Below are 115,343 nucleotides of genomic sequence, written 5' to 3'. Positions count from 1 at the left end.
TATACTCCCAAAAGACCCATAATATGATAATTTTTTATCGCCACCAGATATATTTAAATCATAACGTGTAATTGGCGCACTTTCAAATATAGCGTCTAACCAATTCGTATTCACTCCGTTATCTACTACCGAACTAATTCCTGCTTCGTTCATATATTCAACAAACTGTGAAGAATTCATCAATTCCATATCTGTTTTAACAAATTGGGTACCTAGCTGTGTACTAAATCCAACTTTAACGCCTCCATTACTGCTACGGCCCGCTTTAGTTGTTATAATAACAACTCCATTGGCTCCTTCTGTACCATAAATTGCAGCAGAAGCAGCATCTTTTAAAATTTCGATATTCGCAATATCACCAGGGGCTATAGTTGATATATTTGACACCTTCATACCATCAACAATATATAAAGGATCTGAATTTCCACTTGAACCTGCACCACGAATACGTATTTGAGCACCTTGACCAGGGGAACCTGATGAAGAAGAAACTGTTACACCCGATGTTCTACCTTGTAAAACTTGTTCTACACGTTGATTTGATGAACTTTTTATTTGTTTAGAATCAATACTAGAAATAGCTCCAGTTACTAAACTCTTCTGTTTAGAACCATATCCAACCACCACTACTTCATCTAGAAGTGCTGCATCTTCTTGAAGTAATACGTTAATTGATGCTTGCCCTGTATAGTTAACCTCTTGGGTTAAATAGCCAACATACGAAAAGACTAAAACGCTTCCTTTGCTAACGCTTATATCAAATTTCCCGTCAAAATCTGTAACGGTTCCAGTCGTTGTTCCTTTAACCAGTACATTTACACCAGGAACTGGCCCTGATTTATCGGAAACAGTACCCGATACCGATTGTGCATACATAATACTCCCTAGTAGTAAAAATACTGGAAGCACTAATTTTTTTAATAATCTGTTTTTCATAAAATTTAGTTTAGAATTAGTACTTAATTAGTTTTTAAGGTTATTAATTAATGAACTTAGATATTGAGGAGTCTTTTTAAAAAATGAATACGACAAGAAATACTAATAGTGCAATAACTAAAACCATTAGAAGTATCTCTACAACTTTATTCCATTTTAATGACTTCAGTTTCATATTTCACAAATGTTAAATAAATATTAAATTATACATATAACTAATAGTGCAAGTATTGGTGAATTTGAAGCAATTTTATGTTTAAGTGAGTGCCGTGCAACATTTGATATATATGATGCGACATTTTTTATAGTTACCATTACGCTAAGATTTACAGCTCTTTAGGTAATTTCCAAATTAGAATATATGACAGGTTTGTTCTTGGCTAATAATTTTAATCTTTAAAAAAATCTAGCTAAATTTTCTAATTATATGCTAAGGTAATTGTATGAATTTATAATGTAAATTTTTATAAAAAAATGCCCAGATGCTTGTATAGAGGTTTTCGACGAAATTGTCATTCCTGTTAAATCGTAAGATTCATGAATTGATTATTATAAAAATAGCATCAAATGAATAAAACGGGAATCCAAATAACAGTTCCGAAAGCTTTCGGGACTATTATTTTAAGAAATATTGATTTTTAAAGTCGTTAAGATTTTGACTCAACTTCTGTAGGCAATATTCCAAAATAGCCTTTAAAACATTTTGTAAAATATGAGGGTGAAGAAAAGCCTACTTTGTAACAAACTTCGCTAATATTAGTATTTCCTTTTTCAATAATTTGTTTTGCCTTTTGAAGTCTGATGTTTCTTAAAAACTCATTAGCCGTTTGGTTTGTGAGTGCCTTAATTTTTCTGTAAAATTGACTTCTACTTAAATTTAATTGCGAAGCAAGTAATTCTACATTTAAATCTGGATCACCAATATTAGCGTTAATATAGTTTAAAACTTTCTCTATAAATTCTTTATCTAAAGAAGTGGTGCTAATATTTGCTGGAATATCGGTAATAAGGCTAAAGTATTTATTGAAAATCAATTGCCTGCTTGTTATTAGTTGTGATAAACGCAACCTCAACAACCTCATATCAAAAGGTTTTACCATATAAGCATCTGCTCCTAATTCAATACCTTCCATTCTATCATCAATTTGAGATTTAGCAGTAAGCATTAACAACGGAATATGACTTGTGCTGATATCAGTCTTTATTTTTTTACAAAAATCGAAGCCATTCATTTCTGGCATTACAACATCGGTAATTATTATATCAGGAAGCGATTCTTTTGCTATTTCTAATCCCTTTTTTCCATTCTCGGCTGTTAAAACCTTGTATTCATTTCCAATCTCATTTTTTAAATAATCCCTAAGTTCTGCATTATCTTCTACGACCAGCAAGGTGTATTTAGGACTGCTTTGATTTTCACTGCTATTTTTTTCTTCTGCTTCTATTGAAGAATTTGTAGGGGTAAATGATTCGTTTTTAAATTGTTGCTCTATCTTTTCTGTTGCTATTTCACTCTCATTAAAATGCGATTTTCCAGCAGGTAATATAATTTTGAATGTGCTTCCTTTTCCAACCTCACTTTCTACTTCAATTTTACCTTTATGCAGATTAACAAATTCTCTAACCACCTCTAAACCAATACCAGTGCCACCATAGTATCCTTTATTTAAGTTTTCAGCTTGGTAAAATCGTTCAAAAATTCTTTCTACTTCTTCTTTTGCAATTCCTACACCAGTATCTGAAATACTAATTTCAACCACCTTAATTGGTTCTGTTTCGTTTACTAAAGGTAATATATATAGCTTGTCTGTAGATTGGAGATCAACATTAATAGTACCTCCTTTTGGGGTTGTTTTTATGGCATTTGATAAAATATTGAAAATAATTTTTTCTAACATTTTTTCATCACCCCATACAGTAATATCTGTTAGGTCCGCATCTAGGTTAAGGTCTATATCATTGGTTAATGCTTCTTCTTTAAAATAACTTAAAACGTTTTTGGTAAAGTCCACTAAATTTAATTGCCTTGCACTAACTCTTGTTTTATTTAGCTCTAGTTTTCTAAAATCTAAAAGTTCATTTATTAATCTATAAAGCCTATCTGTGTTTTTGTGTATAATATTATGTTTTTCTTTTACCCTATAAGGAAGGTTTAAACTATCATCTCTAATAATATCGTTAAGAGGATTCATTATTAATGTAAGAGGTGTTCTAAATTCATGAGATATGTTGGTAAAAAACTGAAACTTTTTCTCGTTTAATGCCTTTTCTTGTAATCTCATATTTTGTTCAAGGGCAATTTCTTGTTTTTTATTGAGCCTTATTTGTGCCATTCTATTTAATAAATAGAATCCCAAAAGCAATAATACAATGTAAAAAAACAAGGCTTCGTTAGTTTTCCACCAAGGTGGCAAAACGGTTATCTTTAAACTTAATGGTATTTCTGTCCATTTACCATCACTATTTGCCGCCTTTAATTTAAAAGTATAGTTTCCATGTTTTAAGTTTGTATATGTGGCACTTTTTAAACTGCCAACATAATTCCAAGATTTTTCTAGGCCCTCTAAGTAATAAGCATATTGGTTCAATTCTGGTCGCGTATAATTAACACCTATATATTCAATGGTAAAGACAGATTGAGTATGATCTAAAGTAAGATTTTTAGTTTCTCCAATAACACTAATAAGCGGAGAACTTTTTTGATTAGGAAAAACATCTTCATTAAATAATTTAAATCTTGTTAAATATAATGATGGCAACGTTGCGTTAACACTAATTTTTGAAGGATCAAAATAATCAATGCCAAGATAATTTCCGAAATAAATATTCCCTTGATGATCTTTAAAATTAGCATTTGCGTTAAAATCGTTTGAAAGCAGTCCATCATCTTTTGTAAACCTTGTAAAACTGTTGGCAGCAATATCAAATCTCGTAATACCAGAATGGGTACTAAGCCAAATATCTCCTTTTAAATCTTCAATAATACCAGTTATATTTATGGCTTCAAGTCCATTTAATGTATTATACCATGTAAACGTATCGGCATCAGGATTGTATTTACATAAACCGGCACCTCTTGTTCCAATCCAAATTAAGCCATCACTACCTTCGTAAAGAGCCAAAACATGATTAGCGGTAGCATAATTATTGAATTCTTTAGCCATTCTAAGTGCCATAGAAACAATAGAAAAGTTGCCGTCTTTTAATTTTTTAATTTTAAACAAGCCTTTATCTGTAGTAGCAACCCACAAATTATCTTTTCTGTCAATCAATACTTTTCTTGCATAACTATCTTGTATTCCATTTTTTAAAAAAGGCTGTGATTTGTGATGCGTGAATTTATTTGTGCTTGGATTATAGGAGTGTACGCCTTTATCCCAACTTGCAAACCAAATGGTACCTTCTGAATCTTCATCGATGCTTATTACGTTATCAGAAGTTAAATCTCCATTTGTGTTTTTTATAGTAAAATTGACAAAGTTTTTAGATCCTTTTTTTAATAGAAATAAGCCCTTGTTCCAACTTCCTGCCCAAATATTTTGATTACTATCTATAAATAATGATTCAATGTAATCGTTAATTAAGCCCGAAAACACCTTGTTTGCTGATGAATTAATATGGGTAAACTGATTTGATTTCGGGTTAAAAACATCAATACCACCCCCATCTAAACCAACCCAAAAATTATCCGATTGGTCTTTTGTAATGGCTGTAACAGACCCAATCTGTAAAGAATTAGAGTTGTTGTGTAAACTTTCTATATGATTGAATTTATCATATAATTTATCATAGACACCAATTCCTGCATTATAATAGCTAAGCCAAATGCGTTCGTTACGATCTAAAAATAAACACCAAATGGAGTTAGCTACGATGCCCTTAACGTCTGTTTTATTAGCTAAATAATGATTGATAATTTGACCATCAGCGTTTAAATGAAATAACCCATCATTTTCAGTACTACTCATTAACGTTCCGTCTGATAATTTAATAATAGACATTATACGATTTTCAGAAACTGCAAAATGATCTAGGCTTTTAAATTCATTTTCTTTATTGCTGATCTTATTTATTTTAAATAATCCATCAGTCATCGTTCCAACCCATAAATTATTATTAGCTATTAATAAACTTTGAATGGGGTGGTAAATGGACTCAATACCTTTTTTTGTTTTAAACTTTGATAATTTAAGCGTATTTGTTTTTGTATCAAATTCTTTTAAACCCCGATCGGTTCCAGCATATATCTTTCCATTAGAGACTGATCGAAGCGAATGTATCGATATAGTTTCCTGCGTATTAGATCCCTGACTTACTATCTTTTCAATTTTAAAATTATCCAAATTCATCTTGAATAATCCATGTTCATAAGTGCCTACAAATAAATTGCCCTTATTATCCTCCGCTAAACTTCTAACAGCAATGTTTGCTCTATGGTCTCCAAATCCAGAAAACGATATTCGCTTGAATTTATCTTTCTTGTGGTCGTATAGATTAAGACCCATTTCTGTGCCAAACCACAATCTGTTTTTATGGTCTTTATAGGAGCAGTAAATATTGTTATTACTTAATGATGTGACATCGTTTAACTTATTTTTATAAGAGGTATAATTAATCCCATCAAATCTATTTAAACCTGCGCCATTGGTTCCCATCCACATAAAACCATATTGGTCTTGAATCATGGTATAAGCACCAATCTTAGAAACATTCTCTTTTATGTTAACAAATTGATATTTTTGTTTGGTTTCTTGAGACCAAGTAATGGTGCTAACTAGAAATAAATAGCCCACAAAAAAATAAAATATTGGTTTCATAAAATAAAAATATTTGGCATTGCAACCTAACTTAGTTAAAATTACAACTTTTAAACCTTATTAAATCATAAATGTTTTTAGACTTCCCAAATAGCTTTAATTTCTTATAGAGATTTCTTTTTGTTTCCGGGCAGAGTCACCATACAAGCTTTACACAATGTTGTAAAAACGTTTTGGTTCATTTATCCAATGGGTTTAAACCCTTGTAAATAAAAATTGCTAAAAATAATATACTTTGAGTAGGAAAGACATCCTAAAGAACTTCTCCAAAACAAATGATTCTATTTTTTTTCATAAATATTTAAGCTTCTTTTTTTAAAAATTTAGGTTTACCCTTTTTTTAATCAGTAATTAAGGCTGCGGCTTCAAGTCGTCGTTGTTCTAAATCGGACGTTATCTCACTCATTTTTTTCTTTGTTAGCGGGTAAAGCAGCATTATTCCAGCTCCAATAGCCGCAACAATACCAGGTACCCAACTCATTAGCATTTTTATGCCAGGAATGGCTCCTTCGATAGTAGTTGCGTCCTGACCATTATAGTGGAAGGCACCTAGAATTAATCCAATGATAGCGCCAGCAATACCTCCACCAAATTTAGTTGCAGTAGATCCTGCAGAGTAAATAAGCCCTGTAGCTCTGCGGTTATTTTTCCATTCTGAATAATCTGCAGCATCACCTAACATTACAAAGAATAAGCTAGAAAAGAAAGCTCCTATAAGTTCTGAAAGCAGACCAATTGTAAAAATGGCAACAACAGCGGTTGAATCGCAAAATATTAGAAGTGATATAACAGCTCCTGAAATAAGCAAAGAATAAATAAACATGTTACGTTTTCCATATTTATTACTTAGTGGAGTCATCAAAATCGCACCTACAATAGAGACCAACATTAAGCCTACAAGATAGGATGCGGCCAATAATTGATTGTGTATATAATGAGCAAAATATATAATGATAATACCTTGTTTGATGGCGTTATAAGAGCTTGAAAATAATCCAGTAATAAGCAATATCCACCATGGCCTATTGGTCATCAAATCCTTAAAATCCTGTTTTAAATTAGTTTCCTGGCCTTTAAGTGGTAGTACGCGTTCTCTAGTTGTATAAAAGGTAACAAACATTAAAAGCGCAAGCACAACAGACATGATACGCATAGAATAGCTATAACCTCTTTTTTGATCAATGATCCTCAAGTTATCAGAAGTTAAATTAGGTTCGCCTGCTACTATAAAGGAATACGTTTCTCCTGCTTCCATGTTGAAGCTCTTACCAACAGTAGGTGTATTTTCCAAATTACGGTCATCGTTCCATTTAAAAGTGGCGATTCCATCTTCAGTTTTTATGTTAACATTCTCTACATCTCTTGTGGCAGCAATTTCAACTTGATACGTGTTGTTCTCCAATTTTGAGATCGCTATTGAAGGATCTACATTTCCGAAATAGGCAATAAGAAAGAGTAGTGCTCCCTGAACAAGAATCCCTCCTCCAAAGGCACCTACCATTCTATACGCCCCAATACTAGTACGTTCTTTGTCATCACTAGACATAACTGCCATCAACGCACCATAAGGTATGTTATTGGCGGTGTACATAAGGGTAAAAAAGAGGTAAGAGATATAAGCATAAATAATTTTTCCAGAGTTACTAAAGTCTGGACTAGAAAAAAGTAGCACTAAACTTATCGCCAAAGGAATGGCGGTCCAAAGAATCCATGGTCGAAATTTACCATACTTTGATTTGGTGCGATCGCCAATAAGCCCCATCGCTATATCACTGATACCATCGCTTAAACGCGCTGCGAAAAACAGCACACCTACGGTCACAGGATCTAAACCAAAAACGTCGGTGTAGAATATGAACAAAAACGTCCCTACGCCTCTCCAGCCAATATTAGCTGCTGCATCTCCTAATCCGTAACCTATTTTCTCCTTAATCGAAACTTTATTGCTCATAATTGTATCATTGTTATTGGACTATTTCTAGTAGACCTTTTGCTAAAATATTATTAGATGCAGATCCTACCAGTATCTCAAATTGCCCTGGCTCAACTACCCAATTTTCTGTTTTTACATCCCAAAATGCAAAATCTCTTTCCGTTAATGTAAAACGCAAAGTTTTTTCAGCTCCAGCATTTAACTGTACTTTTTGAAAGTCTTTTAACTCTTTTATTGGACGTTCCACAGAAGCTTCTATATCACGAACATATATCTGGACTATTTCCTGTCCATCCATAGTTCCTGTATTCTTAATATCAATTTCAAAATTTAAAGATGAACCTGCTTTGATGGATGATTTTTCCAACTTTAAATTACTGTATTCATACGTTGTATATGACAAGCCAAAACCAAAATTATAAAGTGGCTGAATAGCTTTGCTCTCGTACCAACGGTAACCAACAAATATGCCTTCGTTATATTTTACATCAATTATAGGGTCTATAATCCTATGATCTTCTTGCCAACCTGTATAAAGTTCTTTATCTTCAGGTATGTAATTACTACCTGGTGAATCTTTAAATGTTTTCTCTATGGTAATTGGTAATTTCCCCGATGGATTGGTAATTCCAGCCACTATTTCAGTAAAAGCTTTAAACCCAATTTGCCCAGGATACCAGCTGTAAATTAAACCTGCAATATCATCATTCCACTCCGTCATATTCATGCCACTTCCAGAGCTAACTGCTACAATAGTATTCTTGTTTAGTGACGCTATATTTTTAATAGCTTTATTAACGGTTTCTGGAAAATCAAACGATTTATCCCAGCCTTCAGAATCAAATGTACCAGCACTATATATCACGTAATCCGCATTTTTTATAATTTGATTATCTGGCTTTTCTATGTAGACAACTTTGGCTCCATACACCTCTTTTAGTGCTGCAAGCATGGTTACATTATCATACCCTTTAACTTCTGCTGCACCGCCACCACAAGGAATTTTATCTGAGTATTCTCCGGTGAGTAAAATTGAAATATCTGCAGAGTTACGAATAGGTAAAACACCGTTGTTTTTAAGAAGGACCATACTTTCACGTGCCGTTTGTAAAGCAACTTCAATATGATCGTCGAAATTTTCCAAATAGCTAGTATCTTTTATAGGACGTTCAAGAAGACCCATGGCTATTTGTGTAGTTAGGATATTGGTTACCATTCTATCGATGTCTGCTTCTTCCACTTTTCCATCTTCGAGAAGCGATTTTGCGGATGATCGTAAAAAGAATTCATCCTTATTCATATAATCAGGAAATTCAGCTCTTGGTTCCCCAGGCATATCAAGGTCCAGCCCTGATTTTATTACTTTTTCGGAATCATATACCGACCACCAATCGCTCATAACCAACCACTTAAAACCTAAATCTTCACGTAAAAGCCCTGTAATTACATCTTTGCTTTGGCCAGCATACTCGCCATTTACTAAATTATAGGAAGTCATAACAGCCATTGCACCTGCATTAACACCAGCTTCAAAAGCCGGCATATAAATTTCGTGTAAAGCTCTTTTATCAACTACTGAATTTGAGGTTCTTCTCTTGTAGTCTGTATTATTAGCTACAAAGTGTTTTAAAGTAGCCATAGTACCTGTTTCTTGCATGCCTACTACATAATTTTCTACCATACGTGCAGCTAAATATGGGTCTTCGCCAAAATATTCAAAGTTTCTACCGTTTTGAGATATTCGGTAAATGTTCATTCCTGGTCCTAACAACACTGCTATTTCACCAGCTCTACATTCTTCACCTATAGATTTTGCATATATGTTAGATAATTCTGTATTCCATGTGCTTGTTAAGGCAATAGGACTTGGAAAAGCAACCGATTTTTCAAGTTGATTAGGAAGCTCTGGACGTATATTAACACCTTGTGTGGCATCAGATAAATACAGCGCTGGTATCTTAAATTTTTCAAATCCTTTTGTGTAAAACATGTTATAACCACCTATTATTGAGATTTTCTCATCGATGGTCATCTGATTAAGGATTTCTATGGCTTGCTTTTTTGCATCGTCGTAGGCAATTGGTGGTGTAAAAGGTTTAAACATGGTTTTAGTTTTAAATTCTTGATTTACTGGTTTTGCACATGAATAAAGAACTGTACAAATTAGGATGAAATGCGCAATTCTTTTCATGAAAAATAATTTTAAAAAATGTAAATACTGCAATTAAATTTTCAGCATTAAGGTTAAATAATTATAATGTACTCGTTTAATAAGTTACCTTCTATAAGGTTAAATTTCAATTTATTACTATTAAAGTTATGTCATTATCTCTTGAATTTCTTTATCGTTAATTATTGGATTAGCGCCCTCTTTTGAAGCTACGATAGCTCCTACTGCACAGGCATAATCAAGCGCAGTAACAGCATTTGCACCAGTGAGTAGTTGATAGATTAGTGTGGCAAGAAAAGAGTCTCCAGCTCCAACAGTATCTGCCACTTTTACATTATACCCCTTGTTATAAACAAACTTATTATCTTGAAATAATACAGCACCATCAGCCCCTAATGTTACACAAATACTAGGTGTTTGGGTTTCTTTGGAAAAAAAACGAATACTTTCTTCTATAGACAGCTTCTTACCACTTATAGCTAAGGATAGTTCAATGATTTCATCATCATTAAACTTTATAAAATTAGCTTGTTTCATAAGAGTAGTAAGCGTATTCAACTCATAATGTGGAGGACGAAGATTAACATCAAAAACTTTAAAAGGAGAAGTTTTGAGTAAAGCAAACAACGTTTCTCTTGAAGTTTGCTGGCGCGCAACTAAACTACCATATATAAAAGCATCGGCAGATTTAACAATAGCTATGTCTTTTTCCAAAAGTTGAATATCGTCCCAAGCACAAGGCATTTTTATTTCATACGATGCAGATCCTGCATCATTCAGCGTTACCAATACTTCACTTGTTGCGTAATTTTGGCTAACTTGCAGATGGTCTGTTGTTGCATTATACGTTTTCATTTGTTCAACAATACCTTTACCAGCGGCATCATTCCCTATACTGCTAATTACCTTGGTTGAGCAACCGTAACTTTGCATTCTTAGTGCTAAATTAAGTGGTGCGCCTCCTAATTTTTTACCTGTAGGCAGCATATCCCAAAGCACTTCACCGTAACATACAATCTGTTTCATAATTAGTTTAATTTAGCATTCAATTTTACAATGCTATTTTTTTTGTAATACATATTTCTTATACAATTTTAGACTCTAAATCATCTCCAACATATACTTTTTAATGTTGGCATCTTTATAGATTTTCTGAACAGTTATGGCATACAACTTAGTAAATCGCTCATTTTCAATAAGATTACCAAAAATAGATTCTTGTTTTATAAAAGCTAATGGATCGGTCTCGGTTTGATTTGCCGCTTGATGAAGTTCGCTACTCATAGCATCAACAATTTCAATGGGGTGTCCGTGTTTATCAATGCTTTTATCGCTATAATAACACCACGCAGCAATTACCAATGTTGCAAATTTGATACTTCCTCCTGTTGCTAAATTCTCATGTATTGTAGCAATTAAAAATTTGGGTAATTTGGCGGCGCTTTCCATACAAATTCGGCCAACACTATCTTTAATATTCGGATTGCCAAAACGTTCCAGTAAACTATCTTTGTATTCTTCCAAATTAATGCCTTTAATGTCTCCTAAAACAGGTGTAGCTTCTGTATCCATAAAGGCACGTAAATAAGTAGCAAAGGTTTCATCTTCAATACATGCGTTAATAGTTGGATGTCCATGAAGGACTCCCAAAAGCCCTAATACCGAATGACCAGCATTAAGCAATCGCAGTTTCATTTTTTCATAAGGACCCACATCGGGTACAAATTGTACGCCTACTTTTTCGAACTCAGGTCTGCCGTTCGAAAATTTATCTTCTACTACCCATTGTATATAAGGTTCGCAGGTAACAGGCCACTCATCTTTTACACCATAAGTTTGTTCAAGAATTTCGATATCGGCTTTTGTTGTTACTGGTGTAATACGATCTACCATACTATTAGGGAAGCAGACTTCTTTAGCTATCCATTCAGCCAAATCTGCATCTTGAGCATTGGCAAAGGTAAGCAGCATCTTACGTGCCATATCGCCATTGTGTTCGATATTGTCACAAATCAAAATGGTAAAAGCAGGCAGTCCAGCATCGCGACGTCTTTTTAAGGCTGCGGTTAAAAACCCATAAACCGTTTTAGGGTCTTGCGGAATTTGCAATTCGTGCTGTATATCTGGGTTATCAAAATTGAATTCCCCTGTTGTGGAGTTAAAATTATAACCTCCCTCAGTAATCGTTAATGAAACGATTCTAGTATCGGCATTTGCCATACGAGCAATTACAGATTCTGGGTTAGCTGTACCCATTTCAAAATCTATAATCGACCCGATAACTTCGGGTTCAATTTTTCCATCTGGATGTTTGACCATCAACGTATAAAGATGGTCTTGTTTTTTGAAAATGTCATGTAAATTGCTATCTGCTTCACGTAAACCTATGCCACAGATATTCCAATCTGAGGCTTCACCAAGTTGCCGAAGTTTATGCAGGTAATAAGCTTGATGTGCTCTATGAAAACCGCCAACACCAATATGAACCATTCCAATTTTATTGTCTGATCGGTTATAGGTTGGCACGGGAATACCGCTCCCTATTTCTGATAATTTTTCTTGATTAAGTTGTATAGGAGTTTTCATAATTATGCTACTGTATTAGATTTCTGGCTATTTATATTTTAGTATGGTATGAGTTTTACTTTTTTATCAAAATATTTTATACACAACTCTTTAGAATTATGCAATCTTTATTTTAGCAGTTTATTGTTTCAAAACAATTGTTTGAATAGCATGCGGTTTTGTTTTTAACATAGCGGTTCTGGATTGCATGGTTATACTGTAATCCATGTCATTATCACTATCGTTCATAACGATTATAACAATACTTCCATCTTCGTTTTTAAACGCCGTGGTCAACAGAGGATTAACACTTGATACACTTACAATTCGTTTTGCTCCTGGACGAATAAACTTTGAGAAATGACCTATATAGTAAAATGAGTTCGTAAAAGTTAATGCTCCTGTTTCGGTATTTCCATGGACTGGGGAGAAGCAAAAATTACCAACGTGGTTTGGGCCACCTGTTTGGTCTAAAAGGATATTCCAATCGGTCCAGGCAACTGTTCCGTTATTAAAATCGTTAATCATGGATTTCCCATAGCGCTCCGCTAATTTTGGGTCGTCATTTTCTATTCTTTTTAAATCGTATTTCTCATTGCATCCTTCAGTAAAAATCAAGTTTTTATCTGGATACGTTTCTTTAACACGTTTTACGGCATCAAACATCGGGATACCGTCTTTCCAATCTTCATACCAATGGAAACCCGTGCCCCAAACATACTTTGCAGCTTCTGGGTCGTTTAAAATCGTGCTGGCTCTTTGGAATAATAAATCGCGGTTATGATCCCACACAATAATATTTTTATCGCCCAAACCTTCTTTTTCTAAAGTTGGTCCTAAATTGTTTTTTACAAAATCTCGCTCTTCTTCTGCTGTATAAATACAAGATTCCCAACGTTGAGTTGCCATCGGTTCATTTTGAATGGTTAACCCCCAAATTGGAATTCCTTCAGCCTCATAAGCTTTAATAAACTTAGCATAGTAATTGGCCCAAGTTTGATAAAATTCTGGCTTTAGCTTACCACCTTGTAGCATATTATTATTGGTTTTCATAAATGCGGGTGGACTCCATGGGCTAGCGTACATGGTTAGTTTTCCTCCTGCGGCTTCAATTGCTTTTTTGGTGAATGGAAGTCTATATGTTCTATCGTGATCGATGTTGAAGGTTTTTAATTCTGAATCGCCTTCTTCAACATAATTATAGCTTGCTGTTGAAAAATCGCAACTATGAATAGTAGTACGCCCTAAAGAATAGCCAATACCTTTTTCTTGATTATAATACGCTTCTAAAAACTTAGCTTGATTTTCTTCAGTAAGTTTGAAAAATGTTTCGGCAGCGGCATCGGTTAAAGCACCTCCAATACCTAGAAATGTTTGAAATTCTTTTGAAGCGTCTACATTAATAGCCGCATCTGTTTCTAAAGGTTGTTTGAAGTCTTCAAACTTTAAAGTACCAGTTTCAGAAAGTTTTAAGGAAGTATGATGAGCCGTAGTATATACTTTACCACTTATAGAATCCATATTAATCGATTTTTCCCTTGATAGGTTATCTATAATAGGATTATCCGTTTTGTCCGATTTACATGAATATATAAATAAGACTAGTGTTAAAAATTTTAGTAAAGGGTATCTCATAATCTATACGTTTTAAGTTTCCAAATGGTGGTTAACTATTAATTAAAGGCAATTTTAAGCTCGTAAAATAAATATCTAAAACATGGAAATGTTCAAGGTCACCAATCATTAATTATTTTTGGTTAAAATTAGTATTTTAACAAAAGGGCGAATAATACAAATCGAGCATCCAATGATAGAAATGTTGTTTTAATTCATTATTCTAACGTTGCTTGAAGGTTATGATATAAATTGGGTCAAAATTTCCCAATTTAAACTATCTCTTAAAATACTTTATTCTTTTCATAATGCCATTTAATTAATAGAAGTCCTTATTAAATAACAACTAACAAAATGGCTCCCAAACCGAACAACACTCCTATAATAAAAACCACAACCGCCCAAGTCGGATATATTTTAGCTTCATTTATCTTATCGTTAAAACGACTTTCAAAACGTTCCAACATATCCTTATAAGTGTTCATTTGTAGCTGGTGCTCTTCAATAATGGATTTGTATTCTGATACATCCATTTTGATTTTGGTTGCACTAATCTGCTCGCTGATTTTTTCCAGTTTTTCAACGCCCTTGTTAAAATCATTGATTTCATTTACTAGTAATGCTGTTAATTCTTCAAGTTTTGTCATGACTGCTTTTTTTAATTTAATATCCGATTCCTTTTTGGATTGCTTTTTTAATAATGAACTTGGTAATTTTTAAAGCTAAACTTGGTGTCAGGTCAACCACCTTACCAGCTAGTTTGATACTTATATTTTTTTCTTTTAAAATACTTTTACCTTGAATTCCTGATATCTGTTTTCCAATATTGCCAACGGACATATTTCGGTGGATTTCACTGTCCTTTAGGTTATGCCCATTGAATTCAAACCGAAAGCCCTGTAACTTGTTTTGATTGTTAATGGTTGGGATCACTTTTACGCCATTAACCTGCATCGTTTTGACATAATCATCAAAGGATTTTGGCTGAAATTGTTTCATCGTAAGATCATGCCGGCGTTTAATTTCTGATCGGATTTCCCTTAAATTAAATTCCTTTTCAAACTGGACTTGTTTTACGGTGGTAAGTCCCATCTGTTCCGCTACTTTTTCTGCTGCTTTTTGACTGCGTTTTCCAATGAAACTGTCATTATATGCGACGCCTTTAAAATCAATTCGATTGACATATAAATGGATATGTTTATGCTCTTTATCCTTGTGCACAAAAGCGATGGCTTGACGCTCACCCAATTTCATTTCCTTTATAAACCGTTTCGATATTTCTTCCAGTTTATTTTTATCCAATCGCTTGCCATCTTCTATCGTTGGACTGATAATAAATGACAAGGTGTTTTTTGTGCAGTTATAATTCTGGTCTTGGAGCATTTTGAATTCCCTGGTGAATTCATCTGGCGAATCTCCATGCAGAAATTCCTTGAATACAATTTCAGCATCCTTTTCCTGATTCCATCCGTAGCACATACAAGCTTTGGTGTGTGATATGCTTTTGCCTTTTCCTATCATTTTTAAAATTTTTTAAGATGTGTTTTAATTTCATCTGCAAGATTATAAACCGTTTCAACTAGTTTAGGATTCCGTTTTCTATACATGTTTCCAATGGCCTTAAAATTATTGTGGTACTTAATGAGCATTTTATAAAGCTGGATGTGTTCATCTGAAAAACGTTCCGTAATTTCTTGGTCAAATAAACTTCGCCGAATGTATTCGCTTAAACTCAATCCACTCCGTTTTGATTTCACTTCCAGAAGTTTCTTTTCGTAAACGGTACATCGAAACTTAACGAGGTCATCCTTCCCCTTAAACAACTCTTTTTTTTCTTTGCGACCATGGGGAGCAAACGAGAATGTGTCCACAGACACACATCTCGCATTCCTCCCCAAGACCATTTCAGTTTCAGGTGAGTTCAGTATTATATCCAACTCTATGCTATCCGAATCACTTAGTATATCGGCAGGAATCTTTACAGTCTGCTCCTTTTTGTCTATCGTTTTCAAATTAAAATCATACTCTTTTTTCATGGCACAATAGGGCGTTTAAATCGTTGTGGTTTTTATAGATGCTGCTTTGGTCTAATACATTTTTGTAGTTTTTCATTAGAAATTTTGTCGCTTGTTGTCCAGCTTTATCATTATCCAAATAGAGATGAACTAATTCGTATTTATTTATATAAGTTTCAATATCATTTATGAAGGCTATAGAATTTAATATGATGATATCCGATACTTTTATTTGCGTTTCGTTTAAAGTGACCAGAGATAATAAATCGAACATACCTTCTACTATGACTAATTCTTTGTTGTCATTTTGGATATAGGTATAGGCTTTGGGGCTGCTACTGTTTTTAAAAAACTTGTTTCGTAATTCCCACCCGTTTTTGTGATTCTTTAAACCGATGGCGAAATATTGGGCGTCTTTATATTGGTACCAAACTTCTTTGCAGTAGGTTTTGGCTGTAATTACAGAAATACCTCTGAAGCTTAAATATTGAGTTAAAGCTGGGTGTCTTATTTCTTGAACTTTTACAATTTGGATTTCTTTTTCTTTTTTACTGAAATGTTGCTGCTGTTGAAAAGAAAAACAAAATGATTCATCATTCAAAAATTTCAAAGCTTCTTGAATGGAACATTTTAAAATCTTACATACGAGATCTATTACATTACCACCCACACCTTCGCCATGGTCGTACCATCGGTTTTTGGTTTTAGAGACTTTAAAAGAGGCTTGGGTTTCTGACCTGAAAGGACTTAGAAACCAAGCTTCTTTTTCCGCTGTCCTTTTGGGAAAGTGCCCTAGTTTTTCCAGTGTCTTTATCACTGAAAAATCTCGGGCTGTTTCACAATTTATTTTTCTTTTCATGAGCCAATGTGTTTTAGGGTGTTTTTTTGATGTTTTGATGATTTCATCTGTTAAGCCTTATTATCATTACGTTTTCCCAGTCATCAATTTTTCATCGTTTCATCATTCTAGTTTTTTTAATACTTTACCCTGTCATCATTATTTTTTTTGATGACAAAATGATGAATAAATGATGACGGCTTTATCCCTTTAAAATCAACAGTTTCTTCATTCTGTCATCATTTCATCAAAATTTTGGGTTAAGAATATTTTTTCTATGGTAAAATAGCGGCCTTTGGCATCGATTAAGTTGATATCTCCATCTGTCCAAATCACGAATTTCTGATAGCTATTGGAATTGTCCTGGTTGTCCATTTTCCAATCTTTTTTGAGCAAGCGCCTAAGTTGTGTCAAATCGGTTCTTACCCGGGTCTTGTTGAGTGCCAACAAAGCATCCATCGGGCAGAGATCCACGGTTTCCAAATCAAATTTTTCAATCACACTCAATAAAATACTTGCCAGTTCCTTTTCAACTCGGTTGCGATTGTTCTGAACTAATTTTGTCAGTGCCTTGGTTTTTATTTGCTGTGCCGTAAACCACATCCTTGTTAAGTGTTTGGAGCTTAGTTTTCGGTTTGACAGATAATGCATAAAGGCAGGAATTTCTTTTACCAAGTTCTCCAGAAAATGGGTATCTTCCTTCTCTAGGATGGGCACTTTTGTAACCCAAAACCTAGTTTCATTAGAATCAATCTTTATAAAACTGTCTTCATTATTACTGCATAGAATAAACTTTCCAAAGAATTCCACTTCACGCTTGTCTTTGCCTTTGGCTTCCAATTTATTGATGTTAGTGGTGCTTAAATATTTAATACGTTCTGTTAGTTCTTCTTTGTTAAATAAAACTTCATCTATACATATTAAAAGTTTGTTGGCACAATCTGCATTAAACTGGCTACTAAAACTATCATTGGTCAAATAAGTGAGGTTGTTATCGAAGATTTCCTTAAGCCATTTTAAAAAGGTGCTTTTACCTGTGGAACGCTCTTTGGAGACCAAACATAATATAGGGAGTACTTGAATTGGTTTTAGATATAATAATTGCAAATAATCCAAGCCTAGTTCGAAGTGTTTACCAAAAATGTGTTCTACAAATTTTAAGGATTGTGAAATATCGCCTTCCTTGGGAGACTTGCCCAAAGGAGAATAGATATTGTAAAATCCCAAGTATTCTTGTTTAAAGTTCACATGGCTAGGTATACAGGTAAAGCCATCATATTTTGGGATTTTGCTTAAATGGTCTTTACCATGGTCTTGCTTAATGGTCTCCATATTCCAATGCACCAAGATTTCATTGAAGTGTCCTGCTATGGTTGGCGCTTTGACTTGTTTATAATACGACGTACCCACACGTATATATGGTATATTTTTCATAGTAATTGTTTAGCACCTTAATTGAAAATTAAGGTGTCGTTAATAAATAGTTGAATGAAAGTGTTACCTAGTTAACTTTATGGTGCATGGTATTAGCTAGAGCTTCGTCTTGGAGTTCCTGTTGTGATTGGCGCTTATTTTGAAGTAGCCATTCCACAAGCTTCTTTTTATCAAAAAAGAGCATCTTACCGTTGGGTTTTGAGTGTGGAATTTTTCCTGAAGCTGTTAGTTTATAGAGATAGCTTCTTGATATACCTGTATAGTCAGAGGCTTCATCAAATGTCAGAACCTCTTTGTTTCCTATGAGTAGTTTTTCTAAACGATCTAATCGTTCCAGTATTAAAATAGTGTTCATTTTTTCTATGTTTAAGATTAATAAAATGAACAAAAGTACTTTTGCTTTCCCTTATGGGATTATGGAAATAAAGGTATAAAATGAGGCTGTTGAAAGAAAAAAAAATCTCAATTAGTTATTCACAACTATTTGTAAAACAACAAATTAAATCATATAACATCATATGATTAGTCTTTAATTTTTTTTGATGTTACATGACATCAAAACATATCAAACTTAATGTCGGAAAATAACCGATTTGAGGTGTATTTTGAGTTATTAACAATGGAATTCGAGGATTTTGACATAGAGTAGAACTGTAAAACGCTGAAAGCATATATCTGAAAATTTTATTAAACAAAATAAATCAACTATTTACTGGATTTTTTATTTTGTTTTATTGCAGCCATTTTCAATCGCAGAGCACTCATATCATTACTTACTTTTCTATCTAATATTTTGGCGTAATGCTGTGTAGCTCTTAAAGATTTATGCCCCAGCATTTTACTTACGGATTCAATAGGCACTCCATTATTTAAAGTTACAGTTGTGGCGAATGTATGTCGCGCCAAATGAAACGTCAAGTTTTTTTGTATATTACATAAGTCAGCTATTTCTTTTAGGTAAGCATTCATTTTTTGGTTACTTAAAACTGGCAAAACTTTATTGGTACGCATTATTTCCGGATGATTAGCGTATTTATTTAAAATGGATTGTGCAACGGGTAATATGGGAATATTACTTCTGCTGTCGGTTTTTGTTCTTCTAGTTTTCACCCAATACTCACCGTCAATCCCAATAACTATATTATCCTTTGACAGTTTTTGAACATCAATATAAGCTAAACCTGTAAAGCAACAAAAAACAAAAATATCTTTCACTAAAATAAGCCTTTCCAATTTGAATTCTTTTTCAATGATATCATCAAGTTCTTTTTCAAGAAGAAATTCACGGTCAACGATTTTAAATTTTGTTTTGTAGTGTAAAAATGGGTCTTTGTTTATCCAACCATTCGTATAGGAAATACGAATAATTTTTTTTAAGTTGGAAACATATTTGAATGTGGTATTATGACTGCATTTTTCTTTAGTTTTTAAATAAAACTCAAGTGCATTGATAAATTTGATATCAACTTTCTTAAGGTAGATATCTTTTACTTTGTATTCTTTTTTGATAAAATTTGTTAAGTGATTTTTAGTAGTTTTATAACGTATTAAAGTATTAGGTGCATAGTCAATACCAATTAATTTTTCAAGTTGATCATTATGATCCTGAAATACGTCTAATAGCATCTTACTTGATTTATCTTTTCCCAGATAACGATCTCGCAGGGAAATTGCAGTTATGGTTTCCCTTTTTTCAATAAGCTGCTGTTGGCATGAAAATATTTTACTTTTTATTGAGGATATATGTCTGTTAAGATTTGAACTTCTTTCGAACTCCCTTTAGCTAAACCTGTTTCATTACTCCACCGACTAGGTTCGATTTTACGACACAAACTTAATTCGGCCCTTTGCTGATCTATAGTAATTCTTACATAAATGGGCGCTTTCCCCAAATTATCTAATTTGCTTTTTTTAATATATATTAAAAGTTTGAGCGAATGGGTCACCTTTTATACTGTTTTTTGTTATTATTTTGTTTGAAGTTACAAAAAAAAATATAAAAATTTTATTTTTTAACACATTGTAGTTCAATAATTTACGTTATAAATTATGTTAATCTGGTGACCCATTTTTTTTATTTTCAAGTGACACCGAATTAGCCCCTTTTTATATGCTATCAAATGGTTTCATTTGATACCATATAAAATGCAAAAACCTGTAAATCATATATTTACAGGTTTTTTGAATTCATTTGATACATAAAAAGTACTCAAGGCGGGAATCGAACCCGCACTCCGAAGAACCGGATTTTGAATCCGGCGCGTCTACCAATTCCGCCACTTGAGCTTCAATAGTGCAGCAAAAATATATAATTTTTCCAAATTATTCATAAAAATACTCCTCAATATACTTTTTAGGTTAAAATAAATGTATAAATTTGCACCTCGTTTAAAATAAGGCGTTCTTTTACGCTATAAAACAACAAGTTAACTATGCCAATAGTGATTACCGAAGCCAAAATTTTTGCATGTACTCAAAGTAAAGTACTTGGAGAAAAAATTGCTAAGTCATTTGGAGTAGAATTAGGTAATGTTATTACCTCTACTTATAGCGACGGTGAGTTTCAACCTTCGTACGAAGAATCTATTAGAGGCACGCGTATTTTCATCATCGGATCTACCAATCCTGGTCCTGAAAATTTAATGGAAATGTTGTTAATGATTGATGCTGCAAAACGTGCTTCGGCACGACATATCACTGCGGTATTACCTTATTTTGGATGGGCAAGACAAGATAGAAAAGATAAACCCAGAGTGCCAATTGCTGCTAAATTAGTAGCTAAAATGTTGGAAGCAGCTGGTGCGACGCGTATTATCACTATGGATTTGCATGCAGATCAAATACAGGGTTTTTTCGAAAAACCTGTCGATCATTTATTTGCATCAACCATTTTTCTGCCTTATTTACAAAGCTTGAATTTAGATAATTTAACTATTGCATCGCCAGACATGGGCGGTTCTAAAAGAGCCTACGCCTATTCAAAAGCATTAGGAAGCGATGTGGTAATATGTTATAAACAGCGTGCTAAAGCCAACATTATATCTCACATGGAATTAATTGGCGATGTTACAGGTAAAAATGTAGTATTGGTTGATGATATGGTTGATACCGCTGGAACCCTATCAAAAGCAGCAGATTTAATGATGGAACGAGGCGCATTAAGTGTTAGAGCCATTTGTACGCATCCCGTATTATCTGGTAAAGCATACGAAAATTTAAACAATTCAAAATTAGAAGAACTTATAGTTACCGATTCCATACCCGTAAAACCTTTAAGCGATAAAATTAAGGTGCTTAGTTGTGCCGATTTATTTGCCGAGGTGATGGAAAAAGTACATAATAACAAATCAATAAGTTCAAAATTTGTGATGTAACCCCTCCCATCCTAAAAGGAAAGGAGTTTAAAAAGAGTATTAATTAAATTTATATATAAACAAAAATGAAATCAATTACAATCAACGGATCTCAAAGAGAAAGCGTGGGCAAAAAAGCAACAAAAGCCTTACGTAATGCTGGTCAGGTTCCTTGCGTATTATACGGAGGAGATAAGCCAGTTCATTTTAGTGCAGAAGAATTAGCATTCTCAAATCTTGTATACACTCCTAATGCGCACACAGTTGTGATTGCTTTAGAAAATGGCGACAAATTCAACGCCATTCTACAAGACATTCAATTTCACCCAGTAACCGATAAAATTTTACACATCGATTTCTACCAATTATTCGAAGACAAAGAAATTGCTATGGATATTCCTGTAGTATTTGTTGGTAACTCACGTGGTGTTAAAAATGGTGGTGTTTTACGTAAAAACCGTCGTAGCTTACGTGTTAAAGCGTTACCAGTTAACTTGCCAGATTTTATTACTGCAGATATTACGCCGCTTAAAATTGGAAGCAAACTTTACATTACAACTTTAGAAAACGATGCGTACAAATTCTTGCATCCAGACAATACAGTAGTATGTCTTGTAAGACGTTCTAGAGCTGCAATTGTTGATGATGAAGACGAAGAAGAAGGAGCAGAAGGAGCTGAAGATGCAACACCTGCAGCAGAAGCAACTCAAGAATAAATAATATTCTAGATTAAATATTAAAAGCATTCTGATTAATTCTGGATGCTTTTTTATTTTTACAAAAACGAAGTAAACTGTTAAATATTAGTATTTAAACCCGTTTAGTTTTATCAAGTTTTAAAAGGATGCCACTTCAGTTACTAACCACACATTGACCATGCGTAGTATTAAAACAAATTTTTACGCATTAGGAGCTAAATTATCTATATTTACCGCATGAATATTCCAGAAGGAAAAAAAATATATTTTGCTTCCGATAACCATCTCGGAGCGCCAACTGCCGAAGCTTCACGCCCACGTGAGCAAAAATTTGTTGCTTGGCTTGATGCTATTAAGCACGATGCCGCAGCTATATTTTTGGTAGGCGATTTAATCGACTTTTGGTTTGAATATAAAACTGTGGTTCCTAAGGGTTTTACACGAACTCTAGGTAAACTTGCTGAAATTACCGATTCTGGAATTCCTGTTTACTTTTTTGTTGGTAACCATGATTTATGGATGAATGGCTATTTTCAAGAAGAATTAAACATTCCTGTTTATCACAACCCCAAAGAATTCACCTTTAATGGCAAAACCTTTTTTATTGGTCATGGCGATGGTTTAGGCCCATACGATAAAGGTTATAAAGGCATGAAAAAGGTATTTACCAACCCCGTATTTAAATGGCTATTTAAATGGTTACATCCAGATATAGGTATTAAAATAGCACAATACCTATCAGTAAAAAACAAATTAATTTCGGGTGATGAAGATGCCAAATTTTTAGGTGAAGACAAGGAATGGTTGGTGCAATTTTCCAAAGAAAAACTAAACGAAAAACATTACGATTATTTTGTGTTTGGTCACCGCCATTTACCTTTAGAAATTCAATTAAATGAAAATTCAAAATACGTTAATTTGGGCGATTGGATAAATTATTATACCTATGGCGTTTTTGATGGTGAGAACATGGAACTTAAAAAACTCTAATCTTTATTATGTTCCTCCAAATCTTTCGTTAAATCTAATTTTCTAAACGAAGGCGATACAATTCCTGTAGTAATAACAGTAATCAACGTCATAGTACCTCCAAAAACCACGGCAGTTACCGTTCCCATAAGCTTAGCAGTTACACCACTTTCAAAAGCACCCAACTCGTTTGAAGACCCCACAAACATGGAGTTTACTGACGATACACGCCCACGCATATGGTCGGGTGTTTTAATTTGTAAAATAGTTTGACGAATAACCATAGAAACACCATCAGTCACACCACTAAAAAATAACGCCAACACCGACACCCAGAATATTGAAGACAACCCAAAAACAATAATACTAAGACCAAAACCAAAAATGGCGGCTAACAATTTCATACCCGCATTTTTACTAATTGGTATATATGCAGTAATTAACATCGTTAAAAAAGCACCAACCGCAGGAGCAGCCCGTAATACGCCAAAACCTTCGCTACCCACTTTTAAAATATCCTGGGCAAAAATGGGTAGAAGCGCAATAGCACCACCAAATAATACCGCGACCATATCTAAAGTCATGGCGCCTAAAATGGCTTTTGTTTTAAATACAAACCGCACACCTTCTTTTAAACTTTCTATAACAGGTTCGCCTATTTTAGGGTTTAAAATTGGTTTGCGTTTTATCTGCAATAAAATAAGAAAGGATAAAACGACCAATCCGAAAATAATACAAAGTGACCAATGCACACCTATCCAGCCAATAAAAAATCCGCCAAATGCGGGTCCTAAAACTGAGGCCATTTGCCATGTAGAACTATTCCAAGTTGCAGCATTAGGGTACACTTTTTTAGGCACTATTAATGCCACTAACGAGAATATGGTAGGACCAAAAAAAGATCGTAAAAAGCCTCCAAAAAACACCAAGGCATAAATACTATACAAAATGGTTTGGGTAGACCAATCGGAAACAATTATGGGCCATGTTAATAAAAACAAGCCAAAACTTATGATTGAAAAAGCAGCGATACAAAGTGCCAAAAGATTTCGTTTTTCCTTTTGATCAACAATATGCCCTGCAAATAAAGCCATGGTAAATGCCGGAATAATTTCCATAAGCCCTATAACACCTAGCGATAATGGATCTTTGGTTAAGCTATAAACTTCCCATTCTATTACAATAAATTGCATAGACCAACCAAAAACAAGCACAAAACGAACTAATAGAAAAATGTTGAATTCTTTAAAACGTAATGCTGCGTAGGGATCGGTTTTTGCCATAGTAACTTCCTGTGAAAACAGGAATTCTTTTATTTTAATTAATATCTACAAGTTTTAAAAAGCCTTGCATAATTTAAATATTGAGGTTTAGATTTCTTCACAAATTTAAAATAATGCTGATTACTATTTTAAATTTTAAGCTAAATATTATCCCTTTATATCTCGAAGTTTAAGCTGAAGTGATACATTGCCTTGCCATTCATTTTCATCTATAGAATAAACGGCTTTAAAGGTTTTTTTATTAGAAATTAAATCGAATTTATCGCCCATACCAAAACCGATGCATACCAAACTTTGAGATTTTGGCTGTGCAACTGTTATTCTTAAATGGGTTTTATCTTCACCAACGCATTTTCCGTAGCCTGTATCGATCAAATTATCGGTCATAAAAACAGGCGTCATATTGTTGGGGCCAAACGGAGCAAATTGTTTTAAGATTCTGTAAAATTTAGGGGTGATGTTTTCTAAATCTATTTTTACATCAATCTTAATTTCGGGTGTTAAAAGATTTCTATCAATTGTTTTAGAAACCACAGCTTCAAAAGCTTGTTTAAAAGCTTCATAATTTTCTTCTAAAAGCGTTAAACCCGCAGCGTATTTATGCCCTCCAAATTGTTCAATATGTTCTGCACACGCTTCCAAGGCATTGTAAACATCAAAACCTTTAACCGAGCGCGCCGAAGCCGCTAACTTTTCGCCACTTTTCGTGAATACCAAAGTTGGCCTGTAATAAGTTTCGGTTAACCTAGAAGCTACAATACCAATAACGCCTTTATGCCATTCCGGATGGTAAACAACAGTAGTAAGACGGTTTTGTTCGTTTTGGGTTTCAATTTGTTGAAGCGCTTCTTCTGTGATAAGCTTATCGGTTTCCCGTCTGTCCAAATTGTAATCGTTAATTTCTGAAGCGTATTTGGCAGCTAAAACAGCATCTTCCTCCGTTAATAACCTTACTGCAAAATTGCCATGCTCCATGCGTCCAGCAGCATTAATACGGGGTGCTACAACAAAAACCACATCGGTAATGGTTAACTCTGTTTTTTCAATTTGATTAAGGATTGCTTTAATACCTGGTCTAGGATTGGTATTAATAACCTGCAACCCAAAATATGCTAAAATTCTATTTTCTCCATCTATTGGCACAATATCTGCACCAATAGCAGTTGCTACCAAATCTAAATAATCTATTAAATCTTCGGCAGTTTCACCATCTTTTTGTGCGAGAGCCTGAATTAATTTAAAGCCAACACCACAACCACATAACTCTTTATACGGGTAGTTGCAATCTTCTCTTTTTGGATCTAAAACGGCAACCGCATTTGGGATAGCATCGGCAGTTCTGTGATGGTCGCAAATAATAAAATCAATTCCGATTTCCTTTGCATATGCTACTTTATCAACCGATTTTATACCACAATCTAAGGCTATAATGAGTGTGAAATTATTTTCTAAAGCGAAATTGATGCCTTTATGTGAAATACCATAACCCTCATCATACCTATTTGGAATGTAGGTGTAAACCAAATTATATTTTGATTTTAAATAGGATGCCATTAATGCCACGGAAGTTGTTCCGTCTACATCATAATCGCCATAAACCAAAATATTTTCTTTATCTGCCATGGCTTTTTCTATTCTAGCCACCGCTTTATCCATATCTTTCATTAAATACGGATCGTGTAAATCGTTTAAACTTGGCCTAAAAAACGCTTTGGCTTCTTCATACGTTTCAATACCGCGTTGTAACAATAGTGTTGCCACCACAGCATCTACTTGAAGTGCTTTTTGAAGAGCCTCAATTTTTTCAGATTCTGGTTTGGGTTTTAGGGTCCAACGCATCTATTTAGTTCAAAAGTTGAAAGTTAAAAAGTTCTTTAAGTGAAACTTTAATTTTTGTGAAAATGGGTTTCTATAGTCAATTCTGCAAACTGACGGAACATTTCCATAACACCACAATATTTTTCAACCGATAAATCGACTGCTTTTTGTAGTTTCTTTTCGTTTAAATTATCACCATAAAAATAAAAATGCATCGCTACTTTATCATAAAATTTAGGATGCTCCTCGGTAAGGTTTGCTTCAATCTCTATTTTAAAATCGGCAACCTCCAATTTCATTTTTTTAATAAGCGACGCTACATCCAACCCCGAACAACCCGCTAAAGCCGATAGCATTAATGCTTTGGGGCGGTAGCCTTCTCCATTGCCATCATTTTCTGGTCCTGCATCAATAAACAAGTTAAGCCCCGATGGGTTGGTACTCTCAAATTTCATGTTGCCTAACCAAGTAGTTGTAATAAGATTTGTCATTTTTTATAAACTATTTTAATGCTTTTAAACGCCAAAAATACATATTAATTTTACAAAAAAAGCATTCATGGTAAATTGTTGAGCACTTATGTAAAAAACACAATTAATAAGCTAAAGTGCTGAAAATGTTACATTAAAATGCTTTTTTAATTAATAATAAAATTATAAAACATATTTAAGCCTTCAAATTAAAATATGCAGAAAAGGCTTGAAATTTCATTATGAAATAAAACGGACTTTATTTAAAAAACAAAAAGCTTTTAGCATAATTTAAATTAAAATAGAATTACATAAAAAATACCAAAAACAAAGTATTTCAACTTATATTTCAATAAAAAGACTAAAACATTAAAAATAAATCATGAAAATTGAAAAAAAGAGTATATTTGATAAACTAACAATCTAATTCTCTTCATATGAAAAAAAAAACTAATCTCTTTTTTCTTGTTTTTTTTACAGCAACATGCAGTGTTATGTTTTCTCAAAACATAATTATAAGTGGTACTGTTACCGATGCTTCTAGCATGCCCTTACCAGGGGTTAATATTCAAGTTAAAAACTCTAAAAGTGGAACATCAACAGATTTTGATGGGAATTATAAAATTTCTGCAAAAAAAAAAGATATTTTAATTTTTTCTTTTTTGGGTTTCAACACTAAAGAAGTTGTTGTAAATGGCGCTTCGTTAAATATAAGTTTAAAAGAAAATACCGAATCGCTTGATGAAGTTGTAATAACATCGTTCGGTATAAAACGAAGCGAGAAAGAACTTGGTTATTCTGCCTCTACCATTAAATCGGAAGATATTAATATTATAGGAAAAACAAATGCTATTTCGTCATTACAAGGAAGCGTAGCTGGCTTACAAATTTCTAAAACTTCAGGATCGGTAGGTTCTGGGTTTAATATTAACATTCGGGGATTATCGTCAATGAATCCTTCCGTAAGCAGCCAACCTTTAATTGTTGTTGATGGTATTGCTATTAACAACGACAACTTTGTACCTAACTTAACAGGTAATAGTGAAAATACATTTGTATCTAGTAGCGAAAAATATTCGGCCACATCAAAATCAAACGACTTAAATCCAGAAGATATAGAATCGTACACCATATTAAAAGGTGTTGCAGCAACAGCCCTTTATGGTATTAGAGCTGCGAATGGTGCTGTAATTATTACTACCAAAAAAGGAAAAGCGGGTAAAGCTTCTATCAATATTTCAAGCTCTATTTCAACTAGTAATGTAAAACAGACACCTGAGTTACAAACCGTATTTAGAGAAGGTCGCTATGGTAGGCCTAACAGTTTATATACGCCAGATACTGCCACTGGATATACCGTAACAGGTATAGGTAGTGTTAATGGTCCATACTCATGGGGTGTAAGATACACAGATGATAGCTTTACTTATAACGGAACAACCGTAGATTTAACAAATGATAAATTTTACGATCCTTTTGATGAAACCTTTAGAACGGGCATTGATAAAAATGTGAATTTTAATATCTCTGGAGCTTCTGATAAGTTTACTTACTTTGCTTCTGTTTCTGATACTAAAGAAGATGGTACCATACCAGGAACCGACTATAGTAAAACCACCTTTAGATTAAATTCTGGTTTTCAAGCCACAGATACTTTTAAAATAGATGCGTCTATAAGTTATTCAAATTCAGACTCACGAAAACCAACAGGTGGTGATAAATCTATCATGAGTGCTTTGGGATATTGGACAGGTAGTTTTCCAATTTCAGATTATTTAAATCCAGATGGCACCAGAAGAAATCCGTATCCAGGATTTATAGATAACCCATTATATAATGCTGAATTTAGCTCACTTACTGAAGATTCTAATCGATGGATAGGAAACTCCAACCTTACTTGGATACCTAAAAGTTGGGTGACCGTTAACTATTCTGCTCAAATTGATAATTATAGTTCTATTTATAATCGATTTGTAGCACCCGATTTAGATGAAGGTTCTGGTGAGAATGGCTTTATTATAAATCAAAATATTGATTATACTGGATTAGAATCTAATTTTTTAATCAATTTTACTCACAAATTATCAGAGAACATAGGTACATCATTACTTTTAGGCAATCAAGTTTCTGATAAAAAATGGATCTCCAATAGACAATATGGTGAAGATTTAATATTTCCACGTGTCGAGCATATAAGTAATACACAAACTGGTTTTACAGTTTCTAATACTGTAACTACATTACGCGAAATAGGCGTATTTGGTGAATTAAAATTTGACTTTTACAATAAACTATTTTTAACTTTTACTGGTCGTAATGATTGGATATCTACGCTACCATTAAAAAACAACTCGGTATTCTACCCAACTGCGAGTTTAGCTTATGATGTGCACAGTTTGTTTTCAAAAAATAGCGATGTATTCTCATTTGGTAAGTTAAGATTGGCTTACGCCGAAGGGGGAAACGGAACCGTTTTTGGTGTAAGTAGTTCGCCTTATTTCTCAGCAGCAAGTAATTTCCCTTGGAGCGGTGTTGGTGGGTATGAATTAAGTGATGTGTCCAGCGACGAAAACTTATTACCAGAAAGAACAAAGGGTATAGAACTTGGTGCCGATCTTCGATTTATTAACAACCGTATCCGTTTAGATTATGCCTATTATAATAACAAAGTGGTTGATGCTATTTTCCCCGTAAACACACCTCCTACTTCTGGATTTACTTCTTATTATAGAAATGCAGGAACCTACACCACTTTTGGGCATGAATTTTTATTGAGTGGTGACATCATTAAAACAAAAGATTTCACTTATACTATTGATTATACCTATACCACCTATGATGGTGAAATTACTGATTTACCAGACGATGTACCCTATATTGATTTCATAACCCCAGACCCAGATCCTACTGGAGCCAATTTATATCTTCAACCAAGAGAAGGGGATCGTGTTGGCGATATCTATGGGTATCTTTCTAACAGAACAGAAGATGGTCAACTCATTCTTGGATCCAATGGATTGCCTACAACAGATTTTGAAAATAAAGTAATTGTTGGAAATTCTACACCCGATTTTATCATGGGCTTTAGTAACACCTTAAAATGGAAAGGATTTAACCTAAACTTCTTGTTTGAATGGAAAAAGGGTGGTGATAAATATTCATGGACAAGTTATATTAATAACAGAATGGGTAGCTCTCAATACACCATGCAATTTAGAGAAACTGACACCTATGTTTTTGATGGTGTGATGGCAGATGCTGCTAATCCGGGAAACTATGTTACAAACACAACCGTGGTAGATACCTCTCCAACCTCAACAGCCTTATACAATCTATTTAATACAACGGCTTATTGGAGAAGAAACGCCGAGGTATTGCTTCAAGATGCTTCATGGGTTAAGCTAAGAAATATTGGTCTTTCCTATACTTTAAATGGTAATCTTATTAGCAAATCCATTGATAACATAACACTAAGTGCTAATGCTAATAATATTTTAATTTGGACACCTTTTGATGGCTATGACCCTGAAGGAAGCGATTACAGTGCTGGAAGCAACGTTGATGCATTTACTGGTAGAAGTGTGCCATTAGCCGAATCTTATTCATTTAGTGTATCATTTAAATTTTAAACTGAAAAAACATGAAAAAACATATAATACAATTAATACTAGTAGTTTCTACGTTTTTTATTGCTGTTGGTTGTGATGATTACTTAGATGTAAACACGCCTTCTGGAGTTCAAGATGAATCCGATTTAGAAGCTAAAGATATTATGGCTCCCATAATGAGAAATACCGTAACAGCTAATTACTATGCCGCCATAACGTTTGGTAACTATGTTCAATATTTTGGAAGTTATGGTTTTGGCGCAAGTGGTTTTACTACAAACGCAACTACATGGAACGTAATTTATACCGATATTTTACCTAACATTAAAAGCTTAAAAGCTAAAACTGCTGTAACGGGAGCCCTTCACTATGAAGCTGTAGCTAAAATTCTTGAGGCTATTAACATGAGTTTTGCAGTAGAATGTTGGGGAGATGTTACTTATTCTCAAGCTACAGAGCCAACTTTATATCAATATCCTATGTTAGATGATGGCGAAACTGTTTACAACCAAACATTCGATCTTTTAAATGAAGCCATAGCAACATTGGAAGCCCCAGACCCTTCTGGTATATTTTTAGGTAGTGAAGACATTATTTATGGAGGTGGCACAGAAGGATATGCCAAATGGTTGCGAGCAGCTTACACGTATAAAGCCAGAATGCAATTAAAAATGATGAAAAATGGTGGCACAACCGCTTCAGATGTTTTAGCATCTATTAACAAAGGATTCACCTCTAACGATGATGATTTTCAGCTAGATTACCCTGATGATAAAACAAATCCTTATTATTCAACAAACATTGTTCAACGAAGCACTTCCAATATTTTCAATGCGGTTAATGACCAGTTGATAAGTTTAATGAACGGCTCTCAATATCCATTTAATGGCACTATTACTGAGGATCCTCGTCTTACGGCTATGTTTGTAAAAGAAACTGCTGTAGGCGTAGCATCTCCTTCAACAGACCCATGGAGAGGATTTTTAAATGGTGGCACAGGGCTTTCATCTGATGGACAACCTGCAAATGTATATTACAAAGATGGAGGTTTTCATACATCAAGCACGTCTCCTTTAATACTTATAACTTATGCGGAAGCTATGTTTATAAAAGCTGAAGCAGAGTTTTTAGCAAATGGTGGCACAACTACAAGTACTGGAACAACTGCTAGTGGTTATAGCGCTTACCTCGCAGGTATTCAAGCAAACATGACTAAATTAGATGTTAGTGGTGTTGCATATTTAGCAGATACGGCAGTAAATGTGGGTCAATCCAACTTACAGTTAAACCAAATTATGAAAGAAAAATACATTGCGAATATTCATAATACAGAAACGTTTAGTGATTTCCGAAGATATAATTTTTCATCAAATGTGTTTAAGGGGTTAGCATTAAGAATTCAACAACCAGAAGATGAATATTTAGGACAATGGTTTGTAAGAGCCGTTTATCCAACTTCTGAAACCAACTCGAATACCAATATTCCTTATGATGAAACCTCTTGCGTGACCAACATTTGGTTATTTGAATAATTATAAATTAAATTCAAAAAAAGAGAGGCTATTTAAAATTTAAATAGCCTCTCTTTTTTATTCTATTCAGGTTAATACGATTTTGAGACTTTTAACAAGGCTTGTTTTAAAGAATATAAATCAGCCTCAGTATGGTTTGCAGTTATAACAATTCTACTCATCACTTTTTTATAGGTTGGATATTTAAAATTTGTAATGACCATGTTTTTCGTTAGTAAAAAATTAGATATTTCTTCATTAATACAATAAATAACAGGATAGTTTTTATGGAATTTAAAGTCAGAATTCAAATTTAAGCCATCAAATAAAAATGCTAAATTGCTTTTTAATTTTTTCTGTTGAATTTTAATAATTTCTTGAGAACCTAGAAACGCTTCCAAATAAGCAGGATTGATACTTGAAGACGATACAAAATTTGGTTCTTCTTTTAAGCCATCAATAAAATCTTCATCAGCTGCAATAATACCTCCTGAAATCCCTAAGGCTTTTCCTAAAGAAGACACTATTATTTTTTTAAACAGTTTTTCATTTGAAATCGTACTAAAAACAGTTTCAAAATAATTTCCAAAAATGCCTAAGCTATGCGACTCATCAACAACTAAAATAATTTTTTTATGTGATGAAATATCATTTAAAAAATTAAAACTAGTTGGCATTACTTCCAAACCTAAAAAAGCATCAACAGTTATAACTATGGTTTCAAAAGTATTAGTTAGTAAGTTTGGATGTAATTTACCATCTACAAAAACAGGTTTACTGTTTGGGTGCAATATGGCTGGATGCGTTTTAGGATAATGATAAAAACCATTTATGTTTTTAGATAAATAATCCAAAACCAATTTACCCGCTAAAGTTCCTGAAGAACAAGTAACAGCGGCATCGGCGCCAATTAATTTGGCAAAAAGATGTTCAGCTTTATTAAAAACAGCAAGTTTTATATTGGCATTTCTAGAACTTCCATAGGCTGTACCCCATTTTTTTATTCCTGAAATGACATTATTTTGAAATGCTTCGTTTGATGACAACCCCAAATAGGAAGTGCCACCAAAGTACAAAAACGGTTTTCCGTTTATTATAATTTCTCTATCTGGAACCCCATCAATAACCATAAAAACCTAAATTAATGCAACACCAGTTCCGTTTAAATTACTGTAGTATGTCACCCCATTTTTTATGGTAACGCCTGTGGCTATATCTTTGTCTAAAAGTAACGCACCATCCATATCTACATAATCTAAAAGCGGTAATAAATGGGCTATTGCTGAAATACCAACCGACGATTCCGTCATACACCCAACCATGGTTTTCATTTGTAATTCTTTAGCATGCAACAGCATACGTTTTGCAGATGTTAATCCACCACATTTTACCAATTTCACATTAATACCATGAAAATGGTTGTAGCATTTGGCGACATCGGCTTCTACTTGGCAACTTTCATCGGCTATAACTGGCAATAGCGATTTTTGATAAACTTCCTTATGTGCGTCCCAATCATCGGCTTTAAGTGGTTGCTCTAAAAACTCAACCCCCAATTGCTTTAAGGCTATAGAATTTTTGATGGTTTCATCAACCGTCCATCCACAATTGGCATCAATTCTAAAAATAGCGTTTGTGTGTTTTCGTAACTCGGTAACAATTTTAATATCTTCTTTTGTCCCTAATTTAATTTTATAAATAGGCCAGGGCACCTCTTTCATTTTAGAAACCATTTTATCAATAGTATCTATACCAATCGTGTAATCTGTTAATGGATTGTTTGAAACGTTATAGTTCCAAAGTTCGTAAAGCTTTTTTCCTTGTTTTCGGGCGTATAAATCGTTGTAAGCCAAATCTAAAGCACATAACGCAAACATGTTTTGCTTTAAATGTGGGTACATAAGTTTCCAAAACTCTTCGGGTGTTATAGTGTTTGTTGTTTCAATTATTGGCTTTAATGCTGTTAATGCTTCCATCATATTTTCAACAGTAATGTGATAATACGGGTTAGAAGTTGCCTCACCAAAACCTGAAAAATCGCCCTCTTTTAATTCAACAATTAATGTGGGTTGTACGTTATAAGACTCTCTAGAAATTGAAAATGTATGCTTTAACTTTAAATTGAATGACCTTAAAATAACTTCCATAAAAACCTTTGTATGATTGATGAAAGTTAATGAAATTATAGGAGTTGGTGTTTAATATTATTATGATTTTTGCTAAATTATGAGTGTTATTAAGTTTCATATTGTTTTCTTTAAAACTCTCTAAACCAATGTAAGCGCTCATGCAAAAATATTTAGACACTTTTTAGGAGGTAAAACCAACGAAAACACTGGGATTCTGAAGGGTTAATAAATTCAAAAATTAATTTAAATATTAAAAATCAACACATTACATAATAACATAGTTGTCCTTTTAAAATATAAGCTTCTGTTATAGTTTTGATTCAAACAAAATAATAATGGAAACATATTTAATAATCGGCGCATCATTTAGTTTCATAATTGGTATATGCAAAGTTTTAAGGCTAGGAATGTTAATTAGGTTATGGCAACACAAAAAACTTCATCCTAATGCAACTTTGAAAGACATAGAAAATTTTGAAAAAAGCCTAAAGTCAAATTATAACATTTGTTCGAATATTGGAGGTAAAAATGAATAAAGTTAAACTAACGCTTGTACGGTTTCTTTCAACTCCGGCAACACCTCAACCTCAAACCAAGGATTCTTCGTTAACCAAAACCGATTTCGTGGTGATGGATGTGGTAATGGTAAATACGTTGGTAAATACTCTTTAAAATTAGCAACCGTTTCGGTTAATGTTTTCTTTGCTTGCTTTCCTAAATAATAATTTTGTGCGTACATGCCAATTAAAATAATCAACTCCACATTTGGCAAATGTTCTAACAAAGGTTTGTGCCATTGTGGTGCACATTCGGGTCGTGGTGGTAAATCGCCCGTTTTTCCTTTTCCGGGATAACAAAACCCCATGGGCATGATGGCAAATTTTGTGGCATCATAAAATTCTTCTTCAGTAACGCCCAGCCAATTTCTTAATTGATTTCCGCTTGGGTCGTTCCAAGGAATGCCAGTTTTATGCACTTTAATTCCAGGTGCTTGCCCAATAATAACAATTTTAGCATCGGGATGCGCCACTACAATGGGGCGCGGACCTAAAGGCAAGTGTTTTTCGCAGATGGTACATTGTTTTATATTTAATAACAAGTCTTGCATCTATAACAAAAAACTATTTAAGTTTTAACGGTCCTCCTTCAAAAATTAAACCCTCAAAGCCCGTTTTCATAAAGTTTCTAATGTTTTGATGTCCTGTGCCATTGGGGTCTTTTAATACATCTTCAAAATAGAATTTGCCAAAACACGCCAAGGTTTCCTCTTTTGTAAAACCTTGCAATTTTGCAAAAGCAAACAATTTACACGACCCCGAATTTTCACCTGCATTATTTTGTAATTCGCCATTTTTAAAAGCGGTTGGTGTAAACTCGTAGTTTGATTCTATAACAGCTATAATTTCAGAAAACTCAGTGCTATTTGGGGTATCTTTTAATTTTTGCTTAAATGCTTCTAAATTCATTCTTGAATTATTTTTAATTTATTCTTCTTCTTTCAACATGCTTTTTAAATCGCTGCTATACGAAGGGTACGTGAACATTTGTTTCTTAAATTCTAAAACGGTCATTTTTTGTTGAATGGCCATAGAAAATATATTAATGGTTTCGTTAGCCTGCGAACTTAATAAATGCGCTCCGACTATCACATTTGTTCTTTCATTAACCAAAATTTTATAGGCATAAACAGGGTTGTTTTCTTTTTTAGCATTGTACCAACCACTGCCATCTCCTTTGTAAATTTTTACGTTTTTAAAGCGTTTTTGAGCCTCCTCCTCAGAATAGCCAACGGTTGAAAGTTTAGGATTGGTAAATACGGTGGATGGAACACATGGTACATCAAACTTTTTGGAATTTGCTTTAACAATATTATTACCTACAATATAACCCTGTAAACCAGATAACGGGGTTAATGGAAGTGATTTGCTGCTCACATCACCACAGGCAAAAATATTAGGGTTGGAAGTGCTTTGAAGAAAATCGTTAACCAAAACACCGCTTTTATCAGATTTTATGTCGGCTTTAGGCAAATTCAACATTTCAATAGAAGGAACTCGACCAGCAGTATTATATACTTTTCTTGATTTTAATAATTGGTCTTTTCCTTGTAATTTATAATGAACCTTTACATTTTTCTTTAATTTTTCAATCGAAACAACCTCTGCATTGAATATAAATGTTATGCCGATGGTTTCGAGATGTGCAACTAATTTCTGAACTAAAAAATCATCAAACTGTGATAAGGGTTTTACGCCTTGTTCAATCATAGTCACTTTACATCCCATTGTTGCTAGCATGCAAGCAAACTCCATACCCACATAGCCAGAACCAATAAAGGTTACTTTTTTAGGTAGTTTTTTTAAATTTAGTATATCATCACTAATTTCCAAATACTCACTACCTTCAAATTTTAATTCTCTTGGAATCATTCCGGTAGCAATTACAAAGGTGTCCGCTGAAATTAACTTTCCTTCAATTAAAACTTGATTTTCATTTTGAAATACGGGCGATTGATGGTAATAATCAATTCCTAAATCTGCTAATTTTTTTTCGGTACTCAAAGGAACCGAATCAGTAAAGGATGATTTAAATTTCTGAACGTCTTTCCATTTAATTTTTGGTGGTTTTGAAATGCCATGTTTCATTAATAATTGGCTTTTATGAACCAAATCTGTAAACTGTAATAAGATTTTTTTAGGGTCGCAACCCCTTAGGGCACAAGTGCCTCCAAAGGCCCTGTTATCGGCAATTGCTACTGTCATCTTATTATTTACACAAATTTCAGCAGCCGTTTGACCAGCAATTCCAGTTCCGATGACAAAAACGTCATAATGTGTTGTTTCTTCCATTTTTCAACTTTCAAATAATTTAATTTGAAGTTAAGAGAATTATTTTGATTTTCCTTCAACCACAATTACAATTTCACCTTTTGGAGGTTTATTGGTGTAATGGTCTAACACTTCTTTTGCGGTACCACGTAGGGTTTCCTCGTATAATTTTGTAAGCTCTCTCGATACAGAAACCTCTCTATCTTCACCAAAATACTCACAAAAATGGGAAAGTGTTTTTATTAATTTATGCGGACTTTCATAAAAAATGATGGTTCTGGTTTCTTCGGCAAGTAACAATAAACGTGTTTGTCTGCCTTTTTTAACGGGCAAAAATCCTTCAAAAACAAACTTATCGTTTGGCAAACCAGAATTTACTAACGCAGGCACAAAAGCGGTGGCACCAGGTAAACAATCTACTTCAATGTTGTTTTCAATACAAGCACGTGTTAATAAAAAACCAGGATCGGAAATGGCTGGGGTTCCTGCATCGCTAATCAATGCAACCGTAGTACCACTTTTAATTTTTTGAATTAAATTTTCAACCGTTTTATGCTCGTTATGCATGTGATGACTTTGCATGTGGGTTGAAATTTCATAATGTTTTAATAGTTTCCCCGATGTGCGCGTGTCTTCCGCAAGTATCAAGTCGACTTCCTTTAAAACTTCAACAGCTCTAAAGGTCATGTCTTTTAAATTTCCAATGGGCGTTGGTACTATGTAAAGTTTGCTCATTAACTAAATCTGCTTTCTAAAATATGGAGAAATCGCTCTTCAACTTCTTCTTTATTAACCCAATTATTATAATCTGGTTTCACAATGTCTACAATAAATTGTTTCGCATTTTTAAACGAATCGAAAGTATTCAATTGCGAGATAACACGTTCGTAATCTTCAATTTTCCCATCAAATAAATGTTTTATAAACGCTAATTTATCGTTTAGACCAATATTTAATCCTCCATTTTTTAAAATATCATTTAACGATTTTTTTTCGTTAGAAACACCATTTTGTGGTTTAGGGACCGGATCGAAAATTGGCATAGCTCCAAAACCAGACATGATATCTTCTAAATCATTTTTAAGACGTTTTTCGTCCTGAAGGGCTTCATCCAAAACAACATCAATATCTTCTGGTTCGTTTGGCATATGTGCCACCATATCCTTAATAGTTGTAATACCATGTTCCATTAATGGGTCGTCTTCAACTTCATCTAAATTAATATATATTTTATCTTCAACTTCAATGGTATCGCTTATTTTATTGTTGAAAGCACCATCAAGCATGTCAAAAAAAGACGAATCGTTTCCAATGGTTGGAAAATGGCCTTCAAAATTTTCATTGGCAAATTTTAGTACTGATAATTTTTCAAAAAGGATGGAGACTTCTGCATGCATTTTTACAACATCTTCCTTTCCTTTTAACTTAAGAATTCTATGGGCTATACTTACCAGTTCAGACTCTATCTTCTTCTTCATTGTTACAAATTTTAAATTATTGCTATTTAGGCTTTTGTTTTTTAATAAATTTGCGTCACCTTTATACAAACGAATAATCGCTTTATTTAAGTGTTAAAATTACAAAATGTTTCTTGAAAATACAGTAAATCATAAAGAACAATTTGGATGGATTGAAGTTATCTGTGGCTCTATGTTTTCAGGAAAAACCGAAGAATTGATCCGAAGGCTTAAACGCGCTCAATTTGCCCGACAAAAAGTTGAGATTTTTAAACCCTCTATTGATGTGCGTTACCATGAAGATATGGTAGTGTCTCACGATGCCAATGAAATTCGCTCAACACCCGTTCCTGCGGCAGCTAATATTCCTATTTTGGCTGATGGTTGCGATGTGGTGGGTATTGATGAAGCCCAGTTTTTTGATGATGAAATTGTACGTGTGTGCAACGATTTAGCCAACAAAGGCGTTCGCGTTATTGTAGCTGGACTGGACATGGATTTTAAAGGCAATCCTTTTGGCCCGATGCCTAGTTTAATGGCGACTGCCGAATATGTTACCAAAGTACACGCCGTTTGCACCCGAACAGGCAATTTAGCACAATACAGTTACCGAAAAGCCAAAAATGATAATTTGGTGATGTTAGGTGAAGTTGATGAGTACGAACCACTAAGTAGAGCTGCTTATTACAAAGCCATGACACGCGATAAAGTAAGAAACATGAAAGTGAATGATGCCGAAGAAGTGACCCCAAAACCACAAAATCCCGATGCTTAAAGCACAAGAAACCGTACTTGAAATCGATTTAAAAGCGTTAAAACATAATTTTGACCATTTAAAATCTAGAATAAGCAGCAACACCAAATTCATGGCAGTAGTTAAAGCCTTTGCTTATGGAAGTGATGCTTGCGAAATTGCCAACTATTTGCAAAAACTACCTGTAGATTACTTTGCTGTGGCTTTTGTACACGAAGGCATACAGCTTAGGGAAGCAGGCATTACCAAACCCATTTTAGTACTACATCCGCAAGCAGTAAATTTTAATATTTTAATTGAAAATTGTTTAGAACCTAGCATCTATAATGTTAAAATTTTAAATGAATTTATAGCTACCGCTTCCGCAGAAAAACTAAACGATTACCCTATTCATATTAAATTTAATACGGGTTTAAACCGATTAGGGTTTTCTGAAAATGATGTCGATACCATCATTTCAACTGTTAATGAATCTACTTCAGTAAAAATAGAATCTGTATTTTCACATTTAGCCGCAAGTGAAGATTTAAACGAAAAGGATTTCACTTTAAATCAAATTAAAAAATTCAAAAATATTACTGAAAACATGACCAAGCAAATGGGCTACAAACCATTACTTCACATGTGTAATACTTCAGGAATTTTAAATTATCCTGAAGCCCATTTTGATATGGTTAGAAGTGGCATTGGTTTATATGGCTTCGGAAATTCTGAAAAAGAAAACAAAAATTTTAAACCCATTGGCACTTTAAAAACCATTATTTCTCAAATTCATGCTATTGAAAAAGGAGAATCTGTTGGCTATAATCGCGCTTATAAAACCGATACTTTTTTAAGAACCGCGACATTACCTATTGGGCATGCCGATGGTATTGGTAGGCAATATGGCAAAGGAAAAGGCTACGTAATAATCAATAACCAAAAAGCATATATTTTAGGAAATGTCTGTATGGATATGATTATGGTTGATGTTACAAATATTGATTGTAAAGAAGGCGACGAAGTGATTGTATTTGGCCCTGAAACTACTGCTGAAAATTTAGCAAAAACAGCTAACACCATTTCATACGAACTTATTACAGCTATTTCTCAACGGGTAAAACGCCTTTTTATTGGTAATTAAATAGTACCATTAAAAAAAAATGTGACTTTTTTACTATATTCGTGTCTAATTAATTTAACCATTAAAACCATAATTATGCTAAAAGAATTTAAAGAGTTCGCAATGAAGGGTAACCTTGTAGACATTGCGGTTGCTTTTGTAATGGGTGCTGCTTTTAATAAAGTAGTGACTTCATTTACTGCTGGAATTGTATCTCCATTAATTGGAATGATTTTTAATTCTGACTTTAACGATTTAAAATATGTTATTACACCAGGAACAGCTAATGAAGCTGGTGAAGTAACTGGAGAAATTGCCGTACTATACGGAGCTTTCTTAACAAGTTTAATTGACTTTATAATTGTAGCATTCGTCATGTTCATGATTATTAAAGGAATTAATAGAATGAAGAAAAAAGAAGAACCAGCTCCAGCAGCTCCAGCAGGACCAACACAAGAAGAATTACTTATTCAAATTAGAGATTTGCTTAAAAAATAACAAAATGTTAAATATATAACAACGTGTTATTTGTTGTTAAAAAGCCCTCGTTTTCAAAAAACAAGGGCTTTTTTTTGATTCTAAAATATAATTATTAGTTAGTTTTGCCTCGAAAATTTTTATTCAATCTTTAAATAAACTTAAAATGAAAGTAGCTGTTGTTGGCGCCACCGGTATGGTAGGCGAAGTGATGCTAAAAGTTCTTGCAGAACGTAATTTCCCTGTAACCGAATTGCTTTTGGTAGCATCTGAACGTTCTGTTGGAAAAAAATTAACATATAACAATAAAGAATATACCGTAATTGGTTTAGCCGATGCCGTGGCTGCAAAACCGCAAATTGCTATTTTCTCTGCAGGTGGTGATACCTCTTTGGAGTGGGCGCCTAAATTTGCAGAAGCTGGCACTACGGTGGTTGATAATTCCTCTGCTTGGAGAATGGATCCTACTAAAAAATTAGTAGTTCCTGAAATCAATGCAAATGAATTAACTAAAGACGATAAAATTATAGCAAACCCAAACTGCTCAACCATTCAAATGGTGTTGGCTTTATCTGGGCTTCATAAAAGATATAAAATGAAACGTGTGGTGGTTTCTACTTACCAATCCGTTTCTGGTACAGGCGTTAAAGCTGTAAAACAGTTAGAAAACGAAATGGCTGGTATTAATGGAGACATGGCGTATCCTTACCCAATTAACAGAAACGTATTGCCGCATTGTGATGTGTTTTTAGAAAATGGCTATACCAAAGAAGAAATGAAATTGGCTAGAGAACCACAAAAAATATTTAACGATAAAACATTTTCTGTAACTGCTACGGCGGTTCGCGTTCCTACAGCTGGAGGACATTCAGAAGCTGTAAACGTACAATTTGAAAACGATTTCGATTTAGCCGAAGTTCGACAAATATTAAGCGATACTCCGGGGGTTATTTTACAAGATAATACCGCAACAAACTCGTACCCAATGCCCATTTTAGCACATAATAAAGATGAAGTTTTTGTAGGTCGTTTACGTAGAGATGAGTCGCAACCAAACACTTTAAACATGTGGATTGTTGCCGATAACCTACGCAAAGGTGCAGCAACCAATGCCATTCAAATTAGTGAGTATTTAATTGCAAATAACTTAGTATAAAATTACTGAACTGTTATACTTAAAGCTTCTGTATTTTGGCACAGAAGCTTTTTTTTTGATTATTTTTGAAGAAAATCATTCATAATGAAAAATATAATCAAAATTATTTTAGTATTTATCACGTTAGTATCTTGTAAAAAAGAATCTTCCAATCAAAATATAATACAAGTGACATACCCTATAACAAAAACTGTTGATACTGTTGATTCTTATTTTGGAACCGATGTAAAAGACCCTTATAGGTGGTTAGAAGACGACCGCAGTAAAGAAACCGAAGCGTGGGTAAAAGCACAAAACGTATGTACTTCAAATTATTTAAAACAAATTCCTTATATAAGTCAACTTAAGGAACGCCTTTCCAAATTGTGGAATTATGAAAAAATTGGCGCTCCTTTTATTGAAGGCGACTACACCTATTTTTCAAAAAACGACGGATTACAAGACCAAAATGTTATTTACCGAAAAAAAGAAAATGGTAAAGCCGACGTATTTTTAGACCCTAATACATTTTCAAAAAACGGCACAACATCGTTAGATGCTATGAGTTTTTCAAAAGATGGAAGCCTATTAGCGTATTCCATTTCAGAAGGTGGCAGTGATTGGAGAAAAGTAATCGTTTTAAATACCGAAACCAAAGAACAAATTGAAGACACTTTAATAGATATAAAGTTCACCCAAATTTCTTGGTACAAAAATGAAGGTTTTTATTATTCAAGTTACGATAAACCAAAAGGCAGCGAACTTTCTGCTAAAACCGATCAACACAAAGTTTATTACCATAAACTCGGAACACTTCAAACCGCAGATGAGCTTATTTATGGTGGAAAACCAGAAGAAAAACATAGATACATTTATGCGAATGTTACAGAGGATAATCGATTTTTAATCATCACTCCGCGCATTTCAACATCAGGAAACAAACTCCTTATTAAAGATTTATCAACTAAAAACAGCCCGCTAGTTACCGTTTTAAACCACACCGATAGCGATTCTTATGTCATTGAAAATGAAGGGAGCAAACTCTTCATCGTAACAAACTTAAACGCTCCCAACAAAAAAATAGTTTCGGTAGATGCTTCCAACCCAAACCCAGAACATTGGGTAGATGTGATTCCAGAAACGGAGTTTGTTTTAACCCCATCAAAAGGAAGTGGTTCTTTTTTCGCAAATTATATGGTAGATGCTATTTCAAAAGTAAAACAATACGATTACAACGGAAACTTAATTAGAAACATAGAACTTCCCGGGTTGGGAACTGCCGATGGCTTTAAAGGAAAGGCTGATGATGCTGTTTTATACTACGTATTCACCAATTACAACACCCCTTCAACTATTTATAAACTAAACCCAAAAACGGGACAAACAGATTTATATTGGAAACCAAAAATTGAATTTAATAGTGATGCATATGAAAGTAACCAAGTATTTTACACCTCAAAAGATGGTACTAAAATACCTATGATGATTACCCATAAAAAAGGATTGAAATTAGATGGCAAAAACCCAACAATACTTTATGCCTATGGTGGTTTTAATATTAGTTTAACACCTGCTTTTAGTATTACCAACGCTGTTTGGATGGAGCAAGGTGGTATTTTAGCCGTTCCAAATTTACGTGGTGGAGGCGAATATGGTAAAAAATGGCACGATGCTGGAACACAGTTAAAAAAACAAAATGTTTTTGACGATTTTATCGCTGCCGCGGAATATTTAAAAACCAACAAATACACCTCAACAAATTATTTAGCCATTCGAGGTGGTTCTAATGGAGGTTTATTGGTTGGTGCTGTTATGACGCAGCGTCCCGATTTAGCGAAAGTAGCATTGCCTGCAGTTGGTGTTTTAGATATGCTGCGTTACCATACCTTTACAGCTGGTGCGGGTTGGGCTTACGATTATGGTACTGCCGAAGATAGTAAAGAAATGTTCGATTATTTAAAAGGCTACTCGCCAGTACACAATGTGAAAAAAGGTGTGGAATATCCTGCCACATTAATCACAACCGGCGATCACGACGACCGTGTAGTACCAGCGCATAGTTTTAAATTTGCTGCCGAATTACAAAGCAAACAAACAGGCACAAACCCAACATTAATACGTATTGAAACCGATGCGGGTCATGGTGCAGGAACGCCTGTAAGCAAAACCATTGAGCAATACGCCGATATTTTTGGCTTTACACTTTTTAATATGGGATTTAAAGAATTAAACATCGAATAACAAGGTTCATTCGAGCGCCGTCGAGAACTATTAAATACCTCTCGAAAGCGCCCTAAAAATCTCAGTTAATCGAATAAACTTTGCGCTTTTGCGTCTTAGCGAGAAATTATTTTATGCTACAAGTAAACAACCTAACTTTTCAATACAAAAAGAAACCTATCCTAAAAAATATTAGTTTCACTGTAAATACAGGTGACCATTTTTCTATTATTGGCGAAAGTGGCTCTGGAAAAAGCACGTTATTAAAATTGCTTTATGGCACTTACAATTTAAATGAAGGACAAATTTTTTGGAAAGACAACGAAATTTTAGGCCCAAAACACAATCTTATTATTGGCCCTGAATACATGAAATATGTAGCCCAAGAGTTCGATTTAATGCCATTTATTACAGTTTCAGAAAACATTGGTGCGTATCTTTCTAATTTTTATCCTGAAGAAAAACAAGCACGTATACAAGAGCTTTTAAACGTTGTAGAATTACAACCTTATGCACATACCAAAGCCAAAGAATTAAGCGGCGGCCAGAAACAACGTGTCGCCATTGCCAAAGCCATTGCGAAACAACCCGAAGTTTTACTACTTGATGAACCGTTTAGCCATATTGATAATTTCAAAAAACAATCCTTACGCCGTAGCCTTTTTAAATATTTGAAAGAAAAACAAATTACCTGCATTGTGGCAACGCATGATAAGGATGATGTTTTATCATTTTCTGATGAAATGATGGTATTACACGAGGCTAAAATTATCGCTAAAGGCACTCCACAACAACTTTACAAAAATCCTGAAAACAAATTAATCGCTTCTTTTTTTGATGAATTTAATGAGATTGAAAATTATGGGATTCTGTACGCAAATCAATTAAAAGTTGTCAAAAAATCCGACTTAAAAGCTATCGTAAACCAATCGTATTTTAAAGGGTATTATTATTTAATTGAGGCAGATTTGCAAGGTGAAAAAGTATATTTTGAAAATGATAAAGCATTGAAAAGTGGTTTGTCTATTTGTCTTTCAATCTTAAAGATGTAATAAAAAGAACAAGCTTACGGCATATTTTAACTCAAAACAAACTAAACCTAAGCGTTTGTTTGTTGTTTCTCTCAGTGCACTTGTTGCCAAAATATCTTTAACGGAGGTTCTATAGCAAGAGCACTAGAAAAAGTGGTTGCTTTCGAAAAGAAAAAAGAGACTGATGTTTTAACTTAAATTGAAACCTTAAAGGCTAGTTTGGGTTAATTATACAATATATAAGGTTTTTTAGTTTTATAATTTACAAGGCTCTTCTCCTGAAAAGAATTTAGGACTAGGGTTATACCCATTATTACTTACATAATACTCTGTAGTTAGATATGTTATATCTTTAGTAAAATTATTTAGTAGGGCACAAAAATCGGTAAGCGAAGAGTTGCCAGTGACAAAAAACTTCCCATGATAAACAGGCACTTTGATTTCTCTTAGGGTTTCTAGACCATTCAAAGACAATAACCCATCATTATTTCTAATTGCAAGCAAATTGTATATAGTATTTAATTTAGATAAGCCATCTAAACTAAGTAGAGAATCATTATTCTGAATATTAAATTCATCATTAATGATTTCTAAATTATTCAGCCCGTCTAAATTAATAATAGATGGATTGTTTAAAATACTCATTTTACCATCTACTAACTTTAATGAATTCAATCCAGAGAAATTTTCTAAAGTTTGATTTTGGTCTATACTAAAATCGTTTTTTATTATACTAGTTTTTTCTAAGCCCTCAAAGTTTTTTAAAGCACCGTTGTTTTTAATAGTGACAAGGTTATTAAAAGCAGTAACATTCTCAAAGCCTTTAAAATTTATTAGATTTAAATTATTATCTATCAAAACTTCACCATTCAAATAAGTAATACCTGAAAGGCCTACAAAATTTTGTAGGTTATCATTATCTACTATATCTAGATTTAAAATAATATGGGTTAAGTTATTAAGTCCATTTAGGTTGGTCAAGGCATCGTTATTTTCAATTTCCAATCCTCCTCCTAAGTAAGTTAAGATGTTCAAATTAGTCAAATCATTTAACAGAGGATTGTTTTTAATATATAACCCGCCTCTTTTATTATAATACGAATCCGTTGTGCCTATGTTAGTTATATTATTAAGTCCGTTTAAACTTGTTAAAGATGCGTTGTCGTAAATGCTTATGCCTTCATTGACGATTTTTAAATTACTTAAGCCTGAAAAATTTAATAGTAAAGGGTTAGATTCTATTATTAAATACCAATTAATATAAGTTAGATTTTCTAGACCTTCTAAGGATTCTAAATCTCTATTAGATTTTATTAATAATTTACCCAAAAACTTACTTTTGTTTAATGTCTTCAAATTTTCTAACCCTCTTAAATTCTTTAAATTGAAAGTGTTTTCTATTTTTAAATCACCAACTACAGTTAAATTTTCTAACCCTGATAATGATTTAATACCTCTATTTATATTAAAAGTCTCACCAACAAAACTCAAACTCCCTAAACCCTTTAAATCATCAAAATTTCCTGAAATAGTAAGGTTTTCAGTAATTGAAGTAAGATTCTCAAAACCTGATAAACTGGTTAAAGGGCTGTAAGTACTAGGACTAATTGTTAAGCTGCCTTCAATAGAGATTAAATCACTAAATCCTTTTAGACTCGATAAATTATCTCCATTAATGATAAGATTTCCAACAATTTTTGTATAACCTAAAGCAGTAAAAGCATCCATTTGTTCTTGACTTCTAAAAAGCAAATTACCTATATAGGTTTTTTCTGAGTAATTTTCACATGTTTTTATGAGACCAACATTTACAATGTTGTCTACAAAAACAAGTGATATAGCCTCGTTTGTTAATTCGTTTTTACTATCATAAGCTCTTAAAGTCATAGGTTCTCCTTTACAAGCCATAATATTATATGAAAAACTACCGTCGGAATTAGGGAAAAAGTATTGAGTTTTATTGGAAAGCGATAATTCCAAATGCATATCTATCGCACCTGTATTATTACAATTTCCAACAGTCCCAGAGATTGTGTAATTTTTACTATCAGAAGATTCATTAACATTAATACTGATATCGTTTTCTTGGTTTGCGTAACCACCAAAATCACTTTCAAATAATGTTTCAATCAAATTACAGCTGGTATTTTTTTTAAGAACCTTTATAGTTACCTTTTCATTTTTTGGTATTGCGCCACACAATTTGCCATTATTGTTTGTATAACCGTTAAAAATGACTTGGTTAGTACTTTTTCGAATAATTTTAACCAATTGGTTTGGTAATATATTATTATCTGTGTTTGAGACAGACAAACAAAAATTCACTAAATCGATAGGAAAATCAATATTCCACCAACTAAAATGACTCACATAAGCAACATAATTAGGGCCTACTTTATTTGCAGAACCTTCTTCAATCCAAATAGACTTGTCTTCATCAAAATACCATAGTGGTATTGTACTTGGGGCATTTCCAATTTGAGAAGCAGCAATTGGGTATTTGATGGTTGCTTTGTTTTCTTTTGAAATATTTAAAGCTTCACCATTACTAGCAAACAGTTTAACGGCCACCATACCAAAAGTTTCGAGTAATTTAATATTTCCACTTTTGTCTTGCGCCAATAAAGCTCCAGGCATGTTGCTATACGTGCTCTCATCATTTGGAGATAAATGTTTAACTTCAATTTTTACATTACCAGAATATGGAATTCCTCCAGCCAATTCAAAGCTACCTGGTAAAACCACTTGAGCCCCAGAATCTAGGGTAATACTCGCGCTAGAATTAGAAAAAATTGTTTTAATATGATCTGGTTTTAGTAAAACAATATTAATTATTTGGAATTCTGTTTCGGTAGGAGCAATAGTTTTTGTTATGGAAATATAGCCGTTTTTTGAGATATTTGTAGCTATAAAATTTTCATTAGCATGGACACTTTTTAGCAATGCAACCCCTTTAGAGTTGGTAATATTTGTAATTCCAGATACATCTACATTAACATCTTTTATAGGAACGCCTTCTTCATTAACCACTTTTACAAAAACATTTTTAATAATTACATTTTCTCCTTTGTAGGCATTTAATTTAGCCTTGAATTCATTTGAATTAATTCCTTCATTGTCTAAATCATCACCCATGTCTTTTGTACATGTTAAAAGAAGAAAAGAAAAGCAGACGGTAAGTGAAATTTTAAATAGAGAAGATGATTTCATAAAAATAAGATTTTTAACATAAAATTCAGTAAATATAATACTATTAACTTAACAGTTATTTATATGAATTAAGGCTTTGCAAAAGAAATTCTGTTTTAGACTTTTCCCCGCTCGTGACGATAAGAGTAATAAAAGTATGCATTTTAATACTAAAAATAAGATGCCAAAGAATTGATTTAACGCTACAAGCGCGGAGTATTAAAGGAAATTACTATTTAATTGAAGCCAATTTGGAAGGAAAAAGTGTCTTTTTTGAAAATGATTCTGAATTACAAATAGGTTTAAATATTTGTCTTTCTGTTTTAAAATAATCTAAAAAAAATTTTCAATTTTAAACTTCTGCTCTCTAAAAACAACTACATCTCCAACTTTTTTCCCCATTAACAATTGCCCAATTGGCGTATTTGGTGAAATAGCATAAAACACATCGTTTTCAACCTTTAGTTCACCCGCACTAATCGCAATAAAGTAGTTACTTTTGTTAGTATAAACCACACTTCCCAAACCAATAAATTCTGAAGTGTTTGAAATATCAATTTTCGAAAAACTTTCTTTTATTTTTTGAATTTCGGCTAACTGATTTCCTGCTTTTTCACGTTCTAACTGTAACATGGCTCTCCCTGTTTCGTGCTTATCGCCTGCACTACTTTTAGTTTCAGATGTTAAAGATTCTTGTATTTCGTTAATGGTACTTTGAATGGTGTTAAACCTGTTTTCAACAAACTTTAAACATTGTAAGTACAAATTTTCTTTAGTTTTCAAATTTGAAGCCATACTTCTAATCGTAACTTAAAGGTCCAAAATTACGCATTTGGCGTGTTATCCAGTTCTTTCTTTTCTGTATATAATTGGTCGCAGGATTTGCTCTGTATCGTAACGGGCTAGGTAAAATAGCCGCAATAGCAGCAGCTTCAAGTTGGCGCAAATTGGCGGCAGGTCGTTTAAACCAATGTTGAGAGGCGGCTTCGGCACCATAAATACCATCACCCATCTCTATACTATTTAAATATACTTCTATAATACGTTCTTTAGACCAAATGGTTTCAATTAAAAATGTAAAATAAGCTTCCAATCCTTTACGTAACCAACTACGATGCGGCCACAAAAAAACATTTTTAGCCGTTTGTTGGCTAATAGTACTTGCGCCTCTTGTTTTTTTTCCTTTTTTATTAAATTCAAGGGCTTTTTCAATAGCTTTCATATCAAAACCACGGTGGTTTAAAAAATTTTGATCTTCACTACAAATTACTGCCAATTGCAGGTTTTTTGAAATATTATCGATAGACTCCCAATCGTGTTTCCATACCATGTCTTTACCATCTATTTTTTGTTCAACAGTTCGTATCACCATTAATGGAGTAACAATAACTGGCACCCATTTATAAACAACAACTAAGCCTATAGAAATGGCAAAAAACCAAAGAAGACTTTTATATAAAAACCTGAATAATTTTTTAATCATATTTTTTTACTAATGCTTTTATTTAATAATAAATTGTGTTTGGGAAATTATGCCTTTAGTGAGATTATAGAGTGCCTTAAGATGAAAAACACCTCCCTAACCCTTTTCGAGGAGGAAACCCCTATTTTTTATTTTAATAAGAATGTTAATTTGTGGTTGCAAAAATAGTAAAATAGTCCTTAGGTTGTTATTTTTTAAGAATTACCAATACATATCTATTTTAAATTGAAATAGCGGATACTTTGTATTCATGATTTCATCCTTTTAATTAGATTCCTACTTTCTTAAGAATAAAAAAGCCTTGAATTAACAAGGCTCTTTTTAGAATTTATATGATTAACATGGCATCGCCATAACTGTAGAATTTATACTTTTCTTTTACAGCCTCTTCGTATGCTTTTTTGATGAAATCGTGACCTGCAAATGCTGAAACCATCATTAATAATGTTGATTTCGGCGTATGAAAGTTAGTAATCATACAGTTTGCAATACTAAAATCGTAAGGAGGAAAAATGAATTTATTGGTCCATCCTTCAACTTCGTTTAACTCACCGTTTGATGACACCGAACTTTCAATAGCACGCATAGCAGTTGTACCTACAGCACAAATACGTCTTTTGTTTTTCTTAGCAGTATTTACTATTTCTACTGCTGGCGTTTCAATTTTAAGCTCTTCACTATCCATTTTGTGTTTAGAAAGGTCTTCAACCTCAACAGGATTAAAAGTTCCTAAACCAACATGTAACGTTACTTCTGCAAATTTAACACCTTTAATTTCTAAACGTTTTAATAAGTGCCTTGAAAAGTGGAGTCCAGCTGTTGGAGCTGCTACAGCACCTTCATTTTTAGCGTAAATGGTTTGGTAACGATCTTCATCTTCTGGTTGTACTTCTCTTTTTATGTATTTAGGAAGTGGAGTTTCTCCTAATTCGTTTAATTTTCTTCTGAATTCTTTATAAGAACCGTCATATAAAAAACGTAAGGTACGACCTCTTGATGTAGTGTTATCAATAACCTCTGCTACTAGCGTATCATCATCACCAAAATATAGTTTATTTCCAATTCTTATTTTACGAGCAGGATCAACTAAAACATCCCAAAGGCGTTGTTCTTCGTTTAATTCTCTTAATAAAAACACTTCAATTCTTGCACCTGTTTTTTCTTTATTACCATATAAACGGGCAGGAAATACTTTAGTATTATTAAGTATTAATACATCGTCTTCATCAAAATAATCAATAATATCCTTGAACATTTTATGTTCGATGGTTTGCTTTTTTCTGTCTAAAACCATTAAACGAGATTCATCTCTGTTTTCGGCTGGGTATTCTGCAAGTAATTCTTCTGGTAAATTAAAACCAAAGTGTGATAATTTCATGAAAAAAGGAGTTTATATGTTTATTTGTTTAATCGTTTATAAATGAATGAAAATACAAACGCCTGCAAATATACGATTGTGAAATAGGCGTTGTCAAGTAAATAGGTGATTATTATTTGGTTATTTTAAAACCAATAGATTCTAAGTCGTCCCAAAAGGTTGGATAGGATTTTGAAACCACTTCGGAATCTTCAATAACTATAGGGGTTTTAAGTGCTAAAGGCGCAAATGCCATGGCCATTCTATGGTCGTTATAAGTTGAAATGGGCACCAATTCTTTAATACCATTTGATACTGAAAGATGCAACGATTTATCTGTTATTTGAACTTGACCACCTAGTTTTTCAATTTCGGTTTTTAAAGCAACCAATCTATCGGTTTCTTTAATTTTCAGGGTATGTAATCCTGTTAAATTACACGCTAATCCTAAAGCAAAACTCGTAACCGCAATAGTTTGGGCAATATCTGGAGCGTTTGCTAAATCGAATTCGATGATTGATTCAGTAGCAACCATTTCAGATTTAACAAGCGTTATTGAGTTATTTTCAAATGTAGTTTTCACTCCAAAAGACTTATAGATATCTACTAAAACAGAATCGCCTTGCAACGAGTTTTCTTTGTAAGATGATAGTGTGATTTCTGTTCCAACTTCACAAAGTGCTGCTATACTGAAATAATAGGAAGCTGAAGACCAATCGGACTCCACCGTTAAGGTTTTTGGTATTGGGTGTTGGGTGTTAGGTTTTACGGTGATGGTATTGCCTACAAATGAAGATTCTACACCTATTTCATCCAACAAACTCAAGGTCATTTTTATATAGGGTACGGAAGTTATTTCGCCTTCAAGAGTTAATTCAATGCCGTTTTCAAGTTTGGAGGCTATTAAAAGTAATGCTGAAATGTACTGGCTACTCACATTCGCCTGTAATGACACTTTATTTTTTGTTAGCTTTTTTCCTATGATTTTTATTGGTGGATAGCCTTCATTTTCCACATAAATTATCTCTGCACCAAGTTCTTTTAAAGCTTCTACTAAAATTTGAATGGGACGTTCTTTCATACGTTTAGAACCTGTAAGAGTGACTTCCCTTCCTTCTTGGATAGAAAAATAAGCTGTTAGAAATCGCATGGCGGTTCCTGCATGATGAATATCGACTACTTCGGATGTTGATTTTAAAGCATTTGTCATTAAACAACTATCATCTGAATTTGAAACATTTTTTAGATGAATTGTTGGATATAATGCTTGTAAAAGTAACAATCTGTTCGATTCGCTTTTTGAACCTGTAATAGTAACTTTAGATTGACGATTTGCGATTTGCGATTTTTGAAGTGTGATATTCATTTTATAAATTAAAAGCTAAATATAGTTCTCTGTTTCACCTAAACAAGCTTAATGTGACACCCTAGAACTGACCATAAAAAAACGCTTCTTAAAAGAAGCGTTCAAATATACTTATTATTTATTTTAATTTTTCGTTATTGTGATGCCTATCGTGGTCTCGATTGGTTTTTAAATCTAATTTTTTATCAAAAGCAGCTTGCAGGTCTATCCCGGTTTGGTTTGCTAAACACAACACAACAAAAACCACATCGGCAAGCTCTTCCCCCAAATCTTTATTTTTATCACTTTCTTTTTCGCTTTGCTCGCCATAGCGACGCGCAATAATGCGGGCTACCTCGCCTACTTCTTCAGTAAGTTGTGCCATATTGGTAAGTTCGTTAAAATAGCGAACACCGTGGTTTTTAATCCAATTATCTACTTCTTGTTGTGCGTTTTTAATATCCATTATACTTTAGTTAAAACAATTTGTTCTGCCTCTTTTTCTACTAGTTTGCTAAAATACGCTTTTACGGCATCATAATAAATAGATGAAATAATGGATTGGTTTATTTCTACATCTATAACCAATTGAATTTTTGTCTCGGATGCCAATAAATTATATTTAAACGAACCTAGGTTGTCTGGTAACGCCAATACAACAGGAGTTGGAGCAGATTCAACTTTATACCCCTCTGGCAAATTGATATTTATCATGTATTTTGTGCTTGAAGGATACCCAAAATCTACAGGAAACTCTCTTTTTTCTAATTTAAATGGGTTTTCACTTGTTTTTAAAAAGAAAAGTGGTGAAAAATATAATTTATTTCCAATAACATCTGCTTGACTTTCTTTTAAAAATTTATAAGATTCCACAATAGGTTTAGAAATATCTACATCATTTTTAATATCAAAATCTGAAATTTCCATACCGCCATATTTGTTTTCCAATTTCTCTAAAAAATCTTCTTTTTTAGTGTCATTATAACTTTCTCTATATGAAAGGGCATCATGATCATATTTTATTCCTCTATAGCTGCCATCTAAAGTCCCATTTTCAGATATGGTAGCCATCATAGATATAGAGTTTTTAGATATTTCTTTAGGATATAGATCAATTAACTCAGATCCACCATGTTCTGCAATAACCCGACCTTGCCAATTTAATGCTCTAAATGGAAGTGTATTTGGTGCACTGTATTTATTTGTAGCATCCAATAAAATGACACCTTCGGGCAACTTAACGTACGACACCACATAGTTATAACCCTCTCGTGTTGGAAATAACGGAACCCCATTTTGCCTAGTACTTACTAAAACAGGGTAGGCATTTAAACCTGCATAACGAAGCATGGAGGTTAACATCAAATTTATTTCGGCTACATTACCTACTTGATCTTTATAGGCTTTTCTAACGCCATCGTTGGTATAATAGCCATAATACCCATTCCATTTTACTTTAGATTTCACGAAGTCAAATATTAGTGAAACACGTTGAACTGGGTCTGAAACCGAACTTAAAATAGCATCTATATCTTTTTCATAATAACCTGTTTTATTTAATTCACCACCAAAACTTGAGCTTTCATAAATTGTTTTCACTACATCTTCCCAAGTAGTAGAATAGTACTTTTGTGGTGTTTGCGGAAAATTTGTATAAGACAACTCATACTTAATAGCAGACCGATAATTATCTATATTATTTACATAAGGTTCTTCTTTTAAAGCTGGAATGTTCGATAAATTATAACTTGTTATGTTTTTTGTAAAATCCAAATCTGAAGAATTATACGAAGTTTCAATGGGGCTGTAATTTCCATTTTGAGACCTAGTTTTGTTCATAAATGTAATTTTACCATTCTCTTTTGAAACATTTGGACTAACAGGTAAAAATCCTTTGGTATTTAATTTAAAATTGAAATACTCTGGAGACTCAAATTTTGCCTCTATCATTTTTACAGGAATATCATGCTGGAACACAAATTCATCAACATTAGTTATAAAAGGTGATTTAATTCTATATTTATATTCTACCACGCAACCTGGTTTAATATTTGGCATTGTAAATTTTACTTGGTCTGCATATTTATGCAACTCAGATTCAAAAATTCCATCTTTACCAATTTTATCATCTTGTATTTTTCCGTCAACTAAATTATAAGTGTAGGCTTTTAAACTTGAAAACTCTTCTTTATCGCCCCCATTTTTACCAAGTCTTACTTGTGTAGTTGCATAATCAAATCCTTCTTGGTTGTATATTTTTATCCGCTCATGAACTTCGGTTATTAACCTAAACCCATATTCTTGCTGATAATCAAAGAATGTTTTTCTATACTTATATAAATAAGTAGCATTTGCTGAAGAATCTAATGGATTAAATTTTTCTTCCAATTCTTCTTTAGATATTTTTCCAAAATCAAAATCTTGGGCGAACGTGCTTATACAAAAGCAAAGGCTTAATAAAAGTGCTGCAATTCTCATTTATTGTTGGTTTTTAATTAATGCTATTTTTGCGTTGTCTTGTTTGTTTACTTCTTTAAAAAAATCCCTATAAGCTTCGTAATCTTCTTTAGGGTATTCACCATCATTAATTATCCATTCTCTTTTGTAAAGTAAGGTTGAATCGTCTTTTACAATAATTTCAGCTTTATAGCTGCCAAATTTATTTTCGATTGAAACGTTATCGGGTTGAGATTCTATAGTGAAATCAGATGGTAGTTTAATTTCAACTTCATCAACATCTTTAAAGCCTCTTTTTATTTTTAGCGGCAGTTTTCTATCTCTATAACGGTCTGGAATATTGGTGTTTCTGTTTAATGCATTTAGGGTAAGCAACATTCTATTACCTACTATTTTAGAGTAATTGGGTGCTAAAAAATCAATATCTTCTACAAATTCATTATTCAATTTGTCATTGTTAATTTTCATAGTATTTATACTCACACCATTTACATAGTTCCAGCGCTTTTTGTAATGGGTATCTAAATCTCTTTCCGTTTCGGTTTCCAACCAATATTTATTATCGTATTGTATCCCTTTAGAATTAACGGTTACTTTAGCCTCAATTAACCCGTCGTTAGATATGGCATAGGTTCCATTAATAAATTGTGAACTTTCTTCTGTTGCATATTTTTTTGTATGCTGAATTTTACCACCTTCGGGCGTTATTACCAACACATCTCGATCATCGGTAAAATCGCCTATAAAACCAAAAGGAAGTTTTTGGCTGGTACATTCTAACCAGATATCTTCTTGATTTTCAACAGGGATGTTAAGAATAACATGGTTAGTTTGTCCTCCAAAAGAAACAAAATTTTTATCAACACTAATCTGTTCATTCGGTGAAGCATATAGTCTTGTATAGTTAGATTTAACTCCTACAACTTCCAATAACGCCTTTGTGTAATTTGTTAAACCCTTGCAATCTCCATATTTAACCAAATCAACTTCAGATGCTGAAATTGGCTGCATTCCTCCAATTCCAACCTGAACACTTATATATCTCGTATTATCTTGAATATATTTATACACTATTTTTGCTTTCTCAATAGGATCATTAATACCTTCTACCAACTTCAAAATATTATTTTTAGTTCCTTCCGATACATGAGACCTTCCAACTAATAAATTATCATAAAACCATTTACCCATGCTTTCCCAATCATCAACATTTGCATATACCCCTTCGTAATAAAAGTTATTTGTAGCAACTAAAATTCTTGGAATAATATCAATAAATGCTGGACTATAAGCTTCTGGTTTGAAAGCCTCAACATTTTTTATGGTATATCTTATTTTATTTTGTGACTTTTCTTTAGTTAAATCGAGTCCCTCTAAATTTTTCTCCTTAGTTCTAACAGTTATATCACTTGGAAAAATTATGGTATACGAACTGTTTTCAACACTTAAAAAATAATCGTTTACAGGTGTAAAGGACTCTATAAATGCTGTGTTTTTGGTGTTGATTTCACAAATAAATTCTACGGTGTATGGGTATGAAATGGGGGTGTATTCTAAATACTTCACTCTAGAATCGCTATATAGTGTACCACCATCTACAGCGCTAACATCTATAAAATCATTCTTTTTAATTTTTTTAATAAGGGCTCCTAATTGATTGAATACTTGTACCTCTAAAGTTTTAATCTTTACATTGTTATCATAATGCACATAAGCATCTAAGCTACTATTGCCTTCTTTATTCAAAACAGTTATAATGCTTTTTTCATAAACGGTCATATCATCAACAGCATTAATGGTGATATTCAATTGTTTTGAACGAATTACCGCATTGGCATTTTCATTTAAATTGGCTGGAATTGAAAAACTTGTATAAAATTTTTCTTGGGAAGACATTTGCATTGTTATAAAAAAAACAACACAGACTATAATAAATTTTAGCTTTAAAAACATATGTAGGCTAATTAAAAAACCTAAATATATAATTTTAACACAATAAATTACATGAGAAAAATCATATTTAGACGTAATATCTGTCTTTTAGTTTAAAAAATAAAATCTTACAAAAAAGATCTATTCTTTATTTTTTGAATCGATAATGATTGTTACAGGTCCGTCATTTATCAATTCCACCTGCATATCGGCACCAAATTGCCCTGTTTGTACAGGCTTGTCTAAATTTTGTTCCAACTGTTTTACAAAAGCTTCGTAAAGTGGTATGGCAACATCTGGTTTTGCTGCTTTTAAATAGCTAGGACGATTCCCTTTTTTTGTTGCAGCATGTAGTGTAAACTGGCTTACAGCTATTACATCGCCCTGAACGTCTAAAAGTGATTTATTCATAATGCCTTCAGCATCACCAAAAATGCGAAGATTTGCTATTTTATTTGAAAGCCAATTAATATCTTCTTGGGTATCATCATCTACAATACCTAAAAGTACAAGGATTCCATTTGAAATTTCGGCGACTTTCACCTGTTCAATTGTAACGCTTGCTTTTGAAACACGTTGAATAACTACTTTCATTCCTTTTCCCAGGTATCCGTTCTGTAATGTTCGTCTTCACCTTCTACAATTTGTACATAGCTGCGGTAACGTGAAAAGGCAATTTCATCATGATCTAACGCTTGTTTTACAGCGCAATTAGGCTCTTTAATGTGCAAGCAATTATTAAACTTGCAATCTTGTTTTAATTTGAATATTTCTGGAAAATAATCGCCTACTTCTTCCTTGTCCATATCAACCACACCGAAACCTTTAATACCAGGAGTATCAATAATTTTTCCACCAAAACTCAGATCGAACATTTCTGCAAAAGTTGTGGTATGTTGTCCTTGGCTATGAAGTGTTGAAATTTCTTTGGTTTTAATGTTCAATTCGGGTTCAATTGTATTTACTAAGGTTGATTTTCCAACACCTGAATGCCCTGAAAACATACTCACTTTATCATGCATCAAAGCTTTAACCTTATCTACATTTTTACCTGTTACTGCCGAAACACCAATACATTCATATCCTATTTTTCTATAAATATGGGCTAAATACTTGACTTCATTTAGTGTTTCTTCATCATACGTATCAATTTTATTGAAAAGTAAAATGGTTTTTATGGAATAGGCATTTGAAGTAACTAAAAACCGATCTATAAAACTGGTTAAAGTTGGGGGATTATTAATAGTTATCATTAAAAAAACCTGATCGATATTTGAAGCTATAACGTGGGTTTGCTTGGATAGATTTACAGATTTTCTAACAATATAATTAGTTCTATCGTGTATGTGGTGAATAACGCCCGATTCTTGGTTGTTATCTGTTTCCAACTCAAAATCTACAACATCTCCAACAGAAATGGGGTTTGTGCTTTTAATACCTTGTATTCGAAATTTACCTTTTATACGGCATTCGTACGTTTCACCCAGTTCGGTTTTAACGGTGTACCAGCTTCCTGTAGATTTATAAACGAGTCCTGTCATTCATTTCATTTAAACATTACAAATTAACAACTTTTCAATTTAATAGAATGTAAGAAAAAAACTTATATTAGCAACTTAATTTTAAAAAACCAACAACATGAAAAAATTATTTATTTTATTAGCAATGTCTCTTTTCGCTTTTATAGAAAGTAACGCCCAAGTAGAGTACAAAGTAATTACAAGCGTAGAGTCTATTGTACCAAATGGCTTAGGTCGTTCCAGAATTATTAGTGCCAACGAAGAAAAAAATTACAAAGATTACACCAGTACACAAACCGAAGACGATAACGAACGTAACAAATCTGATAGAGGTGATATACGTGTTAAAGATTTTGACGAAACCAAATTGCTAAACTTTTACAACATTGCAGGTATTCGGTTTCAAAATATTGCTGCCAATGATGCCGTAATAACTTCAAAAATAAATACCATGATTGAGGAAGGTTGGGAATTGGCTTTTGTAACCAGTGCTGTTGAAAGTGACGCTGGAAAGGGTGACAGCCAAGGTATTTTTATAACACGCTATATTTTTAAAAGAAATAAAAAATAATACAAACAAAGAAGCTGTCTGAAAAGTGTATTACATTTACTTTGTCAGGTTGAGCTTGTCAAAATCGATATTGACTATCAATAATTTGAAATATTTCGACAAGCTCAATATGACAGAGAATTACACTTATGAGACAGCTTCTTTTTTAAAACAATATTAACCGTTTAGAATTTTTTCTTGGTGATTAATTGACTCTTGGTGAATCGCTTTAAACATTCTTAAAACAAATTCTTCACTCAAGCCTTGCGCTTCACCTTCTATAACCATTTTACCTAAAATCTCGTTCCAGCGTTTGCTTTGTAAAACCGCCACGTTTTTAGATTTTTTAAGAGCTCCAATACCATCGGAAGCTTTCATACGCTTGCCTAATAATTCAATAATTTGATTATCAACCACATCAATTTGAGCTCTTAAATTATCAAGTTGTTTATTGTAATCTTCTTCTGTATTACCTTCTTTTCTTATTTTCAAATCTTTCATAATCTGAATTAAGCTTTCTGGCGTTACTTGTTGCGACGCATCACTCCAAGCGTTATCTGGATCGTAATGTGTTTCAATCATTAAACCATCAAAATTCAAATCTAAAGCCGTTTGCGATACATCAAAAATCATATCACGTTTACCTGTAATATGCGACGGATCGTTAATTAAAGGAATGTCTGGATACTTATTTTGAAATTCAATAGCCATTTGCCATTCTGGGTTGTTTCTGTATTTCGTTTTTTCGTATGTAGAAAACCCACGGTGAATAGCACCAATATTTTTAACACCCGATTTGTAAATACGCTCAATACCACCTAACCATAAGGCTAAATCTGGATTTACAGGGTTTTTAATTAATACAGGTTTATCAGTTCCCTCTAAAGCATCTGCAATTTCTTGCATAATAAAAGGGCTTACAGTAGAACGCGCACCTATCCATAATAAATCGACATCATGCTCCAAAGCTAATTTTACATGTGCAGCATTTGCAACTTCGGTACAAATTTTCATACCAGTTTCTGCTTTCACCTTTTGCAACCATTTTAAACCTAAAGCACCTACACCTTCAAACATCCCTGGACGGGTTCTTGGTTTCCAAATACCTGCTCTAAAATAACTTACATCCGTATTTTTTAGCTCATGCGCTATTTTCAATACTTGTTCTTCTGTTTCAGCACTACAAGGTCCTGCAATTACCAGCGGATGTTTTAGATTTAAATCATCCAACCACGTTCTCATTTCTTTTTTGTTTTCCATAATCTATTGTAAAAATTCAAAAATTAAATTCCAAATCCCAAAACTTACATTGGGCAACCATTGGAATTTGGTGTTTATTAATTGGTATTTATATTATTCCGTTTAAAATATCTTTTATATAATTTGTTTCTTTCATTTCATTAAAGACAGCCTCAAAATCGTCTGCTTTCATTAACTCTTTAAACTGAGTCAGGTTATTAATGTATTCTTCCAACGTTTCAATAACGTTTTCTTTATTTTGTTTAAAAATTGGCGTCCACATTTCTGGCGAACTTTTTGCCAAACGTACGGTTGATGCAAATCCACTGCCTGCCATATCAAAAATATCACGTTCGTTTTTTTCTTTATCCATCACCGTTTTGCCCAACATAAACGAACTAATGTGCGATAAATGTGAAACGTAAGCTATATGTTTATCATGCGCTTCCGGATTCATATAACGCATACGCATACCAATAGATTTAAACAACTCCAATGCTTTTTCTTGTAGCTTAAAAGTTGTTTTTTCCACTTCACAAATAATGTTCGTTTTACCAACAAACAAATCAGCAATCGCAGCACTTGGTCCCGAATGTTCAGTCCCCGCAATGGGGTGCATGGCTAAAAAATTTCTTCGTTTCGGGTGGTTTTCAACCACTTTACAAATCGCTTCTTTTGTTGAGCCTGCATCAACAACCAAACCTGTATCTGGTATTTTGTCTAAAATAGTTGGTAATAATTTCACCGTAGCATCCACAGGAATGGAAATAATTACTAAATCGGCATTTACAATATCATCTAAAGTGGCCTTTTTATCAATTAAATTAAGCGCTAAAGCTTCATCAAGTGTGGCCTCTTTTCTACTAATACCATGGATTACCGATTCTGGATATTTCTTTTTAATATCAATAGCAAGACTTCCGCCAATTAACCCAACTCCTATAATGTATATATTCTTCATTTTATTTCACTCTTGCAATGGCTTCTTCTAATACTTCGGTGGAAGCACATAACGAAAACCTGATGTAACCTTCACCCTTACTACCAAAAATTGTTCCTGGCGTAATAAATAAATGATTGTTTTTTAATGCCAAATCTATAAACTCTTCCGATTTTACGAACGGCGGTAATTTTGCCCAAACAAATAAACCTGTTGCGTTTTTATCATAAGTACAGTTTAAAGCTTCGGCTAATTGCCATACTAAATCCCGACGTTGTTTATAAACACTATTCAGTGCGCTAAACCACATATTTGAACATTTTAAAGCTTCAATAGCACCTTTTTGAATGCCGTAAAACATTCCAGAATCCATGTTGCTTTTTACTTTTAAAACATTGTTAATATGCTCGCTATCTCCAACTACCATGCCAACGCGCCAACCTGCCATATTGAAAGTTTTGCTTAAGGAATTTAACTCTAAACAAACATCTTTTGCGCCTTTTACACTCAAAATACTTTGTTGATTTTCGTTCAATACGAAACTATAAGGATTATCGTTTACTATTAAAATGCTATGTTTTTTACCAAAAGCAACTAATTCTTCAAATAAAAATTTACTTGGTTGTGCACCTGTTGGCATGTGCGGATAATTTACCCACATAATTTTTACCTTAGCTAAATCTAATTTTTCTAAGGCTTTAAAATCTGGTTGCCAATTATTAGCCTCATCCAATTCGTAAAAAACTGGTTTTGCACCCACTAATTTGGTAACCGACTCATAGGTTGGATACCCAGGATTTGGTATTAATACTTCATCGCCTTCATTTAGGTATGCCATTGAAATGTGCATAATCCCTTCTTTACTTCCCATTAATGGTAAAATCTCAGTTGTGGGACTTAAACTTACCGAAAAATGTTCTTTATAAAATCCTGCAATAGCTTCTCTTAATTCTGGAAGCCCTTGGTAACTTTGATATTTATGGGCATTAGGGTTTGAAAACCCTTCATTTAAAGCATCAATTACTTTTTGTGGTGGCTGCATATCTGGGCTACCAATACCTAAATTAATAATAGGCTTGCCATTTGCTAAAAGCAGATTTACTTCTCGTAATTTTTTTGAGAAGTAGTATTCCTCAACGGTGTTTAGTCTGTTTGCTGCTTTAATCATTTTTTTGCGTTTTTATATTCGCCTAATACTTTAAATCCTTGTGCCATAATATCTATAATAGACTTTGCTTTTTTGAATTCTTCATAAGTTTCAAAAGTAACATCCACAAAAAAGGCATATTTCCAAGGTGTTTCAACAATGGGCAACGACTGTATTTTTGTTAAATTCAATTTGCAATCGCTCATCACATTTAAAATAGCCGCTAAACTGCCACGTTTATGGTCTGCTTCAAATCGAACCGATGCCTTATTTATTTGGTTTTCTGGAACTTCAGAATTAACCCGTTTTACAATAACAAAACGCGTTTCGTTATGCTTTATGGTTTGAATGCTATGTGCAATAATATCCAGTTCAAAAATTTCGGCAGCCATCACACTGGCAATAGCTCCAATACCTTTAAGTTGCTTTTCTTGAATACGTTGTGCAACTTCTGCGGTATCTTTATCTTCAATCAGTTTTATATGCGGATGCAGTTTAAAAAACTCCATACATTGCAACAACGCCATAGGGTGCGAATACACTTCCTTAATTTCTTTGATGTTTTGATTAGGTAACACCATTAAGTTGTGCTGAATATCCAAATAATGCTCGCCAACAATATGCAATCCAAACTTGTTTATCAATGCATAATTAGGAATGATGGACCCCGCTATAGAGTTCTCTAAAGCCATTATAGCAGCATCACATGCTTTAGTTATTAAAGAATCGACTACTTGATCGAATGTAGAACATTCTATAGCATCAACAGGCTTATCAAAATATTGTTGCGACACAATATGATGAAATGACCCTCTTACTCCTTGGATTGCTACCGTTTTAATCATATACAAAAAAAAGTCCCGATTTTCATCGAGACTTAGTATTAAAATTTATGTTTATAAATTACACATACAACGTCTCGTTTTTTCTGCTAAAGAAAAAATAAAATCCGCTAAAATATGTATAACCTACTGTTGTCTTCATAATTATGCCGCTAAAGTAACTAATATTTTAAGAAATAAAAGCAGTCTAAAACCTTTTTTTCATATTTACTAAAAGTTTTAAATATTTTACAGCAAAACTCGCATTACATTAGATAATCATTATTTTTGAACAAATAATTTTAAATATGTCGATACAAGTAGAAGGTGTTTCAAAACTTTATGGAAACCAAAAAGCATTAAATAACATTTCTTTTAAAGTTGAAAGACCAGAAATTGTTGGTTTTTTAGGTCCGAATGGCGCAGGAAAATCGACCATGATGAAAATTTTAACCACCTATTTAGATGCCAATGAAGGTATAGCTACTGTAAATGGCTTTGATGTAAGTACTAATAAACAGCAAGTTCAACAAAGTGTGGGTTATTTGCCAGAACATAACCCCTTGTATTTAGACATGTATATTAAGGAGTATTTAGGGTTTAACGCCAGCATTTACAAGGTTAATAAACAACGTATAGACGAAGTTGTTGAACTTACAGGCTTAACAACCGAAGCTCATAAAAAAATTGGGCAACTCTCAAAAGGATATCGCCAGCGTGTTGGTTTAGCCAATGCCCTTTTACACAATCCCGATGTTTTAATTTTAGACGAACCTACCACAGGTTTAGACCCAAACCAGTTGGTTGAAATAAGAAACCTTATAAAAACGATTGGTAAAACTAAAACGGTATTTCTTTCAACACATATTATGCAGGAGGTTGAAGCGATGTGCGACCGCGTTATTATAATTAACAAAGGTGAAATTGTTGCCGATAAAAAACTGAACGATTTACGTGAAAGCAAAGAACAAACGGTTATTGTTGAGTTTGATTATCGTGTTGAAGATGCTTTTTTATTAAAATTACCAAAAGTAAAAACGGTTGTTAATACTTATGGTTTTGTTTATGAGATTACCTTTTCAACTTCGGAAGATATGCGCTCGCATGTCTTTGATTTTGCACACGATAATCAATTAAAAATTTTACAACTTAACCAAAAAAACGCAAGTTTAGAATCCCTTTTTAGGGAATTGACTTCAAGGTAATTTGAGGTTTCAATTCCCAAATTTAATCCGCTTCATGTATTAAAGAATAATTTATTTGCTAATCTAAAGGAAAATAATGAAACCAGAATTTATAGAATTAACATTAGGTAGCTATATTATATCGCATGGTTATAATAGCAAAAACAAGGAAATGATGGAGCCTATTCCTTCGGAAAATTTTTCAAAAAAACTAATTCCTGTTTCAAGAATTAAATCGATTAGCGAGAAATATATTTTAACCGATTATGTGGATGGACGATGGATTTATTGGGAATATGAAGAAGACTATAATGCTGTTAAAAAGTTATTGCTTTAATTTGCACTTGCGTTAGCGATTACTCATGCATTTTATTTTGATAAATTTGAAATCGTGAATGCTTCGCATTTGCAGTGAAAACGCCTAAGCGTTTGAGCAAGGACTTGCAACGAAACATTTATGTTCATGAATTCATTGATTTAAAATGAAAGCGCATGAATAAAAGCGCGACCCTTGTGGTAACGCGTAAAAAAGATTTTAGATTTAATAAATAAAAAAGTCCCCTTTGGGGATTTAGGGGAAATGAAAGTAACAGATCACATAAAAAAAGCCAACGGCAAAACATTGTTTTCTTTTGAAGTGGTACCGCCACAAAAAGGTAAAAATATTCAAGATTTATACAATAACATCGATCCATTGATGGAATTTAATCCGCCATTTATTGATGTAACAACTTCTAGAGAAGAATATATTTATGTTGATAAAGGCAATGGACTTTTTGATAAACGCATTACCCGTTTACGTCCAGGGACTGTTGGTATTTGCGCATCTATTATGCATAAATATAATGTAGATGCCATTCCGCATTTGTTGTGTGGAGGCTTTACAAAGGAAGAAACCGAGTATGTTTTGGTAGATTGTCATTATTTAGGAATTGATAATGTGGTGGCCTTGCGTGGCGATTCTAGAAAAGACGAGCCCTATTTTACACCAACCGAGGGCGGAAATGCCTACGCCAGTGAGTTAGTGCAACAAATAACGAACTTAAATAACGGGAAATATTTGCACGACGATATAGAGGTAGAGCATAATTATGATTTTTGTATTGGGGTTGCTGGATACCCAGAAAAACACATGGAAGCACCGTCGTTTAATACCGATTTAAAACGCCTAAAAGCAAAAGTAGATGCGGGTGCCGATTATGTAGTAACGCAAATGTTTTTTGATAACAAAAAGTATTTTGACTTTGTAGAAAAAGCCAGAGCAATTGGTATAACCGTACCTATTATTCCAGGTATTAAACCGCTTGCCGTAAAGCGTCATTTACAAATATTACCGCAAGTTTTTAAAATAGATTTGCCCGAAGAACTTATTGAAGCTGTTGAGGCTTGTAAAGACAATAAAGCAATTAGACAGGTAGGAATTGAGTTTGCTATTCAACAATCGAAAGAATTAAAAGCGGCAGGTGTACCGTTTTTGCATTACTACTCCATGGGTAAAAGCGACAATATACAAGCGATTGCTAAAGAGTTATTTTAATGAAACTATTTCTAACCTACTTCTTTTTACTTATTACTTTTTTTGTTTTTTCACAAAATAAGGAGCATACGTCTTATTTCGATGTGAACTACTTTAAAGGCAATATTGCAGTACATAACAACGATATCCTCCATTTAATTCAAGGGCATCCTGAAGGTATTATTTTAAGTTGGAATAAGAAAACCTACGGATTCAACGAATGGGAACAGCGTTATAATTATCCCGATTATGGCGTATCATTCGCATATCAAAACCTTAAAAATGATGTTTTAGGAAACAATGCATCGTTGTACGCCCATTATAATTTCTATTTTTTTAATCGGAATTTAATGTTCCGAATCGGACAAGGTATTGGGTATGCACCAAATCCGTACGATAAAGAAACTAATTATAGAAACATTGCGTTTGGTTCGCATATTTTAAGCAGTACCATGATGATGCTTAATTATAAAAAGGAACGCATTATCGATAAATTCGGGTTACAAGCAGGATTTTCGTTAATTCATTATTCAAATGCTAATGTAAAAGCACCCAACGCAAGTGTAAATACCCTTGCTTTTAATTTGGGAGTTACCTATAATTTAGATGAAGAAGAGCCAGAATATATTACAACCATAGCAGATGGTGGAAAAGAAAAATTTACACAACCCATAAAATACAATCTTGCTTTTAGAGGTGGTTTTAATGAAAGTGATGTGGTAGGAAGTGGCACCTATCCATTTTATATTGTTTCAGCTTATGCTGATAAGAGAATTAATGTAAAAAGCGCGCTTCAATTTGGGACAGATGTGTTTTTTTCAAACTTTTTAAAAGAACTTATTTATTATAAAAGTGTCGCTTTTCCGGAAGAAAATGTTTCTGGAGATGAAGATTATAAACGCGTAGGTGTTTTTGTGGGACACGAATTGTTTATTAATAGAACGTCTTTAGAAACACAATTGGGGTATTATGTGTATTATCCCTTTGATTTTGAAGGTAAAATGTATACAAGAATTGGTTTGAAGCGTTATGTTAACGAGAAATGGTTTGGAGCGATTTCTTTAAAAACACATGCAGCCAAAGCAGAAGCTGTTGAAATAGGAATTGGTGTTCGGCTGTAATCATCAGCAAAAACCCCATCGATTGAACTAAAATATAACTGTAGATTCCTTTTCCATAGGAAAGACAAAAATGAAAAAACTAACATACATACTAACTCTAATAATTCTATTTTCCTGCAACAGCGAAAATGCAGGCGATTGCTTTCAAACCACTGGAACAATCATTCAGCAAGAAATAAGTGTTTCTGCATTTGATAAAATATTGGTGAACAGAGATGTGGAATTAATTATAAAAGAAGGCTTAGAACAAAAAGTTATAATTGAAACAGGAAAGAATTTAATAAATGATGTTGAAGCTGTTGTTTTAGATGGAAGACTGATACTTACCGATAATAATTCGTGTAATTATGTGCGCGATTATGGCGTTACAAAAATTTACGTAACGTCTCAAAATATAACTGAAATAAGAAGCTCTACACAATACGATGTAAGCTCTGATGGGGTTTTAACCTATCCAGCTTTAACTATTCTAGCAGAAGATTATAATGCGCCTGATTCGTTTACTAGTGGGAATTTCAGATTGCAAATTGATAATGATAATTTTAATTTAGTGTTCAACAATCTATCTAATTGTTACATTTCAGGAAACACAAATAACCTCAATATTACATTTGCAGCAGGCACATCGCGTTTTGAAGGAGCTAATTTAATAGCTCAAAACGTCGTGTTATGGAACAGAAGTTCTAATGATATGATTGTAAACCCGCAACAATCTATAATTGGAACGATATCTGGCACAGGAAATATTATTTCTGTAACGACTCCTCCAATTATAGATGTTCAGGAATTGTATAAAGGGCGCTTAATTTTTAATTAAGTTCACCGCTTGTTTGGCAATTTCCAATTCTTCATTGGTTGGAATTACCAAGATTTTTGTTCTGGAATCGTCTGTACTTATTGCACGTATCGTTCTTAAATCAGAATTATTTTTTTCAACGTCTATGTTTATTCCTAAAAATTCCAAACCTTCAGATATAAGGTTACGCATATATTTTGAATTTTCGCCTATACCAGCTGTGAATACAATAGCATCCAATCCGTTTAAAGCAGCGGCATAACCACCAATATATTTTTTTATACGGTACGCATTCATTTCCAAAGCCAAAATACATTCTTTATTGCCTTTAGCGGCCATCGCTTCAATATCCCGTAAATCGCTATAGCCCGTTAAACCTAGCATACCACTCTTTTTGTTAAGAAGCGTATTTATTTCTTTTAAGCTGTATCCTAATTTATCTTTTAAATAAAAAATAATAGCTGGGTCAACGTCTCCAGAACGTGTTCCCATAATTAACCCACTAACAGGAGAAAATCCTAAAGAATGATCTATACTTTTTCCGTTTTTAACAGCTGTTATGCTACAACCATTTCCTAAATGAACAGTTATGGTTTTCGATTCTTTTTTACCTAGAAATTCAATGGCTTTTTCTGAAACATATTTATGGCTTGTACCGTGGAAACCATATAAACGAATATGATGTTCGGTTAAAAATTCGTTAGGTATCGCATATTTATAAGCGATCTCTGGAATAGATTGATGAAAAGCAGTATCGAAAACAGCTACTTGTTTAGCGTTTGGAAAAATATCTTCAGCAACTGTAATACCTTCTAAATTCGCAGGGTTGTGAAGCGGAGCTAACGATGATAACTCTTTTATTTTTTCTTTAACTTCATCTGTAATTTCTGTTGTATTGCTAAAATAAATACCACCATGTACCACTCTGTGACCAACAATAGCAATGTCTTCTGGCGATTTTATCACACCAATTTTCTCATCTAAAAGATGTTGGGCTACCAGTTTTAATCCAGCTTTATGATTTAAAATTTTTGATTCCAATTCAATAGAATCTTTATTGGTTTTATATTTAAAAATAGCATCGCTGAAACCAATACGTTCTATAATTCCAGAACATAGAATGGTTTCTTCGGGCATTGAAAATAATTGAAACTTTAGGGAAGAACTCCCTGAATTTAATATTAATACTTGCATAATTAGTTTTCTTGTGCTTGAATGGCGGTTATGATAACGGTGCTGTAAATATCGTCTGCAGTACACCCTCTGCTTAAGTCGTTAACGGGTTTGTTTAATCCTTGTAAAACAGGGCCGATGGCTAAGGCGCCAGTTTCTCTTTGTACCGCTTTATAGGTATTGTTTCCTGTGTTTAAATCTGGGAAAATAAGTACACTAGCATTACCAGCAACTTCAGAATCTGGTAATTTGCTTTTTCCAATTCTCATATCAACCGCTGCATCGTATTGAATAGGACCTTCGATTTTTAAGGTTGGTGATTCTGCTTTTACAATTTCGGTGGCTTCTCTTACTTTTTCAACATCTGCACCTTTTCCTGATGCACCAGAAGAATAAGATAACATGGCTACTTTAGGTTCAATACCAAATTCTTTAGCTGTTTGGGCCGATGAGACAGCAATTTCAGCTAATTCCTTTGCATTTGGGTTAGGGTTAATGGCACAATCTCCAAATACAGAAACTCTATCTTCTAAACACATAAAGAATATAGATGATACGATGTTTACTCCAGGTTTGGTTTTTATAAATTGTAATGCTGGAAGTAAGGTATGTTGTGTCGTGTTTACTGCGCCAGAAACCATACCATCGGCATGTCCTTTGTAAATCATCATGGTGCCATAATACGATACATCTGCCATGGCATCTCTTGCCATTTCTATAGTAACATTTTTATGTTTTCTTAGTTCATACAACGTATTAACATAATCTTCAAAATGAGGAGACGTCTTTGGATGAATAACATTTATAGCATTGATATCTAGAGCAATATCATATCTTGCAATACGTTCTTTAATTTTATCTACTTCACCAATTAATGTTAATTCAACAACTTGAGCATTAATTAATCTGGCTGCTGCATGTAAAACACGCTCGTCATAACCTTCAGGTAACACAATGTGTTTTTTGTTTTTTAAAGCACGTTGCAATAAGTTATATTGAAACATTCTCGGTGTGAATATATCAGATTCAAAGGTTATTAATTTATCGGCTAGTTTATCTGTATCTACATGTTTTTCAAAAGTAGCGATGGACGTTTCTATTTTTTCCTCGTTTTCTGCATATATTTTAGATCTAATATTGCCAATTTTATTGGTTACAGAATACGTGCCTTCAGCAACACTAATAATTGGAACAACGCTAGAAAGACCTTCAATAAGTTTTAAAATAGGTTCTTCTGGAATGAGACCTCCTGTTAAAACAACACCAGAAATTTTAGGGTAATTCTTTGATATATTGGCTTGTAAAGCTCCTAAAATAATATCGGCTCTATCACCTGGTGTAATAACCAAGGCATTCTCTTTTAAATAGGTTAAATAGTTTCTTAATTGCATGGCTCCCACACTAAAACTATCTATAAGATTGTTTAGTAAATCTTTACCAAAAAGCACATTACCATCAAGCGATTTTACGACTTCTTTCACTGTAGGACTTGATAGTGAATGAATTTTTGGAATAACGGTAATGTTTGTATTGACATCAATGCGTTTCAGCAACAAATCTTTTAAAGCAGAAATTTCGTTTAAGTCTACTTTATTCGTCATTATTGAAAGTACATCTACCGAACTTCTAAAAGTGTCGTAAGCTAATTGAACATTATCAACAATTTCTTTATTCTCTTTTCGGTCACCTTGCATCACGATAATAACAGGCAAACTTAAATTTTTTGAGATTAAAATATTTAAATCGAGCTCAATACTGGAATTTTCATGCGAAAAATCGGTGCCTTCAACTAAAACAAAATCAAAGCGTTCTTCAAGGTATTTGTATTTCTTTATAATAACATCCAGTACCTCGCCAGATTTACCTTTATTGTATAAATCCAGAACTTCATTTCTGGTATATGCGTGGGTTTTTTTGTAATTGATATCAATTTCAAAATGCGAAAGGACCGTACTAATGTGGTTGTCCATTTCGTTGGCTTCTAAATCTTCAATAATAGGTCTGAAATACCCAACTTTGGCTGTTTTCCCTAATAGCATACGCATTAAACCTAAAACAACGACAGATTTTCCGCTGTTTGGTTCCATGGTTGCTACATAAATTCCTTTACTCATAGTGTGTTTTTGTAGTGCCACAAAGATAATCGATAACTTGATTGTACGACTATTTTGTGGTATAAATTGTTGATAAACTGTTTTGTGATGCTACAAAATTAACATCTACATATTTTAGTAAAGATGATTTTAGTCATACTTTTCATAAAAAACGATTAATTTGGACATTGCACTAAAAAGTCGGGGTTTTCTGCCGTACTTTTTAAGTTATGGCGAATAAAATTTCTAATTTTCTGTGACAATCTCTTCAATTGAAAAAATATATTGCTTCAAAAGTGAAACTTACACAATTTCAATTTTTTGATAATCCTAAAGGGTTTAATACAAAAAGACTATTCGGTAAATTGATAATCAGAGAACTGTTCCAAAACCTCATCAAACGCTGCAAATACATCTTGAGAATGGTCGCTGGTTACCATTTTCATTCGTAATTCTTTAAAATGCGGAATATTTTTGAAGTAATTGGTGTAATGGCGGCGGGTTTCGAAAACACCCAATGTTTCGCCTTTCCAATCGATGGCCATTTGTAAGTGGCGACGTGCAGCTTCCACACGCTCTTCAATAGAAATAGGTGCTAAATGCTCGCCTGTTGTAAAAAAGTGTTTTACTTGTTTAAAAAACCAGGGGTTACCAATGCTGGCGCGCCCTATCATACAACCGTCTAAACCGTAACTGTCACGCATTTCCATGGCTTTTTCTGGAGTATCTACATCGCCATTCCCAAATACGGGAATGTGCATGCGAGGGTTGTTTTTAACTTCAGCAATGGGTTTCCAATCGGCAGTACCTTTATACATTTGCGCTCGGGTTCTACCATGTATGGCGATGGCTTTACAGCCTACATCTTGCAGTCGTTCGGCAACCTCGACAATTCGAATGGAGTCGTGGTCCCAACCTAAACGGGTTTTTACGGTTATGGGTATGTTGGTGCGTTTTACCATTTCTGCTGTAAGCTGTTCCATTAAACATACATCTTTTAAAATGCCTGCTCCGGCACCTTTACTCACCACTTTTTTAACGGGGCAACCAAAATTGATATCGATAATGTCTGGTTTTGATTCTGCAACAATATCAATAGTTTGCAACATACTTTCCAAATTAGCTCCAAATATTTGAATGCCAACGGGTCGTTCTTTTTCATAAATATCCAACTTCATGATGCTTTTGGCGGCATCACGAATTAAGCCTTCGCTCGATATAAATTCGGTGTAAACAACATCGGCGCCTTGTTCTTTGCAAAGTGCACGAAATGGAGGGTCGCTTACATCTTCCATAGGAGCAAGAAGTAACGGGAAATCAGGAAGTTCTATGTTGTGTATTTTAACCACGTTTTTATTTTGGACTGCAAAATTAGTGTTTTTTGATTAAACTTAATAATACAGATTACTATCGAAACAGAACTAAGCGTTTGTGTGTTAATTCTTAACAACCTTTTTTATGATTAAATTATCTTCGTCAGTCGTTATTCTAACAAAATAGACGCCTTTACTAAAATTACCCATATCTATAACGTTCTGGGTGCCCTTGTAAAGTTGGGACAGTTTCGTGTCATAAATTTGAACTGTTTGAACTCCTGCGCTTTTAATAGTTAGATCATTTATTACCGGATTTGGATATAAGATGTGCTTTTCATTTGCATCCATACCATTGGATGTTAGCTTAATATCATTTGTTGAAAAAGACATTAATTTAGCATAATCTGAAACAATATTCTGAGAAAATGATTCGGAAGTAATAAAATATTTGTTTTCGTTTATAAAAGTAATGGCTTCAGCTTGTTCAAAACCCAATGAAGACAGCTGGGTTTTTGTATTTGTTCCAGAAAACACATTGCTTCCATTAAAATTAGTGCATACCCAAATAAATGGCAGTAAAATATTGCTGAATCCTATTAAATAAAGTTTCCCTGTAAATGGGTTGTAAGTGCCTCCTGTAATTAAACCGCCACTATTTAAGCTAGCGTCTAAAGCTGTTAACGGATAACTACCAGGTGTTTTAGGAATTAGATATGCCTTGGTAATATTATTTACCCAATTTTTACTAAACACCATTAAATGAGTATCATCAAATGAAACGAGGGCTTCGGCATCCCATTCGGTATTGTTTAAATTGGATGTAAAATCGGTTTGGTTTAAATAGTTAAAGTTAATAGTTTCTGCATCTACACTTGTTTGACTTGTGTAATCGGTTTTATTAATCTTATAAATTTTCAAATTGGTTCTATCACCGCTATTATTTCCAATATCTCCTATATATATACTCGTTTCATCTTGTGTAATGTCTTCCCAATCTGTATTTGTAGCGTTTAGAATGGTTACGGTTCTTGTAATTTGTCCAGAAATAGTATCTAGTTCGTACAGTTTATTTTCGCCACCAGAATCGTTATGAGTGATGAGTTTGTTGTTGAAAAAAATAGCTCCAGAAGATTCGCTTAACGTGCTTGGTAATGCAAATTTTTCAGTTATGTTACTTATTTGAGCTTTAGCGCTAAAAGTTGCTAAAACAAAAACAACAAGAGTTAATATGTTTTTCATAGGCCAAAAATTTTATAATTAACAAAGTTAGGGTAAAAATTTCGGCTATATTTATAAAAAATTCAATCGTTGCACATTCCTTTCGAACCTCAATTATTTGATTATCAAATTAATATTCATTTAATACTAGAGTATTTAGCCTTCTTTTTGGCTTTTAGATATTATGTTTACTTAAGAAAAAGAAGTGTGGATTCTATTAATTCCATGAATAGGCTTTCCATTATTCTTGGTGCTGCTCTTGGTGCTTTAATTGGCTCTCGGTTGGTTGGTTTTTTAGAAAACCCTATGATTGAATTTTCAAAAGAAAACATAGTCCAACTATTAAATACCAAAACCATTATGGGCGGTTTGTTTGGCGGGTTATTGGGTGTGGAACTTGCTAAAAAAATGATTGGAGAAACTAAATCGTCTGGCGATTTGTTTGTATTTCCTATTATTTTGGGCATCTTTATTGGTAGAATTGGCTGTTTTTTATCGGGTATTAACGAGTTTACTTATGGGAACAAAACCTCCTTTTTTACTGGTATGGATTTAGGCGATGGTGTTTTACGCCACCCAACATCCCTTTACGAATTGGTGTTTTTGGTTTTGCTATTCTTCGGTTTAAAATATTTGAAAAATAATTTCAGCTTAAAAAATGGTGAACTTTTTAAATATTTTATGCTGTTGTATTTCGCATTCCGTTTTTTTATTGAATTTTTAAAACCCAATATTTTTTATGTATTTGGTTTAAGTAGTATTCAAATATTATGTATACTTTGTTGGTTGTATTATAGAAACACAGTTGTTGAACTAATACGTTGCTGGAAGGTGCGTTAGGGGTTACTCCTGCATGTTATTTTAAATTAAGGAAATCGTGAATGCTTCGCATTTGAAGTGGAAAACCCACAGCGAGGTAGGAGCGAGGACTTGTAACGTAAAGCCCGACCTTTAGGTAACGCCAAAATAATTTATAAAAAAACAAAAAATGCCCGTTAGAAATTATACCTATTACGATTTTACTTTAAGCTTGTGCCCCGAGTGTTTGCGTCGGGTTGATGCTAAAATTGTGTTTGAAAATGGTAACGTTTACATGTTAAAACGCTGTAACGAACATGGCAATAGTAAGTTGTTGATTGCTGATGATATTGAGTACTACAAAAATATACGCAACTATAATAAACCCAGCGAAATGCCATACACGTTTAACACCAAAACGCATTATGGTTGCCCTTACGATTGTGGTTTGTGTCCGGACCACGAGCAGCACAGTTGCCTTACGGTTGTAGAGGTTACCGATAGGTGCAATTTAACGTGCCCAACTTGTTATGCGGGGTCGTCGCCCACGTATGGCAGGCATCGTACTTTAGATGAAATTAAAAAAATGCTCGACACCATTGTTAAGAATGAAAAAGAGCCCGATGTTGTGCAAATTAGTGGTGGCGAACCAACCATACATCCGCAGTTTTTTGAGATTTTAGATTATGCCAAAACACTGCCCATTCGGCATTTAATGTTGAACACCAACGGTATTAAAATTGCAAAGGATATCGCTTTCGCGGAAAAATTAAAAACCTATGCACCCGATTTTGAAATTTATTTACAATTTGATTCGTTTGAAGATAGCGTGTTGCAAGAGCTTCGTGGTGCCGATTTAAGTGATGTTAGAATGAAAGCGCTTGAACATTTGAATGCCGTAAACCTATCGACAACTTTGGTAATAACATTACAAAAAGGATTGAACGATAACGAAATTGGAAAAATAATTGACTTTGCTTTACAACAACAATGTGTGCGTGGTGTTACATTTCAACCCACTCAAATTGCTGGCAGGTTAGAACATTTTAATCCTGAAACGGATAGAATGACGCTTACCGAGGTGCGCCGAAAAATATTGGAACAATCTCCTATTTTTAACCCCGATGATTTGTTGCCTGTACCCTGCAACCCCGATGCTTTGGTGATGGGTTATGCTTTAAAATTGGGTGGCGAGGTGTTTCCGCTTACGCGCTACATTAATCCAAATGATTTGCTGGATAACAGTAAAAACACGATTATTTATGAGCAAGACGACCAACTAAAAGGAAAAATGATTGAACTTTTTAGCACCGGAAATTCCGTGGAAGTTGCCGAAGAAAATCTAAAAAGCATTATGTGTTGTTTGCCAAATATTGATGCACCTAACTTAGGTTATGATAATTTATTTCGTATTATTATCATGCAATTTATTGATGCTTACAATTTTGATGTGCGTGCCATAAAAAAATCTTGTGTGCATATTGTTGATAAAGATTACAAAATAATTCCTTTTGAAACCATGAACCTATTTTATAGAGATGATAAAAAAGAACAGTTAAAGAAACTTAAAAACGAAATACGATGACATTTTTTTTAGAGCCAAATTTAGATGGTTTAATCTACTTAATAGTTGCCATTATGATTGGTCCCGCTATTTTTCTAGCTTTTATTGGTGCTATTCTGTTTAAAAAAAACAAAAAAGCGTCTAAAATACTATTTATCCTTGCTGTGGTTTATTTAATTATTAGTTTAGGTATTTGTGGTAGTATGATGTTAAGCTAACACTATCTTTTCACACTATAACTACTATGCACAACAACAGGAATACCCGTTGCTGTTATACCTTCTAAACTTACATTTATTGTAGTTTCAACCTCAGTATTATAATAATTTGCTTCAGAAACACCTGTTTGGTCTGGGTGTATATACGGGTTCCAATATAATGTATTACGTACCGCCGTTGTATTATCCCTTTCTAGTGATATTACATTAGGCTCGGGCGAATAAAAAACACGGGCATCATAAAATCCATCTATTACTTCTGAAATGGAGTTAAATGTATTTTTTGAAGTATTAGAGCGCTCTTCTTTTGTATAAATATTTATAACACCATTTCGTCCTTGGTTACCATATATCATAGTAGAAACAGCACTATTATCATATTCTATTTTTAGGACATCATCAGGCATAATACCTCTTAAATAATCAAGTACAAATATAGCTCCATCATAATCTGGATCTGGGTCTAGTATAATGTTTTGGTTAACTACTATAAGAGCACCTCCCGTGTTTCTAGTAAATTTAACAGACTCGAAAGTGTTAGGATCAAGCGTAGGGATAGCATATCTAAACAAATCAAAAATATCTGTAAAACTAGGCGTTTTTTCATCTACAACAAAACCTCTAAATAAATTGCTATTCATGCTTTCTATGGGGTTAGGTTTTTTTGCAATAACTTCTATTTCATCCAATATATTTTCGGGTGCCACACCATTCATCACATACTTTTTATAAATGGTTTCTTCTATGGTATTTAATTCTGGCTCAAAATTAGAAATATTTCTTCCTTTAAAATCGACGGCCATGGGTGATTGATTGAGTGAATCTAATACAAGCATACCGCTACTTTTCCATTTGTCGTTTTTGGAGTTTAAATATATTTTAGTTTTTCCAAAAAAAGCTAGATCTTTAAATAGAAACTTTCCGTCGGAATCGGTTAGGGTTCTAAGTCCGTTCAAACCTCTTTTGCTAAATACCGTTAAAGAAACATTATAATTTTCTTTAGGTTTATCTCCAAATAGCGCTTTTACTCTCCCAGAAACGGTTAATCCATTTTCTTTTTTAAAACCTAAAGAATCGGTTACTTTTGGAAGTGTTTTCCATAAAAAATCGCGCCACCCTTGTGTTAAAAGCAATAAATCTAAATATTCTAAACGTTTTGGGTTACTTGGGTTAAAATAATAGCCTGGGTTATTTACACGTCCTCTAATATCAGACTCCATTAAAAAATATGAGCTAATGCTAATGCCATAATTTTCAAGGTTAGTTGCACCATTTGTATCCCAACAACTTAAAGAATAACTAGCTGGCACAGTACTTCCTTCTTTTGTTTTAGACGATACGTTAACAGTTACTTTTTCCAAAGGTTCATACTGTTTTTTATCGGTAGTTAAGGTTACTTCTACGTCTTGCTCTTTTTCAATATATAGTAATCGTTCGCTTTGCGGTTTTAAATTAGCATCGTATAATGTAATCTGACTAATGCCTTCGGGAAAATCGGTTTTAGGCAATTCAAAAGCCGCTACAGTTTCTGAAAGTTGAAATATATCTTCAAAATACTTAACACCTCTTGTTGTGCCAATTACTGCGAGCGTTGCATTTGGTTGTTTCAAGATCGTTTCATCGTTTGTTCTTACCGATACAAAAACCCTATCATCAATGTTTTTTATTTGCAGCACAAACCCTTGGTCATTTACTTTGGGAAGTTGCGTTTCTATTTCTTTTCCTTTTGAAGATATTACGGCGTGGTATTGCTTGCCTTTAATGGGTGTTAATTGAAATTTTCCCATACCATCATGAAGACTTCCAAAAAAAGCGACCATATCTCCGGTAGAATCTACCACCTTACCTTCCACCTCTATGGGGTTGCCATGGGCATCAACCGCTTTAAATGCTACCATGCTTTGTACATTATTTAAAAGCGAACCGCCTTCGGGAAAAAACTGCAAATTAAACGTGTTTTTTAAAACTTCTTTGGTTTTACTCGCTACTGGTTTTGATGCTATTGCTTTGGTTTCTTTATCTTTTTCTTTTTCAAAAACATCTATAATTTCAATCTCTTTTTTAAAAACAAAATCGTTGTCAAAATTTCTGCTATAATTGGTATATGCCCTAATTTGGTAAATACCTGGTTTTACTCCCTCGGAATCGGATAGTACAAAATCACCATGTCCCAATCCACCTTCCAAAAAAGTTTTGTTACGTGCAATTATTTTTGAATCGGGCGAAATTAATTCAACATATAAAATATTGCTTTCATTAAAAAGTATATGGTTATAGGCGTAAACAGTGTACGCTTTATACCATAAGGACTCCCCTAATGTATACGTTGTTCTATCGGTATGCACATATATTTTTTCGATACTTGGAATGGACTTTTTTTCTTGGGCATACAACAAGGTTGTTGCTAATACAGCTATTAAAAGACTATTTAATAGTTGTTTTGCTAGATCATTTAAAAAATTAATCATGTAGTTTGGTTGGTTTTAATTTAGTTGCATTCTATAATAACTGAAACTAATAGACTCTAAAATTAGATAAAAGTTTAATTTTTTACAGAAAAAAATATCAAAATAGTATTACAAATTTTATACCAAAAAATCATGATTTGGGTTTAAAAACAACATATATAAATTAATCTGATGGGATATAGTGTAATTTACATGTATGCAATCTTTCAGCCTCATTTAAAAACATCTATATTTGCAAATTAAATTAGGATAGAATTTCCTTTATGAAGAACATTAGAAACTTTTGCATTATTGCACATATTGACCACGGTAAGAGTACTTTGGCAGACCGTTTATTGGATTTCACAGGCTCTGTGACTGAAAGAGAAAAACAAAATCAGTTACTAGATAATATGGATTTGGAACGCGAACGTGGTATTACCATTAAATCACACGCCATCCAAATGGACTATACCTATAAAGGGGAACAATATGTTTTAAATTTAATTGATACTCCGGGTCACGTCGATTTCTCTTATGAAGTTTCACGTTCCATCGCTGCATGCGAAGGTGCTTTACTTATAGTTGATGCAGCACAAAGTATACAAGCACAAACTATTTCAAATTTATATTTGGCTTTAGAAAACGATTTGGAAATTATTCCGGTTTTAAATAAAGTAGATTTACCAAGTGCTAATCCAGAAGAAGTTACCGATGATATTGTTGATTTATTAGGCTGTAAACCCGAAGATATTATTCACGCTAGTGGAAAAACAGGTTTTGGTGTCGATAATATTTTAGCAGCTGTAATTGAACGTATTCCTGCGCCTAAAGGAGATCCAAATGCACCACTTCAAGCTTTAATTTTTGACTCTGTTTACAACACGTTTAGAGGGATTGAAACCTATTTTAGAGTTTTTAATGGTGAAATTAAAAAAGGCCAAAAAATAAAATTCGTTGCGACAGATAATGAATATTATGCCGATGAAGTGGGTACTTTAAAATTAACACAAGTAGCCAAACAATCTGTAAAAACAGGCGATGTTGGTTATTTAATTACTGGTATTAAAACCGCTAAAGAAGTTAAAGTTGGTGATACCATTACAGATTTTAATAACCCAACCACCAATATTGTTGAAGGTTTTGAAGATGTAAAACCGATGGTTTTTGCAGGTATTTACCCTGTTGATACTGAAGATTATGAAGAATTGCGTAGCTCAATGGAAAAACTACAATTAAATGATGCATCTCTGGTATTTATTCCAGAAAGTTCGGCAGCATTAGGTTTTGGTTTCCGTTGTGGGTTCTTGGGCATGCTTCACATGGAAATTATCCAAGAACGTTTAGAACGCGAGTTCGATATGACGGTGATTACCACCGTTCCCAACGTATCGTACCACGCATTTACAAACAAAAACCCAGACGAGGCTTTTATTGTAAATAACCCATCAGACTTACCAGATCCTTCAACCGTTAACCGTGTTGAAGAACCTTATATAAAAGCAACCATCATTACAAAATCCGATTTTATTGGGAATGTGATGTCGTTGTGTATTGAAAAACGTGGTATTGTAACCAATCAAACCTATTTAACCACCGAACGTGTTGAATTGACTTTTGAAATGCCCCTAGCAGAAATTGTATTCGATTTTTACGATCGATTGAAAACCGTTTCAAAAGGCTATGCATCGTTTGATTATCACCCAATTGGCATGAAAGTCTCTAAATTGGTACGTTTGGATATTTTATTGAATGCACAACCTGTAGATGCTCTTTCCGCTTTAATACATGCCGATAATGCTCAAAACATTGGTAAAAAAATGTGCGAGAAATTGAAGGAGTTAATTCCACGTCAGCAATTCGATATTCCTATTCAAGCCGCAGTTGGTGCCAAAATTATTTCGCGTGAAACCATTAAGGCACTTCGTAAAGATGTGACAGCTAAATGTTATGGTGGTGATATTTCACGTAAACGTAAACTTTTAGAGAAACAAAAGAAAGGCAAAAAACGTATGCGACAAGTTGGTAACGTAGAAATACCTCAGCAAGCATTTATGGCGGTTTTGAAATTGAATGATTAAAATCAATTAAACCATCAAGATTTATTATATAGTAGTATCATTATTAAAAGCTTCAATTTTCATTGAAGCTTTTTTTTATTATATAGTGAATCATCTTTGAATTATCAAAACTAAAAATCCCTAAACAGCTCTTTTTTTTATCAAAAATTTTGATTATTTCCATTTCTGTACTTTATTCTTTAAAAATACAATTTCAACAAAGTTATTAACAATTATTTTGTAAGTTTATAGACCAAGCAAAATTATTCTATGACAATTATCCACATAAGTGCAGAATGCTACCCAGTTGCCAAAGTAGGCGGGCTTGCCGATGTTGTAGGGGCTTTACCAAAATATCAAAATAGTCCCGATATAACTTCGCAAGTTATCATGCCTTTTTATAACAATAAGTTTACTAAAGAAAATGTGTTTACAACTATTTATAGTAACCAAATTTCTTTAGGGAACAGACTCATCGATTTTAACGTGTTAATGCTAAAGGAAAAACCTTTAGACTTTGATATTTTTTTTATAGACATCCCTGAATTATTATTTAAAGACTATGTGTATTCATCAGACGATACCGAGCGCTTTTTAGGGTTTCAAATAGCCATTCTCGATTGGCTATTGGTTTGGGAAAAATACCCAGATATCATTCATTGTCATGATCACCATACGGGGTTAATTCCGTTTATGCTTCAAGAAAGTTACAAGTATGAAGCTTTTAGGAAAATACCAAACATATTAACCATTCATAATGCGCAATACCAAGGCTGGTTCCCGCATTTAAAAGTAGGCTTAATTCCGCCATTTAATTTTAACCATGTTGGGTTATTAGATTGGGGTGGTACCATAAACCCGTTAGCAGCTGCCATAAAATGCGCTTGGCATGTTACTACCGTATCGCCAAGTTATATGGAAGAGTTAAAACTTGCTGCAAACGGACTAGAAAGTTTGTTAAGCAGTGAAAGCGACAAATGTTCGGGCATATTAAACGGTATTGATACCGATGTTTGGAATCCAGAAACCGACCATTATATTGTAAAAAATTATAACATTAAAACAGTTAAAGCCGGTGCAGATGCCAATAAAAAATATTTGTGCGACACTTTTAATCTAGATTTTGAAAAACCACTTTTTGCCTTTATTGGCAGGTTAGTTGGCGAAAAAGGATCTGATTTATTCCCTCAAGTATTTAAACAGGCACTACAAAACAACAACATAAATATATTATTGCTAGGTTCTGGAAATCCTTTTGTTGAAGAAGAGTTAAAAACGCTAAAAAATGACTATATTGGTACATACAATGCCTATATAGGTTACGACGAAAAACTATCGCATATTATTTATGCTGGCGCCGATTTTTTACTCATGCCTTCTCGTGTAGAACCTTGCGGTTTAAATCAAATGTACGCTTTACGCTACGGCACCATTCCTATTGTTAGAAGCATTGGTGGTTTAAAAGATACAGTTATAGATATTTCAAAAGAAAATGGATTCGGTATTTGCCACAATAATGTATCTGTTTTAGAGATAACAAAAGCGATTGATAGAGGGGTAGCACTTTATGAAAATCAATCGGAATACAAAAAAATACGAAAATCAATCATGGAAATAGACCACTCATGGCATGTTTCAGCAGAAGAATACATAAAATTATATAAATCCATAAACTAACTAATTATGATCAATAACAAGGTTCTAGCCATCATTTTAGGTGGCGGTCAAGGTTCTAGACTACACCCATTAACAGAAGAACGCTCTAAACCAGCAGTACCAATTGCAGGTAAATATAGGTTAGTAGATATTCCTATTTCCAATTGTATCAACGCAGATATTAAACGCATGTTTGTTTTAACGCAGTTTAATTCAGCATCACTAAACCGTCACATTAAAGACACATATCATTTTAGTTTTTTTAGTAGTGCCTTTGTTGATGTATTGGCTGCAGAACAAACCCCAGGAAATAAAGGATGGTTCCAAGGAACTGCCGATGCCGTTCGCCAAAGTATGCACCACTTTTTAAGACATGATTTTGAATATGCTTTAATACTATCGGGCGATCAACTTTATCAAATGGATTACGATAAAATGATTGAGGCCCACGAAAAAAGTAACGCTAAAATTTCAATAGCTACCATACCTGTAAACGCTAAAGACGCTACTTCTTTTGGTATTTTAAAAGCGAATGATGAAAATGTAATAACATCATTTATTGAAAAACCAGATGCTAGTTTATTACCAGATTGGACCTCTGAGGTTAGCGACGAGATGAAGCAAGAAAACCGTAACTATTTGGCCTCTATGGGTATTTATATTTTTAATAGAGACCTTTTGGTTGAGCTAATGAACAACCCATCGACCATTGATTTTGGTAAAGAAATTATTCCGCAGTCCATTCATGCACATAAAACATTAAGCTTTCAATATGAAGGATACTGGACTGATATAGGTAATATCGATTCGTTTTTTGAAGCGAACATTGGTTTAACGGATGATATTCCTAAATTCGATTTATACGATAAAACAAAACGCATCTATACACATGCCCGCATGCTGCCTACCACAAAAATAGCTGGTACTACTTTAGAAAAAACAGTTATTGCCGAAGGTTGTTTAATTGCTGCTTCAAAAATTGAACAATCCGTTATTGGCGTTCGTTCCAGAATTGGTAAAGATTCTGTGGTAACACGAACCTATGTGATGGGTAACGATTTCTATGAAACACTTCTTGAAATCGATAAAAAGAAAATAGATATTTTAATGGGTATTGGCGAACGCTGTACTATTAAAAACGCCATACTGGATAAAAACTGTCGTATTGGAGACGATGTAAAAATTATTGGTGGCGACCATCTAGAAGATAAAGAAACAGACACTTACGCTATTAAAGAAGGCATTGTAGTAATTAAAAAAGGAGCAACCATCCCTAACGGATATGTAATTTAAATATGGCACAAGTAAAAGTTTATAGTCTATTTACAGACTTCGATATTAACCTTTTTAAAGCAGGTAAACACTATAGGCTTTATCAAAAATTTGGATCCCACCCTACAACTGTTGATGGGATTGAGGGCACGTACTTTGCAGTTTGGGCACCTAGCGCAAAACAGGTGTCTGTAATTGGCGATTTTAACTATTGGGCAGAAGGCGAACACCAATTAAATGTTCGTTGGGATAGTAGTGGTATTTGGGAAGGTTTTATACCCTTAGTGGGTAAAGGCACCGTTTACAAATACAAAATTGAAAGCCATAACAATGGTATAAAAACCGAAAAAGCAGATCCGTATGCACGCCGTTGCGAGCATCCGCCAAAAACTGCTTCTATTGTTTGGGACGATTCCTATAAGTGGAAAGATACCGATTGGATGAAAAAGCGCAAAAAAAACAACGCTTTAGATGCGCCATACTCGGTTTACGAAGTCCATTTAGGCTCATGGAAACGCCATATAGAAGAAGACCGTTTTTTATCGTATTATGAGTTGGCAGACGATTTGGTTACTTACGTTAAAGACATGAATTTTACACATGTAGAGCTCATGCCTATTATGGAATATCCTTACGATCCGTCCTGGGGCTACCAACTAACAGGCTATTTTGCGCCAACGGCACGATTTGGATACCCTGAAGAATTTAAATATTTGGTTGATAAACTGCATCAAAACGATATAGGTATCATTTTAGATTGGGTACCTTCTCATTTTCCAGAAGATGCACACGGTTTAGGCTTTTTTGATGGCTCATGTTTATATGAACATCCTGACAGGCGAAAAGGCTACCATCAAGATTGGAAAAGCCTAATTTTTAACTACGAAAGAAATGAAGTTAAATCGTTTTTAATTAGTAATGCTGCTTTTTGGATGGAACAGTACCATGCCGATGCCTTACGCGTTGATGCCGTAGCTTCCATGTTGTTTTTAGATTATTCCAGAGAAGATGGCGAATGGGAACCAAACATTTATGGGGGAAGAGAAAACCTTGCAGCCATTGAGTTTCTTAAAGAATTAAATCAAGAAATTTATGCTTCATTTCCAGATACACAAACCATTGCAGAAGAATCTACCGCATTTCCCGGTGTTTCAAAACCCGTATTTTTAGGCGGTTTAGGCTTTGGAATGAAATGGATGATGGGCTGGATGCACGATACCTTGGAGTATTTTGCCAAAGATCCTATTTATAGAAAATACCACCAAAACGACATTACCTTTAGTTTGGCCTACGTGTTTTCAGAAAATTTTATGCTACCGCTATCACATGATGAAGTAGTGTATGGTAAAAACTCTATTTTAGGCAGAATGCCAGGTGATGAATGGCAACGTTTTGCAAATCTTCGTCTGTTGTATGGCTATATGTTTACGCACCCAGGTACTAAATTATTGTTTATGGGTGGTGAATTTGGGCAATACAACGAATGGAATTTTCAAGAAAGCTTAGATTGGAATTTATTAGAATTTAAACCACATAAAGACTTTCAAAATTATTTTAAAGCATTAAACACATTCTACAAAAACACTCCTGCCCTATTTGAAAAAGGGTTCTCAGGTGAAGGTTTCGAGTGGATTAGTTATGATGACCATGAAAATTGTGTTATTTCATACATAAGAAAAGGTAATGTGGCTGAAGAAAATGTGGTTGTGGTATGCAATTTAACACCCGCCCATAGAGAGAAATATAAAATTGGTATTCCTGTGAAAGGGAAGCTAATTGAAGTTTTTAACAGCGATTCTGAAGAATTTGGTGGTAGCAACGTTTCAAATAAAAAAGAAATCACCATTAAAAAACAACCTTGGAACGGTAAAGAATATTCCGCAGAAATAACCTTACCTCCTTTAGCAGTGACTATTTTTCAATTTAAATAGAACAAAATTTTTAAGATATATTAAATTAACAGCTTGTAATATTGCTTATTATGTAATATTGCAAGTTGTTTTTTAGTAAAAACAAGCCATCTACATGTTTATTATTTAGTATTTTTGGCTTTTTTAATTATTACATTATTTATGATATTAAACACAGAATTAGAATATAAAGGGAACATGTTCCCGTCAAAAATAATTTCCTATAAAAAAAATCTAGATACATTATCGTTCACTGCTGAAAACAATGTAGTGCTACAGGTTACTGTACAACGTGACAGTATTTTAAGGTTTCGATATTCTACAACGGGTGTTTTTGATAAAGATTTTTCATACGCCATTACCAAATACGCCAGTAGAGGCTATAATTTTCTTGAAGTAACAGAAGATGTAGATAAATACATTATTACTACTTCAAAAATTACTTGTCATATCGCAAAATTGGATATGAGAACAGCAATTTACGATGTTAAAGATAATACTCTTATTTGCGAAGATGAATTAGGTTTTCACTGGGAAGAAAGTTATGAGCTTGGTGGCGATATTGTTAAAATGTCTAAAACAGCACAAGAAGGCGAAAGTTATTATGGTTTAGGTGATAAACCTGTTGATAACAACCTAAAAGGCAAACGTTTTGAAAATTGGGTAACCGACTCTTACGCATACGGTAAAAATACAGATCCCATTTATAAGGCTATTCCGTTTTATACAGGGTTGCACCATAAGAAATCGTACGGAATCTTTTTTGACAACACTTTTAGAACCTTTTTCGACTTTTGTAACGAACGTAGAAACATCACAAGTTTTTGGGCACAAGGTGGTGAAATGAATTATTATTTCATTTATGGCCCTCAAATGACCGATGTAGTTTCTTATTACACCGATTTAACAGGAAAACCACACGAATTACCTGCTTTATGGACCTTAGGATACCACCAATGTAAATGGAGTTATTATCCAGAAGCCAAAGTAAAAGAAATTACAGGCAAATTTAGAGAACTGCAAATACCTTGCGATGCCATTTATTTGGATATCGACTATATGGAAGGCTTTAGATGCTTTACTTGGAGCAAAGAATACTTCCCCGACCCGAAAAGAATGGTAAAAGAGTTGGCAGATGATGGTTTTAAAACCATAGTTATTATCGACCCAGGAATTAAAATCGATAAAGAGTATTCGGTTTTCCAAGAGGGTATGGATAAAGATTATTTCTGCAAACGTGCCGATGGCCCTTACATGAAAGGTAAAGTGTGGCCAGGAGAATGTTATTTCCCAGATTTCACTAATCCTGAAGTTCGCGAATGGTGGTCTGATTTATTTAAAGAATTGGTTGAGGATATTGGTGTTAAAGGCGTATGGAACGACATGAACGAGCCTGCGGTAATGGATGTGCCAGGTAAAACGTTTCCAAATGATGTAAGACACGATTATGATGGAAATCGCTGTAGCCACAGAAAAGCACATAACGTTTATGGAATGCAAATGGCAAGAGCAACTTATCAAGGTTTAAAAAAATTCGCTTACCCTAAAAGACCTTTCGTTATTACAAGAGCAGCTTATTCCGGTACACAACGCTACACGTCTAGCTGGACGGGTGATAACGTGGCAAGTTGGGAACACTTAACCATCGCAAATATTCAAGCGCAACGTATGTGTATGTCTGGGTTCTCGTTTATAGGATCGGATATTGGTGGTTTTGCGGAACAACCTAATGGCGAATTGTATGCCCGCTGGATTCAGTTAGGTATTTTTCATCCATTTTGTAGAACGCACTCATCTGGAGACCACGGAGACCAAGAACCTTGGGCTTTTGGAACCAACATAACTAACATTGTTAGAAAGTTTATAGAAATAAGATATCAACTTTTACCTTACTTGTATACTGCTTTTTGGAGATACGCCAATGAAGGTGTACCAATATTAAAATCACTTGTTTTATTCGACCAAACAGATACCCATACCCATTATAGAAATGATGAATTTATTTGTGGTGAAAAAATACTTGCATGCCCAATTACAGAACCTAACGCTAAAGGAAGACGTATGTATTTCCCTGTTGGAAACTGGTATAGTATGTGGAACGATGAATTGTTTGAAGGTGGTCAAGAACTTTGGGTAGAAGCAGATTTAGATAGTATGCCTATTTTTATTAAAGAAGGTGCCATTATACCAAAATATCCTATACAACAATATGTTGGTGAAAAACCGATTGATGAGCTCGTTTTGGATGTGTATTATAAAGAAGGTGAAGAAACATCTCAAGTTTTTGAGGATGCTCAAGATGGTTATGATTATATTAAAGGTAGATACAGCTTAAGAGACTTTAAACTAGTTGGAAAAGAAAGTTCTGTTATAATACAACAGTTTAAATCGGGCAAATATATAACACCTTACGAAACGTTAAAGATAAAATTCCATGGGTTACCATTTAAAATTTCTAAAATTCAAATAGATAATGAAGATGTTTTATTTGAAGATGTAAAACTTAATGGCGACAATACTATAATTGTAAGCAAAGAATTTACAGAGCTTCATATTGTAGCTTAAATAATTTACATACCTCTTTTAGGTTTATTATTAGAAAAAGGCTTTCCAAGATATACTAATTGGTAGCCTTTTTCTATTTTATCTATAGCCTTGTTATGTGAAGAAATAATTTCTAAAACACCACGCTTGTCTTTAACCAGCAAAGGAATGATATCTTCATCATTATTTGTTATTTCAATCAATTCATTATAATGCGCTTTATCTTTTAGTTCAATTTCATGAATTTTAGGATATTTTCTAGAAACTTCGGTTAACGAAATATAATCGTTTTTTATCGAAAATAAACCTTCTTCTGGGTTGTTTTCAATATTGTTTATTTCACCAACCGTAATAAGCCTGTAAGCACCACTTTCTCCAAAATGAGCAGAAAATTTGTTGATGGCATATTTATTAATATCTGAACTTCCTGTTAATGCCATTAAAAAACCTACATCATTCAATTCAATATTATCCTCTAAAATATCAGAATAAATATCTGTATTCATGGCTTCAAGTCCATCTTCTTGTGCTAATTGTATATTGGTTTGGTTACTGTCAATTAAAACAACATGCCTCCCATTATCTTCCAAATAACGTCCAATAAGTCTAGGAAACAATGAAGCTCCTACTATTAAAATACCTTCAGACCTTTTAAGAAAAACACCTATTAATTTTGAAAATGGACGTGCGGTAGTGGCATTTAACAATACGGTGCCTAATACAATCATAAATACCAACGGTGTTATATATTGGGCTCCTTCAACACCTTGTTTTAATAATTTACTTCCAAAAAGCGATGCGATACCCGCAGCCACAATACCTCTGGGACCTACCCAACTTATAAAAAGCTTTTCATTAAACTTTAATGTGGAACCTATGGTACATAAAAAGACACTTAGCGGCCTTATGACAAATACAACCGTACCGAAAAGTGCCAATGTTTTCCAGGTGTAAAGCAGCATTAAATCTTCCATATTGATGTTGGCTGCTAGTAAAATGAACAATATAGAAATAAGTAACACGCTTAAGGATTCTTTAAAGTAAAGCAGTTCTTTTATATTATCCAGCTTTCCATTTCCTAGAACCATACCCATAACCACAACGGCCAATAATCCTGATTCGTGAGCAAAAACTTCAGATTCCACAAAAACCAATAACACAGTTGAAAGTGATACTACATTTAAAAGATAATGAGGTATAAAATTCTTATTAATGGCAAAAGCCAGTGCATGGGCGAATGTAAAGCCAAAAGTGGTTCCGAAAAGGACAATTTTACCAAATTCTATTAGAGCTGTTCTTGTAAATCCACTATCGCCTTCAACACTTATAAACTCGAATACCAATACGGCTACTAAAGCGCCAATAGGGTCTATTAAAATGCCTTCCCATTTTAAAACGGTTGATACATCTTTTTTTAATGGAATATTCCTTAAAATGGGTGTTATAACGGTGGGTCCCGTTACAATAATTAAACCTGCGAACAAAAACGATATATCCCAACTTAAATTAAAAAGAAAATGGGCCAATACTCCCGATGAAAAAAAAGTGACTACCGAACCTAACGTGATTAATTTAGTAATTACGGGACCTACATTTTTTATTTCTGAACGTTTTAATGTCAAGCCTCCTTCAAAAAGAATAATACTAATGGCCAAAGACACAAAATAGAACAAACCATCACCCGGAAATAAGCCTTTTGTACCATTCCAAACGGGTTCTATCCACTTACTTCCGTCAGCATTAATGTAGGTAGATGCAATAGGGCCTACAAGCAATCCAATCAATATTAGAGGTAATATCGCTGGAATTTTTAACTTCCAAGCAACCCATTGGGCCAAAATTCCTAAAATAATAATGCCTGCTAGTTCTATCATACGTTCAATTTTGGCGTTAAATTACTAATTTTTATTCTATTTAAAATGCCAATAACCTCACATAGCATGCTTTTTAATTATTATAACATACAGGGCCATTTATAATGGTTTTTGATATTTAACCATATAATGAACTATCATTTTAACAAAAAACAAGTCTTTATATTAAATTAAAAAACTAAAAGGAAAAATAAGGAGCATTAAAAGAAGCTGTTAACCAAATAATTACATTTAAAGATGTTTAATTATAAAAAAATCAATTATCTTCTTTTTTTTCTGAAAGATAATACAATCTTTTTAAGCTTTTCTTTAGAAGTGTGAATCGATAAATTCCAATCACAAAAAAAAGGGCACTAAAAAAAAGTGATACAAAGGCTAAATACTTAAAATTCGGAAAAATTTCTAATTGAAAAAAAGCAATACCGCCCAACAATAAATAAAGTGAAGACCGAATATAAGAAAGCAAAGTACGCTCGTTAGCCAATCGAGTACGCTCAATAGCTAGATAATCTCTTAAAATAACCTCTTCATCAGGCTTAAAATCACGCCCAAACCGCAAAAGAGTCATTTTTTTTATTTTTAATGGGGTCTCAATAATCTGTTTTATTGACATTCTTTAAAATAATTTTTATAAATCTAATTGATTTTTTAAAGGTTTCAAAAGAATGTTTATTCAAATTATTCAAATGAAATGTTAAAAAAGTCTAATAAATTTAATGATTTCCAACTTATCAGTTACGTTTTTAGTAATTTGCAAGACATTTTTCTATAAAAGCCCTAAATGCAATTATACCCCATAGAATCTGGAAATTTTAAACTTGATGGCGGCGCCATGTTTGGCGTTGTACCAAAATCGTTATGGCAAAAAACAAACCCTGCCGATGCCAATAATATGATTGACATTGCAGCCCGTTGTTTACTTATTGAAGAAGGCAATAGGCTTATTTTGATCGATACAGGCATGGGCAACAAACAATCGAGCAAGTTTTTTGGCTACTATCACATGTGGGGAGACCATACTTTAGATAGCTCGTTAAAAAAACATGGCTTTCATCGTGATGATATTACCGACGTATTTTTAACCCACTTACATTTCGACCATTGTGGTGGTAGCATCAAATGGAATAGTGATAAAACGGGTTATGAGACTGCATTTAAAAACGCCCATTTTTGGACTAATAACGACCATTGGCAATGGGCCGTTAAACCCAATAACCGCGAAAAAGCATCGTTTTTAAAAGAAAACATTCTACCAATGCAGGAATTCGGACAGCTTAAATTCACATCGCTTCCAAGTGAAGATACTCTTATGAAATCTGAACTTGGTTTCGATATTTTCTTTGCAGATGGACATACCGATAAGCAAATGATTCCGCTTATCAAATACAAAGATAAAACCATCGCCTTTATGGCCGATTTACTGCCAACCGTTGGGCATTTACCAATACCCTATGTAATGGGTTATGACACCAGACCATTGTTAACGCTTAATGAAAAAGAAAAATTCCTTAATCTAGCAGCTTCAAACAATTTCTATTTATTTTTAGAACACGATGCCCACAACGAAATTATTACCGTAACTAATACCGAAAAAGGGGTTCGATTAAATGAGACCTTTACTTCGCAAGATATTTTCCTATAAAAAAGTGACTAATTCAAATACAAACACATGAAAACAATTAAAACATTATTGCTATCGGCTTTTGTAGCCCTTTTATTATCGGGCTGTGGAGGCACTGCCAATATTCTATCAACACCTCTTGAAAATATTGATAATTCGCCTTTAAAAGTTTCAGAATTAACTGAAAAAGAAAAACACAACTGGGGCCATCTGGATTTGGTGAAAGACACCATTCCTGGAATGAGTGTTGATAAAGCCTACGCCGAAATTATAAAAAACAAAAAAGGAAATACCGTTATTGTTGCTGTTATAGACTCTGGTATTGACATCGATCATGAAGATTTAGATGATGTTATTTGGACCAATAAAGGTGAAATACCAAATAACGGAAAAGACGACGACAACAATGGGTATATAGACGACGTACACGGATGGAATTTTTTAGGTGATGGTTATGACGAACAATTGGAATATGTACGCATACTAGCAAGTGGAGATACTAAAAATCCAGATTACGCTAAAGCGGAAGCTCTATACAATGAAGAATATGAAAAATGGTTAGGTAGAAAAACGCAATACGACCAAATTTACCAACAAATAAAATCTACCGACGACGTTCTAACAAAACATTTCGGCAAAAAAGATTATACTAAAGAAGAAGTAAAAGCTATAAAAACCGAAGACCAAGCGCTACTTCAAGCAACACAAGTTGCTAATTATATGTTCAGCAACGGTATGGATTCTATGGCTGATGCTTTAAAAGAAATTAGCGATGGTTTAGAAAGCATCAACGACCGTTTAAACTTTAATTTAAACAAAAATTTTAACGGACGTGTAAATGGTGACGACCCAAATAACATGAACAATAAATTTTACGGAAACGGAAACGTAAAACCTGTAAAGAAAAGCGAAAGTCATGGTACACACGTTGCTGGTATTATTGCTGCAGAACGTAACAACGGTAAAGGAGCCAATGGTGTTGCTAATAACGTAAAAATTATGAGCGTTAGAACCGTACCAAACGGTGATGAATATGATAAGGATGTTGCCTTAGCCATTCGTTATGCCGTAGATAACGGTGCAAAAGTAATAAATGGAAGTTTCGGAAAAAGTTTTTCACCACACAGCGATTGGGTACGTGATGCTATTAAATACGCAAGCGATAAAGATGTCGTGTTTGTACACGCTGCTGGAAATGATAGTGAAAACGTTGATGTTGCAAACAACTTCCCAGACGATAACGTAAATGGTGTAGAAGTATCTAATTCATATATTAGAGTGGGTGCTTTAGAGCCTAAATATGGTTCTAACATTATTGCAAGTTTTTCTAACTACGGAAAACAAAACGTAGATGTATTTGCTCCTGGAGCAAAAGTATATTCTACTACTCCAGAAAACGAATACGATACAAAAGGAGGTACTTCTATGGCTGCACCTGCCGTAGCTGGCGTAGCGGCTTTAATTCGCTCGTATTATCCAAAATTATCTGCTGCTCAAGTAAAACAAATTATTATGGATTCTGGCTTAACAATTAAAACTAAAGTAGTAGTTGGCGGAGACACTAGTAATGTAAAACCATTTGCAGATATTGTTAAATCTGGCAAAATTGTAAATGCTTATAATGCCTTAATTATGGCAGCTCAAACGTCTATGTAATTTTCAAAAATAGTTTATCATCAAAAATTATAAACCATTAAAAATAGATTCTGAAACAAATTCAGAATCTATTTTTTTATTATTTTAAACCTCACTTAAAATTTAACCAAATGAAACAAATCATTCTTTCCATAATTTGTATTTCGGCGTTATGGAATTGCAGTACGGCACAAACTGCCATATCCCCTACATCTCCAAACGCCATAAGCTCGTGCTATTGGCAACAACACGTCGATTATAAAATGGATATTGATATGGATGTAAAAACCTATCAATATAAAGGCAAACAAACTTTAGTCTATACCAATAATTCGCCCGATGTTTTAAACCGTGTATACTATCATTTATTCTTTAATGCCTTTCAACCAGGAAGCGAAATGGATGTGCGTTCACAAACTATTGCAGATCCAGACTCTAGAGTTGGAGACCGAATAGGAAAGCTTCAACCCAATGAAATTGGATACATTAAAGTGAATTCCTTAAAACAAAACGGCACCACTTTAAAACACGAAACTGTAGGCACTGTTTTAGAAGTAACTTTAGCAAAACCTATTCAACCAGGTGAAAGTGTGACGTTCGATATGGATTTTGATGGGCAAGTACCTTTACAAATTCGTCGTTCTGGTAGAAATAGCAGTGAAGGTGTGGCGTTATCAATGACGCAATGGTACCCTAAATTAGCCGAATACGATTTTGAAGGTTGGCATGCAGATCCTTATATTGGGCGTGAATTCCATGGTGTTTGGGGAGATTTTGATGTGAAAATTACCATCGATAAAAATTATATTTTAGGAGGTACGGGCTATTTAGAAAACCCTAACGATATTGGGTATGGTTACGAAACAACGGCCCTAAAAAAACAAAAGGGCAAAACACTTACATGGCATTTTGTAGCACCAAAAGTACATGATTTTACTTGGGCTGCAGACCCCGATTATATTCACGATACCATGCAAGTTCCTAACGGTCCTTTGCTTCATTTTTTCTATAAAAAAACACTATCGGAAGAATATAAAAGCAATTGGAAAAAAATGCAACCTAAAACGGTTGAGCTCATGCAATATTATAGCGAGCATATTGGCAAATATCCATTCAACCAATATTCGGTAATTCAAGGTGGTGATGGTGGTATGGAATATGCCATGTGCACATTAATTACCGGAGAAAGACGCTACGGTAGTTTAGTCGGCGTAACAGCACATGAGTTAGCCCACACATGGTTTCAATTTTTATTAGCCACCAACGAATCGAAACACGAATGGATGGATGAAGGTTTTACCAGCTATATAAGTGATTTAGCTATGAACGAGATTATGAAAGAAGGAAAAGAAAACCCAACTGAAAGTGCTTATAAATCGTATATAGCTTTAGCAAAATCGGGCGCTGAACAACCACTTACCACACATGCCGATAGATATAATTTTAATGGAACGTATGGTGCTTCTGCCTATAATAAAGGTGAAGTTTTTATAGCACAATTAGGCTACGTTATTGGTGAAGAAAACTTAAAGGAAACCTTAAAAAAATATTTTAACGATTTTGCTTTTAAACACCCAACACCAAATGATATTATACGCACTGCCGAAAAAGTGTCTGGTTTAGAGTTGGATTGGTATTTAACCGATTTTGCACAAACCACCAATACCATTGATTATGCTGTAAAAACCATAAAAGAAAACGCAATTACTTTAGAACGCCTAGGCTTAATGCCTATGCCTATTGATCTTACAGTAACATATGAAGATAATACTACTGAAGATTTTTACATCCCTTTACAAATGATGCGTGGTGAAAAACCAACAAGTGCCACCCTAGTAAACGATTGGGCTTGGGCATACCCTACTTATACATTTGAAACAAAAAAAACAGTGAAAAGTGTTGAAATAGATCCAAAAAATTTAATGGCCGATATTAATACAGATAATAATAAAAAATAGCGCTTTAGTATACTTATAAATTAAAGAGGCTGACTAAAAAGTGTTTTAGTATTTGCTTTGTCAGGTTGAGCCTGTCGAAACCATAATTGATTATCAGTAAGTTAAATATTTCGACAAGCTCAATATGACACAGAATGGCACTTTTTAGACAGCTTATTTTTTATCTGAAAAAAAATTACATTTGTTTAAATAAAAATATGCGATGAAAAAAATATGCTTATTGTTAATACTAACTGTTATATTTTCCTGGCATAATTCAGGTTCGAAAAATTCAGGTACCTTTTCAGGCACTATCACAAATAGTAATAATGAAGACATAATTATAACGTCTGGTGAATTTTACGTTCCTATAAAGAACTAGTTTTAAAAACTAAATACTATCAAAGCATATCTTTATGAAATCAGGAATATATTATTTTTTTTTCATGTTATGCATCACTACAGCAAATGCACAACTAAATTTGGGTAATTACCCAAGAACGTATTATCCACAGGTTTTCTTTGATAGTAATCAAGCAGAAAACGCCTTACAAAAAGGAGCATCTACAATTAAAGGAATGGCTTATGCTATTGATGTGGTTGCTGGTCAACGCGTTTTAGCAAGAGAGGGAACCTTGATCTTATTATTTCCTTATACCAATTATTTACACGAATGGCTAAACCTAACCAATAAAAATAAAAACAACATCCACTCTGTGTATTTGTTACCAGAAGTTTTCAATGTACGCAGAGAAACTACTACCGACCGTAATGGAAATTATTCTTTTTCGAATTTAAAACCTGGAAAATACTATATTGAAACTATTGTTGATTATAATGCAACCGCTCTAGAAACTACACAAACTGGAACATACAGTTTTTATAATATGGATCGATATGGGAATATGTCGGGCGGTAGCATACCCACTTACGGCATTTATTCATATCAATACGCTACCGCAAAACGCCTTTTCAAAGTAGTGGAAATTGAAAACAGCGGAGATGTAAAAAAAGCAAATCTAAAACCAACCGCATTAGTTCCATTTGTTGATTTAGATGTCGTTGGTGCCAAAACCAATGGCATAAAATGTTATGAAGAAAAAGGCGCCCTTAATGGAAATTGCATAACCTATCACACCAATGGTAAAGAAAAAATAAATGTAGAGTGGAAAAAAGGCTTATATGATGGCGCTTATAAGGAGTATTCTGAAAATGGAAATCTAATAGCTGAAGGCGAATTTAAAAAAGATTTTAAAATAAATGAATGGAAATATTATGATGGTATAACTGCCAAACTAACTGCCACTGAAAATTTCAAATTTAAAAATGATGCTAGTTTTTCTGAAGGATTAACTACATTTTATTACCCTAGCGGAAAAATAAAAGAAACCAATTTATATTTAAACGGAAAACTAAATGGAGAAGGTTTTGAATACTATGAAAATGGTAATTTGAAATCTAAATTTAAATATATAGATGGTTCTTTAAACGGACTCGTAGTTTATTACAATGAAAATGGAGAAAAAATAAAAGAAGAAAACTACAAAAATGGCAAGCCCATTAATTAAAATACTTTACTTAACACATTAAAATAATTATTTCTTTTTTTGCGAGTTCAAACATTAATCGTAATATTGCAATATAATAATAAAACAAAATGGGATTAACCAAAACAGAAATATTTACCGATTTACAAAACGAAATTGCACTGTTTGCTAAAGTTTTTGGACATCCTGCGAGAGTTGCCATTTTAGAACATTTGTTTAAAATAAACGCCTGTGTTTGTGGCGATTTAGTAAACGAAATTGGGTTGGCGCAACCTACCATCTCCCAACATTTAAAAGAATTAAAACATTTAGGCCTTATAAAAGGCAATGTAGAAGGTACAAGTGTTTGCTACTGCATTAACACAGAAAATTGGGCTAAAATGAAAGAAGTGATGCTTAAATTTTTAGATCAAGATCTTCCAAAAACAGATTGTTGTTAAAAAAATTTACAACCATTAATCGTATAATCGCAATAAATAAATATAAATTATGATACTATCAGAAGTTAAATCAGCTTTAAAGACATTGAACCAAATAGCGTTTCAATTACCAGATGGAACTTTAGTACCTAATCATTTTCATGTCACTGAAATTGGAGAAATAACCAAAAAATTTATCGATTGTGGCGGCACACTCCGTAATGAAACTGTTGTGAATTTTCAACTTTGGAATGCTAATGATTACGACCACAGACTGCATCCTGAAAAACTACTAAACATCATCGAACTTTCAGAAAAGGTATTAAACATTGAAAATTTAGAAATTGAAGTCGAATATCAAGGGCAAACAATTGAAAAATTTGGACTCGATTTTAACGGAGAAAATTTCTTGTTAACAACCAAGCAAACCGATTGTTTAGCAAAAGACAACTGCGGAATTCCTGCTGAAAAACCAAAATTAAAAATGGCAGATTTAACCAATCAACCTTGTTGCTCGCCAGACGGAAACTGTTGCTAAAATTAATATTTACAATACTACATAATGATAACAACTCAAACAACCCTATTTTCAGAAATTGAAAAAACGATTAAAAGTTTAAATCCTGAAACTATAACTGAAGAACGTAAAATTGTTTTACAACCATTAATAGATTTTATCCAGCAAAAAAACGCAACTGGAGACGCTATTAGAATCAACTTTATTTGTACTCACAACTCGCGAAGAAGTCATTTATCGCAAGTTTGGGCGCAAACCATGGCACATTTTTTCTATATAAAAAACGTGTTTTGTTATTCTGGTGGAACGGAAGCTACAGCATTATTTCCTGTTGCGGCACAAACCTTAAAAAATACTGGGTTTCAAGTTTTAACTATTTCAGAAGGAAAAAACCCTATTTACGCCATAAAATATGCTGGAAATGAGCATCCCATTATTGGTTTTTCTAAAAAATTAGATGATGATTTTAATCCAAAATCTGAGTTTGCAGCCATTATGACTTGCTCGCAAGCGGATGGTGGTTGTCCTTTTATTGCAGGTGCTGAAAAAAGAATTCCTATTACTTTTGAAGACCCAAAAGCATTTGATAATACACCACTTCAACTAGAAAAATATAAGGAAAGAAGTTTACAAATAGCTACCGAACTTTTTTATGTTTTCTCACAAATAAAAGCATAACATGGCAGCAAAAAAATTAAGCTTTTTAGATAAAAACTTAACCCTGTGGATTTTTATTGCCATGGCAATAGGGGTTGGTTTAGGTTATTTAATACCGTCGTTCCCAAATATTATAAATTCATTTAATTCTGGCACAACGAATATTCCCATTGCCATAGGGTTGATTTTAATGATGTATCCACCGTTGGCAAAAGTGAATTATAAACTATTACCTAAGGTTTTTAAAAACACAAAAATTGTAGGCGTTTCATTGCTTTTAAACTGGATAATTGGTCCGGTTTTAATGTTCTTATTGGCTATTATTTTTCTGAAAGATTATCCAGAATATATGGTGGGTTTAATTTTAATAGGTTTAGCCCGTTGTATTGCCATGGTTTTGGTTTGGAACGATTTAGCTGAAGGAAGCAGTGAATATGGTGCAGGTTTAGTGGCATTAAATAGCATTTTTCAAGTATTTGCGTATAGTTTTTATGCTTGGATTTTTATCACAGTTCTTCCACCGTATTTTGGGTTTGAAGGTGCCATTGTGGATATTTCAATTGCTACGATAGCTGAAAGTGTTGCTATTTATTTAGGAATTCCGTTTTTAATGGGAATTTTAAGTCGGGTTATTTTAGTGAAATTAAAGGGTGAAGATTGGTACACAAACACATTTATACCAACCATTTCACCTATGACGTTAATAGCACTTTTGTTCACTATTGTAGTCATGTTTTCATTAAAAGGCGAATTGATTGTTCAAATACCCATGGATGTTTTAATTATTGCGGTTCCGCTACTTATTTATTTCACCATCATGTTTCTTATTGGCTTTTTCTTTACCAAAGCCGCTGGAGCAGACTATGATAAAACCACAGCCGTAGCATTTACTGCTGCTGGCAATAATTTTGAATTGGCCATAGCAGTTGCCATCGCGGTTTTTGGGCTTAATTCCGGGCAAGCTTTTACGGGTGTTATTGGCCCATTAGTAGAAGTACCTGCTTTAATTTTATTAGTAAGAGTTTCTTTTTGGCTTCGGAAAAAATATTATGGAAACACAAAGTTCCAAACAGCAAAAATGGATTAAAACAGATTTTTATTTCAATAAAAAAGTTCAAAGAGGCTGTTTGAAAAGTCGAAATAAAATGTCATTACGAACGTAGTGAAGTAATATGTTTGTTGATTATCAACAATTTAAAGATTGCTTCGTACCTCGCAATGACGTAAAATAACACTTTTCAAACAACCTCTTTTTATTCATTATCTTTGAGTTTTTAAAACAAGTAACCTTGAAATTTACCTTCAACCAAAAAGAAAAACTTAAAAGCAAAAAACTCATTGAACAACTGTTTACCGAAGGTAAATCGGTTTCGGCTTTTCCGTTGCGTTTGGTATATTTACCAACCATTTTTGATGATGGTGTTTTGGTGAAAACGGGCGTTTCAGTTAGCAAACGACATTTTAAAACGGCCGTGGATAGAAACCGTATAAAACGTTTGATGCGAGAATCTTACAGATTGAATAAAGCAGTTCATTTTAACAATTTAACAGCATCGTATGCGTTTATGATTTTGTACATTGGGAAAGAAAAACCAACTTTAACCGAAATGCAAACCAGAATGAAGCAGCTTTTCGAAAAATTTTCAAAGAACATTTCCGAAGAAAAAAATTAATTAGCAATGAAGAATTTACTAAAAAAAAGAATCATAATCCCCGTTATAGCTTGTGTTTTGTTTTTAACAACTACAGCTTTCAAAAACGATTTTTTTGAAATAGCGAAGCAAATTGAAATTTTTACGACTCTTTTTAAAGAACTCAACATGAATTATGTTGATGAAACCAATCCGGGCGATTTAATGGATACCGCCATAAAAAGCATGTTAGCCGATTTGGATCCGTACACCAATTTTATGAACGAGCAAGATGTGGAAGCGGCAAGAATAAACAATACAGGCGATTATACGGGCATTGGTGCGAAAGTAAAAACCCTAAAAGATAAATTAGTAATTGTTGAGCCATACAAAAATTATCCTGCTGATAAAGCGGGTTTAAAAGCAGGCGACGAAATTATAAAAGTGGGCAATACCCTTATTGAAACATACAAAGAAGACGCTGGCGAATTACTTAAAGGAGCAACCGACTCCTCGGTAGAAGTAACCTTCAAACGCCAAGGAAAAACCCAAACAGCGACCATTAAACGTGCTGAAGTTGAGATAAAAGCAGTACCTCATTTTTCTATGGTTAATGCTAAAACAGGTTATATCGTTCTAAGCCGTTTTAATGATAAAGCATCTGCTGAAACTAATTACGCCCTGCGCGATTTAAAAGCTCAAGGTGCCGAACGTATTATTTTAGATGTTCGTGGTAACCCAGGAGGTTTACTTAATGAAGCCATAAATATTGTAAATTTATTTGTTCCTAAGGGGCAATTGGTTGTTACAACTAAATCGAAAGTTAAAAAATATAACAAAACCTATTACACTCAAAATGAGCCGATTGATACTGAAATTCCGTTAGTTATTTTAATTGATGAAGGTAGTGCCTCTGCCAGTGAAATTGTTTCGGGTGCGTTACAAGATTTAGATCGTGCCGTAATAGTTGGCTCCAGAAGTTTTGGTAAAGGCCTGGTGCAACGCCCTAAAGAACTGGTTTATGGAACGCAGGTTAAAATTACTATTTCGCGTTATTATACGCCTTCAGGTAGATGTATTCAAGCGTTAGATTATTGGCACAGAAACGAAAAAGGTGAAGCCGTAAGAGTAAAACAAGAAAATTACAACGAATTTAAAACCAAAAACGGTAGAAAAGTGTTTGATGGTGGTGGCGTGTTTCCAGATGTGAGTATTACTGCTACAAAAAATTCGACCATAATTAATGCTATTGTTGATAACGATTTAATTTTTAATTACGCTACCAACTATTATTACAATCACAATGTGAAAGAGGTGAACAATTTAAAGCTTACCGATGCCGATTTTTCAAATTTCAAAGACTATTTAAAAACGAATAACTTTTCATTTGTAACTGAAACCGAAAAAGCCTTAAATAAAGTTTTGGAAGCAGCTAAAAATGATGATTTGGATGATAATATTAAAACAGATTACAACGCGCTTATTTCAAATTTAAACAAATCCAAATTAAGCGTTATAGATGAAAATAAAGCCTATTTGCTTCAGCTAATAACCGAAGAAATTGTGAAACGTTATGTGTACCGTGAAGGGCTTTACGAGTACTATAAAATACACGATGCCGAAATTAAAAAAGCCACCGAAGTACTTGCTAGTCCAACAACCTATAATGGGTATTTAAAATAAAAAAGGATTGTTTATAAAGCTATTTTTATCCAATTAGTTTATCTAGATGTTTTTCAACTTTCATTTCTAAACTTACTAATTCACCTTTGTAAAAAACACTGTTAATAATCCATGGAATGGGCATATTTCTACCCGCTTCTTGCGATTTGATATTGTTTATTTCTATTGGTATATTTTTATCTTTTGCGTATGCTCTCAATAATTCATTTGTGTAATATTCCGTAAATGGACATGTGTTTGAATAAAAAGCTACAATACCGTTATTATTAACACATTTACCAGATTTTGCACTTTTCATAAATTTTGGAAATTCGGCATTCGGATTTGTTTTTAGCCCCCAAAGTTTAAAATAAGGTTTTGCTTCGTCAATGATTTCAAATCCATGATGCTTCAAAAATTTAGGATCGGTCATAAAAGGTCTTTTTTTATCGCTTGAAACAGCTACAATACCATCCATATCCTTGGAATCTGCCTTACATTGTTCCAATAATTTTTTCCCATTACCCATACCTTTAAACTGTCCTGATACCCAAAAACAATTTATAACCATAAAATTAGTTCCAATTAAAGGTAGCCAAGAGTTTTCTATGGTAACATATTCAATAAATACTTTGCCTCTAACGTCGACTTTCTGAAAATTATAACCGTTTTTAAATTCCTTTTTTAGCCATTCTTTCTTCTTTTCATAACCAATTTGACATTTTTTATCACTTATGGCACAACAAATATGCGTGTCGTTGATATTTTTATCGGTAAGTTTTAAAATTTCCATTTGTCCTTTTTCCAAAATTAAAATGAATACGTTTTTTAAATGCTGACAATTATCATAAACATAATGATAGTTAAAAACATATAATCAAATGCTTTACAACGTATTGTAAGTGTCGTTAAACTTAAAAACACCATTGCTTTTACCGCAATTCATTTAAAATAGTATATTTATAGTCAGTTCTATTGTCCTACTATGAAAAAACTGCTTGTTTTATTATTAATAACGCTTCATGCACCTTTTGTTTTTTCGCAAAAAGAATTAACACATGAAGTTTATTTTGATACTGACAAATACGATATTCCATCCACTGAAGAAAGTCGCCTATTGCTTTTTATTTCAAACTTAGCCGATATTGACATTGAGTCCATTTCCATTTTTGGTTTTTGTGATGATATTGGTGCCGATTCTTATAACTTAAAACTATCACAACAACGTGCCGACGCTATTAAAACCGTATTTTCTAACAATGAAATTAGCGAAGATTTGATAACCAATGTAGATGGAAAAGGTGAAATTTTATTAAAAATTGTTGAAGAAAAAAATATTATAAAAATTAGAGGTTTAAACCGAAAAGTTGAAATTATAGTAAAGCCAAAACCACCAAAAATTGTTGAAGTTAAAGAAGAAATAAAAGTTGAAGAACCCAAAAAGAAAGATGCAGAGGAACTTTTAAAAGGCGACCTTAAAATAGGTGATAAAATAGTTTTTGATACCATTTTGTTTAAAACCGGTTATAGCCAAATAATGCCCGAATCTAAAAAAACACTGGAAGCTATTGCCAAGGCTTTAGTAGAACGAAAGGATATTTATTTCACTATTCAAGGTCATGTATGTTGCACACAAAATAGTAGAGATGCTGTTGATAGAAAAACCAAACTTCGCAACCTATCGGAAGCGCGCGCAGAATATATTTATGATTATTTCGCTAAAAAAGGTGTTGATAAAAAACGCATGCGCCATTTAGGGATGCGCCGAAAATTTCCGCTGGGTGGCGATCCAAAATTTGACCGTCGGGTAGAAATTGTTATTACCTATGTGGGTAAATAAAACATACATATTCAACATTTTTTTATTCCTATCTAGTTACACTGGTTTCACTCAAAACACCTTAATTCCTGATGCTAATTTCGAACAAGCTCTTATAGATTTAAGCTATGATTCTGGACCAATAAATGGTTTTGTGCCAACCACCAATATTAATAATGTAACCTATTTAGATGTTTCATTAAAAAATATTTCAGACTTAACAGGCATTGAAGATTTTATCAATTTAACCTTTTTGGATTGTTCTGAAAACCTACTTAGCAATTTAAATATTTCTCAAAACACCAAGCTGTCACAATTATTCTGTAGTGATAACCAATTAGCAACAATTGATGTTTCAAATCTAATTGATTTAAATATTTTTTGGTGTGCTAAAAATCAATTAACGCTCTTAAATGTTTCGCAAAACACCAAGTTAATATCTCTAGTTTGCGACACCAATCAGTTATCAACTTTAAATGTTTCCAAAAACACAAATCTGGGTGTTCTTATTTGCGAAAACAACCAAATATCAAGTATAGATATTACTCAAAACACACTACTAAGTCGCTTTGAGTGTGGAAATAATTCAATTTCAAATCTAGATATTTCTAAAAATTTGAGCTTAGTTTTCTTTTCGTGTGAAAACAATCAACTATCCATTTTAAATACTGAAATTAACAACGCTTTATCGACTGTAAATTGTAGTAATAACACGCTTGGTGAATTGGATTTTTCTAAAAATTCTAATCTAACAAGTTTAGATTGCAGTAGTAACCAATTATGCAGATTGAACCTAAAAAACGGAAATAATAATAACGCCCATGTAAATTTTAGCAACAATATAAATTTAAATTGTGTGGTTGTTGATACCCCTACAAACACTCCAATAAATTGGATACCTGCTGGGTTTTTAAATTATGTAACAGTACAAAATCAATGCAGTAATTTTATAAATATAGATAGCTTAAATAATGTAATTACAAACACGCCTTACATATTACCTAGCCTTATATATGGAAACTATTTCACGCAATCCGATGGCACAGGAACACCTTTATTTACTGGAGATGTGATCACAAATTCGCAAACTATTTATATTTATAATACATCAATTTGTGCTACTAATGAAAGCTACTTTAATGTTTTAATTGTTACTGAAGATTATTACATTCCAAAATATTTTACACCCAACAACGATGGAATACACGATTTTTGGAAGGTTGAAGACTTTAATAACTCCATTAAAAACGTTGCTATTTTTAACCGTTACGGAAAGCTTTTAAAATACCTGCCTGCAAATTCATTAAGCTGGAACGGTACTTTTAATGGAAAACTATTGGAATCCAATGATTATTGGTACGCCATTACTTTAAATACTGGAGAAACTATTAAAGGACATTTTACTTTAAAACGGTGAAACAAGTAGCAACCTGAGTTTGTCCTGAGTGCCGTCAAAAAGCTGAATTTAATAAAATCATGGTGTTTTACTGCTTAATCATAGCAATATGCGGAATATTATCTTCTAAATATTCCTCTCCAATTTCCTTAAAACCACAATTATTATAAAAGGATTTTAAATGTGCTTGCGCGGAAATTTTAATTTTGTGCTCTTTAAAACGGGTTTCAATAGCTTCTATGGAAACCTTCATAATATCGTAACCATACTTAAAAGCACGTTCATTTTTAGATACCACAACGCGACCTATACAAGCAAATTCCAAATAATCGCCTGGTTTAAAAATGCGGGTATAAGCTATTATTTTATCGTTCTTAAAGCCTAAAACATGTAGTGCCTTTTCATCTTTTCCATCAATATCCTGATAAACACAATCTTGTTCTACTACAAAAACTTCACTTCGTAATTGTAAAATGCTGTAGAGTTCTTGAAGGCTTAATTCTGAAAAGGTTTTAACTATTATATTTAACATGTTAATTTATTATTTTTCGTCATGGAAGCTTAGTATATGAATAACCCACCTTTTGTTTTTTCCATAAAATATCAAAAAAAACTCCAAAATTGCTTTCGGAGTCTTCATTATTTATTCTTCAACTTGTTTTTCTATAACAAAATCTTCCATAAACTTCGTGGTATAATTTCCAGCTAAATAATCGGGATGATCCATTAATTGTCTGTGGAACGGAATGGTTGTTTTTACACCTTCAATAACGAATTCATCTAAAGCGCGTTTCATTTTATTGATGGCTTCTTCTCTGGTTTGCGCTGTTGTAATTAACTTGGCAATCATAGAATCGTAATTTGGCGGAATGGTATAACCTGCATACACATGGGTATCTAAACGAACGCCGTGACCTCCTGGCGCATGCAACGTTGTGATGGTTCCTGGTGATGGGCGGAAGCCGTTAAACGGATCTTCAGCATTGATACGGCACTCTATGGAATGCAATTTCGGCAAATAGTTTTTACCAGAAATTGGCACGCCAGCAGCGACAAGAATTTGTTCGCGAATTAAATCGAAATCGATAACTTGTTCTGTAATTGGATGTTCTACTTGAATACGGGTATTCATCTCCATGAAGTAGAAGTTGCGGTGCTTATCTACTAAAAATTCGATAGTTCCTGCGCCTTCGTACTTAATATATTCTGCGGCTTTTACAGCGGCGGCTCCCATTTTTTCTCGAAGTTCATCGGTCATAAATGGTGAAGGGGTTTCCTCAGTTAGTTTTTGATGACGACGTTGAATGGAACAATCTCTTTCAGATAAATGACAGGCTCTACCTGTAGAATCGCCCACAATTTGAATTTCAATATGTCTTGGTTCTTCAATAAGTTTTTCCATGTACATATCGTCATTTCCAAAAGCAGCTTTACTTTCTTGACGAGCCGAATCCCAAGCGTCTTTAAGCTGTTCTGGTTTAAAAACACCTCGCATGCCTTTTCCACCGCCACCAGCTGATGCCTTAAGCATTACTGGATATCCTGTAGCTTTAGCTATTTTTTGACATTCTTCGAAGGTTTCAATAACGCCTTCACTACCCGGAACACATGGAACGCCTGCAGCAATCATAGTCGATTTTGCATTGGCTTTGTCGCCCATTCTATCAATCATTTCTGGAGAAGCACCTATGAATTTTATTCCGTGCTCTTCACAAATTTTTGAAAATTTGGCGTTTTCAGATAAAAATCCGTAACCTGGATGTATCGCATCTGCATTTGTAATTTCTGCAGCCGATATAATATTAGACATTTTTAAATAAGAAAGCGCACTTGATGGCGGACCTATACAAACAGCTTCATCGGCAAACTTAACGTGTAAGCTTTCCGCATCGGCAGTCGAGTAAACTGCCACTGTTTTAATGCCCATTTCTTTGCAGGTTCTAATAACACGCAGTGCTATTTCTCCTCTATTGGCTATTAATACTTTTTTAAACATAAATTCTTCAAATTTTCAATAATCAAAAAACAAATTCCAAAAAATATCATTGGAGTTTGGAAATTGAAAATTGGGATTTATATTAAGATGGATCTACCAAAAATAATGGTTGATCGAATTCAACTGGTGAAGAATCGTCAACTAATATTTTAACAATTTTTCCTGAAACTTCAGATTCAATTTCATTGAATAATTTCATAGCTTCAATAATACAAAGCACATCGCCTTCTGCAATGGTTTGTCCTACCTCAACAAATAAAGGTTTATCTGGTGATGGTTTTCTATAGAAAGTTCCTATAATTGGTGATTTAATGGTAATAAACTTTGAGTTTTCTGCTGCAGGTGCTGCAGGTGTAGAAGCTTGAGCTACAGGTTGTGCTTCAGCTAATGGTGCCGCAGCTTGCATTTGTGGCATTTGCGGTGCTACAGGTGCATATTGTATTGCTGTAGCATCCGGATCTGATCCTGTTTTAATGGTGATTTTAATATCATCCATTTCTAATTTAACCTCACTTGCCCCTGATTTGGCAACAAACTTGATTAAGTTTTGAATTTCTTTAATATCCATAATCTTTACTAATTAGTTAATGGTTAGTTTACTGAATTATACGCCCATTTTAAGTAAATGGCGCCCCAACTGAATCCGCCTCCAAAAGCGGCAAAAATTACTTTATCTCCTTTTTTAAGTTGTGATTCATAGTCATTTAATAATAACGGTAACGTTGCAGATGTTGTATTACCATATTTATGAATATTAATCATCACTTTTTCTTCTTCTAATTCGATGCGTTGTGCTATCGCATCGATAATGCGTTTGTTAGCTTGATGTGCCGCTAACCAATTTACGTCTTCTATTGTTAAATTATTACGTTCTAATATTTTAAAAGTGGCGTCTGCCATATTAAACACGGCATTTTTAAATACTGTTTTGCCTTCTTGAAAAGCGTATTGACCACCTTTCTCCAAAATTTCTGGCGTTAAAGCATATGATGAGCCTCCGTATGTTGCTTGTAAAAACTCTCTACCCGTACCATCACTTCTTAGGTATTCATCTTGAAAACCTAAACCTTCATCATTAGGCTCGAACAAAACGGCACCAGCGCCATCACCAAAGATAATACAAGTGGCCCTATCTTTATAATTAATAATGGAAGACATTTTGTCGGCTCCAATTAACAAGACATTTTTATAACGTCCAGACTCAATATAACTAGTTGCTACAGACATTCCATAAAGAAAACCTGAACAAGCAGCATCCATATCAAATGAAAATGCATTGGTGGCACCAATTTCGGTAGCTGTAAAAGAAGCTGTTGAAGCTGCTTTCATATCTGGTGTTGCCGTTGCAACTATAACTAGTTCTATGGTTTTTGGGTCAATTCCTTTTTTATCGATAAGGTCTTGGGCTGCTTTAATAGCTAGGTAAGAAGTTCCTTTGCCTTCTTCCTTAAGAATTCTACGCTCTTTGATCCCCGTTCTGGAAGTTATCCATTCATCATTAGTATCAACCAAAGTTTCAAGAATTTGATTGGTTAATACGTATTCTGGCACATAAGCACCAACAGCGGTTATAGCTGCTGAGATTTTTCCCATAACTTTTTAGTTAGATTGATCAAAAAATCATTAAAATTGAACAAAAACACTTAATATTTTGTGAAAACTACTAAAATTTGACGAAACATTATGCAAATTACGTGTTTTTGTCTTTTAGAAAAAGCATATCATAAAAAAAAACGCTCACATGTGAGCGTTTTATTATATGCGTGCATAATAATTATGCTACGTTTTCTACAGCTTCAGAATTGTCAATTAAAACTTGACCTCTGTAATAAAGTTTTCCTTCATGCCAGTGCGCTCTGTGGTACAAGTGTGCTTCACCTGTTGTTGGGCAAGTAGCAATCTGTGGCGCAGTTGCTTTGTAATGTGTTCTTCTTTTATCTCTTCTTGTTTTCGAGATTTTTCTCTTAGGATGTGCCATTTTTTATGTTTATTTATCCGTTAATAGTTTCTTTAATGTATTCCAACGAGGATCAATATCCTCTTCAGTTTCTTTTTCTTCTTTAAGCTTTGGGCTTAATTCTTCTAGTTTTTTAAGTATTTCAGAATCTAAAGTGCCATCTTCAACTCCTGGATGTATGCGCTTAATGGGTACTGATAGCACAATTAATTCGTAAATGTATTGTTGAACGTTCACTTCATATGTTCCGTGAGGTACAATAAGTATGTCGTCAAACTCGTCATTATATTCATCTCCAAATTTCACCACTAAATCAAACTCATTTTCTATGGTTTGATTGTAAGGTTCGTTTGTTACATCGCAATTAACATTTACAAATCCTGAAATTTTAAAGTTTAATTCCAATAAAGTTGACTTTTTATCTAATATAAGATTGACATCAACATTTACATCATTAAACTCTTCATACTCAAAATATTCAAAGAACGTTTGCTCTATTTTATACTCAAATTGATGTTTTCCAATCTTTAATCCTACAAAGGGGATTGTAAACTCTTTCAGTGGCTTCATTATCACATCTATTTTGAGCCTGCAAATATATAAATTTTTATTTAAGCAACATGACTTATAAACATTTTTTTGTTTACATCTTTCTATTTGATTTTTTTAAAGGATTTTCTGTAATTTCCTCATAATCAAATCTATTTTTAAATATTTGTAGTGCTGTAAAAACGGCTTCTTTAAAAGAGTTGGCATCGGCTTCTCCTTTTCCTGCAATTTCATAAGCAGTTCCATGGTCTGGCGATGTTCTAATTTTATTTAGGCCTGCGGTAAAATTAACACCTTGGCCAAACGACAAGGTTTTAAAGGGAATAAGCCCTTGATCGTGATAGGTTGCTACTATAGCATCAAAATTCTTGTAATTATTAGAACCAAAAAAGCTATCGGCAGCATACGGGCCGTACACTAATTTACCTTCTTCTTTTAGTTTTTGAAGTGTTGGACGCAAAATGGTGTCGTCTTCATTACCAATTACGCCATTATCGCCCGTATGCGGATTGATGCCTAAAACCGCAATTTTTGGTCTTACAATACTAAAATCTTTTAGAAGGGAATTATAAACGGCATTTATTTTTTTAATTATCAAGGTTTCTGAAAGATGTTCAACAATATCTTTTACAGGTACATGATCGGTTAATAAACCAACTCTAAGCGAATCGGTTACCATAAACATTAAACTTTCACCTTCTAACTGTTGTGCTAAATAATCGGTATGACCCGGAAATTTAAATGCTTCAGATTGTATGTTATGCTTATTAATAGGTGCTGTAACCAAAACATCTACATGCCCTTCTTTAAGTGCATTTGCTGCAGACTGCAATGATTTAATGGCGTACTCTCCTATTTTAATCTCTTCTTTACCAAATTCAATATTTACGGGTTCATTCCAACAATTAAACACATTAACCTTCCCAAAAACGAGTTGATTTAAATTATTAATACTATTAAAATTGATTTCTGAATTAAAATGTGTTTTAAAAAAATTCATGACTTTTGACGAAGCAAAAATTACGGGCGTACAAAATTCCAACATTCTAGAATCTTCAAATGTTTTTAAAACAATTTCGCCTCCAATGCCATTTAAATCACCTATTGATATGCCAACTACTATATTTTCCGATTTCTTCATTAAGAATGACAACTTTTGTTTGTAATTTTGATTTTTGTTCCAAATAAACACCTCTTTTGAAATTCATTTGGAATCGCAAATTTAGTTAAATAAACAAACAATATTATGTTTACTGGAATAATTGAAGCCATTGGAACCATTTCAAATTTAAAAAGCGAACAAGACAACCTTCACATCACTGTAAAAAGTGGTATTACCCCCGAGTTAAAGATAGACCAAAGTATGGCACATAACGGGGTTTGCTTAACGGTGGTTAATGTTAATAACGATGAATATACGGTTACTGCCATAAAAGAAACCTTAAATAAAACCAATTTAGGTTTACTGGAAATTGGAAGTCAAGTGAATTTGGAACGTGCCATGAAATTGGGTGAAAGGCTTGATGGCCATATGGTGCAAGGACATGTAGACCAAACAGCTGTATGTACCGATGTTAAAGAAACTAATGGGAGTTGGGAGTTTACTTTTAGTTATGACGCCTCACTTAATAATATTACCATTGAAAAAGGCTCTATTACTATAAATGGCACTAGTTTAACGGTGGTAAACTCTAAAAAAGATAGTTTTAGTGTTGCTATTATACCCTACACGTATCACAACACAAATTTTAACACTTTTAAAATAGGAACGGTAGTAAATTTAGAATTTGATGTTTTAGGAAAATATGTGTCTAGGCTTTTAGAACTAAGAAATACTATTTAACAACTGTTGTCTTTACTAAACAAAAGTTTTTTGGCTCCGTAAAATAAGCCTACACAAACACCAATAAGTACACCTCCATCAATAGGAAGTCCAACAGGAATGGGCCCTCCCTTTGGCGTTGGTGGACCACCTCCAACTTGGGCAACACAAACACAACTTATTAGTACAAATAAGATTGAGGCAACTATTTTTTTGTTTTGTATTATCATTGGGGCAAATGTATAAAAAAAAATAAGCGAACAAAATAAACACACTAAATACAGCACTAAAACATCTTTGAAATACTAAAAATGATCGATAAAACGCATTTGTTTGGCTGTTTTATTCAGTATTTTAAACGCTACCATTCAAAAAAAAGTATTTAACATAAAAAATTCTCTTATTATTTTCGAACAAAACAAAGATATATAAAATAGTATAAAATAATTGATTTATGCCCGTCTTTAAATAATACTGTTATTATTTTTAAAATAAGCCCATTGAATAATAGAATTTCTTGAAAGCGTTTTAAAAATATGTAAGAGTATTTCAACTTTATGCTTTTTCCATATAATCTTGCCAAGTAACCAATATATATTTGTCTTTTCCTAATTCTGTTTTTTTAAGGAATCCGTATTCAAAAACAAACAGATATACATCACCTTTGGTATTTTTCCAATAATGTGTGAAAAAATTGGGATTAAACCCCAGCTCTTTTAAAACTTCAGTTCTTATGGTAACCTTACCACCTTTATTAAATTCCTTAAGTATTTTTCTATTCAGTTTCAGTTGGTTGTCTACCTTATTATAAAAGCGTTCTGGGTTTTGTTTTTCTTTTTGGTATTGATACCCGCTTTTACATTGTGGATCACAAAATTTCTTGTCTGTTCTTCCCGTTAGTTCTTTACCACAATACAAACATTCCTTATAAATTCTCATAAAATTAAATTTAGTCGTATTTTATACGCATCTTATCCGCATAAGGTACGATTAATTGATTTACTTAGATTAGTTTGCATAAAAAAACATGTATAAAGGCAGAAGCATTACGTTAAAACATCTTTTAATTAAAGAAAAGCGCTATATAGGTTTACAATTTAATACAGATAAGGTTATACATGCCCTTGTTAAGCAATTGCCAGATGTAAAATGGAGCAATACTTTTAACATGGCTTACATTTTAAATAGCAAAGAAAACCTTAATGAGATTTTCAAGATATTTAATGAAGTTGCTTGGGTAAATTGCAATCATTTTTCTGATAAAATCAATACAAAAGAATATAATGATGTTATTGATATTACATGGTTTAGAAAAAGGGAACTTCCTGCCAATTACAGGGTTTGTCCTACTAATTATTTAGATAAATTAGAATTAAAGAAATATGCCAATAATACGGTAAGATCGTATGTATCTGCTTTTGAAACGTTTATTAATTATTACCAAGCTAAAGAGTTAATAGCAATTAATGAAGGTGATGTTAGGAACTACATATTAAAACTAGTGCAGGAAGATAAATCGAATTCGTATATAAATACGGCTATTAATAGTATCAAATTTTATTACGAATCGGTTCTTGGAATGCCAAATAGGTTTTATCAAATTGAAAGGCCCAGAAAAGAAAAGAAATTACCAAAAGTACTTTCAAAGGAAGACGTTATGAGTATTATAGCCCATACAAATAACATAAAACATAAGTGTATAGTTAGTCTTTTATATTCATCGGGAATACGGAGAAATGAGTTAGTGAATTTAAAGATTACTGATATTGACAGCAAAAGAATGTTGATACGTGTGGAAGCTGCAAAAGGCAATAAGGATCGTTATACGTTACTTTCTCACTCCTTGTTGAAAGATTTACGAGACTATTACAAACAATATAAACCAGAAAAATACATTATTGAGGGCATGTACGGCATGCAGTATTCTGGTCAAAGTATTTGTAAAATAGTATTAAACTCAGCCGAAAAAGCAGGAATAAGAATTCCCGTAACACCGCATATGCTGCGGCATAGTTTTGCGACCCACTTACTGGAAGCAGGTGTAGATTTAAGACAAATTCAGGTTTTATTGGGGCATAGTTCTACCAAGACCACCGAAATTTACACGCATGTTGCAACCACCACTTTTAAAAAAATAATAAATCCGCTAGACATGTAAAAAAATATAAAAGATATATTGAACATATGTTCAATATATCTTAAATTGGCAGTATAATAAACATAATGTTTATTATAACATTGTTAGCGCACATTCTCATAAAGCACTCTAAAATCAAAAAAATCCCAAAAAGTGGTTTAAAACGTTCCTTAAAATATTGCCTTTTAAAAAATCGGACTTTTGCCAATCTAAACGCAACGGTTGCGAACGACTGACTTTCTAAACGGCAAATCTGAACCTGGATAAAAGAAAAAAGCTCCGCTAAATATCGCAAACGCAACGGTTGCGGGAAAATTAAAAATTAGTCACGGCATATTTTTGCGCTTTAAAATGAAAAAATGTAAGAAAAAAGTAAACGTGCGCTAACACCGTATATAGAAAATTGCTTACTTTTAGCCTTACCAATGTGAGTTGCTTTGTTTGCTTGCTTATGATTTTCCTTCGGAAAATCCTCGCACACAAACACGCAACTTTCCATATACATAAACGTTAGGCAACATTAAAAACAACAACCCTTAATCAAAACATTGAATGAAAACAAATTACACATTAGTATTACTATTTTTTATATCATTAACAACATTTTCACAAAACAAAAGATTTAGCTTAGAAGTCAATTACCCTTTGGCAATGTCTAACGGATTTGAAAATCTTTCAGGAATTATAGATGCGAGCATTAATTATAGATTTGCCAAGAGTGAATTATTCAACTATGGTGCATCTGTAACTTTCGACTATTTAAAGGGAGACCTTCGTTTTAGTAATCAAGACTTGAATAGGAATTTCTTTTTCTATCATGTTGACGGATTCACTGAAATGACTATTCCTTCTGCAGAAAAACTACATCCATTTGCAGGAGCAGGATTTACCTATCTGGATTATGATTATCAATACCTTAGTGGCACTAATGAATTTCCAACAATTAAAACACGAAAAGAAAAAGATTTAGGTTTTAATATAAAATTAGGAGTCCAATATGATTTCACTAATAGTCTATTTATTCAAGCATATTTTCATTCTATACGGACTTTCAATAAGTCAGATTTTAACAACGAAACTATTGGGGTGAATTACAATCAGCTAAAATTTGGTCTTGGAATTAGGATTTAAAAAACGTTGCCTAACATTGTATAAAAATAATGCGTAAGTTTATTTCTAAATCAAGAGTTAGTGCTTGTTTGCTTGCATCTGATTTTCCTTCGGAAAATCCTCGCACTCAAACTACGCACTATTCTTATACGTAACCGTTGTGCATAATGTGAGAAAGCTACTTCTAATAATATTATTTACTTCACAATTATCATTTTCCCAAGCCGAAAAAGATGATTACAAATTGTATTCTATAATATTATCCGACATTCTCGAATTTGGAAAAACATCAAAGAAAGATTCGATTTTGTTAATTGAAAAATATGAGAATCAATTTAAAAAATCGGACTATGAGATTTTTGACCCAAAATACGATTCTGTCACAAAATTGGATTATAGTTTTGTAAGTATTTATAAAGACACCGTTTTTCTGAAAAGACTACTTAAAGAACAGATTTTAAAAAAAATTATTGTTGACCTGACATCGGACTTTAAAAATTATCCTAAAATTAAAACTGATTTATTAAACATAAACAATCTATTTATCCAACCAATTTCTTCAGAGAAATTTTCATCTTTCTTTGGGAAAAAAGGTTGGCGAAAGAATAGTTGGAAAAGAATAAATAGAAAATACGGAATTGGACAAGTTGTTGAGCTTTCCAAAATTCATTATGAAAAAAATTTGGCATCGGTTTATTTTGGAGTTCGTTGCGGTGGACTTTGTGGAAATGGCGGATTTGTGATATTTGAAAAAATAAATGGACAATGGGAAATTCTAACGACCATCAATATGTGGGAATCTTAAAAAAACACTATGCACAACATTGTATAAAAATAATGCGTAAGTTTATTCCTTAGTCAAAAGTTAGTGCTTGTTTGCTTGCATCTGATTTTCCTTCGGAAAATCCTCGCACTCAAACTACGCACTATTCAAGAACTGTGTTAAAAACCAAATGAAAAACAGTTTATTTTTAAACAATATTCTTCTATTACATTTTCACCCTAGAATAAAAATATATTGAAATA

General features: G+C 33.4%; 97 protein-coding genes and 1 tRNA gene (1 of these 98 running past the window's edge). 41 read left to right on the top strand and 57 right to left on the bottom strand.

Annotated elements, in window-relative coordinates; all coding sequences use genetic code 11:
• The 16 genes from EV196_RS17045 to EV196_RS16975 form a co-directional block, all read right to left on the bottom strand.
• Positions 1–936, bottom strand: partial view of a SusC/RagA family TonB-linked outer membrane protein gene (locus tag EV196_RS17045; protein ID WP_132218987.1) — the start only. The gene continues 2,118 nt to the left of window position 1, outside the view; 936 of the gene's 3,054 nt are visible here — the first part of the coding sequence; it begins with the start codon at positions 934–936; the stop codon falls past the left edge of the window.
• Between the two features lie 647 nt (positions 937–1,583).
• Positions 1,584–5,753, bottom strand: a complete 4,170-nt coding sequence (locus tag EV196_RS17040; protein WP_132218986.1) for a hybrid sensor histidine kinase/response regulator transcription factor — start codon at positions 5,751–5,753, stop codon at positions 1,584–1,586.
• 340 nt (positions 5,754–6,093) lie between these two features.
• Positions 6,094–7,704: an MFS transporter gene (locus EV196_RS17035; RefSeq protein WP_132218985.1), complete on the bottom strand. Its 1,611-nt coding sequence runs from the start codon at positions 7,702–7,704 to the stop codon at positions 6,094–6,096.
• A 13-nt stretch (positions 7,705–7,717) separates the two neighbouring features.
• Positions 7,718–9,877, bottom strand: coding sequence for a beta-glucosidase family protein (locus EV196_RS17030; protein WP_207902871.1), 2,160 nt, complete (start codon positions 9,875–9,877; stop codon positions 7,718–7,720).
• Positions 9,878–10,003: 126 nt separating this feature from the next.
• Positions 10,004–10,882, bottom strand: coding sequence for a carbohydrate kinase family protein (locus EV196_RS17025; protein WP_132218984.1), 879 nt, complete (start codon positions 10,880–10,882; stop codon positions 10,004–10,006).
• Positions 10,883–10,957: 75 nt separating this feature from the next.
• Entirely contained in the window at positions 10,958–12,442 is a 1,485-nt protein-coding gene (locus EV196_RS17020; protein ID WP_132218983.1) for a mannitol dehydrogenase family protein, read from the bottom strand.
• A 120-nt stretch (positions 12,443–12,562) separates the two neighbouring features.
• Positions 12,563–14,056, bottom strand: a complete 1,494-nt coding sequence (locus EV196_RS17015; protein WP_132218982.1) for a glycoside hydrolase family 30 protein — start codon at positions 14,054–14,056, stop codon at positions 12,563–12,565.
• Positions 14,057–14,370: 314 nt separating this feature from the next.
• Positions 14,371–14,682, bottom strand: coding sequence for a DUF6730 family protein (locus tag EV196_RS17010; protein WP_132218981.1), 312 nt, complete (start codon positions 14,680–14,682; stop codon positions 14,371–14,373).
• A gap of 16 nt (positions 14,683–14,698) precedes the next feature.
• Positions 14,699–15,556, bottom strand: coding sequence for a relaxase/mobilization nuclease domain-containing protein (locus EV196_RS17005; protein ID WP_132218980.1), 858 nt, complete (start codon positions 15,554–15,556; stop codon positions 14,699–14,701).
• Between the two features lie 2 nt (positions 15,557–15,558).
• Positions 15,559–16,071, bottom strand: a complete 513-nt coding sequence (mbpA, locus tag EV196_RS20165) for a mobilization protein MbpA (protein ID WP_243652265.1) — start codon at positions 16,069–16,071, stop codon at positions 15,559–15,561.
• Positions 16,055–16,909: a toprim domain-containing protein gene (locus EV196_RS16995; RefSeq protein WP_132218979.1), complete on the bottom strand. Its 855-nt coding sequence runs from the start codon at positions 16,907–16,909 to the stop codon at positions 16,055–16,057. The genes mbpA and EV196_RS16995 overlap by 17 nt, the downstream gene beginning before the upstream one ends.
• 207 nt (positions 16,910–17,116) lie before the next feature.
• Entirely contained in the window at positions 17,117–18,322 is a 1,206-nt protein-coding gene (locus EV196_RS16990) for a primase-helicase family protein (protein WP_132218978.1), read from the bottom strand.
• Between the two features lie 67 nt (positions 18,323–18,389).
• A complete protein-coding gene (locus tag EV196_RS16985; protein ID WP_132218977.1) occupies positions 18,390–18,677 on the bottom strand; it encodes a helix-turn-helix domain-containing protein in 288 nt (95 codons plus the stop codon).
• Positions 18,678–19,027: 350 nt separating this feature from the next.
• Positions 19,028–19,948: a site-specific integrase gene (locus tag EV196_RS16980; RefSeq protein ID WP_317128026.1), complete on the bottom strand. Its 921-nt coding sequence runs from the start codon at positions 19,946–19,948 to the stop codon at positions 19,028–19,030.
• Positions 19,949–20,052: 104 nt separating this feature from the next.
• Positions 20,053–20,268 (bottom strand): Arm DNA-binding domain-containing protein, encoded by a 216-nt coding sequence (locus tag EV196_RS20305; protein WP_317128025.1) that lies wholly within the window; start codon positions 20,266–20,268, stop codon positions 20,053–20,055.
• 260 nt (positions 20,269–20,528) lie between these two features.
• Positions 20,529–20,608 (bottom strand) — tRNA-Leu (locus EV196_RS16975).
• A 146-nt stretch (positions 20,609–20,754) separates the two neighbouring features.
• Here EV196_RS16975 and EV196_RS16970 point away from each other — a divergent pair.
• The 3 genes from EV196_RS16970 (at position 20,755) to EV196_RS16960 (ending at position 23,363) form a co-directional block, all read left to right on the top strand.
• Positions 20,755–21,696: a ribose-phosphate pyrophosphokinase gene (locus tag EV196_RS16970; protein ID WP_132218976.1), complete on the top strand. Its 942-nt coding sequence runs from the start codon at positions 20,755–20,757 to the stop codon at positions 21,694–21,696.
• A 65-nt stretch (positions 21,697–21,761) separates the two neighbouring features.
• On the top strand, positions 21,762–22,391 hold the full coding sequence (locus EV196_RS16965; RefSeq protein WP_132218975.1) for a 50S ribosomal protein L25/general stress protein Ctc: 630 nt from the start codon (positions 21,762–21,764) through the stop codon (positions 22,389–22,391).
• A 219-nt stretch (positions 22,392–22,610) separates the two neighbouring features.
• On the top strand, positions 22,611–23,363 hold the full coding sequence (locus tag EV196_RS16960; protein WP_132218974.1) for a UDP-2,3-diacylglucosamine diphosphatase: 753 nt from the start codon (positions 22,611–22,613) through the stop codon (positions 23,361–23,363).
• Here the strand turns inward: EV196_RS16960 and EV196_RS16955 are convergent.
• The 3 genes from EV196_RS16955 to EV196_RS16945 form a co-directional block, all read right to left on the bottom strand.
• Positions 23,360–24,625, bottom strand: coding sequence for an MFS transporter (locus EV196_RS16955; RefSeq protein ID WP_132218973.1), 1,266 nt, complete (start codon positions 24,623–24,625; stop codon positions 23,360–23,362). The two genes, EV196_RS16960 and EV196_RS16955, sit on opposite strands and share 4 nt — an antisense overlap.
• A gap of 147 nt (positions 24,626–24,772) precedes the next feature.
• Positions 24,773–26,464, bottom strand: coding sequence for a single-stranded-DNA-specific exonuclease RecJ (recJ, locus tag EV196_RS16950; RefSeq protein ID WP_132218972.1), 1,692 nt, complete (start codon positions 26,462–26,464; stop codon positions 24,773–24,775).
• A gap of 47 nt (positions 26,465–26,511) precedes the next feature.
• Positions 26,512–26,934: an OsmC family protein gene (locus EV196_RS16945; protein ID WP_132218971.1), complete on the bottom strand. Its 423-nt coding sequence runs from the start codon at positions 26,932–26,934 to the stop codon at positions 26,512–26,514.
• A 416-nt stretch (positions 26,935–27,350) separates the two neighbouring features.
• On the opposite strand from EV196_RS16945, the gene EV196_RS16940 reads away from it, so the two are divergent.
• Positions 27,351–30,542 (top strand): SusC/RagA family TonB-linked outer membrane protein, encoded by a 3,192-nt coding sequence (locus EV196_RS16940; protein ID WP_132218970.1) that lies wholly within the window; start codon positions 27,351–27,353, stop codon positions 30,540–30,542.
• An 11-nt stretch (positions 30,543–30,553) separates the two neighbouring features.
• Positions 30,554–32,053, top strand: coding sequence for a SusD/RagB family nutrient-binding outer membrane lipoprotein (locus EV196_RS16935; RefSeq protein WP_132218969.1), 1,500 nt, complete (start codon positions 30,554–30,556; stop codon positions 32,051–32,053).
• Positions 32,054–32,124: 71 nt separating this feature from the next.
• On the opposite strand, the gene EV196_RS16930 is transcribed toward EV196_RS16935, so the two are convergent.
• From EV196_RS16930 to EV196_RS16900, 7 genes are all read right to left on the bottom strand, one after another.
• Positions 32,125–33,162, bottom strand: a complete 1,038-nt coding sequence (locus EV196_RS16930; RefSeq protein ID WP_132218968.1) for an aminotransferase class I/II-fold pyridoxal phosphate-dependent enzyme — start codon at positions 33,160–33,162, stop codon at positions 32,125–32,127.
• Between the two features lie 6 nt (positions 33,163–33,168).
• Positions 33,169–34,179, bottom strand: coding sequence for a dipeptide epimerase (locus EV196_RS16925; protein ID WP_132218967.1), 1,011 nt, complete (start codon positions 34,177–34,179; stop codon positions 33,169–33,171).
• A 520-nt stretch (positions 34,180–34,699) separates the two neighbouring features.
• A complete protein-coding gene (locus tag EV196_RS16920) occupies positions 34,700–35,269 on the bottom strand; it encodes a uracil-DNA glycosylase family protein (RefSeq protein WP_132218966.1) in 570 nt (189 codons plus the stop codon).
• 13 nt (positions 35,270–35,282) lie between these two features.
• Complete coding sequence (locus tag EV196_RS16915; protein ID WP_132218965.1) at positions 35,283–35,627, bottom strand: HopJ type III effector protein; 345 nt, start codon at positions 35,625–35,627, stop codon at positions 35,283–35,285.
• A gap of 18 nt (positions 35,628–35,645) precedes the next feature.
• Positions 35,646–37,010: a dihydrolipoyl dehydrogenase family protein gene (locus EV196_RS16910; protein WP_132218964.1), complete on the bottom strand. Its 1,365-nt coding sequence runs from the start codon at positions 37,008–37,010 to the stop codon at positions 35,646–35,648.
• A 39-nt stretch (positions 37,011–37,049) separates the two neighbouring features.
• Positions 37,050–37,724 (bottom strand): 16S rRNA (cytidine(1402)-2'-O)-methyltransferase, encoded by a 675-nt coding sequence (gene rsmI / locus EV196_RS16905; RefSeq protein WP_132218963.1) that lies wholly within the window; start codon positions 37,722–37,724, stop codon positions 37,050–37,052.
• On the bottom strand, positions 37,724–38,467 hold the full coding sequence (locus tag EV196_RS16900; RefSeq protein ID WP_132218962.1) for a hypothetical protein: 744 nt from the start codon (positions 38,465–38,467) through the stop codon (positions 37,724–37,726). Before EV196_RS16900 ends, rsmI begins: the two co-directional genes overlap by 1 nt.
• Before the next feature lie 106 nt (positions 38,468–38,573).
• Between EV196_RS16900 and EV196_RS16895 the strand changes: the two genes are divergently transcribed.
• The 6 genes from EV196_RS16895 to EV196_RS16870 all read left to right on the top strand — a co-directional run bounded on the left by EV196_RS16895 (position 38,574) and on the right by EV196_RS16870 (position 45,186).
• Positions 38,574–39,221 carry a thymidine kinase gene (locus tag EV196_RS16895; RefSeq protein WP_132218961.1) on the top strand — a complete coding sequence of 216 codons (648 nt, stop codon included), beginning with the start codon at positions 38,574–38,576 and terminating at the stop codon, positions 39,219–39,221.
• Entirely contained in the window at positions 39,214–40,323 is a 1,110-nt protein-coding gene (gene alr, locus EV196_RS16890) for an alanine racemase (protein WP_132218960.1), read from the top strand. The genes EV196_RS16895 and alr overlap by 8 nt, the downstream gene beginning before the upstream one ends.
• Before the next feature lie 75 nt (positions 40,324–40,398).
• Positions 40,399–40,800 (top strand): large conductance mechanosensitive channel protein MscL, encoded by a 402-nt coding sequence (gene mscL / locus EV196_RS16885; RefSeq protein ID WP_132218959.1) that lies wholly within the window; start codon positions 40,399–40,401, stop codon positions 40,798–40,800.
• A gap of 145 nt (positions 40,801–40,945) precedes the next feature.
• Complete coding sequence (locus EV196_RS16880; protein ID WP_132218958.1) at positions 40,946–41,935, top strand: aspartate-semialdehyde dehydrogenase; 990 nt, start codon at positions 40,946–40,948, stop codon at positions 41,933–41,935.
• A gap of 84 nt (positions 41,936–42,019) precedes the next feature.
• A complete protein-coding gene (locus EV196_RS16875) occupies positions 42,020–44,155 on the top strand; it encodes a prolyl oligopeptidase family serine peptidase (RefSeq protein ID WP_132218957.1) in 2,136 nt (711 codons plus the stop codon).
• 113 nt (positions 44,156–44,268) lie between these two features.
• Positions 44,269–45,186, top strand: coding sequence for an ABC transporter ATP-binding protein (locus EV196_RS16870; RefSeq protein ID WP_132218956.1), 918 nt, complete (start codon positions 44,269–44,271; stop codon positions 45,184–45,186).
• Between the two features lie 234 nt (positions 45,187–45,420).
• Here EV196_RS16870 and EV196_RS16865 read toward each other — a convergent pair whose 3' ends face one another.
• The 10 genes from EV196_RS16865 to rsgA all read right to left on the bottom strand — a co-directional run bounded on the left by EV196_RS16865 (position 45,421) and on the right by rsgA (position 58,469).
• On the bottom strand, positions 45,421–48,375 hold the full coding sequence (locus EV196_RS16865; RefSeq protein ID WP_132218955.1) for a receptor L domain-containing protein: 2,955 nt from the start codon (positions 48,373–48,375) through the stop codon (positions 45,421–45,423).
• 312 nt (positions 48,376–48,687) lie between these two features.
• Positions 48,688–49,149 (bottom strand): GreA/GreB family elongation factor, encoded by a 462-nt coding sequence (locus tag EV196_RS16860; protein WP_132218954.1) that lies wholly within the window; start codon positions 49,147–49,149, stop codon positions 48,688–48,690.
• Between the two features lie 4 nt (positions 49,150–49,153).
• A complete protein-coding gene (gene mtgA, locus EV196_RS16855) occupies positions 49,154–49,837 on the bottom strand; it encodes a monofunctional biosynthetic peptidoglycan transglycosylase (protein ID WP_132218953.1) in 684 nt (227 codons plus the stop codon).
• 328 nt (positions 49,838–50,165) lie between these two features.
• A complete protein-coding gene (gene queA, locus EV196_RS16850; protein ID WP_132218952.1) occupies positions 50,166–51,215 on the bottom strand; it encodes a tRNA preQ1(34) S-adenosylmethionine ribosyltransferase-isomerase QueA in 1,050 nt (349 codons plus the stop codon).
• Between the two features lie 112 nt (positions 51,216–51,327).
• Positions 51,328–52,560, bottom strand: a complete 1,233-nt coding sequence (locus EV196_RS16845; protein WP_132218951.1) for a 3-phosphoshikimate 1-carboxyvinyltransferase — start codon at positions 52,558–52,560, stop codon at positions 51,328–51,330.
• Between the two features lie 118 nt (positions 52,561–52,678).
• Entirely contained in the window at positions 52,679–53,005 is a 327-nt protein-coding gene (locus EV196_RS16840; protein WP_132218950.1) for a nucleotide pyrophosphohydrolase, read from the bottom strand.
• Positions 53,005–55,017, bottom strand: a complete 2,013-nt coding sequence (locus tag EV196_RS16835; RefSeq protein WP_132218949.1) for a DUF3857 domain-containing protein — start codon at positions 55,015–55,017, stop codon at positions 53,005–53,007. Before EV196_RS16835 ends, EV196_RS16840 begins: the two co-directional genes overlap by 1 nt.
• Positions 55,018–56,892 carry a DUF3857 domain-containing protein gene (locus EV196_RS16830; RefSeq protein ID WP_165876189.1) on the bottom strand — a complete coding sequence of 625 codons (1,875 nt, stop codon included), beginning with the start codon at positions 56,890–56,892 and terminating at the stop codon, positions 55,018–55,020.
• Between the two features lie 177 nt (positions 56,893–57,069).
• Positions 57,070–57,522 carry a D-aminoacyl-tRNA deacylase gene (dtd, locus tag EV196_RS16825; RefSeq protein ID WP_132218947.1) on the bottom strand — a complete coding sequence of 151 codons (453 nt, stop codon included), beginning with the start codon at positions 57,520–57,522 and terminating at the stop codon, positions 57,070–57,072.
• The gene (gene rsgA / locus EV196_RS16820) at positions 57,519–58,469 is read right to left on the bottom strand and encodes a ribosome small subunit-dependent GTPase A (RefSeq protein WP_132218946.1); all 951 of its coding nucleotides are present in this window, start codon (positions 58,467–58,469) and stop codon (positions 57,519–57,521) included. The genes dtd and rsgA overlap by 4 nt, the downstream gene beginning before the upstream one ends.
• A 124-nt stretch (positions 58,470–58,593) precedes the next feature.
• On the opposite strand from rsgA, the gene EV196_RS16815 reads away from it, so the two are divergent.
• Positions 58,594–59,019 (top strand): hypothetical protein, encoded by a 426-nt coding sequence (locus tag EV196_RS16815; protein ID WP_394343249.1) that lies wholly within the window; start codon positions 58,594–58,596, stop codon positions 59,017–59,019.
• A 156-nt stretch (positions 59,020–59,175) separates the two neighbouring features.
• On the opposite strand, the gene EV196_RS16810 is transcribed toward EV196_RS16815, so the two are convergent.
• From EV196_RS16810 to EV196_RS16795, 4 genes are all read right to left on the bottom strand, one after another.
• Positions 59,176–60,258: a bifunctional 3-deoxy-7-phosphoheptulonate synthase/chorismate mutase type II gene (locus EV196_RS16810; RefSeq protein ID WP_132218944.1), complete on the bottom strand. Its 1,083-nt coding sequence runs from the start codon at positions 60,256–60,258 to the stop codon at positions 59,176–59,178.
• Positions 60,259–60,346: 88 nt separating this feature from the next.
• Positions 60,347–61,198 (bottom strand): prephenate dehydrogenase, encoded by an 852-nt coding sequence (locus EV196_RS16805; RefSeq protein WP_132218943.1) that lies wholly within the window; start codon positions 61,196–61,198, stop codon positions 60,347–60,349.
• 1 nt (position 61,199) lies between these two features.
• Positions 61,200–62,345, bottom strand: a complete 1,146-nt coding sequence (locus tag EV196_RS16800; RefSeq protein WP_132218942.1) for a pyridoxal phosphate-dependent aminotransferase — start codon at positions 62,343–62,345, stop codon at positions 61,200–61,202.
• On the bottom strand, positions 62,342–63,169 hold the full coding sequence (locus EV196_RS16795; protein ID WP_132218941.1) for a prephenate dehydratase: 828 nt from the start codon (positions 63,167–63,169) through the stop codon (positions 62,342–62,344). The genes EV196_RS16800 and EV196_RS16795 overlap by 4 nt, the downstream gene beginning before the upstream one ends.
• Before the next feature lie 284 nt (positions 63,170–63,453).
• On the opposite strand from EV196_RS16795, the gene gldA reads away from it, so the two are divergent.
• From gldA to EV196_RS16770, 5 genes are all read left to right on the top strand, one after another.
• Positions 63,454–64,350 carry a gliding motility-associated ABC transporter ATP-binding subunit GldA gene (gene gldA, locus EV196_RS16790; RefSeq protein WP_132218940.1) on the top strand — a complete coding sequence of 299 codons (897 nt, stop codon included), beginning with the start codon at positions 63,454–63,456 and terminating at the stop codon, positions 64,348–64,350.
• A 76-nt stretch (positions 64,351–64,426) separates the two neighbouring features.
• Positions 64,427–64,666, top strand: a complete 240-nt coding sequence (locus tag EV196_RS16785; protein WP_132218939.1) for a hypothetical protein — start codon at positions 64,427–64,429, stop codon at positions 64,664–64,666.
• Between the two features lie 243 nt (positions 64,667–64,909).
• Positions 64,910–65,866 (top strand): methylenetetrahydrofolate reductase [NAD(P)H], encoded by a 957-nt coding sequence (gene metF, locus EV196_RS16780; protein ID WP_132218938.1) that lies wholly within the window; start codon positions 64,910–64,912, stop codon positions 65,864–65,866.
• Complete coding sequence (locus EV196_RS16775) at positions 65,866–66,966, top strand: acyloxyacyl hydrolase (RefSeq protein ID WP_132218937.1); 1,101 nt, start codon at positions 65,866–65,868, stop codon at positions 66,964–66,966. The genes metF and EV196_RS16775 overlap by 1 nt, the downstream gene beginning before the upstream one ends.
• Positions 66,967–67,036: 70 nt before the next feature.
• Positions 67,037–67,783, top strand: a complete 747-nt coding sequence (locus EV196_RS16770) for a head GIN domain-containing protein (RefSeq protein WP_132218936.1) — start codon at positions 67,037–67,039, stop codon at positions 67,781–67,783.
• Here the strand turns inward: EV196_RS16770 and EV196_RS16765 are convergent.
• The 4 genes from EV196_RS16765 to EV196_RS16750 form a co-directional block, all read right to left on the bottom strand.
• On the bottom strand, positions 67,769–68,956 hold the full coding sequence (locus tag EV196_RS16765; protein ID WP_132218935.1) for an acetate/propionate family kinase: 1,188 nt from the start codon (positions 68,954–68,956) through the stop codon (positions 67,769–67,771). The genes EV196_RS16770 and EV196_RS16765 overlap by 15 nt on opposite strands.
• A gap of 2 nt (positions 68,957–68,958) precedes the next feature.
• The gene (gene pta, locus EV196_RS16760; RefSeq protein WP_132218934.1) at positions 68,959–71,049 is read right to left on the bottom strand and encodes a phosphate acetyltransferase; all 2,091 of its coding nucleotides are present in this window, start codon (positions 71,047–71,049) and stop codon (positions 68,959–68,961) included.
• 332 nt (positions 71,050–71,381) lie between these two features.
• A complete protein-coding gene (dusB, locus tag EV196_RS16755; protein WP_132218933.1) occupies positions 71,382–72,377 on the bottom strand; it encodes a tRNA dihydrouridine synthase DusB in 996 nt (331 codons plus the stop codon).
• An 87-nt stretch (positions 72,378–72,464) separates the two neighbouring features.
• Positions 72,465–73,583 (bottom strand): T9SS type A sorting domain-containing protein, encoded by a 1,119-nt coding sequence (locus EV196_RS16750; RefSeq protein ID WP_132218932.1) that lies wholly within the window; start codon positions 73,581–73,583, stop codon positions 72,465–72,467.
• Positions 73,584–73,652: 69 nt separating this feature from the next.
• Between EV196_RS16750 and EV196_RS16745 the strand changes: the two genes are divergently transcribed.
• The 3 genes from EV196_RS16745 (at position 73,653) to EV196_RS16735 (ending at position 76,142) form a co-directional block, all read left to right on the top strand.
• Entirely contained in the window at positions 73,653–74,402 is a 750-nt protein-coding gene (locus EV196_RS16745) for a prolipoprotein diacylglyceryl transferase (protein WP_132218931.1), read from the top strand.
• A gap of 148 nt (positions 74,403–74,550) precedes the next feature.
• The gene (locus EV196_RS16740; protein ID WP_132218930.1) at positions 74,551–75,945 is read left to right on the top strand and encodes a radical SAM protein; all 1,395 of its coding nucleotides are present in this window, start codon (positions 74,551–74,553) and stop codon (positions 75,943–75,945) included.
• On the top strand, positions 75,942–76,142 hold the full coding sequence (locus EV196_RS16735) for a hypothetical protein (protein WP_132218929.1): 201 nt from the start codon (positions 75,942–75,944) through the stop codon (positions 76,140–76,142). Before EV196_RS16740 ends, EV196_RS16735 begins: the two co-directional genes overlap by 4 nt.
• Positions 76,143–76,144: 2 nt before the next feature.
• Here EV196_RS16735 and EV196_RS16730 read toward each other — a convergent pair whose 3' ends face one another.
• Positions 76,145–78,610, bottom strand: coding sequence for a hypothetical protein (locus tag EV196_RS16730; RefSeq protein WP_132218928.1), 2,466 nt, complete (start codon positions 78,608–78,610; stop codon positions 76,145–76,147).
• 263 nt (positions 78,611–78,873) lie between these two features.
• Here EV196_RS16730 and lepA point away from each other — a divergent pair, with 263 nt between their 5' ends.
• The 5 genes from lepA to EV196_RS16705 all read left to right on the top strand — a co-directional run bounded on the left by lepA (position 78,874) and on the right by EV196_RS16705 (position 88,052).
• On the top strand, positions 78,874–80,670 hold the full coding sequence (gene lepA, locus EV196_RS16725) for a translation elongation factor 4 (protein WP_132218927.1): 1,797 nt from the start codon (positions 78,874–78,876) through the stop codon (positions 80,668–80,670).
• 249 nt (positions 80,671–80,919) lie between these two features.
• Complete coding sequence (locus EV196_RS16720; RefSeq protein ID WP_132218926.1) at positions 80,920–82,326, top strand: glycogen synthase; 1,407 nt, start codon at positions 80,920–80,922, stop codon at positions 82,324–82,326.
• Between the two features lie 6 nt (positions 82,327–82,332).
• On the top strand, positions 82,333–83,598 hold the full coding sequence (locus EV196_RS16715; protein WP_132218925.1) for a glucose-1-phosphate adenylyltransferase: 1,266 nt from the start codon (positions 82,333–82,335) through the stop codon (positions 83,596–83,598).
• A gap of 2 nt (positions 83,599–83,600) precedes the next feature.
• Positions 83,601–85,508 (top strand): 1,4-alpha-glucan branching protein GlgB, encoded by a 1,908-nt coding sequence (gene glgB / locus EV196_RS16710; RefSeq protein WP_132218924.1) that lies wholly within the window; start codon positions 83,601–83,603, stop codon positions 85,506–85,508.
• Positions 85,509–85,649: 141 nt separating this feature from the next.
• Positions 85,650–88,052: a glycoside hydrolase family 31 protein gene (locus tag EV196_RS16705; protein ID WP_132218923.1), complete on the top strand. Its 2,403-nt coding sequence runs from the start codon at positions 85,650–85,652 to the stop codon at positions 88,050–88,052.
• A gap of 5 nt (positions 88,053–88,057) precedes the next feature.
• Here the strand turns inward: EV196_RS16705 and EV196_RS16700 are convergent, their stop codons facing one another.
• Positions 88,058–89,905 carry a cation:proton antiporter gene (locus EV196_RS16700; RefSeq protein WP_132218922.1) on the bottom strand — a complete coding sequence of 616 codons (1,848 nt, stop codon included), beginning with the start codon at positions 89,903–89,905 and terminating at the stop codon, positions 88,058–88,060.
• 256 nt (positions 89,906–90,161) lie between these two features.
• Positions 90,162–90,473, bottom strand: coding sequence for a DUF202 domain-containing protein (locus EV196_RS16695; protein WP_132218921.1), 312 nt, complete (start codon positions 90,471–90,473; stop codon positions 90,162–90,164).
• A gap of 213 nt (positions 90,474–90,686) precedes the next feature.
• Here EV196_RS16695 and EV196_RS16690 point away from each other — a divergent pair, with 213 nt between their 5' ends.
• From EV196_RS16690 to EV196_RS16645, 10 genes are all read left to right on the top strand, one after another.
• Positions 90,687–91,547 (top strand): MBL fold metallo-hydrolase, encoded by an 861-nt coding sequence (locus tag EV196_RS16690; protein WP_132218920.1) that lies wholly within the window; start codon positions 90,687–90,689, stop codon positions 91,545–91,547.
• A gap of 27 nt (positions 91,548–91,574) precedes the next feature.
• Complete coding sequence (locus EV196_RS16685; protein WP_132218919.1) at positions 91,575–93,182, top strand: S8 family peptidase; 1,608 nt, start codon at positions 91,575–91,577, stop codon at positions 93,180–93,182.
• A gap of 110 nt (positions 93,183–93,292) precedes the next feature.
• Complete coding sequence (locus EV196_RS16680; protein WP_132218918.1) at positions 93,293–95,119, top strand: M1 family metallopeptidase; 1,827 nt, start codon at positions 93,293–93,295, stop codon at positions 95,117–95,119.
• A 395-nt stretch (positions 95,120–95,514) separates the two neighbouring features.
• The gene (locus EV196_RS16675; RefSeq protein ID WP_132218917.1) at positions 95,515–96,666 is read left to right on the top strand and encodes a hypothetical protein; all 1,152 of its coding nucleotides are present in this window, start codon (positions 95,515–95,517) and stop codon (positions 96,664–96,666) included.
• An 89-nt stretch (positions 96,667–96,755) separates the two neighbouring features.
• Positions 96,756–97,085, top strand: a complete 330-nt coding sequence (locus EV196_RS16670) for an ArsR/SmtB family transcription factor (RefSeq protein WP_132218916.1) — start codon at positions 96,756–96,758, stop codon at positions 97,083–97,085.
• A gap of 49 nt (positions 97,086–97,134) precedes the next feature.
• On the top strand, positions 97,135–97,602 hold the full coding sequence (locus tag EV196_RS16665) for a DUF6428 family protein (protein ID WP_132218915.1): 468 nt from the start codon (positions 97,135–97,137) through the stop codon (positions 97,600–97,602).
• A 24-nt stretch (positions 97,603–97,626) separates the two neighbouring features.
• Positions 97,627–98,259 (top strand): arsenate-mycothiol transferase ArsC, encoded by a 633-nt coding sequence (locus tag EV196_RS16660; protein WP_132218914.1) that lies wholly within the window; start codon positions 97,627–97,629, stop codon positions 98,257–98,259.
• A 1-nt stretch (position 98,260) separates the two neighbouring features.
• Entirely contained in the window at positions 98,261–99,325 is a 1,065-nt protein-coding gene (gene arsB / locus EV196_RS16655; protein ID WP_132218913.1) for an ACR3 family arsenite efflux transporter, read from the top strand.
• A gap of 202 nt (positions 99,326–99,527) precedes the next feature.
• Positions 99,528–99,911, top strand: coding sequence for a ribonuclease P protein component (gene rnpA, locus EV196_RS16650; RefSeq protein WP_132218912.1), 384 nt, complete (start codon positions 99,528–99,530; stop codon positions 99,909–99,911).
• A gap of 6 nt (positions 99,912–99,917) precedes the next feature.
• Positions 99,918–101,552, top strand: coding sequence for a S41 family peptidase (locus EV196_RS16645; RefSeq protein WP_132218911.1), 1,635 nt, complete (start codon positions 99,918–99,920; stop codon positions 101,550–101,552).
• Between the two features lie 25 nt (positions 101,553–101,577).
• Here EV196_RS16645 and EV196_RS16640 read toward each other — a convergent pair whose 3' ends face one another.
• Entirely contained in the window at positions 101,578–102,324 is a 747-nt protein-coding gene (locus tag EV196_RS16640; RefSeq protein ID WP_132218910.1) for a YoaP domain-containing protein, read from the bottom strand.
• A gap of 192 nt (positions 102,325–102,516) precedes the next feature.
• Between EV196_RS16640 and EV196_RS16635 the strand changes: the two genes are divergently transcribed.
• Both EV196_RS16635 and EV196_RS16630 read left to right on the top strand, forming a co-directional pair.
• On the top strand, positions 102,517–103,371 hold the full coding sequence (locus EV196_RS16635; RefSeq protein ID WP_132218909.1) for an OmpA family protein: 855 nt from the start codon (positions 102,517–102,519) through the stop codon (positions 103,369–103,371).
• On the top strand, positions 103,358–104,767 hold the full coding sequence (locus EV196_RS16630) for a T9SS type B sorting domain-containing protein (RefSeq protein ID WP_132218908.1): 1,410 nt from the start codon (positions 103,358–103,360) through the stop codon (positions 104,765–104,767). Before EV196_RS16635 ends, EV196_RS16630 begins: the two co-directional genes overlap by 14 nt.
• 67 nt (positions 104,768–104,834) lie before the next feature.
• On the opposite strand, the gene EV196_RS16625 is transcribed toward EV196_RS16630, so the two are convergent.
• The 7 genes from EV196_RS16625 to pdxA all read right to left on the bottom strand — a co-directional run bounded on the left by EV196_RS16625 (position 104,835) and on the right by pdxA (position 110,389).
• On the bottom strand, positions 104,835–105,278 hold the full coding sequence (locus EV196_RS16625) for a GNAT family N-acetyltransferase (RefSeq protein ID WP_132218907.1): 444 nt from the start codon (positions 105,276–105,278) through the stop codon (positions 104,835–104,837).
• Positions 105,279–105,389: 111 nt separating this feature from the next.
• The gene (gene accC, locus EV196_RS16620; RefSeq protein WP_132218906.1) at positions 105,390–106,742 is read right to left on the bottom strand and encodes an acetyl-CoA carboxylase biotin carboxylase subunit; all 1,353 of its coding nucleotides are present in this window, start codon (positions 106,740–106,742) and stop codon (positions 105,390–105,392) included.
• A gap of 82 nt (positions 106,743–106,824) precedes the next feature.
• A complete protein-coding gene (gene accB / locus EV196_RS16615; RefSeq protein ID WP_132218905.1) occupies positions 106,825–107,310 on the bottom strand; it encodes an acetyl-CoA carboxylase biotin carboxyl carrier protein in 486 nt (161 codons plus the stop codon).
• Between the two features lie 23 nt (positions 107,311–107,333).
• Positions 107,334–108,335, bottom strand: coding sequence for a beta-ketoacyl-ACP synthase III (locus EV196_RS16610; RefSeq protein WP_132218904.1), 1,002 nt, complete (start codon positions 108,333–108,335; stop codon positions 107,334–107,336).
• Positions 108,336–108,516: 181 nt separating this feature from the next.
• Positions 108,517–108,720, bottom strand: coding sequence for a 50S ribosomal protein L32 (gene rpmF, locus EV196_RS16605; protein WP_069829108.1), 204 nt, complete (start codon positions 108,718–108,720; stop codon positions 108,517–108,519).
• A gap of 9 nt (positions 108,721–108,729) precedes the next feature.
• Positions 108,730–109,269: a YceD family protein gene (locus EV196_RS16600; RefSeq protein WP_132218903.1), complete on the bottom strand. Its 540-nt coding sequence runs from the start codon at positions 109,267–109,269 to the stop codon at positions 108,730–108,732.
• Positions 109,270–109,342: 73 nt separating this feature from the next.
• Positions 109,343–110,389 carry a 4-hydroxythreonine-4-phosphate dehydrogenase PdxA gene (gene pdxA, locus EV196_RS16595; RefSeq protein WP_132218902.1) on the bottom strand — a complete coding sequence of 349 codons (1,047 nt, stop codon included), beginning with the start codon at positions 110,387–110,389 and terminating at the stop codon, positions 109,343–109,345.
• 105 nt (positions 110,390–110,494) lie between these two features.
• On the opposite strand from pdxA, the gene EV196_RS16590 reads away from it, so the two are divergent.
• Positions 110,495–111,091 (top strand): riboflavin synthase, encoded by a 597-nt coding sequence (locus EV196_RS16590; protein WP_132218901.1) that lies wholly within the window; start codon positions 110,495–110,497, stop codon positions 111,089–111,091.
• Here the strand turns inward: EV196_RS16590 and EV196_RS16585 are convergent.
• Both EV196_RS16585 and EV196_RS16580 read right to left on the bottom strand, forming a co-directional pair.
• The gene (locus EV196_RS16585) at positions 111,088–111,300 is read right to left on the bottom strand and encodes a PID-CTERM protein-sorting domain-containing protein (RefSeq protein ID WP_132218900.1); all 213 of its coding nucleotides are present in this window, start codon (positions 111,298–111,300) and stop codon (positions 111,088–111,090) included. The genes EV196_RS16590 and EV196_RS16585 overlap by 4 nt on opposite strands.
• A gap of 325 nt (positions 111,301–111,625) precedes the next feature.
• Positions 111,626–112,009 (bottom strand): hypothetical protein, encoded by a 384-nt coding sequence (locus tag EV196_RS16580; protein ID WP_132218899.1) that lies wholly within the window; start codon positions 112,007–112,009, stop codon positions 111,626–111,628.
• 88 nt (positions 112,010–112,097) lie between these two features.
• On the opposite strand from EV196_RS16580, the gene xerA reads away from it, so the two are divergent.
• The 3 genes from xerA (at position 112,098) to EV196_RS16565 (ending at position 115,122) form a co-directional block, all read left to right on the top strand.
• A complete protein-coding gene (xerA, locus tag EV196_RS16575) occupies positions 112,098–113,228 on the top strand; it encodes a site-specific tyrosine recombinase/integron integrase (RefSeq protein ID WP_132218898.1) in 1,131 nt (376 codons plus the stop codon).
• Between the two features lie 531 nt (positions 113,229–113,759).
• Positions 113,760–114,338 (top strand): outer membrane protein, encoded by a 579-nt coding sequence (locus EV196_RS16570; protein ID WP_132218897.1) that lies wholly within the window; start codon positions 113,760–113,762, stop codon positions 114,336–114,338.
• A 286-nt stretch (positions 114,339–114,624) separates the two neighbouring features.
• On the top strand, positions 114,625–115,122 hold the full coding sequence (locus tag EV196_RS16565; RefSeq protein WP_132218896.1) for a hypothetical protein: 498 nt from the start codon (positions 114,625–114,627) through the stop codon (positions 115,120–115,122).
• Positions 115,123–115,343 lie beyond the last annotated feature (221 nt).

The organism is Mariniflexile fucanivorans (assembly GCF_004341235.1).
Classification (GTDB): domain Bacteria; phylum Bacteroidota; class Bacteroidia; order Flavobacteriales; family Flavobacteriaceae; genus Mariniflexile; species Mariniflexile fucanivorans.
The sequence above is the reverse complement of the archived record's forward strand: the minus strand, read 5'-3'. Positions and strand labels throughout refer to the sequence as shown.

What these genes read in the sequence shown, in the direction of transcription:
- EV196_RS17040 (WP_132218986.1), bottom strand. Translation starts at nt 5,753, where the DNA reads ATGAAACCAATATTTTATTTTTTTGTGGGCTATTTATTTCTAGTTAGC.
- EV196_RS17035 (WP_132218985.1), bottom strand. Translation starts at nt 7,704, where the DNA reads ATGAGCAATAAAGTTTCGATTAAGGAGAAAATAGGTTACGGATTAGGA.
- EV196_RS17030 (WP_207902871.1), bottom strand. Translation starts at nt 9,877, where the DNA reads ATGAAAAGAATTGCGCATTTCATCCTAATTTGTACAGTTCTTTATTCA.
- EV196_RS17025 (WP_132218984.1), bottom strand. Translation starts at nt 10,882, where the DNA reads ATGAAACAGATTGTATGTTACGGTGAAGTGCTTTGGGATATGCTGCCT.
- EV196_RS17020 (WP_132218983.1), bottom strand. Translation starts at nt 12,442, where the DNA reads ATGAAAACTCCTATACAACTTAATCAAGAAAAATTATCAGAAATAGGG.
- EV196_RS17015 (WP_132218982.1), bottom strand. Translation starts at nt 14,056, where the DNA reads ATGAGATACCCTTTACTAAAATTTTTAACACTAGTCTTATTTATATAT.
- EV196_RS17010 (WP_132218981.1), bottom strand. Translation starts at nt 14,682, where the DNA reads ATGACAAAACTTGAAGAATTAACAGCATTACTAGTAAATGAAATCAAT.
- EV196_RS17005 (WP_132218980.1), bottom strand. Translation starts at nt 15,556, where the DNA reads ATGATAGGAAAAGGCAAAAGCATATCACACACCAAAGCTTGTATGTGC.
- mbpA (WP_243652265.1), bottom strand. Translation starts at nt 16,071, where the DNA reads ATGAAAAAAGAGTATGATTTTAATTTGAAAACGATAGACAAAAAGGAG.
- EV196_RS16995 (WP_132218979.1), bottom strand. Translation starts at nt 16,909, where the DNA reads ATGAAAAGAAAAATAAATTGTGAAACAGCCCGAGATTTTTCAGTGATA.
- EV196_RS16990 (WP_132218978.1), bottom strand. Translation starts at nt 18,322, where the DNA reads ATGAAAAATATACCATATATACGTGTGGGTACGTCGTATTATAAACAA.
- EV196_RS16985 (WP_132218977.1), bottom strand. Translation starts at nt 18,677, where the DNA reads ATGAACACTATTTTAATACTGGAACGATTAGATCGTTTAGAAAAACTA.
- EV196_RS16980 (WP_317128026.1), bottom strand. Translation starts at nt 19,948, where the DNA reads ATGCTATTAGACGTATTTCAGGATCATAATGATCAACTTGAAAAATTA.
- EV196_RS16970 (WP_132218976.1), top strand. Translation starts at nt 20,755, where the DNA reads ATGCCAATAGTGATTACCGAAGCCAAAATTTTTGCATGTACTCAAAGT.
- EV196_RS16965 (WP_132218975.1), top strand. Translation starts at nt 21,762, where the DNA reads ATGAAATCAATTACAATCAACGGATCTCAAAGAGAAAGCGTGGGCAAA.
- EV196_RS16960 (WP_132218974.1), top strand. Translation starts at nt 22,611, where the DNA reads ATGAATATTCCAGAAGGAAAAAAAATATATTTTGCTTCCGATAACCAT.
- EV196_RS16955 (WP_132218973.1), bottom strand. Translation starts at nt 24,625, where the DNA reads ATGGCAAAAACCGATCCCTACGCAGCATTACGTTTTAAAGAATTCAAC.
- recJ (WP_132218972.1), bottom strand. Translation starts at nt 26,464, where the DNA reads ATGCGTTGGACCCTAAAACCCAAACCAGAATCTGAAAAAATTGAGGCT.
- EV196_RS16945 (WP_132218971.1), bottom strand. Translation starts at nt 26,934, where the DNA reads ATGACAAATCTTATTACAACTACTTGGTTAGGCAACATGAAATTTGAG.
- EV196_RS16940 (WP_132218970.1), top strand. Translation starts at nt 27,351, where the DNA reads ATGAAAAAAAAAACTAATCTCTTTTTTCTTGTTTTTTTTACAGCAACA.
- EV196_RS16935 (WP_132218969.1), top strand. Translation starts at nt 30,554, where the DNA reads ATGAAAAAACATATAATACAATTAATACTAGTAGTTTCTACGTTTTTT.
- EV196_RS16930 (WP_132218968.1), bottom strand. Translation starts at nt 33,162, where the DNA reads ATGGTTATTGATGGGGTTCCAGATAGAGAAATTATAATAAACGGAAAA.
- EV196_RS16925 (WP_132218967.1), bottom strand. Translation starts at nt 34,179, where the DNA reads ATGGAAGTTATTTTAAGGTCATTCAATTTAAAGTTAAAGCATACATTT.
- EV196_RS16920 (WP_132218966.1), bottom strand. Translation starts at nt 35,269, where the DNA reads ATGCAAGACTTGTTATTAAATATAAAACAATGTACCATCTGCGAAAAA.
- EV196_RS16915 (WP_132218965.1), bottom strand. Translation starts at nt 35,627, where the DNA reads ATGAATTTAGAAGCATTTAAGCAAAAATTAAAAGATACCCCAAATAGC.
- EV196_RS16910 (WP_132218964.1), bottom strand. Translation starts at nt 37,010, where the DNA reads ATGGAAGAAACAACACATTATGACGTTTTTGTCATCGGAACTGGAATT.
- rsmI (WP_132218963.1), bottom strand. Translation starts at nt 37,724, where the DNA reads ATGAGCAAACTTTACATAGTACCAACGCCCATTGGAAATTTAAAAGAC.
- EV196_RS16900 (WP_132218962.1), bottom strand. Translation starts at nt 38,467, where the DNA reads ATGAAGAAGAAGATAGAGTCTGAACTGGTAAGTATAGCCCATAGAATT.
- EV196_RS16895 (WP_132218961.1), top strand. Translation starts at nt 38,574, where the DNA reads ATGTTTCTTGAAAATACAGTAAATCATAAAGAACAATTTGGATGGATT.
- alr (WP_132218960.1), top strand. Translation starts at nt 39,214, where the DNA reads ATGCTTAAAGCACAAGAAACCGTACTTGAAATCGATTTAAAAGCGTTA.
- mscL (WP_132218959.1), top strand. Translation starts at nt 40,399, where the DNA reads ATGCTAAAAGAATTTAAAGAGTTCGCAATGAAGGGTAACCTTGTAGAC.
- EV196_RS16880 (WP_132218958.1), top strand. Translation starts at nt 40,946, where the DNA reads ATGAAAGTAGCTGTTGTTGGCGCCACCGGTATGGTAGGCGAAGTGATG.
- EV196_RS16875 (WP_132218957.1), top strand. Translation starts at nt 42,020, where the DNA reads ATGAAAAATATAATCAAAATTATTTTAGTATTTATCACGTTAGTATCT.
- EV196_RS16870 (WP_132218956.1), top strand. Translation starts at nt 44,269, where the DNA reads ATGCTACAAGTAAACAACCTAACTTTTCAATACAAAAAGAAACCTATC.
- EV196_RS16865 (WP_132218955.1), bottom strand. Translation starts at nt 48,375, where the DNA reads ATGAAATCATCTTCTCTATTTAAAATTTCACTTACCGTCTGCTTTTCT.
- EV196_RS16860 (WP_132218954.1), bottom strand. Translation starts at nt 49,149, where the DNA reads ATGGCTTCAAATTTGAAAACTAAAGAAAATTTGTACTTACAATGTTTA.
- mtgA (WP_132218953.1), bottom strand. Translation starts at nt 49,837, where the DNA reads ATGATTAAAAAATTATTCAGGTTTTTATATAAAAGTCTTCTTTGGTTT.
- queA (WP_132218952.1), bottom strand. Translation starts at nt 51,215, where the DNA reads ATGAAATTATCACACTTTGGTTTTAATTTACCAGAAGAATTACTTGCA.
- EV196_RS16845 (WP_132218951.1), bottom strand. Translation starts at nt 52,560, where the DNA reads ATGAATATCACACTTCAAAAATCGCAAATCGCAAATCGTCAATCTAAA.
- EV196_RS16840 (WP_132218950.1), bottom strand. Translation starts at nt 53,005, where the DNA reads ATGGATATTAAAAACGCACAACAAGAAGTAGATAATTGGATTAAAAAC.
- EV196_RS16835 (WP_132218949.1), bottom strand. Translation starts at nt 55,017, where the DNA reads ATGAGAATTGCAGCACTTTTATTAAGCCTTTGCTTTTGTATAAGCACG.
- EV196_RS16830 (WP_165876189.1), bottom strand. Translation starts at nt 56,892, where the DNA reads ATGTCTTCCCAAGAAAAATTTTATACAAGTTTTTCAATTCCAGCCAAT.
- dtd (WP_132218947.1), bottom strand. Translation starts at nt 57,522, where the DNA reads ATGAAAGTAGTTATTCAACGTGTTTCAAAAGCAAGCGTTACAATTGAA.
- rsgA (WP_132218946.1), bottom strand. Translation starts at nt 58,469, where the DNA reads ATGACAGGACTCGTTTATAAATCTACAGGAAGCTGGTACACCGTTAAA.
- EV196_RS16815 (WP_394343249.1), top strand. Translation starts at nt 58,594, where the DNA reads ATGTCTCTTTTCGCTTTTATAGAAAGTAACGCCCAAGTAGAGTACAAA.
- EV196_RS16810 (WP_132218944.1), bottom strand. Translation starts at nt 60,258, where the DNA reads ATGGAAAACAAAAAAGAAATGAGAACGTGGTTGGATGATTTAAATCTA.
- EV196_RS16805 (WP_132218943.1), bottom strand. Translation starts at nt 61,198, where the DNA reads ATGAAGAATATATACATTATAGGAGTTGGGTTAATTGGCGGAAGTCTT.
- EV196_RS16800 (WP_132218942.1), bottom strand. Translation starts at nt 62,345, where the DNA reads ATGATTAAAGCAGCAAACAGACTAAACACCGTTGAGGAATACTACTTC.
- EV196_RS16795 (WP_132218941.1), bottom strand. Translation starts at nt 63,169, where the DNA reads ATGATTAAAACGGTAGCAATCCAAGGAGTAAGAGGGTCATTTCATCAT.
- gldA (WP_132218940.1), top strand. Translation starts at nt 63,454, where the DNA reads ATGTCGATACAAGTAGAAGGTGTTTCAAAACTTTATGGAAACCAAAAA.
- EV196_RS16785 (WP_132218939.1), top strand. Translation starts at nt 64,427, where the DNA reads ATGAAACCAGAATTTATAGAATTAACATTAGGTAGCTATATTATATCG.
- metF (WP_132218938.1), top strand. Translation starts at nt 64,910, where the DNA reads ATGAAAGTAACAGATCACATAAAAAAAGCCAACGGCAAAACATTGTTT.
- EV196_RS16775 (WP_132218937.1), top strand. Translation starts at nt 65,866, where the DNA reads ATGAAACTATTTCTAACCTACTTCTTTTTACTTATTACTTTTTTTGTT.
- EV196_RS16770 (WP_132218936.1), top strand. Translation starts at nt 67,037, where the DNA reads ATGAAAAAACTAACATACATACTAACTCTAATAATTCTATTTTCCTGC.
- EV196_RS16765 (WP_132218935.1), bottom strand. Translation starts at nt 68,956, where the DNA reads ATGCAAGTATTAATATTAAATTCAGGGAGTTCTTCCCTAAAGTTTCAA.
- pta (WP_132218934.1), bottom strand. Translation starts at nt 71,049, where the DNA reads ATGAGTAAAGGAATTTATGTAGCAACCATGGAACCAAACAGCGGAAAA.
- EV196_RS16750 (WP_132218932.1), bottom strand. Translation starts at nt 73,583, where the DNA reads ATGAAAAACATATTAACTCTTGTTGTTTTTGTTTTAGCAACTTTTAGC.
- EV196_RS16740 (WP_132218930.1), top strand. Translation starts at nt 74,551, where the DNA reads ATGCCCGTTAGAAATTATACCTATTACGATTTTACTTTAAGCTTGTGC.
- EV196_RS16735 (WP_132218929.1), top strand. Translation starts at nt 75,942, where the DNA reads ATGACATTTTTTTTAGAGCCAAATTTAGATGGTTTAATCTACTTAATA.
- EV196_RS16730 (WP_132218928.1), bottom strand. Translation starts at nt 78,610, where the DNA reads ATGATTAATTTTTTAAATGATCTAGCAAAACAACTATTAAATAGTCTT.
- lepA (WP_132218927.1), top strand. Translation starts at nt 78,874, where the DNA reads ATGAAGAACATTAGAAACTTTTGCATTATTGCACATATTGACCACGGT.
- EV196_RS16720 (WP_132218926.1), top strand. Translation starts at nt 80,920, where the DNA reads ATGACAATTATCCACATAAGTGCAGAATGCTACCCAGTTGCCAAAGTA.
- EV196_RS16715 (WP_132218925.1), top strand. Translation starts at nt 82,333, where the DNA reads ATGATCAATAACAAGGTTCTAGCCATCATTTTAGGTGGCGGTCAAGGT.
- glgB (WP_132218924.1), top strand. Translation starts at nt 83,601, where the DNA reads ATGGCACAAGTAAAAGTTTATAGTCTATTTACAGACTTCGATATTAAC.
- EV196_RS16705 (WP_132218923.1), top strand. Translation starts at nt 85,650, where the DNA reads ATGATATTAAACACAGAATTAGAATATAAAGGGAACATGTTCCCGTCA.
- EV196_RS16700 (WP_132218922.1), bottom strand. Translation starts at nt 89,905, where the DNA reads ATGATAGAACTAGCAGGCATTATTATTTTAGGAATTTTGGCCCAATGG.
- EV196_RS16695 (WP_132218921.1), bottom strand. Translation starts at nt 90,473, where the DNA reads ATGACTCTTTTGCGGTTTGGGCGTGATTTTAAGCCTGATGAAGAGGTT.
- EV196_RS16690 (WP_132218920.1), top strand. Translation starts at nt 90,687, where the DNA reads ATGCAATTATACCCCATAGAATCTGGAAATTTTAAACTTGATGGCGGC.
- EV196_RS16685 (WP_132218919.1), top strand. Translation starts at nt 91,575, where the DNA reads ATGAAAACAATTAAAACATTATTGCTATCGGCTTTTGTAGCCCTTTTA.
- EV196_RS16680 (WP_132218918.1), top strand. Translation starts at nt 93,293, where the DNA reads ATGAAACAAATCATTCTTTCCATAATTTGTATTTCGGCGTTATGGAAT.
- EV196_RS16675 (WP_132218917.1), top strand. Translation starts at nt 95,515, where the DNA reads ATGAAATCAGGAATATATTATTTTTTTTTCATGTTATGCATCACTACA.
- EV196_RS16670 (WP_132218916.1), top strand. Translation starts at nt 96,756, where the DNA reads ATGGGATTAACCAAAACAGAAATATTTACCGATTTACAAAACGAAATT.
- EV196_RS16665 (WP_132218915.1), top strand. Translation starts at nt 97,135, where the DNA reads ATGATACTATCAGAAGTTAAATCAGCTTTAAAGACATTGAACCAAATA.
- EV196_RS16660 (WP_132218914.1), top strand. Translation starts at nt 97,627, where the DNA reads ATGATAACAACTCAAACAACCCTATTTTCAGAAATTGAAAAAACGATT.
- arsB (WP_132218913.1), top strand. Translation starts at nt 98,261, where the DNA reads ATGGCAGCAAAAAAATTAAGCTTTTTAGATAAAAACTTAACCCTGTGG.
- EV196_RS16645 (WP_132218911.1), top strand. Translation starts at nt 99,918, where the DNA reads ATGAAGAATTTACTAAAAAAAAGAATCATAATCCCCGTTATAGCTTGT.
- EV196_RS16640 (WP_132218910.1), bottom strand. Translation starts at nt 102,324, where the DNA reads ATGGAAATTTTAAAACTTACCGATAAAAATATCAACGACACGCATATT.
- EV196_RS16635 (WP_132218909.1), top strand. Translation starts at nt 102,517, where the DNA reads ATGAAAAAACTGCTTGTTTTATTATTAATAACGCTTCATGCACCTTTT.
- EV196_RS16630 (WP_132218908.1), top strand. Translation starts at nt 103,358, where the DNA reads ATGTGGGTAAATAAAACATACATATTCAACATTTTTTTATTCCTATCT.
- EV196_RS16625 (WP_132218907.1), bottom strand. Translation starts at nt 105,278, where the DNA reads ATGTTAAATATAATAGTTAAAACCTTTTCAGAATTAAGCCTTCAAGAA.
- accC (WP_132218906.1), bottom strand. Translation starts at nt 106,742, where the DNA reads ATGTTTAAAAAAGTATTAATAGCCAATAGAGGAGAAATAGCACTGCGT.
- accB (WP_132218905.1), bottom strand. Translation starts at nt 107,310, where the DNA reads ATGGATATTAAAGAAATTCAAAACTTAATCAAGTTTGTTGCCAAATCA.
- EV196_RS16610 (WP_132218904.1), bottom strand. Translation starts at nt 108,335, where the DNA reads ATGGGAAAAATCTCAGCAGCTATAACCGCTGTTGGTGCTTATGTGCCA.
- rpmF (WP_069829108.1), bottom strand. Translation starts at nt 108,720, where the DNA reads ATGGCACATCCTAAGAGAAAAATCTCGAAAACAAGAAGAGATAAAAGA.
- EV196_RS16600 (WP_132218903.1), bottom strand. Translation starts at nt 109,269, where the DNA reads ATGAAGCCACTGAAAGAGTTTACAATCCCCTTTGTAGGATTAAAGATT.
- pdxA (WP_132218902.1), bottom strand. Translation starts at nt 110,389, where the DNA reads ATGAAGAAATCGGAAAATATAGTAGTTGGCATATCAATAGGTGATTTA.
- EV196_RS16590 (WP_132218901.1), top strand. Translation starts at nt 110,495, where the DNA reads ATGTTTACTGGAATAATTGAAGCCATTGGAACCATTTCAAATTTAAAA.
- EV196_RS16585 (WP_132218900.1), bottom strand. Translation starts at nt 111,300, where the DNA reads ATGATAATACAAAACAAAAAAATAGTTGCCTCAATCTTATTTGTACTA.
- EV196_RS16580 (WP_132218899.1), bottom strand. Translation starts at nt 112,009, where the DNA reads ATGAGAATTTATAAGGAATGTTTGTATTGTGGTAAAGAACTAACGGGA.
- xerA (WP_132218898.1), top strand. Translation starts at nt 112,098, where the DNA reads ATGTATAAAGGCAGAAGCATTACGTTAAAACATCTTTTAATTAAAGAA.
- EV196_RS16570 (WP_132218897.1), top strand. Translation starts at nt 113,760, where the DNA reads ATGAAAACAAATTACACATTAGTATTACTATTTTTTATATCATTAACA.